Annotated in this window: 112 protein-coding genes (2 of these 112 running past the window's edge); 27 read left to right on the forward strand and 85 right to left on the reverse strand. The window is 35.6% G+C overall.

Annotated features, from left to right (window positions below; genetic code table 11):
- Window positions 1-181, forward strand: partial view of a heme o synthase gene (gene cyoE / locus BK577_RS00560; RefSeq protein WP_078431134.1) — the end only. 731 nt of this gene lie to the left of the window's left edge; 181 of the gene's 912 nt are visible here — the last part of the coding sequence; the start codon falls outside the window, past its left edge; the stop codon is at window positions 179-181.
- A 114-nt stretch (window positions 182-295) separates the two neighbouring features.
- On the opposite strand, the gene BK577_RS00565 is transcribed toward cyoE, so the two are convergent.
- The 5 genes from BK577_RS00565 to BK577_RS00585 form a co-directional block, all read right to left on the reverse strand.
- Entirely contained in the window at window positions 296-862 is a 567-nt protein-coding gene (locus BK577_RS00565; protein ID WP_078431135.1) for a histidine phosphatase family protein, read from the reverse strand.
- A gap of 117 nt (window positions 863-979) precedes the next feature.
- Window positions 980-1,393, reverse strand: coding sequence for a GNAT family N-acetyltransferase (locus tag BK577_RS00570; protein ID WP_078431136.1), 414 nt, complete (start codon window positions 1,391-1,393; stop codon window positions 980-982).
- Window positions 1,394-1,538: 145 nt separating this feature from the next.
- Window positions 1,539-1,736, reverse strand: coding sequence for a hypothetical protein (locus BK577_RS00575; RefSeq protein WP_078431137.1), 198 nt, complete (start codon window positions 1,734-1,736; stop codon window positions 1,539-1,541).
- Window positions 1,737-1,833: 97 nt separating this feature from the next.
- A complete protein-coding gene (locus BK577_RS00580; protein WP_078431138.1) occupies window positions 1,834-2,658 on the reverse strand; it encodes a sugar phosphate isomerase/epimerase family protein in 825 nt (274 codons plus the stop codon).
- A gap of 91 nt (window positions 2,659-2,749) precedes the next feature.
- Window positions 2,750-3,223, reverse strand: coding sequence for a hypothetical protein (locus tag BK577_RS00585; protein ID WP_078431139.1), 474 nt, complete (start codon window positions 3,221-3,223; stop codon window positions 2,750-2,752).
- A 213-nt stretch (window positions 3,224-3,436) separates the two neighbouring features.
- On the opposite strand from BK577_RS00585, the gene BK577_RS00590 reads away from it, so the two are divergent.
- Window positions 3,437-4,276, forward strand: a complete 840-nt coding sequence (locus BK577_RS00590; protein WP_245823402.1) for a DUF2935 domain-containing protein — start codon at window positions 3,437-3,439, stop codon at window positions 4,274-4,276.
- Between the two features lie 67 nt (window positions 4,277-4,343).
- Here the strand turns inward: BK577_RS00590 and gntK are convergent, their stop codons facing one another.
- The 3 genes from gntK to gnd all read right to left on the reverse strand — a co-directional run bounded on the left by gntK (window position 4,344) and on the right by gnd (window position 8,294).
- On the reverse strand, window positions 4,344-5,885 hold the full coding sequence (gene gntK, locus BK577_RS00595; RefSeq protein ID WP_180321209.1) for a gluconokinase: 1,542 nt from the start codon (window positions 5,883-5,885) through the stop codon (window positions 4,344-4,346).
- Between the two features lie 56 nt (window positions 5,886-5,941).
- Window positions 5,942-7,285 carry a GntP family permease gene (locus BK577_RS00600; RefSeq protein WP_078431141.1) on the reverse strand — a complete coding sequence of 448 codons (1,344 nt, stop codon included), beginning with the start codon at window positions 7,283-7,285 and terminating at the stop codon, window positions 5,942-5,944.
- A gap of 112 nt (window positions 7,286-7,397) precedes the next feature.
- Entirely contained in the window at window positions 7,398-8,294 is an 897-nt protein-coding gene (gene gnd / locus BK577_RS00605; protein WP_078431142.1) for a phosphogluconate dehydrogenase (NAD(+)-dependent, decarboxylating), read from the reverse strand.
- 151 nt (window positions 8,295-8,445) lie between these two features.
- Between gnd and BK577_RS00610 the strand changes: the two genes are divergently transcribed.
- Window positions 8,446-9,300 (forward strand): MurR/RpiR family transcriptional regulator, encoded by an 855-nt coding sequence (locus BK577_RS00610; protein ID WP_078431143.1) that lies wholly within the window; start codon window positions 8,446-8,448, stop codon window positions 9,298-9,300.
- Window positions 9,301-9,343: 43 nt separating this feature from the next.
- On the opposite strand, the gene pepF is transcribed toward BK577_RS00610, so the two are convergent.
- Window positions 9,344-11,140 (reverse strand): oligoendopeptidase F, encoded by a 1,797-nt coding sequence (gene pepF / locus BK577_RS00615; protein ID WP_078431144.1) that lies wholly within the window; start codon window positions 11,138-11,140, stop codon window positions 9,344-9,346.
- A gap of 191 nt (window positions 11,141-11,331) precedes the next feature.
- Here pepF and BK577_RS00620 point away from each other — a divergent pair, with 191 nt between their 5' ends.
- Window positions 11,332-12,696, forward strand: coding sequence for an MATE family efflux transporter (locus BK577_RS00620; protein WP_078431145.1), 1,365 nt, complete (start codon window positions 11,332-11,334; stop codon window positions 12,694-12,696).
- A gap of 72 nt (window positions 12,697-12,768) precedes the next feature.
- On the opposite strand, the gene BK577_RS00625 is transcribed toward BK577_RS00620, so the two are convergent.
- The 8 genes from BK577_RS00625 to BK577_RS00660 all read right to left on the reverse strand — a co-directional run bounded on the left by BK577_RS00625 (window position 12,769) and on the right by BK577_RS00660 (window position 20,025).
- Window positions 12,769-12,948, reverse strand: a complete 180-nt coding sequence (locus BK577_RS00625; protein ID WP_034332259.1) for a hypothetical protein — start codon at window positions 12,946-12,948, stop codon at window positions 12,769-12,771.
- Window positions 12,949-13,150: 202 nt separating this feature from the next.
- Window positions 13,151-13,933 carry an enoyl-CoA hydratase gene (locus BK577_RS00630; RefSeq protein WP_078431146.1) on the reverse strand — a complete coding sequence of 261 codons (783 nt, stop codon included), beginning with the start codon at window positions 13,931-13,933 and terminating at the stop codon, window positions 13,151-13,153.
- Window positions 13,934-13,947: 14 nt separating this feature from the next.
- Entirely contained in the window at window positions 13,948-15,288 is a 1,341-nt protein-coding gene (locus BK577_RS00635; protein ID WP_078431147.1) for an acetyl-CoA carboxylase biotin carboxylase subunit, read from the reverse strand.
- A 29-nt stretch (window positions 15,289-15,317) separates the two neighbouring features.
- Window positions 15,318-16,457: an acyl-CoA dehydrogenase gene (locus tag BK577_RS00640; protein ID WP_078431148.1), complete on the reverse strand. Its 1,140-nt coding sequence runs from the start codon at window positions 16,455-16,457 to the stop codon at window positions 15,318-15,320.
- A gap of 29 nt (window positions 16,458-16,486) precedes the next feature.
- Window positions 16,487-18,016 carry an acyl-CoA carboxylase subunit beta gene (locus BK577_RS00645; RefSeq protein ID WP_078431149.1) on the reverse strand — a complete coding sequence of 510 codons (1,530 nt, stop codon included), beginning with the start codon at window positions 18,014-18,016 and terminating at the stop codon, window positions 16,487-16,489.
- A 24-nt stretch (window positions 18,017-18,040) separates the two neighbouring features.
- Window positions 18,041-18,943: a hydroxymethylglutaryl-CoA lyase gene (locus BK577_RS00650; protein WP_078431150.1), complete on the reverse strand. Its 903-nt coding sequence runs from the start codon at window positions 18,941-18,943 to the stop codon at window positions 18,041-18,043.
- Window positions 18,944-18,958: 15 nt separating this feature from the next.
- Window positions 18,959-19,171, reverse strand: coding sequence for an acetyl-CoA carboxylase biotin carboxyl carrier protein subunit (locus BK577_RS00655; protein WP_078431151.1), 213 nt, complete (start codon window positions 19,169-19,171; stop codon window positions 18,959-18,961).
- Between the two features lie 416 nt (window positions 19,172-19,587).
- The gene (locus BK577_RS00660; RefSeq protein WP_078431152.1) at window positions 19,588-20,025 is read right to left on the reverse strand and encodes a YueI family protein; all 438 of its coding nucleotides are present in this window, start codon (window positions 20,023-20,025) and stop codon (window positions 19,588-19,590) included.
- Between the two features lie 196 nt (window positions 20,026-20,221).
- On the opposite strand from BK577_RS00660, the gene BK577_RS00665 reads away from it, so the two are divergent.
- Window positions 20,222-20,926 (forward strand): DUF421 domain-containing protein, encoded by a 705-nt coding sequence (locus BK577_RS00665; protein WP_078431153.1) that lies wholly within the window; start codon window positions 20,222-20,224, stop codon window positions 20,924-20,926.
- Window positions 20,927-20,992: 66 nt separating this feature from the next.
- Here the strand turns inward: BK577_RS00665 and BK577_RS00670 are convergent, their stop codons facing one another.
- From BK577_RS00670 to BK577_RS00725, 12 genes are all read right to left on the reverse strand, one after another.
- Complete coding sequence (locus tag BK577_RS00670; RefSeq protein WP_078431154.1) at window positions 20,993-22,282, reverse strand: multi antimicrobial extrusion protein MatE; 1,290 nt, start codon at window positions 22,280-22,282, stop codon at window positions 20,993-20,995.
- A 251-nt stretch (window positions 22,283-22,533) separates the two neighbouring features.
- Window positions 22,534-23,622 carry a Gfo/Idh/MocA family protein gene (locus BK577_RS00675; RefSeq protein WP_078431155.1) on the reverse strand — a complete coding sequence of 363 codons (1,089 nt, stop codon included), beginning with the start codon at window positions 23,620-23,622 and terminating at the stop codon, window positions 22,534-22,536.
- Entirely contained in the window at window positions 23,552-24,604 is a 1,053-nt protein-coding gene (locus BK577_RS00680) for a Gfo/Idh/MocA family protein (RefSeq protein WP_078431156.1), read from the reverse strand. The genes BK577_RS00675 and BK577_RS00680 overlap by 71 nt, the downstream gene beginning before the upstream one ends.
- A 14-nt stretch (window positions 24,605-24,618) precedes the next feature.
- A complete protein-coding gene (locus BK577_RS00685; protein WP_078431157.1) occupies window positions 24,619-25,728 on the reverse strand; it encodes a Gfo/Idh/MocA family protein in 1,110 nt (369 codons plus the stop codon).
- A gap of 20 nt (window positions 25,729-25,748) precedes the next feature.
- Window positions 25,749-26,627 (reverse strand): sugar phosphate isomerase/epimerase family protein, encoded by an 879-nt coding sequence (locus BK577_RS00690; RefSeq protein ID WP_078431158.1) that lies wholly within the window; start codon window positions 26,625-26,627, stop codon window positions 25,749-25,751.
- A 31-nt stretch (window positions 26,628-26,658) separates the two neighbouring features.
- Complete coding sequence (locus BK577_RS00695) at window positions 26,659-27,492, reverse strand: carbohydrate ABC transporter permease (RefSeq protein ID WP_078431159.1); 834 nt, start codon at window positions 27,490-27,492, stop codon at window positions 26,659-26,661.
- A gap of 11 nt (window positions 27,493-27,503) precedes the next feature.
- Window positions 27,504-28,454, reverse strand: coding sequence for a carbohydrate ABC transporter permease (locus BK577_RS00700; protein ID WP_078431160.1), 951 nt, complete (start codon window positions 28,452-28,454; stop codon window positions 27,504-27,506).
- A 56-nt stretch (window positions 28,455-28,510) separates the two neighbouring features.
- The gene (locus BK577_RS00705) at window positions 28,511-29,812 is read right to left on the reverse strand and encodes an ABC transporter substrate-binding protein (RefSeq protein ID WP_078431161.1); all 1,302 of its coding nucleotides are present in this window, start codon (window positions 29,810-29,812) and stop codon (window positions 28,511-28,513) included.
- A 308-nt stretch (window positions 29,813-30,120) separates the two neighbouring features.
- Window positions 30,121-31,254, reverse strand: a complete 1,134-nt coding sequence (locus tag BK577_RS00710) for a GntR family transcriptional regulator (RefSeq protein WP_078431162.1) — start codon at window positions 31,252-31,254, stop codon at window positions 30,121-30,123.
- Between the two features lie 178 nt (window positions 31,255-31,432).
- Window positions 31,433-32,425, reverse strand: coding sequence for a Gfo/Idh/MocA family protein (locus tag BK577_RS00715; RefSeq protein ID WP_078431163.1), 993 nt, complete (start codon window positions 32,423-32,425; stop codon window positions 31,433-31,435).
- Window positions 32,426-32,635: 210 nt separating this feature from the next.
- A complete protein-coding gene (locus BK577_RS00720) occupies window positions 32,636-33,781 on the reverse strand; it encodes a M20 family metallopeptidase (protein ID WP_078431164.1) in 1,146 nt (381 codons plus the stop codon).
- Window positions 33,782-33,850: 69 nt separating this feature from the next.
- Complete coding sequence (locus BK577_RS00725; protein ID WP_078431165.1) at window positions 33,851-34,765, reverse strand: AEC family transporter; 915 nt, start codon at window positions 34,763-34,765, stop codon at window positions 33,851-33,853.
- Window positions 34,766-34,942: 177 nt separating this feature from the next.
- Between BK577_RS00725 and ppnP the strand changes: the two genes are divergently transcribed.
- The gene (gene ppnP / locus BK577_RS00730; RefSeq protein WP_078431166.1) at window positions 34,943-35,257 is read left to right on the forward strand and encodes a pyrimidine/purine nucleoside phosphorylase; all 315 of its coding nucleotides are present in this window, start codon (window positions 34,943-34,945) and stop codon (window positions 35,255-35,257) included.
- Window positions 35,258-35,330: 73 nt separating this feature from the next.
- Here the strand turns inward: ppnP and BK577_RS00735 are convergent, their stop codons facing one another.
- The 4 genes from BK577_RS00735 to BK577_RS00750 all read right to left on the reverse strand — a co-directional run bounded on the left by BK577_RS00735 (window position 35,331) and on the right by BK577_RS00750 (window position 38,398).
- Window positions 35,331-35,918 carry a hypothetical protein gene (locus tag BK577_RS00735; RefSeq protein ID WP_078431167.1) on the reverse strand — a complete coding sequence of 196 codons (588 nt, stop codon included), beginning with the start codon at window positions 35,916-35,918 and terminating at the stop codon, window positions 35,331-35,333.
- 60 nt (window positions 35,919-35,978) lie between these two features.
- Window positions 35,979-36,734, reverse strand: coding sequence for an exodeoxyribonuclease III (locus BK577_RS00740; protein ID WP_026560102.1), 756 nt, complete (start codon window positions 36,732-36,734; stop codon window positions 35,979-35,981).
- 105 nt (window positions 36,735-36,839) lie between these two features.
- Window positions 36,840-37,403 carry a cysteine dioxygenase gene (locus tag BK577_RS00745; protein ID WP_026560103.1) on the reverse strand — a complete coding sequence of 188 codons (564 nt, stop codon included), beginning with the start codon at window positions 37,401-37,403 and terminating at the stop codon, window positions 36,840-36,842.
- Window positions 37,404-37,471: 68 nt separating this feature from the next.
- Complete coding sequence (locus tag BK577_RS00750; RefSeq protein WP_078431168.1) at window positions 37,472-38,398, reverse strand: DMT family transporter; 927 nt, start codon at window positions 38,396-38,398, stop codon at window positions 37,472-37,474.
- Window positions 38,399-38,539: 141 nt separating this feature from the next.
- Here BK577_RS00750 and BK577_RS00755 point away from each other — a divergent pair, with 141 nt between their 5' ends.
- Window positions 38,540-39,436 carry an MBL fold metallo-hydrolase gene (locus BK577_RS00755; RefSeq protein ID WP_078431169.1) on the forward strand — a complete coding sequence of 299 codons (897 nt, stop codon included), beginning with the start codon at window positions 38,540-38,542 and terminating at the stop codon, window positions 39,434-39,436.
- Between the two features lie 37 nt (window positions 39,437-39,473).
- Here BK577_RS00755 and BK577_RS00760 read toward each other — a convergent pair whose 3' ends face one another.
- On the reverse strand, window positions 39,474-39,743 hold the full coding sequence (locus BK577_RS00760; RefSeq protein ID WP_026560105.1) for a DUF1292 domain-containing protein: 270 nt from the start codon (window positions 39,741-39,743) through the stop codon (window positions 39,474-39,476).
- A 144-nt stretch (window positions 39,744-39,887) separates the two neighbouring features.
- On the opposite strand from BK577_RS00760, the gene BK577_RS00765 reads away from it, so the two are divergent.
- A complete protein-coding gene (locus tag BK577_RS00765; RefSeq protein ID WP_078431170.1) occupies window positions 39,888-40,574 on the forward strand; it encodes an SIMPL domain-containing protein in 687 nt (228 codons plus the stop codon).
- Between the two features lie 34 nt (window positions 40,575-40,608).
- Here the strand turns inward: BK577_RS00765 and BK577_RS00770 are convergent, their stop codons facing one another.
- Window positions 40,609-41,706 carry a PRK06851 family protein gene (locus tag BK577_RS00770; protein WP_078431171.1) on the reverse strand — a complete coding sequence of 366 codons (1,098 nt, stop codon included), beginning with the start codon at window positions 41,704-41,706 and terminating at the stop codon, window positions 40,609-40,611.
- A 145-nt stretch (window positions 41,707-41,851) separates the two neighbouring features.
- Between BK577_RS00770 and BK577_RS00775 the strand changes: the two genes are divergently transcribed.
- Window positions 41,852-42,157, forward strand: a complete 306-nt coding sequence (locus BK577_RS00775) for a hypothetical protein (protein ID WP_078431172.1) — start codon at window positions 41,852-41,854, stop codon at window positions 42,155-42,157.
- A gap of 48 nt (window positions 42,158-42,205) precedes the next feature.
- Here the strand turns inward: BK577_RS00775 and fabF are convergent, their stop codons facing one another.
- Together fabF and BK577_RS00785 are read right to left on the reverse strand one after the other, a co-directional pair.
- Entirely contained in the window at window positions 42,206-43,444 is a 1,239-nt protein-coding gene (fabF, locus tag BK577_RS00780) for a beta-ketoacyl-ACP synthase II (protein ID WP_078431173.1), read from the reverse strand.
- Between the two features lie 226 nt (window positions 43,445-43,670).
- Window positions 43,671-44,108: a DUF6376 family protein gene (locus BK577_RS00785; RefSeq protein ID WP_078431174.1), complete on the reverse strand. Its 438-nt coding sequence runs from the start codon at window positions 44,106-44,108 to the stop codon at window positions 43,671-43,673.
- A 772-nt stretch (window positions 44,109-44,880) separates the two neighbouring features.
- Here BK577_RS00785 and BK577_RS00790 point away from each other — a divergent pair.
- Window positions 44,881-45,318, forward strand: a complete 438-nt coding sequence (locus BK577_RS00790; protein ID WP_078431175.1) for a MarR family winged helix-turn-helix transcriptional regulator — start codon at window positions 44,881-44,883, stop codon at window positions 45,316-45,318.
- 54 nt (window positions 45,319-45,372) lie between these two features.
- On the opposite strand, the gene BK577_RS00795 is transcribed toward BK577_RS00790, so the two are convergent.
- Together BK577_RS00795 and BK577_RS00800 are read right to left on the reverse strand one after the other, a co-directional pair.
- The gene (locus BK577_RS00795) at window positions 45,373-46,326 is read right to left on the reverse strand and encodes a sensor domain-containing diguanylate cyclase (protein WP_078431176.1); all 954 of its coding nucleotides are present in this window, start codon (window positions 46,324-46,326) and stop codon (window positions 45,373-45,375) included.
- A gap of 153 nt (window positions 46,327-46,479) precedes the next feature.
- Window positions 46,480-48,555, reverse strand: a complete 2,076-nt coding sequence (locus BK577_RS00800) for a glycosyl hydrolase 115 family protein (RefSeq protein ID WP_078431177.1) — start codon at window positions 48,553-48,555, stop codon at window positions 46,480-46,482.
- 367 nt (window positions 48,556-48,922) lie between these two features.
- On the opposite strand from BK577_RS00800, the gene BK577_RS00805 reads away from it, so the two are divergent.
- Window positions 48,923-49,141, forward strand: a complete 219-nt coding sequence (locus BK577_RS00805; protein ID WP_078431178.1) for a hypothetical protein — start codon at window positions 48,923-48,925, stop codon at window positions 49,139-49,141.
- A gap of 37 nt (window positions 49,142-49,178) precedes the next feature.
- On the opposite strand, the gene BK577_RS00810 is transcribed toward BK577_RS00805, so the two are convergent.
- The 3 genes from BK577_RS00810 to BK577_RS00820 form a co-directional block, all read right to left on the reverse strand.
- Window positions 49,179-51,539, reverse strand: coding sequence for an FdhF/YdeP family oxidoreductase (locus BK577_RS00810; RefSeq protein ID WP_078431179.1), 2,361 nt, complete (start codon window positions 51,537-51,539; stop codon window positions 49,179-49,181).
- A gap of 324 nt (window positions 51,540-51,863) precedes the next feature.
- Complete coding sequence (locus BK577_RS00815) at window positions 51,864-52,223, reverse strand: Na-translocating system protein MpsC family protein (RefSeq protein ID WP_026560116.1); 360 nt, start codon at window positions 52,221-52,223, stop codon at window positions 51,864-51,866.
- 72 nt (window positions 52,224-52,295) lie between these two features.
- Window positions 52,296-53,564 carry an L-lactate MFS transporter gene (locus BK577_RS00820; protein ID WP_078431180.1) on the reverse strand — a complete coding sequence of 423 codons (1,269 nt, stop codon included), beginning with the start codon at window positions 53,562-53,564 and terminating at the stop codon, window positions 52,296-52,298.
- Window positions 53,565-54,054: 490 nt separating this feature from the next.
- On the opposite strand from BK577_RS00820, the gene fdhD reads away from it, so the two are divergent.
- From fdhD to BK577_RS00835, 3 genes are read left to right on the forward strand one after another with little or no spacing between them, the layout of a single operon-like run.
- Complete coding sequence (fdhD, locus tag BK577_RS00825) at window positions 54,055-54,846, forward strand: formate dehydrogenase accessory sulfurtransferase FdhD (protein WP_078431181.1); 792 nt, start codon at window positions 54,055-54,057, stop codon at window positions 54,844-54,846.
- On the forward strand, window positions 54,809-55,885 hold the full coding sequence (gene moaA / locus BK577_RS00830) for a GTP 3',8-cyclase MoaA (protein WP_078431182.1): 1,077 nt from the start codon (window positions 54,809-54,811) through the stop codon (window positions 55,883-55,885). Before fdhD ends, moaA begins: the two co-directional genes overlap by 38 nt.
- A 9-nt stretch (window positions 55,886-55,894) precedes the next feature.
- Complete coding sequence (locus BK577_RS00835; protein WP_078431183.1) at window positions 55,895-56,125, forward strand: group-specific protein; 231 nt, start codon at window positions 55,895-55,897, stop codon at window positions 56,123-56,125.
- Window positions 56,126-56,189: 64 nt separating this feature from the next.
- Here the strand turns inward: BK577_RS00835 and BK577_RS00840 are convergent, their stop codons facing one another.
- Window positions 56,190-56,708 (reverse strand): DoxX family protein, encoded by a 519-nt coding sequence (locus tag BK577_RS00840; RefSeq protein ID WP_078431184.1) that lies wholly within the window; start codon window positions 56,706-56,708, stop codon window positions 56,190-56,192.
- A 294-nt stretch (window positions 56,709-57,002) separates the two neighbouring features.
- On the opposite strand from BK577_RS00840, the gene BK577_RS00845 reads away from it, so the two are divergent.
- Window positions 57,003-57,533 (forward strand): YceI family protein, encoded by a 531-nt coding sequence (locus tag BK577_RS00845; protein WP_078431185.1) that lies wholly within the window; start codon window positions 57,003-57,005, stop codon window positions 57,531-57,533.
- A gap of 40 nt (window positions 57,534-57,573) precedes the next feature.
- On the opposite strand, the gene speD is transcribed toward BK577_RS00845, so the two are convergent.
- The 4 genes from speD to BK577_RS00865 form a co-directional block, all read right to left on the reverse strand.
- Window positions 57,574-58,380 carry an adenosylmethionine decarboxylase gene (speD, locus tag BK577_RS00850; protein WP_078431186.1) on the reverse strand — a complete coding sequence of 269 codons (807 nt, stop codon included), beginning with the start codon at window positions 58,378-58,380 and terminating at the stop codon, window positions 57,574-57,576.
- A 130-nt stretch (window positions 58,381-58,510) separates the two neighbouring features.
- Window positions 58,511-59,155 (reverse strand): SDR family oxidoreductase, encoded by a 645-nt coding sequence (locus tag BK577_RS00855; RefSeq protein ID WP_078431187.1) that lies wholly within the window; start codon window positions 59,153-59,155, stop codon window positions 58,511-58,513.
- Window positions 59,156-59,220: 65 nt separating this feature from the next.
- Window positions 59,221-60,699 carry a D-alanyl-D-alanine carboxypeptidase/D-alanyl-D-alanine endopeptidase gene (gene dacB / locus BK577_RS00860; RefSeq protein ID WP_078431188.1) on the reverse strand — a complete coding sequence of 493 codons (1,479 nt, stop codon included), beginning with the start codon at window positions 60,697-60,699 and terminating at the stop codon, window positions 59,221-59,223.
- A gap of 131 nt (window positions 60,700-60,830) precedes the next feature.
- Window positions 60,831-60,932: a YjcZ family sporulation protein gene (locus BK577_RS00865; RefSeq protein ID WP_078431189.1), complete on the reverse strand. Its 102-nt coding sequence runs from the start codon at window positions 60,930-60,932 to the stop codon at window positions 60,831-60,833.
- Between the two features lie 137 nt (window positions 60,933-61,069).
- Here BK577_RS00865 and BK577_RS00870 point away from each other — a divergent pair, with 137 nt between their 5' ends.
- Window positions 61,070-61,738 (forward strand): SOS response-associated peptidase, encoded by a 669-nt coding sequence (locus BK577_RS00870; protein WP_078431190.1) that lies wholly within the window; start codon window positions 61,070-61,072, stop codon window positions 61,736-61,738.
- 65 nt (window positions 61,739-61,803) lie between these two features.
- On the opposite strand, the gene BK577_RS00875 is transcribed toward BK577_RS00870, so the two are convergent.
- The 7 genes from BK577_RS00875 to BK577_RS00905 all read right to left on the reverse strand — a co-directional run bounded on the left by BK577_RS00875 (window position 61,804) and on the right by BK577_RS00905 (window position 66,555).
- Complete coding sequence (locus BK577_RS00875) at window positions 61,804-62,415, reverse strand: alpha/beta hydrolase (protein ID WP_078431191.1); 612 nt, start codon at window positions 62,413-62,415, stop codon at window positions 61,804-61,806.
- Window positions 62,416-62,433: 18 nt separating this feature from the next.
- Complete coding sequence (locus BK577_RS00880; RefSeq protein ID WP_078431192.1) at window positions 62,434-63,414, reverse strand: ring-cleaving dioxygenase; 981 nt, start codon at window positions 63,412-63,414, stop codon at window positions 62,434-62,436.
- A gap of 142 nt (window positions 63,415-63,556) precedes the next feature.
- Window positions 63,557-63,949, reverse strand: a complete 393-nt coding sequence (locus BK577_RS00885) for a hypothetical protein (RefSeq protein ID WP_078431193.1) — start codon at window positions 63,947-63,949, stop codon at window positions 63,557-63,559.
- Window positions 63,950-63,968: 19 nt separating this feature from the next.
- Window positions 63,969-64,559: a spore coat protein gene (locus BK577_RS00890; protein ID WP_218970485.1), complete on the reverse strand. Its 591-nt coding sequence runs from the start codon at window positions 64,557-64,559 to the stop codon at window positions 63,969-63,971.
- Between the two features lie 209 nt (window positions 64,560-64,768).
- A complete protein-coding gene (locus tag BK577_RS00895) occupies window positions 64,769-65,053 on the reverse strand; it encodes a hypothetical protein (RefSeq protein WP_078431194.1) in 285 nt (94 codons plus the stop codon).
- Between the two features lie 73 nt (window positions 65,054-65,126).
- Window positions 65,127-65,738 carry a YitT family protein gene (locus tag BK577_RS00900; RefSeq protein WP_078431195.1) on the reverse strand — a complete coding sequence of 204 codons (612 nt, stop codon included), beginning with the start codon at window positions 65,736-65,738 and terminating at the stop codon, window positions 65,127-65,129.
- A 187-nt stretch (window positions 65,739-65,925) separates the two neighbouring features.
- A complete protein-coding gene (locus BK577_RS00905) occupies window positions 65,926-66,555 on the reverse strand; it encodes a peptidylprolyl isomerase (protein ID WP_078431196.1) in 630 nt (209 codons plus the stop codon).
- A gap of 116 nt (window positions 66,556-66,671) precedes the next feature.
- Here BK577_RS00905 and BK577_RS00910 point away from each other — a divergent pair, with 116 nt between their 5' ends.
- Together BK577_RS00910 and BK577_RS00915 are read left to right on the forward strand one after the other, a co-directional pair.
- Window positions 66,672-68,582: a DUF294 nucleotidyltransferase-like domain-containing protein gene (locus tag BK577_RS00910; RefSeq protein ID WP_245823476.1), complete on the forward strand. Its 1,911-nt coding sequence runs from the start codon at window positions 66,672-66,674 to the stop codon at window positions 68,580-68,582.
- A gap of 5 nt (window positions 68,583-68,587) precedes the next feature.
- Window positions 68,588-69,289, forward strand: a complete 702-nt coding sequence (locus tag BK577_RS00915; protein ID WP_078431198.1) for a 3'-5' exonuclease — start codon at window positions 68,588-68,590, stop codon at window positions 69,287-69,289.
- 34 nt (window positions 69,290-69,323) lie between these two features.
- On the opposite strand, the gene BK577_RS00920 is transcribed toward BK577_RS00915, so the two are convergent.
- Entirely contained in the window at window positions 69,324-69,578 is a 255-nt protein-coding gene (locus BK577_RS00920; protein ID WP_078431199.1) for a hypothetical protein, read from the reverse strand.
- Between the two features lie 402 nt (window positions 69,579-69,980).
- Between BK577_RS00920 and BK577_RS00925 the strand changes: the two genes are divergently transcribed.
- Window positions 69,981-70,814 carry a hypothetical protein gene (locus tag BK577_RS00925; RefSeq protein ID WP_169908052.1) on the forward strand — a complete coding sequence of 278 codons (834 nt, stop codon included), beginning with the start codon at window positions 69,981-69,983 and terminating at the stop codon, window positions 70,812-70,814.
- Between the two features lie 55 nt (window positions 70,815-70,869).
- Here the strand turns inward: BK577_RS00925 and BK577_RS00930 are convergent, their stop codons facing one another.
- The 18 genes from BK577_RS00930 to BK577_RS01015 form a co-directional block, all read right to left on the reverse strand.
- Window positions 70,870-72,930 (reverse strand): heavy metal translocating P-type ATPase, encoded by a 2,061-nt coding sequence (locus BK577_RS00930; protein WP_078431201.1) that lies wholly within the window; start codon window positions 72,928-72,930, stop codon window positions 70,870-70,872.
- A gap of 22 nt (window positions 72,931-72,952) precedes the next feature.
- Window positions 72,953-73,279 carry an ArsR/SmtB family transcription factor gene (locus BK577_RS00935; protein ID WP_078431202.1) on the reverse strand — a complete coding sequence of 109 codons (327 nt, stop codon included), beginning with the start codon at window positions 73,277-73,279 and terminating at the stop codon, window positions 72,953-72,955.
- A 120-nt stretch (window positions 73,280-73,399) separates the two neighbouring features.
- A complete protein-coding gene (locus BK577_RS00940) occupies window positions 73,400-75,643 on the reverse strand; it encodes an AAA domain-containing protein (protein ID WP_078431203.1) in 2,244 nt (747 codons plus the stop codon).
- Window positions 75,644-75,783: 140 nt separating this feature from the next.
- Window positions 75,784-76,152, reverse strand: a complete 369-nt coding sequence (locus BK577_RS00945) for a rhodanese-like domain-containing protein (protein WP_078431204.1) — start codon at window positions 76,150-76,152, stop codon at window positions 75,784-75,786.
- A gap of 138 nt (window positions 76,153-76,290) precedes the next feature.
- Window positions 76,291-77,082 carry an HAD family hydrolase gene (locus BK577_RS00950; RefSeq protein WP_078431205.1) on the reverse strand — a complete coding sequence of 264 codons (792 nt, stop codon included), beginning with the start codon at window positions 77,080-77,082 and terminating at the stop codon, window positions 76,291-76,293.
- A gap of 283 nt (window positions 77,083-77,365) precedes the next feature.
- The gene (gene uraD, locus BK577_RS00955; protein WP_078431206.1) at window positions 77,366-77,890 is read right to left on the reverse strand and encodes a 2-oxo-4-hydroxy-4-carboxy-5-ureidoimidazoline decarboxylase; all 525 of its coding nucleotides are present in this window, start codon (window positions 77,888-77,890) and stop codon (window positions 77,366-77,368) included.
- Between the two features lie 22 nt (window positions 77,891-77,912).
- On the reverse strand, window positions 77,913-78,401 hold the full coding sequence (locus BK577_RS00960; RefSeq protein WP_078433412.1) for a (2Fe-2S)-binding protein: 489 nt from the start codon (window positions 78,399-78,401) through the stop codon (window positions 77,913-77,915).
- A 22-nt stretch (window positions 78,402-78,423) separates the two neighbouring features.
- Entirely contained in the window at window positions 78,424-80,709 is a 2,286-nt protein-coding gene (gene pucD, locus BK577_RS00965; protein ID WP_078431207.1) for a xanthine dehydrogenase subunit D, read from the reverse strand.
- Window positions 80,696-81,583, reverse strand: a complete 888-nt coding sequence (locus BK577_RS00970) for an FAD binding domain-containing protein (RefSeq protein ID WP_078431208.1) — start codon at window positions 81,581-81,583, stop codon at window positions 80,696-80,698. Before BK577_RS00970 ends, pucD begins: the two co-directional genes overlap by 14 nt.
- Complete coding sequence (locus BK577_RS00975; protein ID WP_051475513.1) at window positions 81,580-82,206, reverse strand: nucleotidyltransferase family protein; 627 nt, start codon at window positions 82,204-82,206, stop codon at window positions 81,580-81,582. The genes BK577_RS00970 and BK577_RS00975 overlap by 4 nt, the downstream gene beginning before the upstream one ends.
- The gene (locus tag BK577_RS00980) at window positions 82,193-83,203 is read right to left on the reverse strand and encodes an XdhC family protein (RefSeq protein WP_078431209.1); all 1,011 of its coding nucleotides are present in this window, start codon (window positions 83,201-83,203) and stop codon (window positions 82,193-82,195) included. The genes BK577_RS00975 and BK577_RS00980 overlap by 14 nt, the downstream gene beginning before the upstream one ends.
- 282 nt (window positions 83,204-83,485) lie before the next feature.
- Window positions 83,486-84,310, reverse strand: a complete 825-nt coding sequence (locus tag BK577_RS00985; RefSeq protein ID WP_078431210.1) for a Cof-type HAD-IIB family hydrolase — start codon at window positions 84,308-84,310, stop codon at window positions 83,486-83,488.
- A gap of 149 nt (window positions 84,311-84,459) precedes the next feature.
- A complete protein-coding gene (locus BK577_RS00990) occupies window positions 84,460-85,401 on the reverse strand; it encodes a VanW family protein (RefSeq protein ID WP_139367245.1) in 942 nt (313 codons plus the stop codon).
- A 369-nt stretch (window positions 85,402-85,770) separates the two neighbouring features.
- Entirely contained in the window at window positions 85,771-86,844 is a 1,074-nt protein-coding gene (locus BK577_RS00995) for a branched-chain amino acid aminotransferase (RefSeq protein WP_078433414.1), read from the reverse strand.
- Window positions 86,845-87,150: 306 nt separating this feature from the next.
- Window positions 87,151-89,205 carry a choice-of-anchor I family protein gene (locus BK577_RS01000; RefSeq protein ID WP_078431211.1) on the reverse strand — a complete coding sequence of 685 codons (2,055 nt, stop codon included), beginning with the start codon at window positions 89,203-89,205 and terminating at the stop codon, window positions 87,151-87,153.
- Window positions 89,206-89,800: 595 nt separating this feature from the next.
- Window positions 89,801-90,229, reverse strand: coding sequence for a cell wall hydrolase (locus BK577_RS01005; RefSeq protein WP_078431212.1), 429 nt, complete (start codon window positions 90,227-90,229; stop codon window positions 89,801-89,803).
- Between the two features lie 131 nt (window positions 90,230-90,360).
- Window positions 90,361-90,681, reverse strand: coding sequence for a MerR family transcriptional regulator (locus tag BK577_RS01010; protein ID WP_026560788.1), 321 nt, complete (start codon window positions 90,679-90,681; stop codon window positions 90,361-90,363).
- 503 nt (window positions 90,682-91,184) lie between these two features.
- On the reverse strand, window positions 91,185-92,366 hold the full coding sequence (locus BK577_RS01015; protein WP_078431213.1) for an MFS transporter: 1,182 nt from the start codon (window positions 92,364-92,366) through the stop codon (window positions 91,185-91,187).
- A gap of 174 nt (window positions 92,367-92,540) precedes the next feature.
- Here BK577_RS01015 and BK577_RS01020 point away from each other — a divergent pair, with 174 nt between their 5' ends.
- Window positions 92,541-93,383, forward strand: coding sequence for a deoxyribonuclease IV (locus tag BK577_RS01020; protein WP_078431214.1), 843 nt, complete (start codon window positions 92,541-92,543; stop codon window positions 93,381-93,383).
- Between the two features lie 117 nt (window positions 93,384-93,500).
- Here BK577_RS01020 and BK577_RS01025 read toward each other — a convergent pair whose 3' ends face one another.
- Window positions 93,501-94,220: a metallophosphoesterase family protein gene (locus tag BK577_RS01025; protein WP_078431215.1), complete on the reverse strand. Its 720-nt coding sequence runs from the start codon at window positions 94,218-94,220 to the stop codon at window positions 93,501-93,503.
- A gap of 191 nt (window positions 94,221-94,411) precedes the next feature.
- Here BK577_RS01025 and yyaC point away from each other — a divergent pair, with 191 nt between their 5' ends.
- Window positions 94,412-95,002: a spore protease YyaC gene (gene yyaC / locus BK577_RS01030; protein ID WP_078431216.1), complete on the forward strand. Its 591-nt coding sequence runs from the start codon at window positions 94,412-94,414 to the stop codon at window positions 95,000-95,002.
- A gap of 85 nt (window positions 95,003-95,087) precedes the next feature.
- On the opposite strand, the gene BK577_RS01035 is transcribed toward yyaC, so the two are convergent.
- From BK577_RS01035 to gltB, 7 genes are all read right to left on the reverse strand, one after another.
- On the reverse strand, window positions 95,088-95,543 hold the full coding sequence (locus BK577_RS01035; protein ID WP_078431217.1) for an SRPBCC family protein: 456 nt from the start codon (window positions 95,541-95,543) through the stop codon (window positions 95,088-95,090).
- Window positions 95,544-95,684: 141 nt separating this feature from the next.
- Entirely contained in the window at window positions 95,685-96,821 is a 1,137-nt protein-coding gene (locus BK577_RS01040) for an alcohol dehydrogenase catalytic domain-containing protein (RefSeq protein ID WP_078431218.1), read from the reverse strand.
- Window positions 96,818-98,716 (reverse strand): hypothetical protein, encoded by a 1,899-nt coding sequence (locus tag BK577_RS01045; protein WP_078431219.1) that lies wholly within the window; start codon window positions 98,714-98,716, stop codon window positions 96,818-96,820. The genes BK577_RS01040 and BK577_RS01045 overlap by 4 nt, the downstream gene beginning before the upstream one ends.
- Window positions 98,717-98,806: 90 nt before the next feature.
- Window positions 98,807-99,211, reverse strand: coding sequence for a YuzC family spore coat inner layer protein (locus tag BK577_RS01050; protein ID WP_245823404.1), 405 nt, complete (start codon window positions 99,209-99,211; stop codon window positions 98,807-98,809).
- Window positions 99,212-99,398: 187 nt separating this feature from the next.
- Window positions 99,399-101,042 (reverse strand): PAS domain-containing sensor histidine kinase, encoded by a 1,644-nt coding sequence (locus BK577_RS01055; RefSeq protein ID WP_078431220.1) that lies wholly within the window; start codon window positions 101,040-101,042, stop codon window positions 99,399-99,401.
- 192 nt (window positions 101,043-101,234) lie between these two features.
- Entirely contained in the window at window positions 101,235-102,719 is a 1,485-nt protein-coding gene (gltD, locus tag BK577_RS01060) for a glutamate synthase small subunit (protein ID WP_078431221.1), read from the reverse strand.
- 15 nt (window positions 102,720-102,734) lie between these two features.
- Window positions 102,735-107,303: a glutamate synthase large subunit gene (gene gltB, locus BK577_RS01065; protein WP_078431222.1), complete on the reverse strand. Its 4,569-nt coding sequence runs from the start codon at window positions 107,301-107,303 to the stop codon at window positions 102,735-102,737.
- A 137-nt stretch (window positions 107,304-107,440) separates the two neighbouring features.
- Here gltB and gltC point away from each other — a divergent pair, with 137 nt between their 5' ends.
- Both gltC and BK577_RS01075 read left to right on the forward strand, forming a co-directional pair.
- Window positions 107,441-108,343: a glutamate biosynthesis transcriptional regulator GltC gene (gltC, locus tag BK577_RS01070; protein WP_078431223.1), complete on the forward strand. Its 903-nt coding sequence runs from the start codon at window positions 107,441-107,443 to the stop codon at window positions 108,341-108,343.
- Between the two features lie 243 nt (window positions 108,344-108,586).
- Window positions 108,587-108,772 carry a hypothetical protein gene (locus tag BK577_RS01075; RefSeq protein ID WP_078431224.1) on the forward strand — a complete coding sequence of 62 codons (186 nt, stop codon included), beginning with the start codon at window positions 108,587-108,589 and terminating at the stop codon, window positions 108,770-108,772.
- Window positions 108,773-108,803: 31 nt separating this feature from the next.
- Here the strand turns inward: BK577_RS01075 and BK577_RS01080 are convergent, their stop codons facing one another.
- Window positions 108,804-109,607, reverse strand: coding sequence for a glycerophosphodiester phosphodiesterase (locus tag BK577_RS01080; protein WP_078431225.1), 804 nt, complete (start codon window positions 109,605-109,607; stop codon window positions 108,804-108,806).
- Window positions 109,608-109,716: 109 nt separating this feature from the next.
- Between BK577_RS01080 and BK577_RS01085 the strand changes: the two genes are divergently transcribed.
- Together BK577_RS01085 and BK577_RS26285 are read left to right on the forward strand one after the other, a co-directional pair.
- Window positions 109,717-110,475 (forward strand): NADPH-dependent oxidoreductase, encoded by a 759-nt coding sequence (locus tag BK577_RS01085; RefSeq protein ID WP_078431226.1) that lies wholly within the window; start codon window positions 109,717-109,719, stop codon window positions 110,473-110,475.
- A gap of 144 nt (window positions 110,476-110,619) precedes the next feature.
- Window positions 110,620-110,745, forward strand: coding sequence for an anti-repressor SinI family protein (locus BK577_RS26285; protein WP_218970486.1), 126 nt, complete (start codon window positions 110,620-110,622; stop codon window positions 110,743-110,745).
- A 27-nt stretch (window positions 110,746-110,772) separates the two neighbouring features.
- Here BK577_RS26285 and BK577_RS01090 read toward each other — a convergent pair whose 3' ends face one another.
- The 3 genes from BK577_RS01090 to BK577_RS01100 form a co-directional block, all read right to left on the reverse strand.
- Window positions 110,773-111,096, reverse strand: a complete 324-nt coding sequence (locus BK577_RS01090) for a hypothetical protein (RefSeq protein WP_078431227.1) — start codon at window positions 111,094-111,096, stop codon at window positions 110,773-110,775.
- A gap of 2 nt (window positions 111,097-111,098) precedes the next feature.
- Window positions 111,099-113,444 carry an RNA polymerase recycling motor HelD gene (helD, locus tag BK577_RS01095; protein WP_078431228.1) on the reverse strand — a complete coding sequence of 782 codons (2,346 nt, stop codon included), beginning with the start codon at window positions 113,442-113,444 and terminating at the stop codon, window positions 111,099-111,101.
- A 193-nt stretch (window positions 113,445-113,637) separates the two neighbouring features.
- Window positions 113,638-114,261, reverse strand: a complete 624-nt coding sequence (locus tag BK577_RS01100) for a hypothetical protein (protein WP_078431229.1) — start codon at window positions 114,259-114,261, stop codon at window positions 113,638-113,640.
- Window positions 114,262-114,421: 160 nt separating this feature from the next.
- Here BK577_RS01100 and BK577_RS01105 point away from each other — a divergent pair, with 160 nt between their 5' ends.
- Both BK577_RS01105 and BK577_RS01110 read left to right on the forward strand, forming a co-directional pair.
- Complete coding sequence (locus BK577_RS01105; protein ID WP_078431230.1) at window positions 114,422-115,204, forward strand: hypothetical protein; 783 nt, start codon at window positions 114,422-114,424, stop codon at window positions 115,202-115,204.
- 102 nt (window positions 115,205-115,306) lie between these two features.
- Window positions 115,307-115,343 carry the 5' end (the start) of a hypothetical protein gene (locus BK577_RS01110; protein WP_245823405.1) on the forward strand. Its footprint extends 179 nt past the window's final position, so 37 of the gene's 216 nt are visible here — the first part of the coding sequence; it begins with the start codon at window positions 115,307-115,309; its stop codon lies off the right edge, out of view.

Below are 115,343 nucleotides of genomic sequence, written 5' to 3' on the forward strand. Positions count from 1 at the left end.
ACTTATGTTAGTTGCCCTTCTTTTAAGTGTAATTTGGCTTGGAATAAGTATTTACGGTTATAAAAGAATGGATTCAGAGAAATGGGCAAAATCACTGTTCATTTATTCTCTAATACACATGACCATACTCTTTTCAACCGTTATTATCTATTCTCTTATGGGTATTATCTTTGATCTATAAGAAAATGGGTATACTAAATCTCCATATGAAAACGGGCGGTGCACATGATCAACACCGCTCTTTAAAACAATGTTTGTACTATAAAAAGAAAGTGTTATTGAATACAAGTTTCGTTCATTGTAATGTATAACTAGAAACACTCCAATGCTTCGAGTTTTTTATTTTCTTACCTTCCCACCCTCTTGCAAGAAGCTCTTTTGCAATTAACATATTAAAAAATCCGTGACCAACGACAACAACTGAGTGATATCTTTCTGCATATTCAATAAGTTGATTCGCCGCCCGTTTTGATCTGAGCTTTGCATGCTTATATGATTCACAGTTGCTCGAATAACCACTAAACCACAAACATCTAAATAAGGTAAACCACATCTGCGTGGACACTTTTATATTCAGTAATCTTGTAGAAGGTATTGGCATTTCTACTTCCCGAAATAATGGATCTGTTATCATATATAAATTATTTCGCAGCAATCGAGCTGAGTCTATCGATCTTTTTAAATCACTTGTAATAAAAACTTTAGCATGAGCTACCTTCTGTTGCGTAGTCTGAGGAAAATCGTTTTCCTCAATAACCCCATTTGAATTATAATCATTAACCCATTCCTTAAATTCTTCACAATTTTTCCGTTGGTTGTCATTCAATAATGACCTACCATGTCTAATCAATGATATTTCCATTCTTTTTCTCCCTTATTTACAAAAAACTATTTTCTTTTATTTTATCACTAGTTATTAGTACTTGGTACTAATTCTAATAAAAATAAAAGCTCAGTGTTTTTGTCATCACTGAGCTTGCTATAAAATTAGAGACATTCCCGGTGCATCTTGTTCTCTTTCCTCAAAACCTAATTTTTTATAAAAATGTTGTTTGCCCTTTGCCGAGAAAAGTTGAATCGATTGGATACCTGACTCTTTGCATGTTTTTAGAAGCTGTTCAATAATTTGTTTGCCAAGTCCTTGATTTTGATAGGTTGGATCTACCATTACATCACAGATGAGTGCCTGATACACACCGTCTGAAATCATTCTTCCAAACGCAATTAATTGGTCTTGATCATAAATCGATATATGAAACCAGCTATTCTCTGCAGCTTGGTACAATTGTTCACGTGTATAGGTTCCTTTTTTATTTTTTATTAATCCACTCGCTTCATGTAGCTGAACAAATTGTTCAAAAGAAGGAAGTACATTTGAATACGTATAGTTCATTCTTTTCACCTTCTATATAAATCATGTATTTCTATGTATCTATACATATATTTATACAGTAAGTTGAATAAAAATTCAATTATATTTTTTACATTTTTTAAAATGGAATTAAAAAAAGACGAGTTTCCCCGTCTAATTTTCTCGATTATTTGTCGTCTCTATCGTCTTCACGATCTTCATTTGGTCTTCTTCCCCAAAGCAATCCCCATGGATCTCTTCTTCTTTCATGATGATGATGGTCCTCATCGTGATCATGCTTTTTTTCTGTAATAATATTTACTTCTTTTGCATGAATAACTAAATTGTCTACTTTAATGACTTGTTCTTTTTTAGGCTTTGACAAATCCCTCTCCCCCATTCTCTTTAAATCGTTATATTTTATTCAAATCTGAGAAAAGGGTATAGGCAGTCGCCGCTTTTCTTTGTATTAAACCATTTCTTTATTCACAATAATCTCCAGCAACCTTTTTCACTTGTTGAATACCGTCCCAAAGGCTTCCAGGACCATCATAAACTAATGTAATCGGACCATTATACCCTTGAGCCGCTATAATATCTAACGATTGGCGAAACTCTTCTTCATCAATGATGCCGCTTTCGTCACAATTTGCCTTTGCATGTACCGATTCAGCATATGGCATTAAATGCTTAATGGATTCATATTTAACATCACTGTTAAAATTCCCAAAATCGACTGTGAGTCCTATTTCATTATTCGTTAGTAATTCAATACAGTTTTCCTTTGTTGAAGAAAGCGGTTTAAAATTTTCGGTCACGACACGGACTTGTTTTGGTAGAGCGTATTCGGCCAATTCTTTTAAGCTTTCCTTCGATCGATTTAATGCTTGTATATCTGTAGGAGACGCTTCTCCAGCAACAGCACGAATACTTTTAGCACCAACGATTGAGGCAATATCAATCCACTTTTTTATATATTTGATATCAGCTTTTCGTCTATTATCATCAGGAGAACTAATATCCCCATAATCGACTAGTAAACAATGAAAATTCAACTCTGCTTTTTCAAATGAATGTTTTAGCTGTAACAAATAGTCATTTTCCAAAGTTGGAAAATGAAAATGACATACTTCTAGTGACTTAAATTGTTGATTAGCCAAAATCGAGGGTAATTCAAGTAATGTTGTATTTTCCGGTTGTTGTTCGATTTTCGTTTTATGAGTTCCTTTATTTTCATCCCAAAACGTCCATCTTAACGGTCCCAGTTCGCGATGAAGACTCCAGGTTGTTAGTGACAAATGTGGCATAGTTAAACTCCTCCTAATGGTTTCTCACTTATAAATTCACCGTGAGAGTGCTGTCTTCCTGCTGTTTAAACAATCCATTTAGAGGAGTCTTTCATTCTTTTGTAGGATCTCGATAAATATACTTTTCATATACAACTTGAAAACCGTACAATGCGATTGATTTAACTAAAAATAATAGGGAAAGCTGAAACTTTGTTAATCGAACAAGAGTCACATACCCAATTTTCTTGAACCAATCTATTGTAAAATATGTAAAAAAAGCGTCAACTACAATGTTAATCAACATGTATAGCTTAAACTTTCCAAAGGTATATTTAAGGATCCAAATTGATCCAACGAAAAATGGTCCAAAAATTAATGGAAGCTCACCAATTACGTTCGGTTTTACGGAGAGTGGAAACCACCACCACCTTTTCTTTTCAGCTAAATAGCCTTCTGCCATAACATAAAAACTTATAAAAAGTACAGCAGGAAGAAATCTTTTAAATACTTTTGCAGATAAGAGCGGAACAGATACCCAGGGCAGGATAGTTATTAACATCATAAAGAGTTTTACATTCCTCATTTTTCAAGACATCCTTTTTATTTTTCTCTTACATTTATCTTTCCAATTTTGGATCATATTATGTGGATCTTCAGTATAAATTAACCAATTATATCAAGTATTCATTTCTGTTCCTCATTCATCATAAATATAAAAACAATAACCGCAAACACAATATTTGATTTTTACATGTAACGATTCATAAAAAAGGCTAAATAATAAAGGTGGGGTAAGATGACATCCAATATGATACCCGTTTGGGATGAACATTTATTTTGGTTGGAGGTTTTGCAAGATCATGCTTATTTTGTGAGGGATCATCTTTCTGTAAGTGAGGCTGAATATGTAAATACAGCACAGCAATATATCCATTTATTTGGTGAACTCCTATCCTTGTTACATTCGATTCCAAGAACAGCTCAATATCATGATGAAGCGATGATTCACTTTGCTAAAAAAGCTTGGCCTGTTTCAAAAGGCTATTATGAATTTGAAGGGAACCTGCAATCACTTCGTATTGATAATAAAGTGAATTTAAATCTATCTCCTACATATTTAAATGGTACACTTGGTGAAAATCAGGAGTACCTGCGAATCTTAACGTTTCTAGCACAAGGGAAAAACCCTGTACCTCTCCCCTTAGTAGATTTAATGGACTTATGGCTTGAGGATCAATTAGGACATGTCGTTCTTTTCGAAAACATACTTGATCCAATAGAATTGATGGTAACTAGGCAAGCTGAAGTCTATAAAAGCCTTTATCAGGCATTTATTATTCAAAATCGTCATTTAAAAGGTTATTTAAGATTTAAAAAACCTAATTTTGCGAGACAAAAAGAATTTGCCAATGATGTAGGAAAAACAACAATTGAAATGAGCAAGTTTATTAATAGTATGATAATGAAATATAAAGAAAATACGTTGCTTAATAAATCGACTCTCCGTTTCCTTGAACATCATTTTCCCGAAACATGCTATTTTATTAAAAAGTTAAGCTATTACGCTCCAGGTTTACATGAAGAAGCAAGTAAGTGTTCCCTAAAAAGACCATCATATTCGAACGAATCTTTTTAAAGAGATCACTAAAAAACGTCGAGTAGCCATTGACTCGACGTTTTCATGTTATGGCTCGTTAAGTTAATTAAAGAAATTTCTGCTGAAATGCACTAATCGCATTGTATTCATTTTCTAATAGTCTTGGAAGACGAATAAATATTGGCATTAGCTCTCGATAGGCAGCTGTTGCCTCTTTATTTGGTTGATGAGAATGGATAGAGCCGACCATTTTTTCGACTTCACTTAATGAGTCGATTTCCCCTAAACCGTACATCCCCAGAACAATTGCCCCTAAACATGAACTTTCGAAGCTTTCAGGAATGGTTACTTCTTGATCAAATACATCTGCAAGCATTTGTCTCCAGAGCTCTGATCTTGCAAATCCACCGGTAGCTTGTACACGTGTTGGCATACCAATCAGTTCTTCAAGTGCCAGCAGCACACTATATAAATTCAGCATAACTCCTTCGAGAACTGCACGGATCATATGTTCTTTTTTATGGTGCATTCCTAAGCCGAAGAAGGAGCCTCTTGCATTTGCATTCCATAATGGAGCCCTTTCACCTGCCAAATATGGATGAAATAATAGCCCATTTGATCCTGGTGGAACGGTTGAAGCTATTTTTGTTAACACCTCATATGGATCAATTCCTAAACGTTTGGCCGTTTCCACTTCGGCATTTGCTAATTCATCACGTACCCAGCGGAAAATCATTCCACCATTATTAACAGGTCCACCGATCACCCAATGCTTTTCTGTTAAAGCATAACAAAAAATACGGCCCTTTGGATCTGTCACCGGACGGTCTGTGACAGCCCGAATCGCACCACTTGTCCCTATCGTCACGGCCACAACCCCAGGCTCAATAGCATTCACCCCAAGGTTGGAAAGTACACCATCACTAGCCCCAACGATGAAAGGAATATCTTCAGGGAGCCCGGTTAATTTTGCAAATTCTAATGACATGCCTTTTAGACTCTCAGTTGTGCTAACAGGCTTTGAAAGTTGATCTTTACTCACACCAGCAATCTCAAGTGCCTCTTCATCCCAATCTAAGTTTTCCAAATGGAACATCCCTGTTGCTGAAGCAATTGAATAATCGATCACATATTCACCGAATATACGATAAAAAACATATTCTTTAATAGAAATAAATTTATTCTTAGGCTGAAGTAATTCTGGATGTTCATTTTTCAACCATAATAACTTAACCAATGGAGACATCGGATGAATGGGAGTACCTGTACGTAAATAAATATCATGGCCATTATATTCATTTTTTAATTTTTCCGCATAATCGGCACTTCTGTTATCAGCCCATGTAATAGAAGGAGTTTGCGGCATTCCTTCATCGTCCATGACAATTAAACTGTGCATAGCTGAACTAAAGGATACAAATTGAACATCACGACCAGTAATGTTTGCTTCAAGTAAACTATTCTTCATAACCGATAAAACAGCTTGGAAAATTTCCTCCGGATCCTGTACTGCCGTTACAGGAGTTGGTGTATAAAGTGGGTACTCCACACCATAGCGGCTGATTGCTTTCCCTTCTTTATTAAAAATTACAGCTTTTGTGCTCGTTGTTCCTATGTCTACACCCATCATGTACTTGCTCATCAATATTCCTCCTAAATGTGAGAAAAGGGAAAACCGTCACAGGTTGTCCCCTTCTCAACTAATTATCCAATAAAGGCTCCTAAAATTAATGCCACTGCGACACCTACTAAACCAATGAGTGTCTCCATCACAGTCCAAGATTTTAATGTGTCTTTTACACTTAATCCAAAATAGCGTCCTACTAACCAGAAACCTGAATCGTTTACATGTGATAATACAGTTGCTCCTGAAGCGATTGCAATAACAAGTAAACCTAAAACAGGACCTTCTAGATTTAGCATTTCAATAAGTGGTGCCATTAACCCTGCAGCTGTTACCATAGAAACTGTTGCTGAACCTTGTGCAACACGAACAGCCGCCGCAATTAAAAACGCTAACAAAATTGGTGGTAAAGGAGAACCTGCCATCATTTCACCAAGTACTTCACCAACACCGGAGTCAATTAGGACCTGCTTAAACACACCACCGGCACCAGTAACTAAAATAATAATTCCTGCCGGTTCTAATGCTTTTGTTGCGATATCCTGTACTTCTTGACGAGAATATCCTCTTTTTGTTCCCAAGAAAACAAACGTTAAGATTGTTGCAATTGTTAATGCCACAAATGGGTGACCTAAGAATGTTAAAATTTGACGAATGATATTTCCTTCTTCTAATAATACACCTGAAACCGTGTTCAGTAAAATCAGTACTAAAGGAATCATAATTAATGAAGCAATTAATTTAAAACTTGGTAATTCTTTATCATACTCTATTTCTTCAAGATTCATATAATCCGGAACAACAACATGTAGTTTCTTTGAAATATATTTTGCAAAAAGTGGTCCTGCAATAATCATTGCCGGAATACCTGCGATTGTACCGAATAAAATAACCCAACCAAGATCTGCTCCAATTAAATCAGCTACCGCAATTGGTCCTGGAGTTGGTGGTATAAAACTGTGGGTAACAGCTAAACCAGCAAGCAATGGAATTCCATAATATAAAAGGGATTTTCCTGTTTTCTTTGCTAAACCGTATACAATTGGAACTAAAATAATAAAACCTACGTCAAAGAAAACCGGAATTGCTACTAAAAACCCTGTAATCCCTAATGCCCATTGTGATTTATCTTCACCAAATTTTTTCACAAGTGTTTGAGCTAAACGTTCCGCACCGCCTGACACTTCAAGCATTTGACCAAACATAGCACCTAAACCAACAACGACAGCTACAAATCCAAGCGTTCCACCCATACCGTTTTGCATGGATGTAACAACATCATTTAAAGGCATTCCAGCTAAAATACCTACGATTAAACTGACTAATAATAATGAAACGAATGCATGTAATTTTGTACGAATAACTAAAAATAATAGAAGAAAAATTCCGGCTAATGCCACTAAAATCAACATTTGATCTGACATATTATTTCACTACCTCTCTATGATGTAACAAATCATTTTGGAAATAAGAAGAAAGCAGTCATTTAAAACTCTGTCTTCTTATTTCATAGTCTTTCTTATTTATGGAAAATAATCATTTTTTCTCTACTGCGTGACCGCCAAATTGATTTCGCAAAGCTGCCACCACTTTTCCGGTAAATGTGTCATCCTCAAGAGAACGATAACGCATCATTAACGCAAGAGTTATAACCGGTGCAGCTGTTTGAAGATCCAACGCTGTTTCAACAGTCCATTTCCCCTCACCTGATGAATGCATGATCCCTTTAATGCCTTCAAGCTTTTCATCTTTTGAAAAAGCATTTTCAGTTAATTCCATTAACCAAGATCGAATGACAGACCCGTTGTTCCATACTCTTGCTACCTTTTCATAATCATAGTCAAACGGACTTTTCTCCAGAAGATCAAATCCTTCAGCAATCGCTTGCATCATCCCGTACTCAATACCGTTATGAACCATTTTTAGAAAATGTCCGCTTCCGGCTTTTCCAGAATATAGGTAACCGTTTTCAACTGTGATATCTTTAAATATCGGTTCTATCTCTTTGAAAACCTCTTCATTTCCACCGATCATTGTACAAGCACCATTACGAGCACCGTCTACTCCACCACTTGTACCACAATCAAAGAAATAAATCCCTTTTTCTTCACATTTCTCATTACGTTTAAGTGAATCTTTGTAATGAGCATTTCCACCATCTATAATCCGATCTCCCTCTTCTAAAAATGGAAGCAATTGTTCAAAAACAGATTGAGTTGCATCACCTGCAGGTACCATCATCCAAACTGTCCTTGGCTTTGAAAGGTTGCTAACAAGTTGTTTAATCGTGTCAGCTGTTTGAACTCCTATGGAAGAAATTTTTTTCATAGATTCATGATTTACATCAAAAGCTACAACTTCGTACTCTTTATCTACTAAATTAAGAGATAGCTGATATCCCATCTTTCCTAAGCCTATCATTCCTATTTGCATGTTTAAATCATCCTAACTGTTACGGAATTAATTTTCTTGATATCTTCATTATAAGAAAAAAAATTCTTTTTGCAAGCGTAATCAGAAAAATATTTTTTCTTTTTATGAAATTTAGTATAATAAAAGAAAGCCCTATCAGGAGTGAAACATGATGAAAAAGTCTCAAGAACCATGTCTCGTCACCATTCGAAAGCTTTATCCAAAGTTTAGTGTGACAGAAAGAAAAATTGCCGATTTTATTTTAAAAAATCCCAATAAGATTATACATTCTTCAATTAATCAATTAGCTGAGGACTTAGAGGTAGCTGATTCAACTGTTTTCCGTTTTTGCAAACGAGTAGGTTATAAAGGATATCAAGCGATGAAAATTGCTCTCGCTTCAGAGGTTGTTTCCCCTCTACAAGATATACATGAAAAAGTCACTGAAGGTGATACTGTTGATACCATCGCCACAAAAGTCGTTCGTTCTAATATGAAAACGCTTGAAGATACGCTCTCAATCTTAAATGAAGAACAGATTCAATTGGCTGTGGACAGTATGATCGGAGCAAATACGATTGAATTCTTTGGAAGCGGTGGTTCAAGTATTATTGCACTTGATGCCTATCATAAGTTAGTTCGAACTGGATTAAAAGTACACACTGTTATTGATACACATTTCCAGCTTATGGCAGCATCGCAAATGACAGAAAAAGATTGCGCGGTATTTATCTCCCATTCTGGATCATCTAAAGATATTCTTCATATTTTGAATATCGTCAAATCAACAGGAGCGAAAATGATTGCTATTACAAACTATGCAAAATCACCATTAAGCGCAGCAGTTGATATCCCCCTTTATACCGTGTCAGATGAAACAGAGTATCGTTCTGAGGCATTATCATCACGAATTGCACAGTTAACAATCATTGATGTGTTATATGTAAATATCTTGATGAAGCGCGGCACGGAAGGAAAAGAAGCGTTAAAGAAAATGCGTGAGGCGATTATGGTTAAAAGAATTTAAACAAAAAGCAGAGACGAATCTAAACATCGCCTCTGCTTTTTGTTTAATTTAATAATTGTGAAAGCTCATCCACTAATTCTGTAAACTTTCTAAGTGAATTTTCAATAGGCTCTGATGATCTTAAGTCTACACCCGTTTTCTTTAGTAACTCTAGAGGATAATCAGAACTTCCGCTTTTCAGGAACTCTAAATAGGATGTTAGTGTTTCTTGATCACCTTCAAGTATTTTTGTGGCAATATGAATGGCTGATGCAAAACCTGTTGCATACTTATACACATAAAACGGACGATAAAAATGAGGAATTCTTGACCAGCCGTATTTTACCTCTTTATCAAATACAACTTCATCACCATAATACTCTCTAAACAATGATTCATATGTTTCATTGAAGACATCAACATTTAACGGACGGCCTTGTTCAGCTAATTCATGTGTTTTCATTTCAAACTCTGCAAACATAACTTGTGTAAAAAATGTCCCTTTAAATTGATCAATAAAATGATTGACTAAATGTTTGCGAATTTCTACATCTGTTTCGGTGTTTAATAAGTAATTAATCAGCAATACTTCATTTACTGTTGATGCTACTTCAGCGACAAAAATACTATATCTTGCTGTAATTTGCGGCTGATGCAAAGAGCTTAATTTACTATGTACACCATGTCCGCATTCATGTGCCAATGTAAACAAGCTGTCAAGATCATCCTGATGATTCAAAAGAATGAAAGGATGAACTCCGTAAACACCTAAATTATATGCGCCTGAACGTTTACCAGGTGTTTCTCTTACATCAAGATAACGTAATTGCTTAAATTCCTTTAAGGTGTTGAGATAATCTTCTCCTAGAGGCGATAGTGCCTTACACATGGTCTCATAAGCTTCATCATATGTAATGATTTGCTTAACACCACTTACCAGTGGAACACTCATATCATATTGCCTTAATTCGTCCAGCTTCAATATTTGTTTACGTACTTTTGAATATTGATGCAGGGATGATAGGTTTGCCTTCGTTGACTTTATCAAGTTGACATAGACTTCTTTCGGCACATTATCTCCAAATAGCGCTTTTTCCAACGCCGAAGGATAATGACGCAGCTTTGACATTGTCACATTGTTCTTGATCGCAGCTGAAAGTGTAGAAGCGATAGAGTTTTTCAACTGAACATATGGTTGGTAATATGCTTTATATGCTTCTTTTCGTTTGTTTCGGTCTTCATCTTCAATTAATTTTGCATACATGCCTCTTGTTAGTTCAACTGACTCTCCGTCATCATTTGAAATGTCACCAAACTTAATATCTGCATTATTCAACATACCAAATGTGTTACTTGGAGCAGAAAGTGCCTCCCCCAGTTTAGAGACAATTTCTTCTTGCTCTTTACTTAATACATGTTTTTTATAGCGAAAAGCTTCCCATAAATCTTCTTCAAAGTAATGAAGTTTCTCCTCTGATGTGATGTACTCTTTTAACGTGCCTTCTTTCAAACTTAAAAGAAACGGCATAAAAAACGAGGTAGCAGCCCCAACCTTAACACTTAGTTGTTTTGCTTGATCTAATAATGATTGTGAACTTGTCTGTCTTGTATCTTCATCTACTTTTAACATTGCATAAGCATACAATTTATTAAACGTAAAAGATAATTCTTCCTTTTGTTTTAAAAAGGAATATAAAGAAGCGCCATCATGAATGTTGCCATCGAAGTTTTTTAATTCTTCAGCTTTTATGGCCACTGTTTCTAGATCTCTATCCCAATCTTGTATGTTTGAATAAAGGTCTGACAAATCCCATTTTTCATGATCTGGCACTTCTTTTCTTGATTTATATGTAGTTGTCATGTCACACTCCCCTTTCTTTACGTGTACTCCTATCAATACACTATATTCGATAAAAATTCAATTAAGCCTTCTTATAAATAGACTCGTTTTAAAAAAGAACAATTCTAGAAATCGCTTTCATATATTGATAGACATTCTTCTCTTTCGTCATTAAAATAAAGGAGATACCTTCTGAAAGCAGGGATATGTGTATGATGAAAGATTGGAAAAAGATTTTGCTGTTAGCTATACCTTCGATCGCGTCGTTTGCTTCTATGACGCTGACAGGAACAATCAATCTTATTATGGTTGGGCAATTAGGCGCTCTTGCTATTGCCATTGTCGGGGTTTCCAACATTATTATGTATAATGCTTGGGCGATTTTCTCAGGAATAGGTCACACCGTCAATTATTTGGTTGCACAAAACTATGGTTCCAATCAGATGAAAAAAGGTGTAGAACGAACTTATATTGCATTTTATTTATGTATTATAGCCAGTGTGTTTCTCCTTTTAGTAGGATTTTTGTTTCCAGCTGACATATTTCGGGTGATGGGAAGTTCTGCTGACATGATTACTGAAGGAGAAAACTATTTGCAAATCCGCTTTTTTGCAATGATTTTTTCTGTTTTCGTCTTTGTTTTTCATGGTTTTTTACGTGGAATTGGTGATACGAAAACCCCGATGGTTAGTGCAATTATTGGGAATCTCATAATGATCTTTCTTACATATGGATTAACATATGGCCATCTTGGTATGCCGGATTTAGGGCTGACAGGTGCTGGTATTGCCTTTTTAACCGGGGAAGTAGTGACATTTCTTATTTGTGCGTATTTTTATTTTGTTAAGTTGCATGCAAAATTTGGAACACGGACGATTGTCCCTTTTAACCGTTTGGAGTCTAAATTGATTTTTAAAGAAAGCTCAAAGCTGGGTTTTCAGGAGTTTTCGATGAGTATGGCTATGTTTGTTTTTACAGCATTTGTTACCAGATTAGGAACTCATGCTCTTGCAGCAAATGAAGTAGCTCTTAGTGTCATGAGTCTCGGGTTTATGCCGGCCTTTGCTTTTGGATCTACCGCCACCATTTTAGTCGGTCAAGAAATCGGAAGAGGTGATCCAACGGCCGGTAGAAAAGCAGGTACGAACACCGCTATTTTAGGTTGTATTTTTCTTCTTATACTTGGTGTTGTACAGTTTTTCCTTTCTGAGCCAATCGCAAGAGTTTATTCGGGAGATCCAATGGTGTATGAACTTGCCGGAAAGCTCATTATGATTTCCGCCTTTCTTCAATTGTTCGACGGACTGCTGAACTTCTATGCTGGAGGTTTAAGAGGAATCGGTGATACGTCATTCTTATTAAAAACATCACTTGTGTTAGGGTGGGTATTTTTTATCCCTTTAAGCTATATCCTTACCTTTACCCTTCAATTATCAAGTGTGGGTGCTTGGATATCGTTGTATTCATATTTAGCTTTATTTGGAATTACGGTGATGATCCGTTTTTATCGCACAAACTGGTCAACAATTAAGATAAAAGTTGTTTCAGATGAAGTAAAGCACAGTATTAGCTCATAATAGAAAAAGGTGAATGTGAAATGTAAGTTAAACCATTTCCATTCACCTTATTGTTTATTAACGAGCTACTAGTTAACTAGATTTTAGCCATTTAAAAAAACCAACTTTTCCCTGTCCCTCACAAGTTGCACATGCGATAACCCCTTGACCGTCACATGTAATACACGGTTGGTTACCTACAAGCCTAAACCCCTCTCCGGAACAGTCTTTGCAATTGAAATGTTTACTACCATCACAGCTTTTACACTTCATATGATTGCCCTCCTGTTTCAATATTGGAGCTTGATAAGATATAAATATACAGCTACAGGGATATGCTTCCACTATTACTTTGTAAGATTTGCTCTCAGTTATAATATATTTAAATCATTGAGGTCTTATGATTGTGTAAGAATACAAAAAGATATCCTTTTTATGACACATATTACAGTTTATCTACAAATCCTGTTACGTTTTATTCTCCCTTATAGAAGGGAGTTCTCTTTTCTTTAAAAGCGTTTAATCCCTCCTGCCGATCTTTTGTTGGAATGGTAATTTCATATGCTTTTCGTTCAAGAGCCAGTCCAGTTAATAAATCAAATTCACTACCTTTGTCGATGGCGAATTTTGCTTGTGTTACGGCAATTGGAGCATTTTTTACAATTTTTCCTGCCAAATGAACGGCATCTTTTTCAAGTTCTTCTGCCTTTGAGACATGCTCAACTAAACCAATTTTTAGTGCTTCTTGTGCTGTTACTTTTCTTGCCGTATAAATTAGTTCTTTAGCTCTTCCCTTTCCGACCAACCGTGGTAATCGCTGGGTTCCTCCAGCTCCGGGAATGATTCCAAGAGATGTTTCTGTTAGCCCAAGATATGCGTGTTCTGACACAATTCTTATGTCACAAGCTAAAGCAAGCTCTGTCCCGCCTCCAAGTGCTGCACCATTAATGGCTGCTATAACCGGTTGAGGCAATGACGCAATACGTTCTATCATCTGGCGAATTCCATCCAGTGTTTGCCTCACCTCTTTTTCATTCATTGAGGCTCGCTCCTTCAAATCAGCTCCGGCACAAAATGCTTTTGTCCCTTGTCCAGTTATAATCACACATCGGACAGTTGGGTCGTTCTTTATTTCAGATACTATGTGATCAAGTTCACTTACCATTTGTATAGACAAGGAGTTAGCCGCATTCGGTCGTTTTAGTGTAATTTTGGTGATATATTCTTCAATTTTATCGAATGAAGCAGCATGAACCATTTTATAAAATCCTCCTACTTTTTTATATGTCTATCAATAAAATCTGTCGTTGTCTCACCTTTATGAAAGGCAGTATGTGTTGTTATTTTTCTTAATAACGGGATATTTGTTTTGATTCCTTCTACTATATAGTTGGAAAGGGCAATTTCAAGCTTTGTAATGGCCTCTTCTCTACTCTTTCCCTTAACTATAAGCTTGGCAATCATAGGGTCATAAAATGGTGATACAATTGACTCTTCATGAACCCCAAGCTCATGTCTAACCCCTTCCCCTTCAGGAAGACTAAGCGTTGAAATCTTTCCTGGTGAAGGAAAAAATGTGATTGGATCTTCCGCGTAAATCCTTGTTTCTATGGCATGACCGTTACACTTTATATCACTTTGATCAAATGGTAATGGTTCTCCTGCTGCAATTCTCAGCTGCTGTTCCACTAAATCAATACCTGTAGTCTCCTCTGTCACAGGGTGCTCCACTTGTAATCTTGTGTTCATTTCTAAAAAATAGAATGTTTCGTTTTCATCAACTAAATACTCTATCGTCCCGGCATTTGTATAGCCAATCGCCTTTGCAGCTTGAATGGATGCTTCCCCCATTTTTCTTCGTAGATGATCATCAAGAAATGGTGATGGTGCTTCTTCGACTACTTTTTGATGTCTTCGTTGTACTGAACATTCCCTTTCCCCTAAGTACACTGTATGACCATATGAATCAGCCAAAATCTGAACCTCAATATGCCTTGGCCTTTCAATATATTTTTCAAGATACATCTCTTCATTTCCAAAAAAAGATTTTACCCGCTTTTGATTTCCCTCAAATGCTTTTATCATGTCCTGATCAGTTCTTACAACTTGCATCCCAATTCCCCCACCACCTGCAGATGCTTTTAACATAATTGGATATCCGATTTTATTCGCAGTGGCTACAGCATCATCTGTATTGTTGATAGAAGTTTGGATGCCCGGTACAATCGGAACTCCGGCTCGTTCCATCGTAAGTCGAGCTTCAATTTTACTTCCCATTGAAGAAATGACTTCGGGTGAGGGTCCTATAAACACAAGTCCCTCCTCTTGACACCTTGTTGCAAATTGAGGATTTTCAGATAGGAAGCCATACCCGGGATGGATGGCTTCCACTTTGGAGGATTTTGCAATTTCTATTATTTTATCAATTTTCAAATAACTGTCTGTTACACGGGGACCTCCTACAAGATAGGCTTCATCTGCCAGTTTTACATGTGGTGCAACTTGATCGGCTTCTGAAAAAATCGCAACGGTCTTAATGTCCATCTTTTTACATGTCCTGATGACTCGTACGGCAATTTCCCCTCGGTTGGCTATAAGGATTTTTTTGAACATAACATCAGCTCACTTTCGCTATCACTTTGCTAACAACCTATTTGGCGGGCAATGACCATTCTTTGTACTTCTGAAGTCCCTTCCCCGATTTCTAATAATTTGGCATCTCGGAAAAATCTTTCTACTTGATATTCCTTCATATATCCATATCCGCCATGAATTTGAATGGCCTGGTCACAAACTCTCATACACATTTCAGAAGCAAATAATTTGGCCATGGCAGCTTCCTTTTTAAAGATCTTTCCTTGATCTTTCAACCATGCAGCTTTATATACCATATTTCTTGCAACTTCAATATTCATCGCCATATCGGCAAGCTTAAATTGAATCGCTTGAAATGTTGATAAACTTTTTCCAAACTGTTTCCGCTCTTTCGCATATTGTAGTGACTTATCATAAGCACCTTGCGCAATACCAACGGCCATCGCTGCAATTCCAATTCTTCCGCCATCAAGTGTAGCTAAAAATTGCTTATAGCCCTTTCCTTCCTCACCAAGAAGATTTTCCTTTGGAATCGTCACATCTTCTAAAACAAGTTCCGTTGTATTTGATGCATTCAAGCCCAACTTTTCATAATTTGCATTAATGGTAAATCCAGTTGCATCGGTTGGCACTAAAAAGGCACTTATGCCATTTGTCCCTTTGGATTGTTCTGTCACAGCTGTAACAGCTAAATGTTTAGCGAAGCTTCCATTAGTAATAAAACATTTGGATCCGGTTAACACCCATTGATCTTCTTTTAATATAGCTGTCGTTTGGGTCCCGCCCGCATCAGAACCCGCATTTGGTTCGGTTAATCCAAAAGCCCCTAAATACTCCCCTTTACATAAAGGTGTGAGAAACATTTCTTTTTGCTTTTCCGTCCCAAATAAGTATATTGGTGCTGCTCCTAGCGAAATATGTGCAGAATATGTAATGCCTGTAGAACCACAAACCCTGCTCAATTCTTCAACAACAATCGCAAAACAAGTTGTATCTGCATCAGCTCCTCCGTACTTCTCTGGAAAAGGCAGCCCCAGCATACCAAGTTCAGCTAATTTTGCAAATACATCTGTTGGAAATGTGCCCGTTTTATCTCTTTCATTTGCACCCGGTGCAACTTCAGCATCAGCAAAATCACGTATGACCTTTCGAATCATGTCTTGTTCCTTTGTTAATTGAAAATCCATCCTCTCAAACCCTTTCTTTACAGATGTTTTTATACAGGGTGAACAGGGTGTTTTTTTTCAGAAAAGATTACGTACTTGGACATATACGCTTGGAACCGGACTTCTAATTCATTTCGTAAAGAGTTTGCGGGAATGACCCCATCGATAATCATCTCAGATGCTAGCCGGTATATATCAATATCTTCCCGATATTCTTCACGCATTTGTTGAATAAAACGCGGACGCTCTTCAGGTGGAAGCTCTGCAATTTTATTTGCGTAAACTGCATTCACAGCTGCTTCCGGACCCATTACGGCAATTGATGCACTTGGCAAAGCCAAGCAACAATCCGGCTCAAAAGCTGGACCTGCCATTGCATATAAGCCTGCGCCATACGCCTTTCTGACAATAATCGATATTTTTGGTACAGTCGCTTCTGCCATGCTTGAGATCATCTTAGCTCCATGACGGATAATACCAGCACGTTCGACTTTTGTCCCAATCATAAAGCCCGGAATGTCTGCTAAAAACAGCAACGGAATATGGAATGCATCACATAATGAAATGAATTTCGCTGCTTTATCGGCTGAATCGTGAAAAAGCACTCCACCTTTGACTCGAGGCTGATTGGCGATAATCCCAATCGATTGGCCGTTTATCCGACTAAGTCCGGTAATAAGCTCTTGGGCAAATAATGATTTGATTTCAAAAAAAGAATCTTCATCTACGACTCTCTCAATGAGGTCGTACATATTAAAAGGTGCATTTTGGTTTTTTGGAATGATCTGTTCGATTGATTGATCAACTATTTTAGGAGAAACGGCTTCAATGATTGGTGGTTTATCTAGATAACTTGCAGGAAAATATGAGAGGTATTGTTGCGCCAAAGAGATTGCCTCAGCTTCAGATGTTGCTAAAATATCTCCACATCCTGAGACAGAACAGTGCATTCTTGCGCCTCCCATTTCTTCAAGGGAGACTTTCTCACCAATAACCATTTCAGCCATTCGCGGTGACCCCAAATACATGGAAGAGTTTCCATCAACCATGATTACGATGTCACAAAAAGCAGGAATATAGGCACCGCCAGCTGCAGAAGGACCGAACAACAAACATATTTGAGGTACTTTTCCTGACAGCTTTACTTGATTATAAAAAATTCTCCCTGCTCCGCGACGCCCGGGAAACATTTCAACCTGATCTGTAATTCTTGCGCCTGCGGAATCGACAAGATAAAGCATTGGAACAAGCAGCTTTTCTGCTGTTTCTTGAATTCGTATGATTTTTTCGACTGTTTTAGCTCCCCACGATCCTGCTTTGATTGTAGAATCATTCGCCATGACACAAACGGTTTGCCCGTTGATTTTTCCGATTCCTGTCACAACGCCATCAGCAGGGAGGTTTTCTTGTTGACAGCTGGCCAATAGACCATCTTCCAGCTCCAATCCTTCGTCAAGCAATAATTGAAGTCGTTCCCGCACAAATAGTTTTCCCTTGTCTTTGTTTTTTTCATGATACTTGCTTGGTCCGCCTTTTTTTATTTGGTGAATGCGTTCATGTAATGTATCATCAGTAGACAATGACCATCCCTCCTTTTAATGTCCTCATTTCTTATTTGATTCAACTAGTAAACTATGACTTGATAATGGTCTCCCGATTTTTTCTTGAATAAAAGCTGCAGCTTTGTGGAGTTCTTTTAAGTCAACTCCTGTATGAATATCCATCTTATGGAGCATATATAAAAGGTCGTCTGTTGCGACATTTCCTGATGCACCTGGTGCATACGGGCAGCCGCCAAGTCCGCCTAGAGAACTATCAAAAATAGTAACCCCCGCCTCTAAGGAAGCGATTACATTTGCGAGCGCTGTTCCTCTTGTATTATGAAAATGCATAGCAAATTGCTCTGCAGGAAAACTCTTAAGTAATAGAGTTAATAAATCATCCACCTGTTTTGGTGTTGCTACACCGATCGTATCACCTAATGAAAGTTCATAGACACCCATATCAAATAACTCATCACACAGTTTCAGGACATCCCCATTAGATATATCTCCCTCATATGGACAACCAAATACAGTAGAAAGATACCCACGAACAGATTTTCCTGAACATTTCGCATCATCAATGACAGATTTCAAGATTGGCAGAGTGTCATGAATTGATTTATTGATATTTTTCTTATTATGAGTCTCACTTACAGAAAGAAAAACAGACACTTCATCAATGTTTGATTCTATGACCTTTTCCAGTCCCTTTTGATTTGGTACCAGTGCTGCATATGTGACACCCTTTTCTCGCGATATATTTTTGGCAACCTGTTCTGAATCTGCTAAGGCTGGTATCCACTTCGGATGCACAAAAGAGGTAACTTCAATATAAGATAAACCTGTACGAGACAATTGATCAATCCACTTTACTTTATCTTTTGTGGATATAAATGTTTTTTCATTTTGTAATCCATCACGCGGCCCAACCTCTTTAATTGTCACAGCTTGCGGCCATTTCAAACCTTCTCCTCCCTTCTAGTCAATTTCAATTAATTTGTCTCCTTCATTCACAAAATCTCCTTCATTGAATAGAATCTTTTTGACACAACCTTTTGTATCTGCTGTAATTGGAATCTCCATCTTCATTGATTCCAATATGACAACCTCTTGACCTGCCTCTACTTTTTCATCAATATCCACAAGAATCTTCCATATATTTCCTGCCATATTCGCTTGTATATAACTCATGATTTCCCCCTCACTTTCTTAAAACTAAACATTTATGGCTTATTACTATCTTATTCGGGGAAATGAACGTTATAATCGAAATATAGTATTTTGATTATTTAGATAAATGAAGTTGTAGAAATAATAAAGAAAACTCGCCGAGTGGCGAGTTTTCTTTATTTACTCCTGCAAAATTTACAAACACTTATTAGCTCATTCGTTTCTGTTCGATGCGGATATACGAGCTTAATTCTTGTTTTTCCGCATAAGGGACATGTTCCTCTCCCCTTTGATGGCAATGACTTTAATGTTTTACCTCGATATCTTTTTGCCATTTTCTTTCAGCTCCATCCATAGGTTGTTTCCATATATTACGGATGGATCTGACGAAATGATCTGGGACAAACGTGGTTTTTTGATTCAAATTTATAACTTTCCTAAAATAATTTTTTAAAAAACCGAATAACACTATTTTCGTTGTGCTCTTCTTTTTCTTTTTGTTCTGTTTTCTCCTGTTTTGATATGTATATATCCTCAATGTTTACGGCATGATCATATGCTAATACCAGCCCCAAGTCACTATCATGTTCTTTATTTGTTGAAAGTGAAAATTTATTTCCAACTTTATTGGCTAATTTGATATAGTCGGAAAGATAGGAGTAGTTCATATTTCCATTGAGAAAAAGTGTGGCCTGCTTGTTATTTTGCATTAGGTATTCCACTTCTTTATATGTTCCAGGCTCTCTGACTTGTGATTTCGTAAGAACGACGACAACTCTTTCACGCAACGTCCCTAAAAACTTTTTTCGTTCATCGGGATTTATTTCTCGTGGTCCGTGAATTCCTTGTTGAATATACTCATCTAAACGATCCATATTCTCCCTCCAATTATTTATAGTCTATCCCTATTTAAAATTTTTTTACAGAAATACGCACTTCACTATCCTCGATATTTATCAAAGTTAAGTTATGTTAACTAATTTTTTATCATGAGTTACTCAAATAATGGTTTATTGCTCCATAACGAGGAACAATAAAAGAAAAGTTTCTGTGAATAGGATGTGTAGAAAGTTGGATTTTTTCAGCAGCCAAGAAAGTCTTGCCTGGTTCGAATGGGTTTTACGTGCCGTAATAGGTTTTGTTTTTTTACTAATCGTCGCAAGAGCTTTAGGTCAGCGAACAATATCACAATTAAGAATTCTTGATTTTGTTATCGCTCTTGTTATAGGAAACATCATTGCACATCCCTTATCAGATGAGCATCTTGGGCTGAAGGGATCGATCATCACAACAACTGTCTTAATGGTATTATATATTAGCGGAGTTTTTATGATTTTGAAGTGGCCATGGTTTCGAAAATTAGTGAATAATCCACCTGTTACGATAGTAAAAGACGGTGAAATTCTCTATGAAGGATTAAAAAAGGCAAGAATCTCCCTAGATGTTCTCCTGGAAGAGTTACGGGAAAATCAGATTGATGATATAAAAAAAGTCGTGTTGGCAACATGGGAAGCAGATGGTAAGGTTTCATATTTCCTTGATCCTAAATATCAAAACATAACACCGGAAACCTTAGGAATAAAAACAGATCCCTTTAAACATCCGCGGACAGTCATAAAAGAAGGCACTATTCTGACTAATGAATTAATGGAAGTTCAAAAAGATGAAGAGTGGATTACGTATCAACTAGAGAAACTGTATCAAACAAATGTAAAGGAAGTCCTTTTGGCAACCCTAGATAATAAAGATCAATTAAATGTATTTTTGTATAGATAATAAAAATACGCCACACCCCCTTTTTCACAAAGGTATTGTGGCGTATTATGTCGATTTCATAGGTGATCATCCATTCACAAAATTCTTTTCCGTGTGACGAAGCTGATTTTTCTTTCCTCTGCTGAACAAAATAAAGGCTAATATACCAAGTTCAGAAAGCATTCCGACAGATTGAGCTATAGCACCGATTCTTCCATTCCATTGCGGAAAAACGCTTGAGATAATAAGTAGGACGAGGAATGTAAAAATAAGATTTGTAGATTGTGAGTAAACCATTATTTTAGTCTGTTTTTTTACCATTAGTAAACCATTACAGTAATCAATAAACGGAAAAGCCAGTGTCATCAGCATAAAGACATAAAGACAGTCAAGACTTGATGTAACAAGACGATCATTTGCTCCTAAAACATGTTCAATAAAAAATGGCCCGATTGGTGACATACAAAAGACAGCTAATATTAATGTCGGAATAAATCCAATCATAAACGTAAATTGCTGCACCTTTTGAGGATGGTCTTTGTGAAAAGTCAAAACGATTTGATGTGTATATGTAAAAAAGCTTAAAAATAATTGCGTAATGCTTAGGGCAATCGCATAAGACGCAATGGCTAATTCAATTTCATTCGTTTTCCCTAAAAAGGAATTGATCACCGGTCCAACCATGACGATAATTAACGAAGAAAGAATAAGAGGTTGATAAAATTGAAATATCTGTTTCTTTGTTCGGATCGAATGTGTTGGGTCTTTATCGACCATTTTTTTCACAAGTACTCTGCCTTCCAGAAAACTAATTAAACTCTCAACCATCATTCCTGATAAGAAGATAATCGCCCCTGTTCGGGCATTGATATTCCCGGTTTTTATAAAATATAAAGACAAAAGATACATAACAATCAAACGGATGATCATCCCAATCGTTAACCATTTTGTTTGTCTATTCAAAATAATAACACCTTGAAATAAGCACCTTATTGCAGAAAAAAACGTGACAAAGATGAGAACTTGGTACACACTAATTATTTCCGATATCATGCTTTGATCTGCTCCAAAAAATGTTGAGAATATCCACTTTCCTATAGGAGTAAAAGCAATTGAAGCAGCAGCCAGCATTAATCCTACTACAACATAAGCGCTTACAGTCGACATAGCATGAAACGAAACTTTGTCGCGCACTAAGGCAGAGCAGGCATTTCGCAGCAATACTCCCAAGCGTTCTGTAATGCCAAACAAGCTCATCGCTACGACATAACTTGCAATAATAATTTCTGCGTTATTCCCTCTCGTTAATGTTCCGTTAATAATCATATGGGAAAACGTAACTAAGCTCGCTGACAATCCTAAAGGTACAAAGAACATGAGAATCTTCTTGGTCGATAACGTGTCATCTTGAGAATTAATAATGGTTCATCTCCCTTTTTAATGGTTCGATCATTTTATCTTCGATTTTTTAGATTTATCTTCGATTTTACCATTATATCAACGATTATAAAGATTTATTTTCGATTTCCGAAATATATTTTCGATTAGACATTTTTCGACATAAAGACTCCGACCAACGTACTGCAATAGCAAAGAGAGAAAGATCTCTCTTTCTCTCTTTGCTCCATCTAATTGAAATTTGGAATTTCGATTGAAACCTCTCTACCTTCATCTGAAGATCGTAGAATTCCATCAATAATTGCCTGATTAATGACAATCTGTTCACCAGGTATTGGAGCAGACCTGCTTTCTTTTATGCTCACAACAAAATCCCGGACTTTTTCATAAAAAATGTCAAGCTGATGTTGTTTAACTGGAATCTCTGTTTCAACGTGGTGGCCTTTTATATCATGAAACATGCTAATTTCACCAATACCACCGTCCCAAACCCCGCTCCATGGTCCACTTCCGGCTGGTGTTAATTTTAACCCGGCATCTGTTCCTAAAAATAGTGTTGGTCCAAGAGAATCCATATGCATGGCCCAGGAAATTTTAAAATTCAGAACAATCCCACCTTCTAATCGAATAAAGGCGGTACCAAAATCTTCTACATCGAACCGATCAGCCTCTTGATGATAAAGAGGATTTGTTCCAAAATGATTTGACGTGTAAGCAGAAACGGTAAGCGGCTTTGGATAATCAAGTGTATTTAATGCTAAATCCAACGAATAGCATCCTATGTCTGCCATTGCCCCTGCGCCTGCAAGCTTTTTATTAATAAACGTTCCACCAGGCATACCGCGGCGGCGCCCTCCACCAGCTTGAACATAATAAACATTTCCTAGTTCTCCTGATTGAACAAGCTCTTTTACCGCCTGCATATTAGGGTCATATCTTGGTTGAAATCCAACCGATAACATACGATCAGCTTTTTTAGATGCTTCGACCATTTCGATTGCCTGTTGTAATGTAACAGCCATCGGTTTTTCTACTAAGACATGTTTTCCAGCTGATAAAGAATCAACTGTTGTTAGATGATGGGCAACATTTGGAGTACAAATGCTGACTCCATCGAGATCTAAATGTAAAAGTTCCTGATGATCATCAAATGGTATTGCATCTTTAAGCTCGAGATTTTGAATAAATTCCTTTGCTTTACCTGGAATCACATCGGCAACAGCAACGATCTTCACATCCGGCATTTTCTTATAGGCTCGTGCATGTGCTGCAGCGATTCCTCCGCTTCCAATGATACCAATTTCGATTACTTGTGTCATAAAGATCCCTCTTTCTGAGCTGAATGAGGTTGAAGCCAGAAGATTGATAGATTTTTTCTGTCAATCTTACAACTTCTTTTGCGAAATCCCCAGGTACCATTACCTCATGTTCTCCTATTATTGAACGAATAAAGCTTTGATCGGAATTTGTTGTTTTTTCCGGAAGTACAGGTAGAATCGGCTCTTCTCCTAGTTTTCGAATCATTAATTTCCCATTATCATAAAAGATCGCTCCCTGCTCTCCGCAAAAAACATAGGTTTCATGCCAACAAGGAGCATTTCCAATAATGGTGAGCCCTGCAATAACATTATTTTCAAATCTTATTGTTGAAACCGAATCCAATTCAACCGGACTTCCATGTGTTTCTAAAGTTGACTTTATCTCCAGCGGTTTTAACCCAGTTGTCCATAAAAGTACATCTATAATATGACTACCAGAATCCATCAGCATCCCTCCACCGGATAGATCAGGATTCTGTCTCCACGTATTTTTTGAAAGTTGCCCCCACTCTTGGTAAAGGTTGGCAGAAACTGAGGTAAGCTTCCCGATGACACCTTCTGAGATAGCATTTCGTATATACAAGAATGAAGGTTCAAAATGCCTTTGATAGGATACTTGCAGTATTCTCCCTTTCACTTTTGCCAATTCAATCAAATGAGTTGACTCTTCAACAGAACATGCCATTGGTTTTTCTACTAACACATGACATTGATGTTCTAATGAATCAACAACATGCTGCCTATGAAGAGTGTGTGGAGAGCAAATGATTACAGCATCCAATGCAATGTTCTCTAACATTTCTTGATGATTAGCAAACTGTTCCACCTCTGATAGATTGAATGTTGTGAGAAAGTGTTTTCTATTATGTGCACTTGGATCAGCTATTGCTTCAATTTTCACATTTTTTTCAGCGAGCATTTGCTTTGCATGCAAATGTGCGATGCCACCTGTACCGATAAAACCGAGTTTGATTCGTTTCATAAGATTTCCCCTTCTTATGAGTTTGACAAAAGAGCTGCTTTTTCATCAAAATATACCGCTTTACCCGTTTTAGCAGATTCATAGATTGCTTCTAAAATTTGTGTGACAACATATGCCTCTTCCGGCTTTACAACCGGTTCTGTATCATGAAGGATATTATCAATCCACATCCGTGCTTCTAAATCTGCATCAGATTCCACGCTGCCATCGTAAAATGCTACTCCACCAGGTCCCAGATCGACATTTGTCGTATATAGCTTCCCGAAGTTTTCTCCATTAATCCTTAACCCATCCTTCATATCTGCTCCACCTTCTGTTCCACTTAGTGAACATTTGGCTTCATCCACATCTAAGGAATTTAGTGCCCAGCTAGCCTCTAATACGATCGTAGCCCCATTTTCCATTGTGATAAAACCAAAAGCAGAATCTTCAACTGTGAATTTCTCAGGATCCCAAGGTCCCCAAGCATTAGCTGCATTTCTTTTTTGGCTTAGCTTATGGAATGATGAGCCCATAACAGATTTTGGCTTGTAGTTATTCATCATCCATAATGTTAAATCAAGCGCATGTGTACCAATGTCAATTAAAGGACCTCCACCTTGCTTCTCTTCATCGAGGAATACCCCCCATGTAGGAACAGCGCGACGGCGAATGGCATGTGCCTTAGCATAATAAACTTCTCCAAGATCTCCACGTTCACATAGTCTATGTAAGTGCTGGCTATCAGGACGGAATCGGTTATTATACCCGATTGTAAGCTTCTTACCTGAACGCTTTGCCGCTTCCAGCATCGCATGTGCCTCTTGGGACGTTTTTGCCATTGGCTTTTCACACATTACATGCTTTCCAGCATCTAAAGCAGCGATCGAAATTTCTGCATGTGAATCATTAGGTGTTAACACGTGAACGACTTCAATCGTTCCATCTTCAAGCAAGTCTTGATAATTTTCATACACTTTTGCATCCTTTATTCCATATTCTTGTGCTGCTTTTTCAGCTCGTTCAACAATCACATCACAAAATGCAACAAGCTCAACTGCATCTACTTTTTTCAAACTTGGCATATGCTTTCCATTTGCAATTCCACCACAACCAATAATCGCTACTTTAACTGTTTTTGACATATTAAAATCCTCCTCAAATTTTATTTAAAATAGATAGATAGATGTTCTTTTGCTTTTATAATTCCTTGACGTTCTGCTTCAAGCGATCCCCAATATCGATGGTCTTCCAACTCAATACTTACTGGACCTTGGTAACCAATTTTATCCAAACGAACAGCAACCTTCCCCCAATCAACTTCTCCTTGGCCCGGTATTGTGTAACGCCATGATCCTTCAGAGAAATCATACTTTGCCCCAAATGTTGCAGCTAAAATGCCATGTTCGTAAAGATCATCATGAAGGATTTCTGTGTCTTTTCCATGACAATAATTCACTCGATCTCCAAACTCGGTTAATACTCTCAAGTGATCAATCCCAAGTCTTACCAGGTGTGAAGGATCATAGTTTAGCCCGAAATGCTTGGACGGAATTTCATTAAACATTGCTCTTAACATTTCTGGTGTTGTGCCTAATGTTGGATAATACGGTGCAGGTCCAGGCCATCCTTCAAGGGCAATATAGAGATTTTCTTTTTCAGCTTTTTTAACAATGGCTGGAAATGTTTCTTTCCAAATTGAGAACGCTTCCCTTCGATCCGTCATGACATCTTCAGGAACCAAACACATAAAGATAACACGGCCACCTAAGCTTGCAATCTCGCTAAATTGTGCATTTATTGACTCAACTGCTTGCAAGCGCACCTTTTCATCTGTGCTTAATATTTTTGTTTGCCCTACCGCTCCAAGACCATCAATTGAACCTACTTCTAATCCGTTTGTTTCTAGTGCTGTTTTAACCTCTTCATTGAAATATGGCACATCAATCACATCGATCCCTACGCTTGATGCCCATTTTGCTAATGATTCAATACCTTCTGCTCCAAGTTTTGGTGGGATCCTCATTCCGATTTGTCTGTTCATTTACATCGCCTCCAACTGAGTCTCTATTATTTTATTTAATACCACTGAATGTAATGCCTTTAATAAATGTCTTCTGTAAAAAGAAGAATAATATAATGACAGGAACGGTCATCATCGTTGAAACTGCCATCATTAATCCCCACTCAGAACCTTTTTGACTTTGGAATTGTTGAAGTCCGAGTGATAACGTGTATTGAATCGAATCAGTTAAATAGAGTAATGGACCGATAAAATCTGTCCAACTGGCCATAAACTGGAATAAGCCGACTGCCAAGACAGCAGGTTTTGCAAGCGGCAGCATAATTTGCCAATAGATTCTAAATTCACCCGCTCCATCAATTTTCGCCGCTTCTCTTAAACTATCAGGCAAGCCCATAAAGAATTGTCTTAATAGAAAGATATAAAACGGAATGCCAAAAAATGCTGGTATGATTAAAGGGTAAGGTGTTCCAACTAAACCCAACTTCTCAAATAATAGGAAAAGTGGAATCATTGTGACCTGCCCTGGTATCATCATGACACCTATAGTGATAATAAAAAGTATATTTCTGCCCGGCCACTTTAGTTTTGCGAAGCTATAGGCTACAAGCGGACAAGATAATACAGCACCAATTGTACTAAATAACGTGATGATGATCGTGTTTTTCAAATAAGTGAAGAAAGGAATATAGTTCATTGCATCAATATAATTACTCCATTGAAAAGGCTTTGGAATCCACTCAGGCGGAAACGTAAACACTTGGTCCAGCGGCTTCAATGAGGTTGATACCATCCAAATAAACGGAATTAAAAAAAAGAAAGATGCGACAATTAAGATTATATGTGCCAGACTTTTGGAAACAGTTTTTTTCGTTGTTCCATCCATATTCTTCCCCCCTATTTTCCTTGATAATGAACCCAGCGCTTAGATGTAATAAATACAACCGCTGTTAAAGCCATGATAATGATAAACAAAATCCAAGCCATGGCTGATGCGTAGCCCATCTTAAAGAATTTAAATCCATTGTCATATAAATACATAACATAGAAAGTTAATGAATTCGCTGGTGTCCCTTGACCTTGAGTTAATGTGTAAGGTAAGGTAAATTGCTGGAACGCCCCAATAATTCCCATAACCAAGTTAAAAAAGATTACAGGTGTTAATAGAGGCAGGGTAATATGAAAGGTTTTCTGAAACCAATTTGCCCCATCTACATCTGCCGCATCATAGTAATCATCAGGTATATCACCTAACCCGGCAAGATAAATTACCACCGCCTGCCCAATTCCCCATAAAGACATGAGTATGAGGGAAGGTTTTGACCATGTTTCACTCCCAAGCCATGCCGGCCCTTCAATTCCAATCGTATTTAATAATCCATTTACAAGTCCGAATCCAGGATTTAGGAGCCACATCCATAACACAGCAAGTGCTACGTGCGGAACAAGTGTTGGTAAGAAAAAGATTGTTCTGTAAACAGCCATACCCTTTACTTTCATATTCAACATCATCGCCAATGCAACACCAAAGATAATACTTAATGGGACAAAAAAGACGGTAAAGTAGATTGTATTGTATACTGATTTCCAGAACAAAGGATCATGAAATAAATCTTTATAATTTTGAAGTCCTATAAACTCACCGGGTTGAAGAATACTGTATGTTGTAAAACTAAAGTAGATTGATGAAAATAACGGAATTGCGTAAAAGATAATAAGTCCTATAATCCATGGCAAAGCAAATAAAATTCCATATTTATATTCTGAAAAATTAGTTAATAAGTTTTTGCGCTTTGGACGAATTTGAACATGTTGTGATGTAGTTTCATTAATCGGATTGCTTTTCATCTTCAATTACCTCCTGTTAGTTTAAAGGCAAGGGAGAAAAACATCTCCCCCGCTTCTTATTTATTGAGCTCTTTGTTAACCTTGTCAGTGACTTTTGTTAACAGCTCTTCAGGAGTGCCATTTCCTCTTGTTGCGTTTTCCACTGCACTTGCTAATTCATTCCAATATAATGATCCTTGTGTCATAACAGGTCGATGATGTGAAACAGGTAATATGTCAACAAATTCCTTTAGGATAGGGTCTTCTTTATATCCAAGCTCTTCATTAACTGAATCAATAACAGAAAAGTCTCTTGAAATGCCGCTGAATATTTTTTGACCTTCTTCACCACTAAAGAACTTGAGAAATTCCCAGGCTGCGTCTTTATTTTTCGCTCCTTTTGGAATGACTACCGACCAGCCGCCTGACCATGTTGTATGATTTTCACCAGTTGGCGTTGGCATTGGAAATACACCATAGTTCAAGTCCGGCTTAAACTTTTTGATCGCGGAAACTTCCCATGGGCCACTAACTTTCATACTAAGTTGCCCTGTCAGGAATGGATCCATTGCACCTGTACCCTGTGAATCCGTAAAGCCGGCAATATCTTCTACATCATATTTCTGAGCGTAATCTGTCATCCATTGTAATGCTTCCACTACTTTTGAATCGTTTGCAGTTGCTGTATTTGTTTCAGGATTGAAAAACTCTCCACCAAATGCCCAGCCCCATCCATATAACCAGCCTTGGCCAAACCAAGGGATAAATCCGATTCGTTGGAATCTACTGCCCTCTTTAATGGTTAACTTTTCAGCTGCCGCTTCTAGTTCAGCAATCGTTTTAGGCGGGTTATTTGGATCTAAGCCCACTTCTTCAAAATGATCAACGTTAAAATAGACTAAACGAGAGTCGGTTGAAGTAGGTAAGCCATATAGCTTTCCTTCATAGCTTGCTTCTTCCCATGCAAATGGATAATACATATCCTTGGTTACTCCGCTTCCTTCAGCAAGTTCAGTCAAGTCCTCTAATGATCCTTGAGCAGCCCAAGATCCAATTTCAAATCTATCAAAATAAGCAACATCTGGCGGATTTCCTCCAGACACAGCTGTTAATAATTTTTCGTTCTGTCCTTCCCCTTGATTCGCAGTATAAACTGCATTAATTTTTATATCCGGATGCTTTTCTTCAAAAGCTTTTATAACTTCGTCAACAGCCTCACCTGTAACATCTGTCATGGAGTGCCAGAACGTAACCGTCGTTTTCCCATCTTTTTCTTTACCATCAGATGAACTAGAGTTTGATGAGCAGCCTGAGATAATAAGTGAAAAAGTCATCAATAAGATCAATGTTAAAAATCCAACTTTTCTTTTCTTTTTCATTCCAATCCCCCTCAAAATTGTGATGAAAATGCTAAATCATTAGAAAAACATCGGTCCTCCCTTCCCCTTCACATTTCTGTGCTGCAGAACAAGGCTGTATGTACCACCAATAAATAATAGCGCTTACATTATCACTTAAAAAAATATCTCAAAATGTTATAACAACTAAAGCAACATATCATTAATGGTATGTTGTTAGATTATCAAGTTAATATTAATATGTCAATATGATTTTAAAAGATTTTAAAATTAAAATAAGGAGCTGTCCCAGGTTCAGGCAGCTCCTTATTTCTATCTATCGTATGTGTTTACTGGGGTTTAGTTGAATTCCCTTCTAGGAATGTGAAATCAATAACAGTATGTTGAGGTTCTTTTTCTCCCTTTAAGATATGTTCAGATAATATATCAACTGCTTTATTTGCTATATCTATTTCATTCTGTTTGATATGAGTGTAATCCGGGCGTTTATACGGATGTGTTGGTGAATCAAAACATACAATTGAATAATCTTCAGGTATTTTATGACCTAAGTCCTGTAATACTTTTGATATCAATAAAGCCCAGTCATACTCACATGCTACAAATGCTGAGATTGTTGGGTTAGATTGAACAAACTTTTTTATGATTTCATAGTTTGTTTCGAATAGACTTTGTTCTACTTGTGTTTGTTCAAGGCTATTCAGTAAGGTTAACAACATAAATTCTTGTTTTAATTGAATCCCCTGTTTTGAATAAGCCAGTTGAAATCCTTGCACTCTTTCTTCAATCGCAGAAGTCCCAACTGGTGAAGATGAAATAAAGCCTATGTTTTGGTGACCTAATGTAAATAAATAATTTGTAAGCTGTTCACCGGCTAGTCGATTATCTGTACAAACCGAGCTTGCAGGAATTCCTCTTAGATAGCGGTCTACCAAGACAAGTGGAAAGTTTTTTAGACTTAATTTAAGCAGTTCAACATTGTAATTTTCACCATGGACAGGAAAAATAATGAGACCGTCAACTGAGTCATTTACTAATTGTTTAATTGCTTTTTCTTCCTCTTCTATTTTTCCATGTGTTTGTCTAATAATTAGATTTGTATTCTTTTGTGCACATGCCTTTTCAATCGCTTTTACTAAAATTGTCCCAAAGTTGTCAGAAAAGCCAGGTATAATGAGAGCAAATGTATACCTTTTTTCACTTCCATTTGTCACGGTTGTGTTTTTGGATTCATGATCTTTCTCGTTATATAGCTTAGAAACAAATGAACCTTTTCCTCTTATTCTTTCAATAATCAGATTTTGTGCCAGTAAATCCAACGCTTTTTTAGAGGTAATTCGACTAACGTTAAATTTATCTGAAAGTTCTTTTTCTGAAGGAACTCGATCACCATGGTTTAATAAACCCTTATTTACTTGATCAATTATATAATCATAAATTTGCTCATAAAGTGGAGTCTTCATATGTTAGTCACCTTTTAGTATAGTTGTTATGTCTAATATATCATCCTATGAATGATAAAACAATAAATAAGTCCTATGTATTTTTCAGGAGACTTGGTTGGGTATAGTTCTTGAAACACTTTTATTACAAAAATAAAAAAGCCTAATCATCCCAAAAAGATGTTTAGGCTACAGTCAACTATTCTACTTCCATCTTAGCGTTATTATGATTTGATATTGTTGAGAGCTGGTTTATTAACGTTAAGCTTTCCATATCCTCTAAAGTAATGGAAGGTGATTTGTCAAAAAGAATATATTCCACCCATTGTTCTAACGGCATTGGCAATGATGTGGGCATATCTTTTACACTGATTTGTCTTTCACCTAGCTTCTTACAATTAATATATGCTTTTGATTCTTCAAGCAATAAGCACCCTTCCGTCCCATACAATTCAAGTTTGAATGGTGAACCATATGAAACGAAACTCGTTTCAATTATCCCTAAGGCACCTGATACATATTCAACTAGAACAACTGCATTGTCATCAACCTCATGTCCTAATGTCTTTTGCAATCTTGCTGTCACTGCTTTTGCTTCCCCCGCTAATCTGTTTGTTAAGTAAATAGGGTGTGCTCCCAAATCGATCAATGTTCCTCCTCCACATTGTTCTTTATTAAAGAAATGTTCTGGCAACCAGCCATGAGGATGTTCATCAGATGGAACAGCCCCATTATGTGCACATCGACATCTGATAGAAGTTAATTGACCTAATAACCCCTGGTCTATTACCTGTTGTGCATATAAATAATAATTTGTTGTAAGTCTAGGCAGTGATAGCATCAACTTAACTTTATGTTCCTTTACTGCCGCAAAAATATCACGGCAATCATCTACACTAAGAGCTAATACTTTTTCAGAAAAAATATGTTTTTTATGTTGAGCTGCAAGGACTATCACTTCTTTATGTAAGTTTGTCGGTGTATCAACAATAACTGCGTCTATAGTCTCATCCTTTAGAACTCTACTTAAATCAGGTTCAAAAGCAACTCCTAATTCAATTGCCCATTTTTCACCTCGTTCAGGCTTTTCATCCCAAACTACTTTTAAATTTATATGTTTATTTTCTCTTGCTTCTCTTGCATAATCTACCGCATGAACATGCCATTTACTTAACATTGCTACATTTATCATAACTAACTCCTCCATATGCTTTATTTGATAACGCATACATTATAAACGTGTATTATTCTATCAATCAATTATATTTTCTATCTTTTTGCATTATTCTTTTTAATCAAGTAAACATAGCTTTTCTTTAAGTTCTTATTAACACCTTTTAATATCTTACACTATTTTCTGGTGTATAAAGTAAAAAGACAAACCCTCGATAGTTTGTCTCTTCTACATATTTTGTTTTTCAACCAATCGTTTTATGATTGTTGCCAGTAAATAGGTTCTTTCCACAAGACTAGGAATTTCCAAATATTCTTTGTCACTATGTGCGTTTCCACCTATCGGACCCAAACCATCAATTGTGGCAATTCCCAGGGAAGATGTAAAGGAGGCATCAGAGCCGCCGCCTGTTGCTGTATCTTCTATTTCGATACCAATTTCGTCTCCAACAGCTTGTATTATTCTTAGCAATGCACGTGTTTTTTTATTTTTCTCCATTGGGGGACGATTCATTTCCCCTTCAAGAACGATTTTTGTACCTGCTACTTCTGTAGTCGAACAAATTTCCTCAAGCTTTTCTTCAATTAATTCAACTTGGTCGATTCCCTTCATTCTTACATCGATCTGTGCTTCTGCATGGTCTGAAACTGTATTGGCACTTGAACCACCCTCAATTAGACCGACATTAACACTAATTCCATTTTCATGGTCAGAAAGCTCATGCAATTGAATAATTTTATGAGCTAATTCTTCAATTGCACTTCTACCCTTCTCAGGTTCAATACCAGAATGTGCTGCTTTGCCCTCTACAATAAGCGTGTAGTTCCCTTTTCCTCTTCGTGCCGAGACTAAAGAACCATCCTTGCGGGCCGGTTCCATGACAAGGGCATATTTTGTGTTTTTTGCTTCTTTTTCAATAAGAGATTTTGAGGTAGGTGACCCAATTTCTTCTTCACTGTTAAGGATAATTTTTATGTGCTTGTACGCTTCATCTCTCTCATTGATTAAAGCTTTTATCGCAAATAAAACCGCAGCATGGCTTGATTTCATATCTATAACACCTGGTCCATATGCACGCTGCCCCTCAATCCTGAACGCTCTTTCCAGTACTGTTCCTTTTGGAAAGACGGTATCCATATGGGCAAGAATAACGATACTTGGATTTATCGACTCTTTATGTTCAATTACTAAATGATTTCCATACTCTTTTTGAGGAATAACCTTGACATGAAACCCCAAATTTTCATAGCAATTTCTTAAAATCTCCCCTATTTGATCTACACCTTTTTTATTGTATGATCCACTATCAATATTGACTAATTTTTCTATAAAGTTTAGCATTTTCTCACTATGCTGTTGTAAAAATGTTTCCATGGAGCCTTTCCTTCTTTCTCTCTTACAGTTCCTAAAAAGATTTTACCAGAATAAAGTCCTAAAGGTAAGTCATCCTATAAAAAGATTCGCTAATACCCAAAGCAAAATAAAGCTAATAATTATCGTTAAATTTGACAAAGTTCCAACAAATTTTTGATTATACTCAAATTCTACTGAATATGGTAATACAGACATAGAGGTTGGCAATAAAAAGCCTAGCAATACTGTATATTTAAACATTTCATCAAAAGGGAAAACAAAGAAACATAGAACACCTAATAGCAAACCAACACCATATCTCAGTCCAAGATATTGCAGCATCAGTTTTACATAACTTTTTTCAAAAGAAAAATTCAAATAGATTCCTAAAAGCAATAATGATAACGGCATATTAGCACCAGAAATTATATCTGCAACATCCACAATGACAGATGGTAAAGTTAAGCCTATTAAATTGATAATAACCACTATAATATAGGTCATAAGAGGGATCGACTTTGACATCTTTGTTACAACTGTCTTAAAGTCTAATTTCACATCTTCTTTTGAGTAAAAACTGCCAATTAAATAACTTAGACCAAAAACAATAAAGGCATTGCCTACATCAAGCATACCAAAATAGGTGATCCCCTCTTTTCCAAAAATAGCTTCAACGAGCGGATACGCAAAAAGTCCGATATTCAAGCCCGGTACCATCATACCGAGCATTCCCTTTATATTTCTTTGCTTTTTCCGAAAGACAAAAAGACCGAAAAATCCGATTAGGACACCATAAAGAAAACCTATAAATATGAGTAAAAATAGTGATGATTCTAATGTTATATCAGAAAAAGTAACAATGATAATTGAAGGTAATGTGAGATTGAATATAATTCTTGATAAGCCTTCCCCATCTTTCTCCTTAATAATATTACCTCTTTTTAGGATATAACCTAGTGAAATAATTAAAATACAATACAAAAATTGCATATTGAAACTATCCAACTTTACCTTCTCCTAACCGCTCAATTCTTCACCTAATTAACAATACTGTTCATTTTACCTAATATCTATCTCTTAAGCAAACTGGTACATTACTATTCTCCATAAATACAAATCTCTATTCCACTATTCTAAATTTTGTGATAAATTAGACTAAATGATCTTGAGAGGATGTCGTTTATGTCAAAATTTGAAAATATTACGATTGAAAAGAAAGCAAATCTTTATTTTGAGGGGAAAGTTTCTAGTCGAACAATTTTATTTAGTAATGGTACGAAGAAAACACTAGGGGTCATGCAGCCTGGTGAATATGAATTTTCAACAAGTGTAATAGAAGAAATGGATATTGTATCTGGACAGTTAGAATATAAATTAGCTGGAGAAGATTGGAAATCAATTGATGGACAAGGTGTTTTTTATGTGCCGGCAAACGAAACGTTCCAAGTAAAAGCACAAACAGTTGTTGATTATTGTTGTTCATATTTAAATGAATAAATAACAAACAAGGCTTTATTAACAAAAGAATGAAAAGGAAATGCTCAGATACAAGAACATTTCCTTTTAACATCTACTTTTTTTCTGTTTTTTCAACCAATTGAAATAGATACTTATATAAATATCGAAGTACTTCTCCAATTGACATGTTTTCATCAAAACCTTTAATATCATTTAGGGTAAGATTCATATCCCATAACCCATCTTGCTGATTAAACATGAGGTTATATTTCGGTGTTTCCCCTATTCCCTTTTCTTTCACATATTCTCTAATCTTTGTTTCTACATTTTTCTTAAGTTTAAGACCAAACATTGCTTCATAAGTGCCAAATACATCATCTACTTCCAAAGAAATAGCATCTATTCCGATCACGTCAAACCACTTTGATTCTATATATAGAAATTCAGCCATGTTTTCTTTAAGAATGTTTACTGACTTGTCCAAAAAGCTCTCTGCCTCAGTGCTGATCAGTTCATCGGTTTCCTTCAGACTTCTCTCAATATACACATCCGAAAATCTAGCCGACGGCTCATTTACCTTTAAATCCGAAATCTGTTTATTGTTAGGAAGTAATCCGTTTTTTTCGATATATTCTTTTTCTTCCTCAAATATTTCGCCATCTATTTGTTCTAGTAATTTCTGTATCCGTTCCTTTAACAATGCTCTTCCTCCATTTACTTCATTCTCTATGACAATAGTATATCCAAATTACATCGGTTTCTACAGATTTATCTCTATAAAAACAGGACAGTGATCACTTCCCAGTATGTCACAATGAACTTGTGAATCGATCAATCGATCCTTCAGCATATCAGATATGATAAAATAGTCAATTCTCCAGCCAATATTTCTTTCCCTAACCTTACTCATGTATGACCACCATGAATAGACATCGATTTTATCCGGATACAAATGTCTAAAACTATCAACGAAGCCATCCTTTAATAGAAGGGACATTTTTTCTCTTTCTTCATCTGTAAATCCTGAATTTCCTTTATTTGATTTCGGGTTTTTTAAGTCAATTTCTTGATGTGCAACATTTAAATCGCCACATAAGATAACAGGTTTTACTCGATCTAGCTTGGTTATATATGCTCGAACATCATCTTCCCAAACCAGTCTTTCCCCAAGTCTTGAAAGATCCCGTTTAGAATTTGGAGTATACATAGTGATTAGATAAAACTCTTCAAACTCTAACGTAATGATTCTTCCTTCAGCTTCTTCTACGTTTTCTCCGACACCATAAGAAACGCTCAAAGGTTTTTTCTTTGTAAAAACAGCTGTGCCGGAATATCCTTTACGGATGGCATAATTCCAATATTGATCATATCCCTCAAGTTCTAAAGCTAATTGCCCTTCTTGCATTTTTGTTTCTTGGATACAAAATATATCTGCATCAACTTCTTGAAAATAATCTAAAAACCCTTTTTTTACACAAGCTCTAATTCCATTTACATTCCATGATACAATTTTCATAGGAAATAAAATCTCCTTATTTCAGTTTATCTTATAAATATTTATCATATATTATTTCTCTGAAATAATCTAAGGTTTTGCGTAAAGAAAAAACTGCAGAACGTTTCATTCTGCAGCTTTTGCCAGTTTAATCTCTCTCACCTTCTGTCTTGTTTCCTCTGGCCACCACGCCCCACAGTCGTCAGACACAATACAGGCGGCACATTTTTTCAAATCATAGACCTTCATCCCGGTAATTGGCGGAGAATAAAGATGTAGTGTCACTAATTTGAGTTCATCTGCAACAGACATTTTATGAACACCATTTTTAGGTGCAAAAAAAACATTTCCCTGTTCTTGAAATTCAGTAAAAAGTTCGTTAGGGAGTGTATCACCTTTTACTTCATACACAGTGTTTTGGGCTGTTCCATCAATAACTTGAATCCATCCAAAAGAGTGTCCATGATCATGTGGAGCACATTCCAATTCAGACCAATTCATTACAAGTAGTTCTACATGTTTATTTTGATAAATTAATTTCCGGAAATATGGTTTCCCCTTTGAAGTTTTCAGTTCAGGTAGTAATTCTTTAAGCTGTACATTAGCCTCCAGCAATGCTTCTTTTAACTGTTCACTTGAAGGATTTTGCAACTCACCTAATATTCCTTCAAGTCGTTTTTGATAATGCATCACGCTAACCTCCTTATACTGAAACGTCCAATTCTGTCTGATCATTACTAAGGAGTATGGATGATTAATTAATGTTTATTTCTTCCATAGAACCAATTCAAGACATGGTGCAGCTGACCATTTACAAATATAACTCCAATAATAATTATGATGCCTCCTATTACACTTATGAGAATAATTTTTTCATGAAGTAAAACCACTGCAGCAATCAATGTTGCTAATGGCTCTAAATAGAGAAATACAGACACTTGTGTAGCCTCTAACACGTGAAGTGCTTTTGCCCAATACCAATAAGCTACTCCCGAGACAAAGATGCCTAAAAAAAATAAATGAGCCCACTCTCCTGTTTGTAAATGTGAAAGTGATTCCCACCCTTTGTTTCTTATTAAAAATGGAAAAGTTAGTATAAACCCGATGGTACTCATATAAAACGTAATCACAAGAGGAGATAATGGTATACTTAATTTCTTTAGGAGAACCGAATAGATCGCCCAATTTAATGTGCTTAATAACATGAGTAAATAACCTATATTTAAAACAGGTTCAAATGTTTGTTCACTTCCAGCAGTTGTCACCAAAAATACACCGAATAAGGCCAGTATCATCCCGATAGCTTTGAACAGTGTCATTTTTTCATGAAGAAAAATCATTGACAAAATGACGGTGAAAATGGGTGACAATGAAATCATCCACCCTGCAGAGGAAGCATCTATTGTAAGAAGTGCACTAGCTTGTATAACTTGATGAATAAAAACTCCTAATATACCTAAAACAATTAAATGAGGAATATATGTTATATTGATGGTCAATTTTTCGTTTAAAATCAACAAAAGAATGCAAAGAAATACAGCACCAATCCCAAATCTAATTACTAATAATGTAAAAGGATCCAGTTTATCTAACACAGCTTTTGTTGAAACAAATGATACACCCCAAAACGTTATTGACATGGTTGCATATAATGAAGCTGCATACTTATTCCCACTAGTTATCATATAAATTAACTCACATCCTTTTGTCCTCTTCTTATCATATGCTTGTCCTTTTTAGTGAATGTATAAAAGTTCATTCTCATTTCCTTTTAGATGTGGTAAAATGAATGAGTATTCATTCATAACTTATCAGAGGTGATGTAAGTGCAACAAATCGGTCCTGTAAAAATAATTGAAGGCCCTAACAAAAGTAAGGTTCCTTATTCAAGAAGCTTGTACATTGATGGCTCAAGTGAAAAGGTATTAATTGATACTGGTGCGGATCCATCTCTTTTAAAGCAGCTTCAACTTGATTCGGGTATTGATTTGATCATCAATACACACTATCATCCTGATCATACTTGTCATAATACACTTTTTTCTGATACTGAAAAATGGATAAATCGAATTGAATATCATATGCCCTTAACTATTGAAGGAATTTCAAAAGCTAATGGAATTTTTCAAGAATGGGGGCATGAAGGTGTTAAGAAATGGGGACAAGAAATACCTGAAGAGTGGATAAAAAGCTTAACTGAGATTAATGGATATTATGAATATGAAAAACAATATTCACTCGGAAATGTTCATGTTCATTTCTTACATACCCCTGGTCACACAAAAGGGCTTAGCTGTCCTTATTTCCCTGATTTAGGAATTGTGTTTACCAGTGATTATGATATGACCTCTTTTGGTCCTTGGTATAATGGTACTGATGGATGTATCGAAGAATTTATTTGCTCTGCTAAGCGACTTCTCTCACTAGATGCAAAATACTATATAACAGGACATCAAAAAGGAATATTTAATAAAAAGCAATTTCATGCGGCTATGATTAATTATCTTGATATAATTGATCAACGTGATGAAATGATTGAAAATTATGTCCAAAAAGGATATTCATTTGACGAGTTAACAACAATTGGGATTTTTTATCCGAAACACTCATTAAAGCATTCACTTTTTCTAACATGGGAACGCAGTGGTATTCGAAAACATCTTCATCGACTTGGCTATACGGTTGTCAATTCTGATATGTCACGAATAATGGTGAAAAAATAACTGGAATAGAGAGATCCCTCCTCCCTATTCCAAGTCATTACTCCTCTTCGTTCAGAATATCATCGAAAACAGACGAGATCTTCTCAAACTCTTCATCACTTTCAATTGGAGCTAAATCTCCCTCTTGATCCAATTTCATAAAAAACACATCAATATCTTCATCCGTTTCATCACGGATATCATCGACAAACCCTACGGCAACATAGTCAGTGCCCTCTATTGTAATGGCAGCAAGCACCTCAACCTCATTTTCTTCATTGTTTTCATCTGTAATAGAAAATATTTCTCCAACTTCAATCTTGTCCATGAATAAATGCCCCTTTCACGCGTACATATATTACGATTACTTCTTTATCTTACCAATAATAGGTAACTTCATACAAATTTTAAATGAAAATTTATCGATTTAGTTATCTCTAATTAGTACCTTTTAAATGAAAGGGTGATATACATGTCCTATTATACACCTCATTACTTTCAATCCCCTGTTTCAATGACTAGAATGACATCAACAGAGCGTGGAAGGTTGACTGTTGAAGGCAATGGAAAAATAACTGCTTCACCCGACCAGGCGATTATTCAAATTGGAATTGTAACCGAATCAAAAGATGCAGAGTCTGCTCAATCGCAAAACGCCCTTATTTCAAACAATGTCATTTCAAGCTTAAAAAAAATAAGTATTTCTAGTGATGATATCAACACCATTTCTTATACAATCCAGCCAGTCTATGAATTTACTGAAGGAGCTTCAATCCTGACTGGATATAGAGTTCAACATTTTCTGGAAATAACAGTAAACGATTTAAAAAAACTTGGATCTGTCTTTGAAGCTGCTGTTACAGCAGGAGCAAATATTGCGGAAAACATTCGCTTTGATGTTTCAACTCGTGAAATTCTATATCAGCAAGCTTTACAACAAGCGATGAAAAACGCAACAGAAAAAGCTATAAAGCTGGGAGAACAAATTGGTGTACTAATAAATAACATTCCCGTAAAAGTAACTGAAATATCAGGTACACTCTCACCTCGGCCACTTTCAATGGCATTTTCAACAGAATCAATATCACAAGGAGCTCCACCCATCCAAAGCAACAAAATTGAAATCGAAGCAAAAGTATTGGCAGTGTTTCAATACTAAAGAGGACAGTCTCAAAGAGGCTGTCCCTATCAGATTATTTATCTGAAATAAATAACTCTATTTTATTCATAATTTCCCTTGTGATTTGGATAACTTTATTAAAATCCATTGCCTCAATATAGTAGGCTTCCAATTGATCGCGTAATTGTTTGGCTTCAGCTAAATATGAAATCGCTTCTTTCATTTTATCTTTATATGCTTTCGTTGTTCTTTCAATATCAGAGGCATATTTTTCATCCGTCCCTGGTGTTATACATGTTTCATACATATCAATGACTTCATCTGTTTCGCGATCAGGAAAATATTCATGAGGAGCGGTGCTATCAAAAATTGCTATACCTAATTCACGAAGTATGACCATATCAAGGCTATTAGGATCAAATCCGCAATGGTAGACTTCGACATCAAATCCACGCTCTTCACCTGCAGCGACAATTTTTTTCAACATGGTTGATTTTCCAGATCCTGCTCTCCCTTTAATAAAATACCGTTTTTCAATATCAGCAGTTAAATTTTGAATAAAATCAACAGCCCCATCCGGCGTTGCTGCTCCTAAAAAACGATGCTGTATGTTTGGTTCCTTTTCAAGTGATTGCTCTTCATAAAAATTTGAAATAATATCTTCTGTTAATTGATTTGCTTTTGAAAAGTCCATATTGGATATATAAATCTCTTCTATATCATCATGTGCACGTAATGAAGCAGCAAATGTATCATATGCTTTATTAAATTTTTCAGAGATTTTTTGGTTAAGAGCTAAAATTTCATCCTTATGTTCGACTAGTTTGCTCGAGTCCCACGCAACACCCAGGTTCACGTATTCCTCAATCACACCTGGTGCTTTTGGCTCTATGACGTGTGGTGCAGTTCCATCAACGATTCCAATCTTCCATTCTGGTAAAATAACTCCATCAATTGAGTTGTTATCTGAAGCACAATGCAAATATTCTACATCAAGCTTTTTTCCTTCCATAAGACGACCTATCTTCTTCATTAAAGAAGATTTACCTGTTCCCGGACCACCTTTTAAGATATATATCCGCTCTAATCTTTCTAAAACAGAATCATATAAACTATAGAAGCCTTTTGCAGTATTTCCGCCTGCATAATAATGACGAACTGTACTTGTCATCTAACCACCCTTTCACACACCTTTACCCTTACTTTATGTAGATAATCTCACAGGGGTGAATGCCTATTTTAAAAAGGATCGAAAGTAGGAATTCAACCGTCAATTCGTTATAATGTTTGTATATCTGACAAAGGAGTTTTATAAAGTGAATTCTAAAGAAATAGAACAGAAAATTATTGAAAACTATCAAAAAGATGAACAAATGATGATTCTCATCTTTGCTCAATGGTGTGTGAACCATGACCTTGATCCAACAGAAGTCTATTTCAGAGCATATCCTCATCAAAGTGCTAATTATGCATTAAAGCAAACGATTGATTTAACGGTACCTAAAGACGAATCTGAACATATTCCAGACCAAACTCTTCTTAATGTATTATCTTTATACGACAATGAGGAACTTGCTTTTGTAGTTACAGAAGAAATAAAGAAAAGGAAAAAGGATCGATAGAATTAAAAACGAGCACGCCATTTTTATGGCGTACTCTAATATAGGTATTTATTCATATTTCCTAAATAATAATGTTGCATTATGTCCGCCGAATCCAAGTGAGTTTGATAAAACAACTTCAACATTAGCTTTTTTAGCATGATTAGGCACATAATCTAAGTCTAATTCAGGGTCAGGTGTTGTATAGTTAATTGTTGGCGGGATAATTCCATCTCTCATAGATAATAAAGAAAAAATGGCTTCTACAGCCCCCGCTGCACCTAGTAGATGTCCTGTCATAGATTTGGTGGAACTCACCGAAAGACGATATGCATGATCTCCAAAAACAGTCTTTATCGCTTTTGTTTCATACAAATCATTATAATACGTGCTCGTACCATGCGCATTGATATAATCCACTTGATCTGGTGAAAGATTCGCATCTTCTAATGCCAGGTTCATCGCTCGTTGCCCGCCTTCTCCTCCCGGCGCTGGAGTAGTGATATGATATGCATCACCTGTTGCACCATATCCTATTATTTCACCATAAATGTTGGCTCCACGTGCTAATGCATGTCCCAGCTCTTCTAAAATAAGGATTCCCGATCCTTCTCCGATAACAAAACCATCACGGTTTTGATCAAATGGACGGCTTGCACTAGCTGGATCATGATTTGTGGATAATGCAGTCATATTTGAAAATCCTGCAATCGTCATCTCTGTAATTGATGCTTCAGAACCTCCTGTCACCATCATATCTGCTCCACCATTTTGTATGACCCTGAAGGCATCCCCAATAGAGTTTGCACCTGAAGCACATGCGGTAACTGAACAGTTATTAATTCCTTTTGCACCTAACTCAATTGACACTCGGCCTGAAGCCATATCAGGTATAAACATAGGAATAATAAACGGGCTAACCCGTTTGGGTCCTTTACTCAAATAACGCTTATGCTGTTCCTCAAATTCATCAAGTCCCCCAATACCTGAACCGATCCATACTCCTACTCTTTCTGCTGATACATCCTTCCCAATATCTACCCCAGCATCTTTAATAGCCATTTTACTGGCTGCAATAGCAAGATGAGTAAATCTGGCCATTCTGCGAACCTCTTTATGATCAATAAAGTCCTGTGGTGAAAAATCCTTTACTTCAGCAGCTACTTTTACATTAAAAGATTCCGAATTAACTCTTGTCAATTCTGCAATTCCCGAAACTCCTTTTTTGGCATTGTCCCAGGTTGTTTGAACATCATTTCCTAATGGAGTAACAGCCCCAATTCCTGTTATAACTACTCTTTTTCTCATGATAAGTCTCCCCTTGTGAAAAATAGTTCTCTGTATATAAAAATGCTTTGATTTAATGATGAGAATTCATATAAATTATGACTTGGTCATAGTATCACATGAATATATCTTATACTAAAAATAAAAAAAAGAAAAGTTAAGCAACCTCTTAACAAAAAGTTAGAGCTAGGCCTCCTGCTCATATACAATGTGCAGCATAAGACCCAGCCCCGGAATATCATTTTATTTATATTTCTAAGCTTTGTACGGTATTCATAAGAGAACTTATGTCTTCTAGGGTTTGAACAATTTCAGAGTTTTGCAGCTCTTCCACCACGAGCTCTCCATCCTTGTAAAGTTGATCAATCTTCTCTAAAGCTGCTTCATTTTGAGTCACAATATCCTGATGGACATCCTCAGCAATCGTTGGAGCTTCAAGGTTATTAAATTCTTCCATTTGTTGACGTAACGACTGTAGTTGGTTTTCAAGTTCGTCTCTTGAAGTTTCATCTGTCACCGCAGTCTGTATTAAATCTGGTGCTTGTTCAGCAAAATCACTTACTGATGTTAAATAACTAGTGGACTCATCAACATAATTCACCGATTTATTTATCTCATCTACTACAGAACAAGCTGAACTGATCATTAATGTAAAAATGGCAAACATCATAAAAAATCTTTTCAAAAATCTCCCTCCAAATATACCAGTGTATATAATCTTATACGGATGAAGTGTAAAAAAGGTTTCATTTTACGTTTAATAGTCCATAGTAAAAAGGCTAACACCTTGTATTGTTAACCCTCTCATTTTAGAGCTTATTCATTTGATACAAGCCATTTTAAAAATTCCTGTTCAGGCTCAGTTAGAAACCTGCCTAAGTCTTCAGAAAAATAAAGATATAATTCTATGTATCTTTTGGCTAGAGCGTCCATTCTCTTCCTCCTGTTATGTATAAGAACTTCTTTATTTTATCATGATAGTCGATAAATGCATATGAAAATATGTAAGCATTCACAACATGTAAACTAAAAAAAATACATAAACAAAACCACTCAAGGAAAAAATAATTGTTGATTATTAAGTCATTGTGAAATGAGGTGAACCACAAAATGAAAAAACTTTTTGCAATTTTACTTGCAGCTCTTCTTGCTACATCTGTTGTTGCATGTGACGATGCACCTGGGGAAGATGAGATTGGTGATGGTGAAATTAATGATGAAGAATAAAAATATGTAGTAATATGCCGTTCAGCACGGTTTTATGATCCTAATTGGATGTAAGACGATCTGAACGGTCTTTATTCTTGACCCCTTTGTCTCACACTTTCCAAACTACTGAATGTCAAATCCCTTGAGATTCCACACAACTCCTCAATTAAATTGCCCACAATTATTTTTGAAAACATTCATATTGTGTACTATAATACTTGTATAAACTTTGAAAGGAACCATTGCAAATGAGTGAAATGTTAAAATTAGAAAATCAAATTTGTTTTAAAATATATACAGCTGAAAGAGAAATCACCAGACTTTACCGTGATTTACTTGGAGACTTAGACATTACTTATCCTCAATATCTTGTTTTATTGGTTTTATGGGAAGCTGATTCCATAACCGTTAAGGAGCTCGGCAAGAAATTATTCTTAGATTCAGGTACTTTAACCCCGATGCTAAAAAGGATGGAAGCAAATTATATTATTAGACGCCAGAGGTCTCTAGAAGATGAAAGAAGTGTTATTATCTCTCTTACAGATAAAGGGAAAGAAATGAAAGAAAAAGCAACATGCATTCCATCAAAGTTACTTGATAATTTATCTATGAATACGGATGAGTTAATAAGTTTTGACAAAGCTCTGCAGACTATATTAATTCGTCTTAGAAACGAAAATAGCTAAAAAAGACTCCTTTAAAAAAGAGTCTTTTTTGTTATGTTATTTTTAATTGCCATCTTAACTGAAAAATTGATATCTGTTCTTTCCTTTTGATTTTGCAAGGTATAAGGCTTGATCCGCATTTTTCAAAAGGGAATTTACATCGACCTTCTCTTTTGAAGTGTAGGTATCAATTCCAATACTAACGGATAATTGAGACTTATGCATATTTTGATCCCATGTAGATAAAAGTGTGAGTATGCTTTTTGAAACTTCTGTTAAAATCTCTTTTGAAGTCACATCTTCTATCACAACGATGAATTCGTCACCACCTAATCTTACCGCATAACCTGTTTGTTGTTGCTTTAGGAATAATTCAAGCCTTGAAGCAGTTTCTTTTAATATAAGGTCACCTTTTTCATGCCCATATTTATCGTTAATCGTTTTAAATCCATCTAAGTCCAAAAAGAAAATAGCTCCATCCTTGACTGAATAATGATCAAAATATTTATACAAAAAATATCGATTATAAAGCCCTGTTAAAAAATCCCGAAATGCGAGACGCTCTAATTCTAAATAGTATGAGAACATTCGGGCGATTCTTTGTAACATTCTAACACTTTTATTTGAAAACTCACTTTCCTGATGATGAACAGCACATAATGTCCCAAACGCTTCACCAGTTCCTACAGTAATAGGGACTCCAACATATGAATGAATGTTTGCTTCCTCAAGCATATCTCTTAAATCAACAAGGACTGGTTCATTCTTTACATCCTCAATCATTAGTGGTTTGTTTTGTTTAAAATCAATTCTTTTACAGACAGTTTGATTAAGTTCGATAGACATCCCTTCACTTAGAGAGATATCTGTATCTTTATCAGATAGCTTAAGGATAATTTGTTTGTTATTAGAAAAATTCGAGAGAAAGAGCAACTTCCCAGGGAAAAACTCTTGGGCCATCTCTAAGATATCCTGTGCTAACTCATCAAAATTTTTATACATATTTATTTCATTCAAACTTATCCCCATAAAAAACACTCCATTTTAATAAAAGAATCCTCTCCAACCTTTTTCTTATAAGATACATCTTATATTTATCTTTCATTATATCTTATCCCGAAAAAAATAAAAGAAGCCCTTTTCATTCAAAAAGAAAAGAGGCTTACAGCCATAATATACTTATTAAAATCCCATTATATCCTGAAACTTTTCAGATAATTTTCTTGCTAGTTCATCATCAGATAAAGGCTTGCGATGTGTATTTTCTAAATAAATGTATTTTTCAGTTTCAGGCATCACATATTCTTTATACCATAAGAAGAAGTCAGGGCTATCTCCTTGCATTCTAATATATTTTCGCAATGCTTCAAGTGAATATAGTGTACTTTTTACATTTGTCAGCCAATCAGCACGATAAAAATGGTTCCACTTTCCATGTTCTGACTTTTTAAATGCCTGCAAACTTTCTTGATAAGCCCAAATGGATTCCGACACCTGGACAAATGCAAGTGGATAATGCTGAATAGTGAAACTTTTGTATCCCTTACACAACGAAATAAAACCTTTGCAGCCACTTACATGCAATTCTACTTGAGAAACAAAAAGATCATAAAACCTTTGCTTTTCAGAGGTTGAAAGTTTTAATGAAAGTTTATGACATTTATTTAATAGATTTTCCCAGCCTATTAATCCATCTTGACATTTTTCATAAAACCAATTTACTTGATCAATAAATGGAATTTCACCCGTTGCCCAAAATAACTTTTCATTAACAGAGTTCTCTCTATTTTGCAGCCAATGACTAATGATTTTTCTTGCATTGTGATGATAAAATCCCTCACCTGCTCGGTCATCCTCATTTTGACCATACTTAATTGTTTTTTCAAAGTAGCTTTTGTAGAGCTTGGTCATTTGATCATGATAGCTTAAATAAAATCGCTTTATAAACTGTTGAAGATGTACTTCAACATCAACAGTACCATATCTCCATAATTGACTGACTAGATCTAAAGGATAAAGATGCTGACGGATATTACCACTGTTTAATAAAAGATAAGATGTAGCTCCTGAAGCAAATGATTTTTCAATTTCCTCTTTTATTAATTGAGGTGGAGATGGAAACATGGTTAAATGATTTGATGCCTGAAGATCATGAAATGTAACATGATAATAAATTCCATGCTCTCCTGAATCATTTTCGGTTGGCAAAGAAGGAATTCGATAATTTTCGTTTCCCTGTCTCCTTGAAACCATCTTTCCATATCCATTATCTGCCCATATTTTCATTATTTGATCAGGCACATGAATATGTCCTTGTTTATATAACTCCGCGATCTCACCATAAAGAGCCATACTGCAAACCGGCTGTTCGATTGCATCACATAACATTTCATATTGCCTGTGAACGACTTTAGAAATCATCGCTCCTCTTTTTTCCGGTGTATCGAATTCCGGGTCATACTGCCAAAAAGGTGCATCTCCTTGCCCCCGAAAGGAAAGTACCCAAACAATGTTTTGGTCCTTTTGTTTTTGAATGGCTTCAGTCCATAATGCTTCAAACAAATCAGGATGTTCTTTATAGCTTGGTTTTTTACCGGTATATGCACGCAAAAACATTTCTGCGCCTAGTGGCTCAGCATGATGATGTGTGACCCATAAACCCATCTCTGCAGCTAACTCTGCATGAATTCCTGCTTTAGGAAGATCAGTTCCGGGTATCACCATATTCCCTCCACATCGTAATAAGGCTTCAAATACGGGATACCAAACCTCTTTAGAAGGTGGGTATTCTTCTTTCCATCCAATTAAACAGACCTCATCATTTACAAACCAGCCTCTATATTTTACTAGATGTTCCTTAGATACATAATCTATGGTAGGAATAAGGACTTCCGATTTTTGCTCAACATCCAAATCTCCCCAAAACCAAAAAGGATCTATATTTAAATATTGTTGGCTATAATGTAGTAAGCCATAAACTAGTCCAAGATCGTCATACCCGATTATGTTTAGTATCCATTTTTCATTAATTTGTTGGAAGCGAAAACAAAATGCTTCAGGTCTTGTAGGACACTCTTTTCCACCTTTTGCATAGTTAATAATAATTGTTGCCTCTTGTTCTGCTGCTGTTTTTAGTATTGGCTGACAGCCAAATATCTTTTTGTGATCTCTTTTGATCATATCAAGGGCATGTTGGACAGGAGTTGATATTTTCTGAGGAACAGAAATAATACAATTTGCTTTCACGACTACATGCATAAATTCACCTTCTCCTTTCCTCTGTTAGGAACTTTAAACTATACTCAACCTTGCTTTTCATTTCTTTCCTATTTTAATAGAAATTTTGCAGATTCCATATTTAATAAACAGTGTCTTTGTGTTAGAAAACAGATGTAAAGTTAAATAACTGTTTAATATAGGTATTTAAGAGTATTCGAATAATATGAAAAGGAGTTAAAGGATATTTTATCCAAATGTAGAATGATAGGGATAGAGGATAATTGACAAAAAATGTCTCATATTGTGTTAAAGACATTGTCTCTTTGAATGGTTGGTATAGGATTTATATCATTTTGTGTTACAAAGTAATGTCATACTTTAAACTTTTACATTTAAAGGAGAACAAATGAATAGCCAACAAAAGTTCGATAAAATTAATCTAATTCTAAAACATAATGAAGTGACACAATTATTTATTTCTGTTCTTCAAGAACTGGATAAGTTAAAAACAACTGATGTTGAAGATCAACTTCTTAAAGTTAAAATGAGACAAAACTTGCTTATTATCCAAGAAAAGTTAATCTCACTTCAACTATCGATTCTTGGTGATGAGCATGAATCATGAAAACAGGCAGAACAAGATCGTTCTGCCTGTATGTTCCTTATAATGGTGCATTTACTTCTAAATCATCTATTTGTTTTTCTACATATTGAACATCTTTACGTGCATTATATCGATCCGCTTTTTCAACTGTTACAGTAATATTATAATCCGGTATGCCGGCATATTTTTCATATCTGCCTCTTGGGAGTAAAAAGTTCCCTTCAGGAAAGTGTACTTCAAGGTTTCCGCTAGCAATGTCAACAAATTTCGCTCTACCTTGAAAAACACCAAATCCATTGTAGACAACAATGCCTTCTCCTTCTGCAATACTTATTTGTTTTGCATCTTCAGCATTCATTAAGACATCATAACGATCAGCTCCGTTGAATGGATCTGTTTCTTTATAAACCATTGAGTTAAATTGTTTACCACGTCGTGAAGTAACAACAAATTGTCCTTCTTTCTTTCCTAATTCAGGGATCTCCACAGAAATCAAGTTCCCTTTTCCATCAGACGTTGGGCACACTCCGCCTTCACAAAGCCAGGCTCCACCCCATTGAAATACATCACCTTGTTTTTTTAAGTGTTGAATTCCATTATAGTCACGATTTGCGATTGCAATTTCATCCCTAATTTCCTGTCCTGATGTAAATTCTACAAGATGAGCTGTTTCAGGCTTAACCCGCTTCGCTAAATCAATATAAATCTTCCATTCTGCACGCGCTTCTTCAATTTCATTTTTGTTTCCTTCAATTTGTGGTGAAAAATACACCATACGTTCTGTCGAGGTTGATGTTCCCCCTCCTTCTTGCTCATACCTCGTTTTTGCAGGGAGAACAATAACAGCTTCTTTCGCATCAACAAGTGTAGATGTATTCAAAATAATATCCTGGTGCACACGTATATCCAGTTCAGATAAAGCTTTTTCTACAAAATCCGGATCAGGCATTGTTTCCAAGAAATTACCGCCTGATAAATAATAGAGCTTAATTTTTCGTTCGTGATCATCGGGCAGTACGATGTTTTCTAAGGTAACTCCTACAATATCTCCCTGCCATTTTGGTAATTCAAAACCCCAAATTTGTTCCATTCGTTTCGCATTCTCTTCGTCAAACCCGCTTCCTGGCAGAACAAATGGGTCTGCCCCCATCTCTCCTGATCCTTGTACAGAAGAATGACCTCGGAATGGCATTAAACCACTGTTCTTACGTCCAAGATATCCGCGTAAAAGGGCGAGATTTGCCACTTGTGAAATATTATCTGTTGCAAACGAATGCATGGTTAGTCCTAAAGCCCAAGCAAAGACTGCATTTTTACTTCTTGCTAATAACTCTGCCAGCTCTATGATTCTCTCTTTTGAAATACCGGAAGACTTGATGATATCATCCCATGATTGTTGTTTCACATGGTTTACTAAATCTTCATATCCATTTACATGTTGTTGCACAAACTCATGGTTAATTGCTGATCCATAATGTCTATCTTCCATCTCAAACCAATGTTTCATAATACCATGCATAAAGGCAATGTCCCCGCCAATATTGACTTGATAGAAATCATCAGCTAATTTGGTACCAAAAAGGGCTGATTCCATATTTGATGGGATCCAATACTTATCCATTGCCGGTTCGCTATATGGGTTAACCACGATAATTTTCGTTCCTCTTTTTTTGGCTTCCAGCATATATTTTGTTGATACTGGTGAAGCATTTGAGGCTACACTTCCCCAAAACAGTAATACATCAGTGCCAAACCAATCTTGATAATTTGCTGTTGAAGCTCCTACACCAATTGAACGCTTTAACGCTGTTTTACTTGGTGAGTGGCAAATGCGTGAAGCATTGTCAATATTATTTGTCCCAAGGAATCTAGCTACTTTCCCAGCAACATAATATGATTCATTCGTAATTCCTCTTGAGGTTAAATAAAATGCATATTGCTTTGGATCCAATTGCTTCATTTTATTTGCAATGATCTCCATCGCTTCGTCCCATGTTAGCCGAGAGAACTTTCTCTCACCTTTACGACGAATAAGCGGGTATGGAATACGTCCCAATTTTCTTAAGTCTGTGCTACTATATTTTCGTAGTTCATCGATGTCAGCATGAACAACTTCTTCTTTTAAAGCTGGCATTGTGTTGAGTCTTAATACATTCATTCTCGTTGTACACATATGCGGACCTTTTAACGTCTGATCTTGTAGCCCTGAAACGCCTAAAGCACAGCCATCACAAACACCCTGTGTTAGAATACGTGTTGCATATCCAATATTGTCTTTGTTATCCCAAGCAACTTTCATTGTATCTCTAAAATGATGAGGCTTCACCTTGCCTAGTCCAAATGGAATTGGACTAACCCAGTGCTTTGGCTGAGGTGTTTTTGTCGCTTTTATTGGTCCTTGATGTTTTGTCTCTCCCATTTGAAATCACTCCTCGTTATAAAATTTATTTAATAAGTTACATTGTAATAAAGTTTCGGAAAGGTCCTCTATGCAAAGTTTATTAATTGATTTTAGTTTGTATAAAGAAAAAACCACCGTAGACTCTTATCTTAAAAGGTGCAGAGTATCACGGTGGTTAGTCTTTTGCAGGATCGCTACCAAGTGCCATACCAGTTATTTTATTTTAATACATACTTAAGGTTTGGTCATATTATTCAGCTCTTAAACTATTTGTTATATAGTTAGATGAGCTTACGGCGATTATTTTAGAAAACTGTTATTCTATAGCATTCCTCATGACCCTTATTTAATAAACTTTTGCTGCAGGTCTTCATCAAAAACAAAGATGGACATCCCAAAGTCTCTGTCAATATCGATATCTACAAATAAGTCAACGAATTTACAACCTAAAAACTCTTCCATCTCTAGAGGAGGGTTCTTTCTGTAAATTTGTTTTACCATTTCAGTTCTTGCAGATCGTAACGCCTGTTTCCCTTCATCTGCACTAGCAATAAATCTTTCGACTGGTGATAGATTGCCTTCCATTTCACAGATTGCCCAGTTTTTACAAAACGTTGTTGTAATTTTACTAGGACCTTTACCCATGTGCTTTTTTCGGAAAGAGCGAACGATATTACTAAATTCTGCTTCGTACTTGTTCATAATATCCTCCTACCCACTAGAGGTTTTAGCATGAGGTATTTTACCATACCTTATGCATTTGTGGAAGTATTATTATCCTGCTATGGAGTTTTTGGCGTTAGTGTTTTGTTGCTGACGAAGCCGGTTTATATCTTTACGAATCACAATAGATACAAGGAAGGCAATGACAAATAATCCTGAGAAAAATGTTAAACTTGTTCCGTAGCTTCCCGTTGTATCCTTCATCCATGCTGCGAACATTGGACCAGCTAAACCTGCTGCAGCCCATGCAGTAAGGATATAACCATGTATGGCTCCTAATTGCTTAGTTCCAAATATATCTCCGATAAAAGCAGGAATTGCAGAGAATCCTCCACCATAACAAGTATAAACAACCGCTAACATAACCTGGAATAAAAATGCTTCTGTTGTATGAGGTAACAGAGCGAATAACACAATTTGCAAGACGAAGAATGTAGTATACGTATTTGGTCGGCCAATATAATCTGAAATAGAAGCCCAACCTAAACGACCTAAACCATTAAAAATCCCTAAAATACCAACAAGTGTTGCTGCTTCTGCTGTAGTAAGTCCAATACTTTCTTCCGCTAACGGCTTTGCAGCAGATAAGATGGCTATTCCACACGTTACATTGATGAATAACATTACCCATAAATAATAGAATCGAGATGTTTTAATCGCTTCATTTGCGGTTAATTGTGCTAAATCTTCTTTAATTCGAGAATTTCCCGATTTCAACTTTGCTTCAAATCCCTTAGGAGCCCAATCAGCAGCAGGCTTTTCTAAATAAAGGGAAGACAAGGTCATAATAATTAAGTAAGATATCCCGAGAATATAAAATGTGTTTGCTGTTCCTACAGAATTAATTAACCATTCCATCACAGGACTGGCGATTGCAGCAGCAAATCCAAATCCCATTATCGCAAGACCTGTAGCAAGTCCCCTCCTATCCGGAAACCACTTAACTAAGGTTGATACAGGTGCAATATATCCTACACCAAGCCCAATACCTCCAAGTACTCCATATGAAACATAAAGAAAAGGAAGCGATCCTAAATTAATAGCTAATCCAGATCCAATGACCCCTGCTCCAAAGAATCCTGCTGCCAGTAAACCAGCTGCTCTTGGACCGTACTTTTCAACAAAATGTCCTAAAAATGCTGCAGATAACCCTAGAAATAATATTGCAATACTAAATGTTAATTGTACTTGAGAAGCACTCCATCCAAACTCCTCCATTAATGGATTTGTAAAATTACTCCATGCATAAACAGATCCTATGGAAATGTGGATCCCAACTGCCGAAGCGGCAATTAACCAGCGATTTTTTGTTTTTTTCATGTAGTCATCCCCTCATTATATAAAGCCTTATCTATAAATTATTGTAAAGCTTGTGTTTCTACTATTTAAAGATTATTTCAATAATTAAAATGTAGTTTTTAACATGGATTAAGCCATCTGAAAACATAAAGTACATCATTAAAACAAAGAAAACCGTCAATCCCCTAAATAGATAGAAAACAAGGTAACTTCCCTATCTAAATGGTGATTGACGGTTAGTTTCAAGCAGGATTCGCTACTATTGGACCAACAGTTAATCGCTTTCAATTTTGGAACAATTTGAATCGACGACAGGGTCGCTATCTCGAATTCAAAATGTTACAATATCATGAACTTTGTATCGAAATAGTAACATGTATTCTATTATTCTGCAACAATATTTTTCGATTTTCAAAGCTTATGCTGTCACAATTGACAAACTTTCATACTTGTTAATGACATAATAATATGATTATATGTAATGTATCTTATAATATAGGTGAGATGGTAAATGGACATGAAAATGAGCATCAATCAAAAAATTCGTAAATACTCAAATGGAAATTTAATTGATACGACCGACAACATTGTAACCGAATTTCCAATAACAATATTCGTCAACAATGTGGAATTTGCAACAATGGTTTGCACCCCTACCCACTTTAAAGAAATGGTCGTTGGCTTTTTAGCATCTGAGGGTGTTATTCGCTTTTATCGTGAAGTTGAATCTATATCCATAGATGATGCTGCCGGCTATGCCTATGTAAAACTTTATGCTGAAGTAACAACAAACCAACAATATTACTCTAAAAGATTTATCGGATCATGCTGTGGTAAAAGCAGACAGTTTTATTTTCAAAATGATGTTAAAACATCAAAAACCTCTATGAGCAAACAAACTCTTACACCTTCACAATGCATCTCTCTAATGAAAGAAATGCAGGAAAGCAGCATAGTTTTTCAGGAAACAGGTGGAGTTCATAATGCAGCTTTATGTACACCTGAAAAAATGATTATTTGCAGGTCTGACATAGGTAGACATAACGCATTAGATAAATTATACGGATATAGTATTTTGAACGACATCCCTGTACGTGATAAAATTATTGTATTCAGTGGTAGAATTTCTTCTGAAGTCCTAGTAAAAGCGTCAAAAATTGGTGTTGGTATTGTCTTATCAAAATCTGCTCCAACTGACCTTGCCATCAAACTTGCAGATGATTTAAACATCACAGCAGTTGGCTTTATTAGAGGAACTTCATTTAATGTCTATTCCCATCCAGAACGGATTATTGAAAGATAAATGTAAGGGAGGAATCGTATTGAGCAATAGTCATACTACTTATGATTACTTTGATCGCCCCCTGCGCGACTTGCGTATTTCTGTTACAGATAAATGTAATTTCCGCTGTACTTATTGCATGCCGGCAGAAATATTCGGACCGGACTATCCTTTTTTAAAGAGAAATGAATTGCTTTCTTATGAAGAAATAGAACGTGTAACGTCTATTTTTGTTCAATCTCTAGGTGTTAAAAAGATTCGGATTACTGGTGGAGAACCGCTAATGCGGAAGGATTTGTCTACTCTTATTGATCAGATAAGCCAAATAAACGGTGTTGAAGATATCGCTATGACAACAAATGGTTATTTTTTACCTAAATATGCAAAGGAATTAAAAGCTGCGGGGTTAAAACGTGTATCAATCAGCCTTGATTCCCTTAATGATGAAGTTTTTGGAAAAATTAACGGACGTGGTGTCTCAGTTCAATCTGTGATCGACGGTATCGACGCCGCAGCAGAGGCTGGAATAAAGGTAAAAATTAATATGGTTGTTAAACGTGGGATGAACGACCAGGAAATTATCCCTATGGCCAAGTTTTTCAGAGAAAAAGGCCATATTTTAAGATTTATTGAATTTATGGATGTTGGAAATACGAATCAATGGAATTTGAAGGATGTTTATTCTAAAAAACAAATCATTGAAGATATTCATGAGGTTATGCCACTTGAGTCTATTGATCCAAATTATACTGGTGAGGTAGCAAGTCGTTACCGCTATATTGGTTCTGACGTAGAAATTGGTGTAATTTCATCTGTTTCAGATGCGTTTTGTTCAACATGTAATCGAGCTCGGTTATCAGCCAGCGGTTCTTTATATACCTGTCTGTTTGCATCTATTGGTCATGATTTGCGTGAACAGATACGTTCAGAAAAAACAGATGAAGAGCTTGCAGCGCATATTCAGGCAATCTGGCGTGGACGAAAAGACCAATATTCAGTTGAACGAGGAAAAGCAACAACAACGAGGAAAAAAATTGAGATGTCACATATTGGAGGTTAACGAACAATCATGAGTAATTGTAAAATCGATCACTCTTCTGAAGATGTGAAGAAAAAATTACAAGAACAATCACCCTTTCTTAATACTAAATTAGTAGAAAAATGCTTACTATTTTTATCTACAGATACTAGTCAAACTGAACTAAATGAACTATTCCATCTACTAAAGAAGTATGATTTATCAACTGATGAAGAGAAAAATGTTCGCAACCGAAAAATCGAAGCATTGATCTCAAATTAAAATAAACAGGATAGCCTGAGCTATCCTGTTTATTTGTTGCTGTCAATATTTTTTTACATTAATTTTAATGAACCGGAAGGTGTTCATGATGATGTTTTTCTATTTTATTGTGTTTTTTTCGATTAATAGCTTGTTTCAATGCTGGTAGGATCCATCTGTCAGCTCCGTAATAGTAACCAGCTGTACCTGCTATTATTAATAAGAATGCAGCAGTATAGAGAATTGGATTTGTGCTAATTGTTCCTGCCATCATAAAATTGAAGTTCATGAAAGCACCTGCTATTAGTGCTGGGATCGTTGCAGCTCCAATTATTAACCCGATACCGACTAAAACTTCCCCCCAAGGTATTAACACATTAAATATTGGTATATTCGGAAGGGCAAATTCTTCAAGAAATGCAGCATACCACCCTTGTACTGCAGGATTTTCTCCACCCGCTTTAACTATGGCCCCTTGTATAAATCCTGTTGCATCAAAACCATCTGCTACTTTATGAATCCCCGCTTCCAGCCACTGTACTCCTAACCAAACTCTTAAAACTGTCCAAATGATCGCCATTTTCGGTCCCTTTAACCAATTCATGGTCAACAGCTCCTCTTTGTGAAGTATTTCACATAAACATTTAAATTTTTTTAAGCTAGCTAGCTTTGCTTGCGAAAGTTTGTGAAGTTTTTCACTAACTTTCTACACTTTTATAATACTCCTTTTTTCTTCAAGTGACAATAGACTTCACATTTTGTTCAATAAAGAAATTCAGGTGTAACCTAAATTTTTTTACGTTGACTTTCGTTTTAATCCATTATATAATTTATCTCGAAGTTATAAATCTTTAAATTGAGATATTTTAAATTAAGTTATTTTATTGGAGGAGAAAAAATGACAAAATTGAAATGGAATCTTGACCCAACACACAGTGGTGTAGATTTTTCAGTTAAACACATGATGTTCGCGACAGTTAAAGGCGGCTTTACAAGCTTTAATGCTGAAATCGATGCTGATCCAACAGATTTAACAACAGCTGATATTAAATTTACGGTTGATTTAGCAAGTGTTGATACACGTAACGAAGATCGTGATAATCACTTACGCTCTGCTGACTTTTTCGATGTTGAAAATCATCCTGCAATGACATTTACATCAACATCTATCGAAAAAACAGATGAAGATGAATATAACGTTACTGGGGACTTAACATTACACGGAGTAACAAAATCAGAAACATTTGTTGTTACTTTTGAAGGAACTGGTATTGACCCATGGGGAAATGAAAAAGCAGGCTTCGGTGTTGAAGGAAAGCTAAAACGAAGCGATTATGGCTTAACTTGGAATGCAACATTAGAAGCAGGCGGAGTTCTTGTTGGCGATCAAATCAAAGTTTCTTTACAACTTCAAGCTGCTAAAGCATAATAGCACGATAAAAGGGATTGAAGGTAAAAACTTCAATCCCTTATTTCATGTTCTTACCATAAAAGATTTCGTCCATTTCTTTTGTCAGACTTGCCGTAATTTGCTCTTGCTCTTCTTTGCTAAGCTTATCTTTCGTATAACCAAACAAATAATTATTTAAGTCAAATTGTTTAAGCTTACATTTTGTATGGAAGATATTTTCTTGATATATGTTCACATCAATCATATCAAATTCTTCCTTCACTTCATCAGGTATATAATTTTGAATAGAACTTATATCATGATCGATAAATAGTTTATTTCCACTAATATCTCTAGTAAACCCCCGGACTTTGTAGTCCATGGTGAGGATGTCCGTATCAAAAGAATGAATCAAATAATTTAATGCCTTTAGTGGCGATATTTCACCACATGTTGAAACATCAATATCAGCACGAAATGTGCTAATCCCTTCATTTGGATGGTATTCGGGATATGTATGAACGGTAATGTGACTTTTATCCAATCCCATCACAACTGCTTCTGGTAATGGACCTGGTGATTCATCATAAGACTCTGTTGGTACTTCTACAACAGGACCTTCTGAAACTAAAATGGTCACGCTGGCCCCTTGTGGAACATAATCTTGTTTTGCAATATTCAACACATGTGCTCCAATGATTTCAGTCACATTTTTTAAAATATTTGTTAACCGTTCCGCATTATATTGCTCATCTATATATTCAATATATGCCTCTCTTTCTTCCCTTGTTTTTGTGTAGCATACATCATACATATTAAAACTTAACGACTTTGTTAAATTATTAAAACCATGCAGCTGTATTCGTTGTTCTGGAGTCAGTTTCATCCTTCTTCCCCCTTAATTTTCAATTATCCGAGACACCATTACACTTTTATATTACCCATTTTTCACAAACACAATCATTAGACCGAAATTGCCCAATGAATATAAACAAAAAGCACCTCAAACGAGATGCTTAAAGTTTGTTTAATGCAACTGAAATCTGATCATCTCCTGCAATTAAATCAAAAGAACGTTTTTTTGTATGTTCATTCGATAAGGCCTCTACAATCGTTTGTGCTACATCCTCACGTGGTATATAGCCTCTTTCCAGTTGATTACCTACAGAAATTTTTCCTGTTCCTTTTTCATTTAATAGCCCTCCTGGACGAATAATGGTATATGTTAGATTTGACTGCATTAGTACTCGATCCGCATAGTGCTTTGCAACATAATAAGGCTTTATTGCTTCATTCCAATTTTCACGATTATTAGCCTGAAGGGCACTTACCATAATAAATCGATCAACACCAGCTGCTTCTGCCGCTTCCATCGTTTTTACAGCTCCATCAAGATCAATTAATAATGTTTTATCCGCACCTGTCCTGCCTCCTGATCCAGCTGTAAAAACAATAGCGTCACATCCCTTCATCGCCTGTTTTAAATGAGCAACACTTCCTTCTAAATCGGCAATAACTGTTTCAATTCCCCTCTTAGAAAATGCTTCTATTTGCTCCTGATTTCTAACCATTGCTAATACAGAGTGTTCATCATGCCTATGTAGCATTTCCGTCAGCTTTTGTCCAATTTGTCCATTAGCTCCTACAACTAATACTTTCATAATATTTCTCCTCCTTCTTTTATACAATTATTTCAAAGAATCAAGGTAAGTTCAAAAATTTTGTTTTATTCAAGCCAATTTTGCAGGATAGAAAGGATTTTTTCTTCTATTATTTTACCTTTTTCTTCATCAGCCATATGATTTAATATGATTGAAAAGATTACTACTTCTCCATTCTTCGTTTCCAAAAACCCTGATAAAGAACTTACATTCGTCAATGTACCAGTTTTTGCTACTACCTTTTGTTTGAGGGGGGAGTTTATCATTCTTTTACGCAGTGTTCCACCTGTTAATTTATCCTCATCACCTGAAACAGGCAAAGCGTTGTATAATTGTGATAACCATTCTTTGGATTGGGCTTTATATAATAACTGTGTAATGGTATTTACCTGTGTCGTATTTATATGTGATAATCCTGAACCATCTCTAAGGACTGTGTTGTTCACATCAATTCCTAATTGATCCAATGTACTTATTTCGGTTTCTAACCCTTTTTCCCATGTACCTTGATTATGGGTGACCTTCCCCATCTCCTTTACAAGCATTTCTGCTATCGTATTATTACTTAATTTTAAAAATGGAATAAGAATCTCAAACAATGGCTCTGATTCATGTAAAACGAGCTTTTGAGTAGTAATCGGTGTTATATCAGAATAATAATTCCCTGTGACATGTATCCCCTGTTGAGCAAATTCTTTCTTAAAGAGCGCAAGTGTATATTTTGTAGGATTCCAAATTGAAATCCATTCTTTCATTATTTTTTTATCTTCAGGGATTGTTCCTTCTATCATCACTTCGTTTTTACCATGAACTCGTGTAATTTTTAAAGATTCTTCATTTTCTGCCTCTGTTGTGCTGGCTTTATTATGAATGATCACATAATCGGTAGAAGGAATTAGTTTAATTTTAGGTGCCCTGCCTTTTTGGCTCGGTGTAATTTGAATCTGTATTGTTCCTGCATCAAAATCTTCGTCAGGTGATGCTGTTAAGGCTGAAATTTGTGCTCCATAATATGTTGTTTCATCTGTCCAGGGTAAATCAACAGAATAACGAACCTTATCGTATCTGCTATCATCCCCTATTACATCTCCATCAATTGTATTGATTCCTTCTTGTCTTAATTGTTTTGCCATCATCTTGATGTCTTTTATTGTAAGTGTAGGGTCTCCCCCGCCTTTTATGTATAGATTTCCTTTTAATACACCTTTATTCTTCTTTTTTCCATCTGTTTTTATTTCAGTTTTAAAGGTATAGTCTGAACCAAGTATCGTTAATGCTGCTATGGCTGTGAATAGTTTTAAACTGGACGCTGGAGTTAAGCTTGTTTCTCCATTAAAAGAATACAAAATTTCACCTGTAGAAGCTGACCGTACACTTAAACCTGAAATAGCTCCTCTCATCATTGGATCATTCATTAAAATAGATTCAAGCTTGGTTATTCCTTCTGCTTTCAGCTCCAGTGAATATGTTGTGCTGCTTGTTAGGATTGATGCTATTAGTGTTGTTATCACTAATAGCAAAAGATAAAAAGTTTTCTTCATCATTGTTTGACCAAACTCCCTTTTATAGATCTAAACTTTAATTTCTTCAACCTAATGGTTTTTATCCAATGCAGCTGTAAAAAAAGAAAACCCGAGAACATGATCCATGTTCTCGGGTTGCCCTCTTCTACATTTTAATAACCCATATAAGAAGCTCCAATGATGATTAAAAGAATAAACAATACAACGATTAGAGCAAATCCTGCTCCATAACCATATCCGCCTGCGCCGCCCATACTATCACCTCCAGAACCGTTTATATACTATATGTAAAAATCCCCTTCCAGGTTATAGGCAAAATGATTAAGATCTTTGTTATTTCCTTTTTCATCAGATACACTGTATGTATCAATTTTTTATGGAGGCTATGACCATGTGTGGACGATTCTCGTTAGCAACAGAGCAATCAATTATTGAGGAACAGTTTGATGTATTGGTTCAAGAAGAACTTTCATATCGTTATAATATTGCTCCTTCACAAGATGTTTTTGTGATCGGTTCCAACGGACAGGATCGAATTGGGAGATTTATGCGTTGGGGACTTGTACCTCCTTGGTCAAAGGATTTAAAAATAGGCTATAAAATGATTAATGCCCGTTCTGAAACCATTGATGATAAAGTAAGTTTTAAAACTCCCTTTTTAAAAAAGAGATGCTTGATTATTAGCGATGGGTTTTATGAATGGAAAAGGAATGGAAAAGAAAAACATCCGTATAGATTTGTCATGAAAGACCGGCAACCTTTTGCACTTGCAGGTCTTTGGGAATGTTGGAATAAAGGGGACCAACACTTGTTCACATGTACGATTCTGACAACAGAAGCTAATAAAGTTACGGAAGAGATTCATAATAGAATGCCTGTTATTCTTCGTAAAGATGATTTTCATATGTGGCTGGATCCTAATTACCATAAAGTAAGAGAACTAAAATCATTACTTGTACCTTTTGACGAAAGATTAATGGAAGCTTATGAAGTTTCAAATCTTGTGAATTCCCCTTCCAATGATGTAAAAGAATGCTTGGAACCTATTAATAGTAAATAAAAAGGAGCTGTCTCTACACTTCTCTCTAAAAGTTGAAGTGAAACGAGATAACTCCTTTTAATTGTTTACGATTTAAAATTCTTTTCGTACCAAGTTTTTGCCTGCTCAATTTCTTCTCTTGTTAATTGGTGACCTGCCTGCCCCCAATGTTCAGTAATATTCGCATGTGCATTTCGTAAAGCTTCTGCTAATTCCTTCGTTTCTTCAATAGGAATAATAGGGTCATTTACACCAGCACCAATAAAGATCGGTATTCCATCTAAATTAGGAATTTCAACCTTTCTTCTAGGTACCATTGCATGAAGTAATATGGCACCTTGTAAAGCATTTTTATAATGATACATAAGACTTGCTGCAATATTTGCGCCATTTGAATAACCAATTGCTAAGATTCGATCACGATCAAATTGATACTTTTTAGCACTATCCTCTAAAAACTCGTTTAATTCGTTTGTTCGAAAAATAAGATCCTCTTCATCAAATACGCCTTCTGATATACGACGGAAAAATCGGGGCATTCCGTTTTCAGAGACATTTCCCTTCACTCCAAGAACTGAAGCATCCGGAGCAATCATTTCAGCAATTGGTAATAAATCTTTTTCATTTCCACCTGTACCATGTAATAAAAGCAATGTAGGAGCATGCTTGTCTTTTCCTTCAATAAAAATATGTTTCATTCCTTTTACCTCCAATTTTTAAAATTCTTTTGTATCTAACGGCTTTAACTTCGCTTCAATTTCTTCTCGTTGATGTTCAAAATAAGGAGGCAAAGCTAAATTTTCGCCTAGATGCTCGAAGTCTTCATCACCTTCAAATCCCGGACCATCTGTAGCCAGCTCAAAAAGAATGCCATTAGGTTCTCTAAAGTATAACGAGCGGAAATAATAACGTTCTACAAATCCTGAGTTAGGTAAGTGATTATTTTTTAAGAGTTCAACCCATTTTTTTAACTCTTCTTCATCTTCAACCCGAAATGCAACATGATGCACACTCCCTCTTCCAGGTCGCTCGCGGTTATTTTCAGCATCTTCGATAATATGAACCTCGGCACCTGATCCACCCTCACCTGTTTCAAAGACCCGAACTTCTTTTTGATCATTATTTCTAGTATATCCCTGCTTTTCTCTAAAGCCCATTAAATTTGTTAATACATTTATTGTTCGTTCGGGACGTGATACTGTTAACACCACAGGTCCTAGCCCTACAATTCCATTTTCTGAAGACACAGTACTTTTATCCCAAGGTTTTCCACCTTCAACACCGATATTTGTTTCATCAGAAACAAGAATCAATCGTTGACCCTCGTGATCTCGAAATGAAAGAGTAGCTCGTCCCATTTTTTCTTGTATTTCATCATGATCTACTTCCAGCTTCTCAAAACGATTTTTCCAATAGTGTAGTGCTACATCATTTTTCACACGAAGAGATGTTGCTGAAATACTATTTGTTCCCGGGTATGTTCGTCCTGCGCGGGGAATTTCAAAAAAGGTTAAATCTGTTCCAGGATTTCCTCTCTCATCTGCGTAAAATAAATGGTAAACAGATGTATCATCTTGATTCACTGTTTTCTTTACTAATCTAAGGCCCAACACCTTTGTATAAAATTGATAATTTTCTTTGGCATTTGCAGTAAGGGCAGAGACATGATGTATTCCTTTTAAAGGTTTAATAGTCATATAAATCGTCCTCTCCAACTGTTCAGAATCTTCTTATATCAAATATCTTGAATTCAAGATAATTATATATGAACTTTGTTCATCCGTCAAGACATGAACCTTATGTAAAAGGGGTTAACGAAATGTTCGCTAACCCCAAGTTTTACTGTTGAATAAATTGTCTTTGCTGTTGGAAATGACGGTAGCTTGGAATTTGTTGATGTACATGGCTTTGCGTGTGTAATGGTTCATTTTGTATGAATGCTTGAGAAGAGTTGTATGCTGTACCGGAAATTTCCTGTTGCATTTGATTGCAAATATTTAGGATTTGTTGACATTGTTGTAATGCTTGATTATGTCCTTGCAAGCTCTGTTGTATCACTTGTGTGGCTTGTTGTTCTTTTTGCATGAGTTGTTGTAGCACTTGTGCATTTTGTTGTTCTTGTTGCAACATTTGTTTGTATAATTGTGTACCTTGCTGTGTTTGCTGAATTAACTGTTGAACAATTTGTCGACATTCATTAATTTGTTGCATCGCATGTTGTGGTGTATGCATGTTAAATCCCTCCAAAGTATTAGAATGTTTGTTGTTGGTTGCTATAGAGTGCGTTTGGTTGGTAGCTCTTAATCATAGCGTTAGTTGTTGCCTGATCAAATGTTGGCACTTGATAATATCCTTTTTGATTCATATACATCCATGTTTCATATGCTTGATCCGCACAGTTTTTTGCACTTTGAGTCATCATTTCTCTCATTTGAGAATCTGTTAATTCCAGAGCAGCATGCATTTTCATAACCGCACCTGATTTGTGTGTGCCCAGCATTAATGATGCTACATCACGGTCATTCAACTGGTTAAGTGATGCATTAGGAGCTTCAGGTACTCCATTCATTTTTATTCCATATGTTGGTGTTGTTTTCATCGATGTTTGTAAAGATTGAAGCTGACCTTGGTTTCCTTTTTGCTGTAATGTGTTAACAAAAGCTGTATACTCGTTCGTCATAAATGAAAGCTGGTTTTGAAGAATATTTTGCAAGTTTTGGTCTTGACAATGTTGTTGTAAAAGCTGGAATTGATTTATCCCATTTATCATACAACTTAACACTTCATGACACTCCATAATTTCATGAGCACCTATGTTTACTTGATTCATTTGGCTTTGCAAGGAAATACCCCCTTAAGTCATTTTTTAAAGCCAAATTTAAAATCCCACTAACAAATATGAATTATTCATTTGTTCCTTATTCATGAAAAATTAGAAAAACACGACTTACCGCCCAACAATGGCGGAAGTCGGTGTTTCTTATACTTTAATCCTTTAATATAAGTAAATTTTCTTAAAGTACAAAAAAACCTAGAATAAATACTAGGTTTTTAAGAAAAATAAGATTGTATCGAACCGTTTGGTTTTAATGTCATGGTTATTCTTGCATGATGTTTAATATCTTTTGTTAATGTGAAGTAGATACCATTCCATCCAAGCTGCCAATCTTTTGGTGCGCAAGCTTGCAAGTGTAACAATTGATATTTATACATTTTATAACGAAGAGACATGGCGAAGTGTCCTTCAACAATTGCATACCATAATTCTTTTAAATAAGCTTTAGCCTCTTTAAAAGCTTCAGATTGTGAAATTTGATTTACCGTAAGATAATTCATCTGTCTCCCTCACCCTCTTTTTACTAGATTAGTTGAGTTCGACCAATATTACTAGTTTTAAATGTTTCCAATCTTAAGCATGGCTGTTAATTGTATTTTCTTGATCCATTTCTTTTATTGGAGATTTCTTATATCTTCCAATAATATTACTTGCAATAAAGATACATAAAATTGAGAATAGAGCACTGAGCCAGCCTACTAATGCCAGAGCCAATAAAATAATCATAGAGTCACATACGAACAATACTATCCCTCGATTGATCCTATATTTCATGTCTATATATAATCCTAAAATATGAATCCCGCCTAATGAAGAACCGTTATTTAATACAAACGTTACACCAATACCAATGAGTAAACCAGAAAGGATAGAAGCAAAAAACATGTTCAATTCCAAAGCCGGAATGATTTGGTCAAACCATTCACGAAGTAAGGAGATACCTGTTATTGATAATAAGCTAGAGATCGTAAACCATTTCCCAAGCTCACGAATAGATATAAGAAAAAAAGGAAGATTCACGATAAAAAAGAGTGTACCCCAGGATAGAGGAGATAGAAATGAGAAGATGGTTGAAATACCTGCTGTCCCACCAAATGTTAGGTGATGATCTGATAATATTTTTATACCTAATGAAGTTAAAATAAGTCCCATTAAGACAAAAGAGAGTTTTTTTATTAAATCCATATAAAGCCCCCGATCATTGTTATCCTATTATAACTTATCTCATAGAGTAACCTTGGTCAATATAATGGAAATTATTCGGAATTTTTTATTTATTACGAACAAAAAGACTTTATCACGAAAACTCTATAAAGCTGAGTTTCATGTGATAAAGTCTTATTACTTAATGTAAAAAAATTTATTTAGAATCTCATTTAACCTTTTCTGGTTCAGCATATTCAATGCCAAATGTTTCAACTGTTATGCCTTTTATTTTTTGTTCTTCTAACGGCTTGTCCTGTTCACCCGTTTCTACTTTTACGATTTTATCTACAGCTTCCATTCCTTCAGATACTTTTCCGAAAGCTGCATAATCTCCGTCAAGATTAGAGGAATCAGCAACCATAATAAAAAACTGTGAACCGGCTGAATTAGGGTCCTGTGCTCGTGCCATCGAAATGACACCTCTTTCGTGCTTCACCTCATTTTCAAAGCCGTTTGAAGAGAATTCACCTTCTATACTATAGTCAGGTCCACCCATTCCTGTACCCTCAGGATCTCCACCTTGTATCATAAAGCCGGGAATCACACGATGAAAAATAAGTCCATCATAAAACCCAGAATTGGCTAACGTAATAAAGTTATTAACCGTATTGGGAGCTACATTAGGATATAGCTCAACTTTTATGACATCACCATTTTCCATTGTCATTGTGGCAATTGGATTTTCCTCAATGTTTTGAAGTGGCTTTTTACTTGTTCCTTCCTCCTCATTTGCTCCACAACCCGCTAACAAGATAAGGAACAAGGAAAAGATTAATAGATTAAACCTTTTTTTCATATATTACTCCTTTCTGAACTGGAATGTACGAATACTTCTCATTGCCTTCATAAATGCTGTTATGTATGTTACCGTTAAAGTATACAAGATTTATATAGGTGGTGTCTAACTTGTCAATGTCTGAACTTAAACATCTTTTGAAGGATTACTACCCTTTTTCACTGTTAACTGAATTTCAACTTCAAGAATTAGCTGATAAGGCCTCACATAAGCAATTTTCGAAGAACGAATTTATATTTCATGAAGATGAGGCTGTTGATGATATTGATCTCTACTTTCTTGTTTCCGGTTTAGCTAAAAATATACTACACCAATCAAATGGAAAACAATTATCTTTAAGATATTATTATCCGGGGGACATTATCGGGTTAATGGTAATGTTTACGAGCGGTGAATTAAATTTTTCTGTTCAAGCTTTGGAAAATTGCACGGTTTTCAAATTAAATAAACGACATTTCTTTGAAATTATGACAAGGAATAATGATTTTTCAAAGGTTATTTGGGGAAGTATTGGTGAGCGAACAAAGGCCTTATATGATGAAATGAAAAATAAAGCATCTCATGATGATGATGAAGAAAATGTACATCTCTTAAAGACACGAGTAAAACTCCTCATGGATCCGCCAATCTTTGTTCCTCCACATTATACGATGAGTGATGCTGCAAAAATTCTAAAAGATCAAAATGCATCAGGATTAATTGTAAGCAGAGATTCTTCAAAGATGCTCGGCATGATTACTTATGATGAGATATTAACATTTGCATCAACATCTCCGGCAACTAATTTAGTTAGCGATTGGATGAATCCAATTCCAGCATATGTTGATGCAGATGCTTTTGCGTTCGAGGCTTTATCATTTATAAAAAATAAGTTGAGTAAATGTATTCCTGTATTGAATAACCAAAAAGTGATCGGTATGTTAACTTCCCGTTCATTTTTAAATCTTGAAAATTCCAGCTATTTAGATCTAACCTATAATGTAAAAAAATCAACATCACTTGAAGACTTAGTTATACATGGACCTCTAGTGAACAAAACGTTACATGCTTTTGTCCAAGAGCTTGTTGAAAAAGAAAGCTATGCATATGAAGTATCGGAAATGATCACAAACCATAATGACAATCTCCACAGACACATGATTAAGCTAACTGAAAATGAAATGAAACAACAAGGATATGGTACACCTCCTATTAATTTCTGTTTTATTATAATGGGAAGTCAAGCTAGAAATGAACAAGGCTTTCGTACTGACCAAGATAACGGTATGATTCTAGCTGATTATGAGCATTTATCAAATCGGGAAGAAATTGAAAAGTATTTTAACACTTTTACTCAAAAGTTGAATACATCCCTCCGTCAACTAGGGTTTCCGGAATGTACGGGTGGAATTATGGCAAAAGAAGATAAATGGAGAAGGTCAGTATCACAATGGAAAAAAGATATTCAGACCTGGAAAGATGAACTTGACGCTCAAGAAATCCAAAATTTTACGATGTTTTACGATTTCAGACCTATTTATGGAGATTTTTCGTTAGCAGGTGAAGTAAGAACATTTTTAAATGAAAAAGCACAGCATTCTAAAACGTTACAGCAATTATTAATGAAGGACGCTTTGCGTTTTAAAATTTCAGCTCATCCTTTTGGATTAATAAATATAAAGCAAAAAAACAAAAAAATTAATGTCAAAAAAACAGGTCTAACACAGATTATTTATTCGACAAGAATTAACGCAATAAAATATGGAGTTAATGAAGTAAGTACAATAAAAAGGCTTAATGCTTTAAAAAACATACAAGCAATGCACCCTCGAGATGTTGAAAATGCTAAAACAGCCCTTCATTATTTACATTATTTTAGACTTAGACAAAATCTGAAAGAATTAGAAAACAATGATCATGTTTCTAACGAAATCCCGATTCATGACCTAACTAAAGAAGACCGAATGAAGCTCAAAGAAGCATTACAGGTTGCTCATCGTATGCAACAAGTAACAAAAATCAGCTTTAACAGAAACCGGGTGGTGTAGCCAGTTTGCCAGATGATATTAAGATTATAAAGTATTTTCTTTGGGATCATTACTTTCTAAAATACCATATAAAAAAAATGACGCAATTACCTTCCTTTTCAACAGCTAGACATTCAATCGAGGAATTCCTATCTAGTCAGCAAGGATTGATGAAACAATCGCTGTCATCTTGCACATTTACGATTTTTGATTTAGAAACTACGGGATTTTTCCCCACTATGGGTGATGAAATCATTTCAATAGGTGCCATAAAAGTAAAAGATCTCCAAATACAATATAATGAAGCATTTTATACAATCGTCAAACCTATTGGAAGAATACCAAAAGGAATCCAAGAACTTACAGGTTTGCCAGAAGAGATCCTTAGCAAGGCAGAACCTTTTCCAGTTGGTTTGTCCAAGTTTCTGGACTTTAGTAAAGGAAGTATATTAGTTGCACATCCTGCTACCTTCGATATTGAATTTTTAAAATCTACAATCAAACTATGGAGCCTTCCTCATTTTTCTGTTGAATATTTAGATTCACATCTACTTGCAAATGAAAAGTTCCAAGGAATGCGCAATTACTTAGATGAACTAGTTGAACGTTTAGGCATACCTGAAAGAGAAAGGCATCATGCATTAAATGACGCAATTATGACTGCAGAAGTTTTTATAAAGCTAATTGAAAAGTTTGATCCATCCAAAATAATTTCAGAATTACAGTAAAAAGGAGTGACTTTAGTAAGTCACTCCTCAATTTTTATACTTTTTTAAAGACTGCAGCCTGTATGGCCATTTCTCCTTGGTTATGATTTGTAATATGTGAGAAAGTGTAAATACATCCACATCCATCTATATCAAATAATGTCATTTCCATAAAATCCTGTGGTAACTCGTGCAAATGCTTTAAAATAATTTCATTTTCAGATGTGTAATAAAGATCTCCTTTCTGTAAATAGTGAACGAAAGGATTTGTTTCTAGTAGATTTTCTGACGGAATGTTGAAATAATTCATTTAAAGCACCTCACCTTTTTCTTTTAATTCAGTATTTTCTGATTATTTATATAATACACGAATCTTTGTACTTTGAAAACTATTTTTTAAAAATTTTTTCAAGATTAATCTTCTGCCTTTTTCTACAAAAAATTCTTTTTTTCTCACAACTGTTTCTCCTACATTTCTCTTTATTGACAAGCAAATGATACCAATTACCTAATCTACTTTTCATGATAAAATAAGCTGAAGGATGTGATAAAAACGATTCGTTTTAACCAAATTTTCATTATATTACTATTATCATTCCCTTTTTTAGTCAGCTTTGAAACCACTAATATAGATGATAAGACATTTGCATCTTTTCAATCACCTGAAGGAATAAATTTTACGAGTTATACGTCTTCTTGGGATGAAGAAAAATTGAAAGATTTATATAAAGAATTGTTACTAAATAAACATGGGCAAGAGATATCGGAATTAAATGAAGTTAGAATTTTAGGGGGAACACATTCTAGCACAAACACGAAAGGAAGTTATCATTCTCTTACGAAAACAATTGTCTTATACCAAGGCAATCAATATGAAACGCCTGTTGATTACCGTGAAACACTTTCACATGAATATGGGCATCATTTTGCCTATCATTATTTTCCATCACATCACCTTCCATTCTCAGAGTGGCAAAGAATACGTGGAATTGATGTTGCTGACATGAGGTGGGACGCTTTTTGGAATTACGATGAACGTTATCACGCATTCTACCCACAAGAAATTTTAGCGGATGATTATGTTCTTTTATATGGTGCCACGAGTGAAGTAGAACCTGAAGATGTAATGTCAAATGAGATCTTCTATCTGCGTACACAGCATGAAAATCAAGAAATTCCAAATGTGCTGGAAAACAAGAAGTTACACTCTTTTTTGGAAGAAAAAACAGGACTATCTATTGATTCGTCACGGATCATTGAATCACCAAGTTTAATCGAGTGGAATGATCAAACCATTCGTTTCTCAGTTTCATCAAGAGATCATATTGCATACCGCCTAAACCTTGAGCTAATTAATCAAAATGAAAAGCAATTAGTTGAATTGTATGAAGTTACCTCACATGATACGAATACATTGACTTTTAATTTACATGATCAGGAAATAATTAATTTGGCCGACTATGAATATGCCTTCATTTCGATTGATATTGTTGACTTAACGACGTCAATTGGATTTGAAACGGACGAAACACGCGTTTCACTTTAGTATTTTTTTAAAAAAGGATTGAATAACCTAAACAGGTTACTCAATCCTTTTTATGTTACTTTTTCTCATATAAAACTGTTAAGCTAATTAATGTGACGAGAATGGTAGCACCCATATCTGAAAGAATCGCAATCCAAAGGGTTAATAGTCCCGGAATTGTAAGGAGCAGTGCAATTAGTTTTAAACCTAATGCTAATGTAATGTTTAATTTAATAATGGAATTTACCTTCTTTGCTGATTTAATTGCATTAGGTAATTTCCCGAGATGATTTTGCATTAACACGATATCAGCTGTTTCAATGGCACTATCTGTTCCTTTTCCCATCGCAATTCCTAAATCAGCTGTTGCAAGTGCAGGCGCATCGTTTATTCCATCACCAACCATCGCCACTTTTTCACGATTTGATAGCTCTTTTATTTTGGCCACTTTTTGATCCGGAAGCAAACTAGCAAAATAAGATTTTACCCCTACCTTACCTGCTACCTTTTCGGCCGTTTTTTCATGATCACCTGTTAGCATGACCGTATGTTGAATTCCTGCTGCATGAAGATTTTTTATCACATTAATACTTTCTTCTCTTATTTCATCAGATATTCCCATAATTCCAAGAATATCCTCGTCTGTTGCTAAAATGACAATTGTCATTCCTCTTTCTTTGTATTGCTTAATTTGTTCCATCACATTTTGTTGAAAAGTGAAAGCTTTCATATGTGATTCATTTCCAAGAAAATACGTTACTCCTTCAATTTGGGCCACCAATCCGCTACCTGTCACTGTTTTTAACTCTTCTACAGGTAGATATGATAGTCCTTCTGCTTTTTTTATGATCGCTTTCGCAATTGGATGTGTAGAGTTTTTCTCAATAGAAGCTGCTATTTGCAGAAAGCCGGGATGATATTCAATATAATCTTCTACATAAGGCTCACCTTTTGTTAATGTCCCGGTTTTATCAAAAGCAATTGTTGTAACCTTTCCTAATTGTTCAAGGAAGACTCCACCTTTTATGAGAATTCCGTTTCGGGCATTTTTCGTTATGCCAGACACGATCGCAATTGGTGAAGAAAGGACTAATGCACATGGACAACCAACAATTAAAACAGCTAACCCCTGATAAAACCAATCGCCCCACCTGCCATCCAACAGTAGTGGAGGGATCAGCATAACAAATGCTGCAATAATCATAATGAGAGGGGTATAATATTTTGCAAATTTATTAATAAATAATTCCGTTGGTGTCTTTGTTTCCTGTGCCTCTTCTACAAGATGAAGGATCTTGGCCAGTGATGAATCTTCATATGCTTTTGTTATTTTAATTTTTAAGATTCCTTCATTATTTATACTTCCTCCAAAAACGGGTTCGTTTATTGCTTTTTCAACAGGCATTGCTTCTCCAGTAATGGCAGCTTCGTTAACAGAACTTTTCCCTTCAATCACGATTCCATCAGAAGGAATTTTTTCTCCTGCTCGAACGAGTACAATGTGATCTACACCCAATGAGGAAATACTGACTATCCTTTCTTCATTGTTTTCTATTACAGTCGCTTCTTTTGGTGCAATTTCTAGAAGCTTTTCCATGGATTTTCTCGCCTTTTGCATGCCTAGGCCCTCTAAGTACTCGTTCAGCCCAAACAGTATAGCGACTAATGCACCTTCTTTCCATTCACCAATACCTAATGCACCAATCAAGGCAATTGTCATTAATGTTTCGATATTGAATTTAAATTTGCTTAAATTTTTTAACCCCTTTAGAAAGGTTTGATAACCACTTAATACCGTTGCCGCAAGGAACATACCGATTGCGATATATTCATTTAAGAAATTCTCTGTGATAAACCCTGCGACATAGAACAAAGCGGATATAGACAGAAGAGCAATCCAATTGATACCTGATTGATGTTGATGATCATGGTGGCTATCATTTCCATCTTCTATAAAAGCTCCGTCAGAAGATAAGATCTTTTTGACCTTGTTTAAATCTACAGAATGATCTACCTTCAGCTTTCCTGTATTATAACTTAAAGAGGCTGATTCACCCGATGGCAATTTGTTAATTTCATCCTGTAGCTCTCTTGTACAATTGGCACAAGTTAATCCTTTTACTTTATATTCATTCATTTCTCTCAACTCCAATGAGTGCTTAATGATGTTGCGCATGGTGAATGGTTTGCTGCAGGACATTCATGACATGATTATCATCAGGAGAATAAAATAGTGTTGTCCCTTCTCGTCTATATTTAACCAATCTCAGGTTTTTCAAAAACCTTAATTGATGAGAAACTGTTGATTGAAGAAGAGAAAGCTTCTCAGCAATATCATTTACTGAATGCTCGTTTTGAGACAATAAGTGAAGAATTCTAATTCTCGTTGGATCTCCTAAAGCTTTAAACGTTTGTGAAACAATAAATAGTGTTTCCTCATCAAGTTGATCTTGATCCTTTTGTTCATGATTTACTGATTCATCCATTACATTCACCTCTTGCTTTTATTATATATTCAAATATGTGTATATGTTCATATTATATAACTAAATGATAAAAAAAGAATTGGCTGCTGTCAAGCACACCAATTCTTTTTAAGAGAATGATTATTCAATTAATTGTTCATGAACGTATTTTGCCAGCTTTATAGAGGAAACACGAACAGCTACATAGGGAGGTTTGCTATTTTCTGATAGTTCATATGGCATTCCCAGCCACAGATATTTCTGATCAATGATGATAAATGGAAATGGTACGTTTCTTTTGATCAATCTGTCATATTTAACTCCTGATACAGAATGACTTGCAACTATAGAGAATGTGACAGTTGACTTTCTTTCGTCACACATTGTCCTCCATTCCACAGGCAGAACTTTCTCCATTGGAATTCCAATCATAATTGAACTTTTTGCTTGTTGTATATCTTTCTTAAAGGGTTCTAATTTCTTTGCATGTAACCATGTTACCCGTGAATGTTGATTTTTAATCCAAGTGCCAATCTGATGTGGAGAAACCTCTTGTTTCCTTGCTATTTGATGGTCTACAAGCTTGCGAATAATTTTGCCGCTATAGACCTTTGATTGAACAAAATGCTTATCTGCAAGATGAATAAACTTACCTCTTGTTCGTGTCATGGCTACATTAACTAACCTTTCACTATTCTTTCCAATTAATAGCATACCCGGACGTTCTTGCGGAAAGCTATCCACGGTATCAAACACCATAACGTCACGTTCACTTCCTTGAAATTTATGAACGGTCGCCGATATAATATCTGCTTCAATCAATTCTTCGGAATATATTTCGTTTAACAATTCCTCCATCAATACTGCTTGAGCTCGATAAGGGGTAACAAAACCAATTGACCTTGACCCTGAAATATATGCTTCATGAATGACTTGGAAGGATAATAATAAATGCCATAAATTATATCTGGAATTAGAAGTTTTTTCGCTTAAACAGTGCATTCCAGTATAACTACTATCTAATAAAACAGATGCAGAATTAGCAAATGGTTTACGCTCAACAATCTCATGTCTTGCTGTTCTCACACTTTCATGGTCACCTACAAGAGAATTGTACACGTATTTATTTGTAAACGAAGAGATATCAGGATGCATTCTTCTCTGCTCTTTTAAAAGAAACAGATGAGGGTGCAGAGGTTGGCTATAATTTCTGTCTAACCATTCAACTACACCAGCTTTATGAAAGATATCCTCTCTTAACCATTCATCAACAAGTGGATGTTTGGCTGATGCAATCGGTGGTAATTGTTTAAAGTCTCCACAAATAATGATTCGTTTCCCTAACGAAGCGGCAAATGCAATTTGTGGAACATAAGCCATACTAGCTTCATCGACCATAACCACATCAAAGTTTTTTTCATATATAGTAGGATCGGTGGCTGCTTTAGCCAATGTTGTTCCTACAATATCAGCATCATGAACAAGTTCTATTTCCTTATGGCGGATTTTTTCTGAAACATTTGATAATTTACGTTCAATTTCCAGAAGTTGCTCTGAGTCTCTTCGACTGTAAGATTCCGCTAAGGATACTTTCATTAACCTTCTATCTTCATATAGTTCTGCTCTTTCGTTTGCTAAATCGGGGTGTCTTTTTTGGATTAGTTCATTTGTTGTTAAGTTGGTATCTGTATGTATCATCGATTGTGATCCATAGCGTACAAGATCACCTTCTCTGTATAAACCTTTATTATGGATAAAGCGTGTTATCTCCATCATAAGAACATCAACAGCTTGATTACTTTGCGATAAAACTAATACCGAATCTTTTTTGTTGTATTTATTTGCAGCAACCCGGCTTAGTGTATATGTTTTTCCTGTACCTGGTGGACCCCAAACAAAAGTTACTGGGTTATATTTACTCCTTAACACAAGTTCGTGAACAGGTGATTTAATTTTAGCAATCGGATGCTTTGCTTCATTAGAAGGATTCATTAACCTTTTTACTCTTGCACGTTTCCTCTTACTTTCCTTTATCTCATCAAGCCGATCATGAAGCTGATCTAATAACTCCCAAGGATCATGAAGCAAGTATAAATCAAAAAGTTGATGACCTAATGATTGTTCCAAAGAAAGAATAACACTTTTGCCTTCTGATGATAAAATCCTGCCATTTACAATCAACTTACCAGACTCTACCTTTATCGAGGAGCCAACTGGTACCTTTAGAGGCATAAGTGATTCAAAATAATACGTAAAGCCATCCTTATATGACATTAGTTGCCCATTTTTTAGGGCGAATTTTGTACTTCCATACTTTTTGAGGTGCATAATTTCTGCTCGCAATGCTTTTTGCCATAACTTTATGTAAAGATTTGTAGATTTCATACGTTTATTTCCTCACAAGATTTAGCTTATCTCTAACTCGTTTGTTTATATCGAACCATACTATAACATGTTACATATTAAAAAGCCATGTAAACGAAAAAAAGTGGAAACTTAATAGCTCCCACTCACTTAAAACTTTTTTATAAAACCATATTTTTTGAATGACTTGAACATGTGCATTCTGCTAGACTGTATCCTGTCACATCGAAGCCGTTTTTTCGTAAAAAACGAACACCTATATTTTTTTCAAGTTGGCTTCCTGCTATTACATGGACCTTTTTTGACGGAATTTCATGATAATATCGCTTTAAATAAGGTATTGGTATCACAATAGCACCTGATATAGTCATTGTTGATAAATTATTATAATCGCGCACATCAACAATTTGACTTGCTTGATCATGGTGCTTGACGTCAACACATGGAACATTTTTGATCCATCTGCTCCTCTGTACGATAAAGTAACAAATGATTAAAAAAAGTGCTAATCCCCCAATTAATAATAACAATTACTTTCCCCCTTTTTGCCGGCCATGTTGGATCACAATCTTACTATAAATGGATTAGTTTGTATAAATCAAGAAATTAGATTTAATGGGAACTTCATTCATTAGAAGCAAAAAAATCTCATATCATCTCAAAGTAATTTATTTTTTATTTAATTCATTTAGAATCGGGTAAAGTTCTTCCAGATGACTGATTTCATAGTCAGGTTTTACTTCATTTCTTTCTTTATCATGACGATTTATCCAAACTGATTTCATCCCTATTCTTGATGCTCCGAGGATATCAGTCATTAGATTATCTCCTACCATTAAGGCTTCATCTTTGGAAAGATTCATTTTTTCTAATGCGTGCTCAAAAATAGTCGGATCTGGTTTCCCTCTCCCAAATGCTCCGGAAATAATAATTTGTTCAAAGTAGGGTACAAGTTCCGGAGTAATCTCTAATTTTGTATTTTGCAAATCCGGTGATCCATTTGTTAATAATAACAAACGGTAATTTTCTTTTAGTTTATCTAATACTGAGAACGATTCCTCATACACAAATGGGCTTTTTCGTCTTTGAGCCGGAAATTCCTCAGCTAACTTTTGCCCAAATTCAGGATCATTAATTCCACATGCTTTTAACCCTCTAGTCCAAGCGTCTTTTCGATATGTTGGAACGATTTCACTCATTTTTTTAAAATTTTCTTCATCGTCAAGGAAATTTCCCCAAAGACCTTCAAATGGGTTAATTCCAATCATTTGGGTAAATGAATAGGTTTCATATGAGGAATATAGCTCGCGGGCTTCTTTTCTAACAGCTTCCTCTAGTTCGACTGGATCAATTCCGTATTGTTGCTTTGCTACTTCACATGTTGCAACAAATGCTTCTTTTACGCTTTTTTGATCCCAAAGTAGCGTATCATCTAAATCAAAGAAAATGGCTTTAATCAATTTTATTCCCCCAATAATATCTTTACCTTATTTAAAAACTCTTACTATTCAAACAATAGCTTACATAGATTTAAACAAGTTGTAAATAGATTAAAGAAAATCCATGTTAAAAAATACAGTGTCTTTACTATATATCTATTAGGAAAAAACGACTTACTGCCGATATGGCGGTAGTCGATGGCTTTTCTTATACTTTAATCCTTTAGTATAGTTAAACTTCTTAAAGTAAGTAAAAAAACCGTTCAGAAGCTGAACGGTCAAATTTTTCTTATTCATTTACTTTTTACATTGACTGTCGATCCAAATGGTAATTTTCTTCATTTTGGATTGTTTCTCTTAATCGATAAAAATAAATCCGTAAAAGCTCGTCAAGAGAGTTTAGTATTTCCTCAGTTTCTGATTGTTTTACTCTTTTTTTTAAGGCATCATAAATGGATTGTTTATTGTGCCCTCGAACTGAAATGACAAAAGGAAATCCAAATTTCTTTTCATATTTATTATTTAACAAAACAAACTTTTTGTATTCGCGTGAAGAGAGCGATTGAAGCCCTGCTAACTTTCTATCAGCCTTTTGTGAACTTCCATGTGTTATCATGTCAACAAAACCTGGAAAAGCTTGCAACAACAAAAGTTTATGTTCAATTGGAGATTTTTTCACCAGCTTTTTTACAGCGAGATGAAGAAATTGATAGCTTGGAAATGGACGTAGTTCTGCTACTTGTTCAACAATCTTTTCATCAAAAATCCAGCAAAACATTAAAACGAAATCCTTTTTTGAAAGTTCATTTACTATTTGTATTGTTATCACAAGTCCCCACTCTCCCCTTCTATTATATTGTGTTCTTTTTTACCATCTTCACTTTATAATTTTTAATAGCGCGAAGAATGCCTGTGTATCCCGTGCATCTGCACAAATTTCCTGATAAATGCTCCAATACCTCTTCATCAGTTGGATCAGGGTTATTTTCCAGCAAATCGGAGAGTGCTACAATCATTCCGGGAGTACAATATCCGCATTGTAGACCTCCTTCTTCAAGGAATGCCTGCTGAATGGGGTGTAAACTGTTTTTGGAAATAGATTCAATTGTCTCCACTTTGGCATTTTGAAGCTGATAAGCCATCACTAAGCAAGAGTTTACAACCTGACCATTGATCAATACAGAACAAGCACCACATCGACCTATCTCACATGACATTTTAGTGCCGGTTAAATTCAGATCTTTCCTTAGGATATCAACTAATCGATAAGTAGGAGGTACGAGTAAATCCACTTTTTCACCATTTAATTCGAAGGTTACTTCTCTTTTAGTTTCATCCATTCTATTTCTTAATTCAACATTCTCAGCCACTTAAAGCACCTCCTGCTTTGCAGGGTAATAATTCCTCCAAAGCATTCAATATTTCTTCGGAAGAAACTGGAAGTTTTTTCACCCTTATCCCACAAGCTTGATGAATCGCTGCTGTTATAGCAGGTGCAATTGCGACCGTTCCAATTTCACCGACACCTCTAGGACCAAACACATCTCCTTCCATTAAAGATTCATCAACCATTACGGTCGTTTCGTTTGGAATGTCCTTAATCGTTGGTATTAAATAAGAATCGAAGTTTTCTGTATGATAGCGTCCATTTTCCATAACTGAGTCTTCAAATAAAGTAAACCCTAAACCCATGACAGCTCCACCTTCAATTTGTCCCAAATAACCAAGAGGATTGACTACAGGTCCGGCTGCAACGGCATGATCCATTTTTATCACTTTTACTTGTCCTGTTAACAAATCAACTTCAACCGCAGCTGCTACTGCGGCAAAGCTATATAAATAATGTCCTCCAATTACAGGATCTGGTGTTGTCGGAAAATGAAAATGTGTTTGAAACGTAATAAGGGATGGGTCTGTAAAGTTTGCAAGCTCGCGATAACTTAACACAAAATGATTTCGTTTTCCCTTTCTCCATACTCCATTCTCACCTAAATAGAGAAGTTTCCTTGTAGTATTCGTATAGTCGGCAACCAGGTCTAATACTTTATCTATAAATGGTTTCTTTAATTTCTGAATTCCGTTCCATATCATATTAGTTGATCGAGAAGCTGTGGATGAGCCTGACGAAGGAACAAGATCAGTATCTCCAATCACAATTTTTATATCTTCTTTACTACAATTCAGTGCTTCCATTAACATGATCTCTATCGAAGCGATTAAGCCTTGACCAAACTCTTCAAATCCAAATGCAATTTCGATTTGTCCATCCTTTGTTAATGAAAGCCTTGCGCCTGAAGGATCAGGTCTTCCGTATCCAAGGCCCCCTCCGTGCATCGTGATAGCTACTCCTTTTCCTGTTAGTTTATTAGGCTGTTGCTTCGGCTGATCCATCAATACAGATGATGTCTTTATCATCGTAAGCACTGATTTTGCTCCATCATTTTTAACAATTCGTTGACCTAATGGACCGGGTTCATCTGCTTTGCGGAGGTTCTTCTCACGGAATTGTATCGAATCAATTTTCAGTAACTCTGCTAACCTTTCAATCTGTGTCTCTAAAGCGAAGGTCACTTGATTTCCTCCAAATCCACGATACTCACCCGCAACTCCATTATTTGTAAAAACAGATACACCTTCAACATCAATATATGGAATCATATATGGACCTGCAGCATGCTCAACCGCAAAGTCTAAAACCGCTGGTCCAAGGGTAGCATAGGCTCCAGTATCCGCTGTAATCCTGACATAATGACCAACAAGCTTACCATCCTTATTTGCACCAGTAATCATCTTAATTTTCATTGGATGACGTTTAATACCTGCTCTAACCGATTCACTTCGTTTATTATGCAGTTTGACAGGCTGCTTTGTTTTTAAAGCAAGTAAAGCTGCATATGGTTGAATATTCAGTTCATCTTTACCTCCAAACGAGCCACCAATCGGACTTGAAACGACACGTATTTTACATTCTGGTATGGATAAAATTCTCGCTAACTGCATTCGATCTTTGAACCCATGTTGGGTTGCTGCATAAACCGTCACTTTCCCATCTTCTTCAGGGACGACTACTCCTCCCTCTGTTTCCATATAGGCGTGCATTTGCCTAGGGGTTTCATAGGTGTCTTCTACAACATACGGACAATTCTTTAGCTCTATTAAAACTTGTTCACTATTTTTATAGCTTGCCCGATGAAGAATGTTTCCTGACGGATGTAACGATATACAGGAACTACTTAGTGATTTTTCAGGACTATCCATTACTTCAAGCGGTTCATATTCTACATGGATTAGAGAGATAGCTTGTTCTGCGATCTCTTCACTTATTGCCGCAACTGCTGCAACTGCATCACCAACATAACGGACTACATCCTCACAAAGCACAGGCTGATCCGGAAAAATTAGACCAAATCGATTCATACCCGGAACATCTTTATACGTTATTACTGCTTTTACACCCTCTAATTTCTCTGCTTCTTCCGTAACAATAGATTTTATTTTCGCGTGTGGATAAGTGCTTCTAAGGACCTTACCATATAACATGTTCGGGAAGGTATAGTCAGTTAAATATTTTAAGGAACCAGTTACCTTGTCATATCCATCTGGTCTAACTCTCCATTTTTCCCGATAATTATCTCTATTTAGCTCCATCTTTTCCCTCCTCATCTAAGATGTTGGCTAATTCTGTCATAAGGATGTTTGCTGCAACTTTTTTTCGGTACGCTTCAGACACAAACGGATCTGAATATGATTGGAATTCATGCAATATCGTTTTATAGAAAATCTCTTTATTCGTTATTCCCTCTTGTAGAAGCAGCTCTACGTTTTTAAGCCTGATAGGTCGATGATTTCCTCCACCAACTGCAATTCGGACAAATTGAAGCTTACCATCGTTGTTTTGTTGCCATTGACCACTTATTGTAAGGATAGAAGGGATAAATGCCTCTCTTCTACCAACCTTTCGATAAAAATGCTTTGTATCTTTAGGAGAAATAGGAATCATAATCTCTAGCAAAATAAATGGTGATTGTTTTTCATTAGCTAACCATTCCCATAGAGTCATAACATGAATTTCGTCTTTTACTGCCAGTTTTACCTCTGTGTTTAAAGCTAAAAGTGCCGGTATCGTATCACCTACAAAGCTTGCAATATTTCCTCCTACCGTCGCTCTGTTGCGAACGGCAGGGGCAGCAATGTTTCGGCAAGCCATTACGAGTAATGGTACATGTTCGACCAATACTGGATGTGTTATGCACTCTGCAATAGTTGTCAAAGCTCCTATTATTATTTTTGTAGACTCACCCAAGTCTTGGTAAGAAATCCCCTTTAGATCTTGAAGTAACGAAAGATTTATTAACGTTTTTGGAATAGGGCTCCCAGACTCCCAATGCACTTGAAGTAATGTTCCCCCTGCAACAAATACATCTAAGGGCTCTTTCTTTTGAGTAAATGCTTCTTCGAGAAATAATGGATGCTTCACAATCATGTCGGATTTTAATGTCGCAGCTTCTTGTTCATGACTCAAATGATCACCCCGTTAAAAAGACTTTTGGAATATTCATACTGTTCTTTTGTATCAATATCTATTAATTTTGAAGGATCTACATGTATTTTTACTCCCTTTAATATTCCTCTTTTTAATAGACTTCTTGCCCCTTGATCACCAGTAGTTGACAAAAGAAATGGAAATGCTTTTTTTTGAAATAATATAGGAGGTTTCGTATGTTCACCATCAAACGCTGCCACAAAATCCTTCTCCTTGTTTGATTGATGGATGAGGTGGTTAATCATATGTGAGGTAATAAAGGGTTGATCAGCTAAAAAAATGACAACAGAATCTGCTCCAATTTGTATAGCTCTTTGAATACCAGCTTGAAGAGAATAGGATTGACCTAAGTGTGCCTGTAAACTTATGATATTTTCCCAATGTACAGTGTTTGTTAGTAACATTTCGACTGACCTTAACCATGATGTTTGAAGATCTTTTGTAACAATTAGTAAAGAATTGATTTTTGATTGAGCGATTTCTTTTAATGCCATTGCTCCAAGTGGGACACCGGCAAATGGCAATGATAATTTACAGGTCCCCATTCTTGAGCTATGACCAGCTGCTAAATAGATACCGACTATATGTTCATACGAGGACACTGGCATCCCTCCTCTTTTTAGTCAGTTGAATTAGTTCTGCCATTATACTGATGGCAATTTCATGAGGTCCTTCGGCACCAATATCTAATCCAACAGGAAAGTGAACCCAACCGGGAGGATTTACCCCATTAAATAATCTGCGTGCCCGATCTTTTGATCCTAATATTCCCAAATAACGAATTCGTGTTTTAATTAATAACCTAATTAACTCAACATCTTTTTGAAAATGATGGGTCATTACCACAATCGAATCAACGTCTGAAAAAGTAAATGTACTCACAAATTCACCTGGGGTAACGACAGAAGTTTTTGAAAAGGGAAAATTGTCTTTATGACAAAGTCCTGCTCTCCAATCTGCAACAATTACTTGATAGCCTGATAAAGAGGCAAGGTTAGCAAGTGGTCTAGCATCTGTTCCAGCACCATAAATAAAGAGCCTCGGCCTTGCAGGTATTGTCTGTTTAAAGAAAATGCCTCTTTCTGAAAACGATAGTTTATTTAATGTTAAATCATTTATATTTGGAATATCTCCATTCCATTGGCCAAAATACTCTGAGGCTGCTGTAAAAAAGAGATAGCCTGTTACAAAACCTTCCGGCGTCATCCTCTTTACGCATGTGACAGTTTGACCATTATCAATATAGTCTTTTACCTTTTTCAAGTGGGTAGATAATTGAGATGATATTGTCTCAATTAATACGGTGATTTTACCGTTACATCCAATCCCCTGGCCCCATGAAAGGTCATCTTCCGCCGATAAATCATACGTCACAATAGTTGAAGCTTGTGCTTCAATTAAATCTTTAGATCTTGCATGAAGGTCTTCTTCCAGACAACCACCACTTAATAAGCCAGTTTGTTCTCCATTTTCATCTATTAGCATCATGGAGCCACCTTTTTTATATGCAGAACCTTCAACATTTACAATTGTGGCAAGCACCTTCTTGACTTTTGTTTGTGAGATCGTCTCAAGTATTTCATAAACATCTGAACGCATCCTTTCCCACCTTTTCACATATCGGCAATTCTGTTATTGACCGATACGTTTTAATTCCATAGAAATGTCACAGACTGAGTATTTAGCATTTCTATTGGCGAAATGTTACAAAATATAACAACCTTACACTTTTCTTGTAAATTATTCCTACAATATATTAAATAAGATTATACACTTGAAGAGCATTGAACGTTATAAATGTGTTAGTTTTTCTAACATAGTTTTATCAAACAAAGAAAAAAGACCAACAGATTGACTGTTAGTCTTTGATATTCCAGTAATTTATGCTTCTATATGATATGATACTAAAATAAATTCTTCCACTACTTTTGCAACACCATCATTCATGTTCGATTCTGTTACAAAATTAGCTATTTCTTTGATGTCATCAGGAGCATTCCCCATTGCTACTCCTAGACCCGCAAACTCAATCATTGATAAGTCATTGTAACTATCGCCAATGGCAATTATTTCCTCACGCTTGATTCCACAAGCCTGTATTAATTGATCTAAGCTTGTCCCTTTTGTAACACCTTTTTCCGTAAACTCTAAAAAATAAGGCTTGGACCGCATGATACTAAATTCATCTGCAAGTTCTGTTTGTAACTTTCTTTCAACTTCCTTTAATTGTTCAGGGGGTCCAACCATTAAGCTTTTTACCACAGGTTCATTCACAGCATTCACAAAATTAGGAACAATCTTTATTGGTAAGCCTGTTAAATTTGCTTCTATGTCAGTGTAAGGATTTTCATCTTGGGTAATAATTTCGTCCCCCAAATACGTGTGAATAAAAACACCCTCTCTGACACTTACTTCATATAACTTATGGATAGCTTCAGGACTTAGAGTACTGCTAAACATTTCTTCCTCGGTTGAGCAGTTTATTATTTTCCCACCATTAAATGAAAGAATGAAGCTTCCATAATGATCCAAATTTAATTCTTGAGCAATATGTCTCATCCCAAATGTAGGACGTCCTGAAGCCAGGACAACTTTCACTCCAAGCTCTTGCGCTTTCATCAACGCATCTTTTGTTCGAACGGAAATGGAATGATCATCACGAAGTAAGGTATCATCTAAATCTAATACAATCATTTTATATGACATTTTATTCGTTCCTTTCTATCAAGCAATCTTCTACTATCATACTATAAAAAGTCCTTTAATAGGAGTGTGATGAAAAGGAGGATTATCTATATTTACAAAAAATAAAAAAACTGGCGGCACCAGTTTTTTTATTCAACAACATTTTTTCCTTATACCTTTGCAGCATTTTGTTTTGATGCTAAAATTTGAACCTCAATTGAACCGGATTGTTTATCTACGATTGTTTTGATCATCACAGGGTAATCTTTGTTATTCATAAATTTAAAGTCCGGACCTCCCCAGGATACAGTTGCATCTTTACCAGCCGGAACATATCCTACAGATCTTGAATGAGAGTGAAGTTCAATAATTTCCAATCCTGCCTCTGCGACAGCATTATATAAGGTAGAAGAAGTTTGGCATATTCCTCCACCAATTCCTTCAACAAATTCTTTATTGACTATTTCCTTTGCTTTTTGATAACCTCTCGCAGTTGTTCGTTCACCAACAACCAAATTAAAATAAAAGCGATCCCCAGGTCCAAGTACAATTTGGTTAATTTCATTTGCCGACAAGAAAATATTTTGAGATCGTCCGGTCACACTAGAATCAAACGAAGTTTTATAGCTTCCGATGACTACTTCATTTACCCCTTTAACAGTTTCCGCTGTTACATTAGGTTCCGCGACTTCTAATGGCAGATCTAACGTTTTATCCAACGGCCTGACATTCAGAAGCATACCAACTAATTTACTTTCATCCAAAATCACACGGCTCTTGCCTTCTGTTAATTGACCATTGCCGGTGTATTTTGCAGGGACCATCGCCTGATCCAGGCTGTTTGCTAATTCATCTGCAATTTGGGCAATTTCTTTTTTATACTCATCTTGATTCTCATGAACAGTTGGAATAAAGGAATATAGGATATCTTTTGTCTTAGGATGTAATAAATTTACTGCATACTCTGCTTTTTTTTCAGATAATTGTGACAGATGTGTGGTCATTTGACTGACTGGTAATGGCCCTTCTTCTTGACTACCGTTTGCCACATTCGAACTACAGCCTGCCATCATCAATAAGAGAATCATTGTCGATACACACTTTTTTCTCATAGTACTCCCACATTTCCCTATAAATTTTCTAAAACTATAACAATATTATAAAAACATAATATTTTTTACAATCATTACAATTATATTTCATATTTTATCAAAATATCCTTCTTTATTGTTAAAAATTCCCTTGAAGAGTGAAATTTTTTTCTTTATAAGGCTCAATATTAAATATATATGTAAGACGAGTAAACGAATCAAAATGTTTCAAATTTATTACAATTTTTCTAAAAGATTTATATGTTTTTTGAATTAGAGAATTTATGTATCACAGGATATGATTTGGGTGAAGGAGTATGATTGAGAAATGAACTTACAGAGATAAAGAGGCAGTAAAAAGACCGCCTTAAATGTGCGGTCTTTTCAAAATCAGTTTACGTCTACTACCCAATTAAATGGATCCTGCATTGTTCCTCTTTGAATACCTGATAAAGTATCATATAGTTTTTTAGATAGTTCGCCGGTTAAACCATCGTTAATCACCATTTTTTGTTCATTATATAGGAACTCACCAACTGGAGAGATAACTGCTGCTGTTCCAGTACCGAACACTTCCTCAAGTTCACCTTTTTTATAGGTTTCATAAACTTCTTCCATAGATATTTTTCGTTCTGACACTGGAATATCCCAAGATTTTAATAACTCAATGATTGAATTTCTTGTTACACCTTCTAAAATACTACCATTTAACTCAGGTGTAACAACCTCACCATTAATTTTGAAGAAAATATTCATACTTCCTACTTCTTCGATATATTTCTTCTCCACCCCATCCAACCATAATACCTGTGAGTAACCTTTTTTCGCTGCTTCTTCCTGAGCTTTTAAACTCGAAGCGTAGTTTGCGCCGGTTTTCGCCTTACCTGTACCGCCATCAACTGCACGCACATAATGATTTTCAACAAAGATTTTTACTGGATGGATTCCTTCCTTATAATATGAACCTACTGGAGAAAGAATGATCATAAAACGATAAAAATTAGATGGTGCGACACCTAAAAAATATTCTGTCGGAATAATAAATGGGCGAATATATAATGAAGTTCCTTCCGCTGTAGGGATCCATTCTTTTTCAATCGAAACTAATTGTTTTAAAGCTTCAATGACAAATTCACCATCAATTTGTGGAATACACAGGCGTTCGTTCGATAAATTCAATCTGTGCATATTTTTTTCCGGTCTAAATAGCAATACTTTATCATCTTGTGTACGATAAGCCTTTAATCCTTCAAAAACAGTTTGCCCATAATGAAAAACCATTGATGCAGGACTTAACGAAATAGGTTCATATGGAACGATTCTCGCATCATGCCATCCTTTAGTTGGGCTATAATCCATTACAAACATATGATCTGTAAATACACGTCCAAATTCTAATTGATCTGATTGTGGTTTTTCCTTCTTTGTTTCGCTTAATGTTACATCGATCTTAGTTTTCGTCATCATGTCTTAACTCTCCCACTCAAATAATTTATCTTCATCAACACTTCTGAGCATATTAAGTTATGTTCATTCAAGTTTCTATATTTCTCTATTTTATATCTTTCGTAAGGTAATTAACAACTCTTTTTCGACAAAAGATTCAAAATAATCAATAAAAATATTATATTAGACCAATTTTAACGTTATTTTTGAATATCAAAATACTAAATATACGAATATTTCCATTTAAAATCTAACTTAGACCAAATATTCTCCATCGTATATAAAATAGAGCAGGAGTTTACCCCGCTCTCACATTATATCTTTCTATTCTTTTACCATAAATCTTTTCTTTACTACCAGCCCTATACCAACAATTACACTTACGATTCCCAGTAAAAGAATAGTAAAGTTATTCGTAGCTGTATTTGGTAAGAAATAACCGTTTTCACTTTCTGATTTTTCTGTTTCATCTAATGCTTTTGTGACTTTTTGTTGTTCTGAAAATACCTGATCATTTTGTCTAACTTCTTCTTTATCTTCTGTTGCTCCTTGCTCCTGATGATCATTGTTGTCAATCTTTTCACCATCACTATGCTCTAATGGGTCCTCATCAGTTGTTGGTTGTTGGTTTTCATCGGGAACTTCGGTTTCAGGTTGCTCTTCATCAACCGGTTCATTCGGATTCTCACTTTCCTCTTCTTTAACTTCAATCCCAATTTGATAAGCAGCAATTGTTCCGGAAACTTCATGTGCTGCTAAAAGAATATTTTGACCAGTAGGACTTTCATCTGCCGGAATAAAAGTTAAACCTTCCGGTGCTGTATCGCCATTAGCAACAGTTACCTTTTCCTCGCCATTAAAGATCCGTGAGGAGAAGTATCTATTAAATTCCGGTTTTTCAGGGTTGTCTATATCGTAAACCATGATTCCACCAACACGCTCTAAGCCAATGAAAGCGTAATTCTTACCTTGAACATGGCCAATTGTTACTGTCTCCGGCTCCGGCCCTTTATCATCACTGCGGGAGTCAAAATTATTTTCATCATTATTAGAATTAAAGTTATCTTCACCATATACTTGCTTTGTGATTTCCTCAAAATCAGAACCACTATCATATGTTAAATCTAATGAATTAGCATTCCATATGGAAAATGACCTGGCTCCATACCCATAAATCGCTTCATATTTGCCATTATCATTCTTTGGTGCTGATATTGTTGTATTCAGTCTTCCTACTTGTTCTTCAGTAAACAGTCCATTTTCTATAAGCTGATTCAATTGTTCTTGATTATATCCCTCATATAAATCAGCATTTAATTCATAGGATTCTTTCAGATCCGCTACTCTTTCTTCCTCTGAAAAGCCATCATAATCCTGTGCATCACCTTCATTAGCAGATAATATGTATGTTTGCCCATTCACTTTGTATGATGCCATTCCATCAGGTTGGTACATTGATAAAACAGGCCAGTTAGTGATGTTAATCTCATTGTCCTCGTTTGAAGCATCTAACTTATTTTTCCCTATAGAAAAATCCTTATATCCAAGGCTTTTTACTCGGACAAATCTTTTTGCTTGAAGATCCAGTTTCGCCATCGCATTATTTTCTTGCAGTGCAACAAAAGCATATTTGCTTTCTTCATCTACAACAATGTATTCAGGTTCAAGATCTTGAGCATATGTAGAGGTTTCTGAAACCTTCCTAACTCCTTGTTCTATTACATTCTCTTCAAATTGAATAGTTGTGACAACATCATTTGTTATTCCTTCTACACCATTTGAAACATCAATCATACTAACTGAGCCCTCTGGATTGATTTGATAATCATTACTCGGCTCTCCTTCATTGGCAACAAGCACAAAGGAACCATCCGGTGTAAATGTCAGCATATCAGGTAATGCTCCAACTGTTACATGTGATAGATAGTCACCTTCTGTTGACAAAAATACGACAAACCCGGGATCAGCTTTATTTGCAGCAGGTGCCGAAACAGCAATATACTTACCTTTCGGATGAATTGCTACACTTGTTACATCAGAAGCAGCTACACCTAAATCTTTTAAATTGATCTGTTTTAGACGAGGGATTTCTTGAGAGTCTTTAAGAACATTTAAATCAATAATATCTACTGCCTTTGCTGAACCATTTACTGAAAAAGCATGTTTGGAAATTGAATCATACGCAACAATCTCTGTTCCTCCCTCACTAATTCCCGCTTCACTGAAGTATCTCCCAAGCAATTGAACATGGACACCTTGTCCATTTTCTCCATCAAATTTCACTACATGGTTAGCAGCCGATGTTTGAACAGGAGAAAGAAGCAGTACACATGAAGCAGCAGCAAAAATGATTTTGCTCATAAAATGCTGAAAATTCAACCTAGCAACCTCCCAAATTTTATTTTAATATGAAAATCTTACTAGGTTATGGTAAAGATTGATTAAGAGTTTTGTAATATTTTTGTTAATTTTATATAAATTTGTCGTTAAATGTTAAATACGAATGCAAATTATGTTGATCTGCCTTTATGTTTATCATAACTGAATATTATACGGAAATAACTAGGGTTACTTTATATTATCTTTAAGTATTTTAAGTTGTCTTCCTGTAATGGACACTCGATGAACAAATGTAAAACCGTTAATATCCGTTTCGGAAATTAACGTGAATTTTTTGTCTCTTTTTGTTTTGAATTCAGTTAGACTATACAAAAATTTACAATTTTCTACCTTTTTCGTACACTGATAAGGAATTATCTAAACTCATTTTATCATTTCATTCAGATACATCTAGTTTTGTCGAAATAAAGCTCGTCAATCTTGAAATAATGAAAAATCAGGCGAGAACATATGTTAAGGGACATGTGATAATGGGGCAAGCAGTCAGGGGTGCATTATAGAATAGATGAATGAACACACAAAAGAAGGAAAACGATCAGTAGGATTAGGAATGTCGTTTTCCTTTTTAACACCATCAAAATGTATTATAAATATTTTCACATTCTTCTGCAGTAGGTTCATAAAAACAATGAAGTTTGAATCTCCCCACCAGGGGCTGATTGTACCATTGTGGAGGGCAATCACCCTGAGGACGAAAATACCATAGGCTAAATTTTGCCGGCCAAAACCTTTCTCCGTTTACGACTCTTCGAGCAAGTCTTTTTTCACTCTCTCTTGCCCTCTGAAAAAAATAACCTTTGGTTGTGGCTTCAAAAGCATGTGGTTGAAAAATCATATTCCGAATTGTACGTAATCCCTTAAAATCCGAACAGTTGGAACGAATCCGATTTATTCCTACATTTCCAACTAAAAGCATACCTTGAATTCCTTCTCCTTCAGCTTCCGCACGAAGCAACCTAGCTAATAAGGCAATATCTGCTTCGTTCGTTTTTACAACGGCCATGCATTCACCTCATTTCAATCCTCTTTTTATCATATTTTATAGAAAGCTAGGCACATGACTATTTATATACATATCTCCATATAAAAAAAATGCGATGTTTTCGCATTCTTTTCTTCTATATTTTTTATCATTTACTTAAACCCGCTTCTCTGGAAGTGAGAGTTTAATTGTCCTCTAATCATTTTTTTCTTTAATTCAGCATCTGTTTCCTTTTTTCTATAATCTCTCCGTATTTCATCTGTTTGAACACCCTCTTCAACCTTTTCTGCAATGTCCATTAGTTTTTCAATATCTGAAAAAGAATATTTACGGAAACCAGTTGAAGTACGCTCAGGAAAAATTAGTTTTCTTTCTTCATAGTAGCGGATTCTTCTCTCAGATAATCCTGTCATTTCACATACTGTTCCCATTGACATTACTTTTTTATCACGGTAAGACATACTTTTCTCCATATGAATCCCCTCTTATGAATGATAAATTTTCGTTCAGTTAATCTCTTTTTTACTTTAGCAACAGTAACCGTTTTCTAACAAGAATTATTTATGTAATTTTTGGTTTATTTATAATATTCCGTCTCTTTTGTTCTGAGAAATACTTTACTTCTTAATTTTTACGTAAGAATAGTTAACACGCAAAAATGTCCATAATAATGAAGAGACATCCTTTTTAGATGCCTCTTTTTCTTATTTATCATAAGGCCACCAGAAAACTTACTACTCACTCTGGTTCCCCTATCTCGAAACTGCTATTAATAAGTTCTATTGCTTGTTCAGGAGTAATCTTAAACTCATCCGCTACTTTTTTAATCATATTTTCTCTTATCTCCCTAATTGTCATTCAGAACACAACCCTTTCTCTTTGATCTGTTACTATCATATTATCAGAAAATTCATATACCAAAAGTTATTTGTAAGATTATCTGACATTGTTTTTTCGAGTAGTATGACAGAATATCTTACAACTCTTTTCTATCATTGTTGATAAGAACTATATATAATATGATTGACACGAAAACAGAAAAAGCTGAAACCAAATAAATCGTATGATATCCGAATAAATGACCTATCTGTCCAAATAATAAAGCACCCATTCCAACACCTAGATCAAAGGAAGAGAAGAAGGTTGCATTTGCCATACCTCTTCTATGTTTCGGTGCATTCTCAATTGACCATGCCTGTAGAGCTGGCTGTACAGATCCAAAGCCTATTCCATATAAAACAGCAGCAATTAACAGAACGGTTGTATTTAATAACCATGCCAATAAAATCATAGCAGCAACAATGAGAATAGTTCCAGGTATAAAAATTGCACGATGTCCTTTTACATCATATATTTTTCCCGCAAACGTTCTGGATGCCATCAAAGCCAAGGCAAAAACAAGGAAATACCATTGTATACCTGAGATTCCTTTTTGAGCTGTATATAACGGTAAGAATGAAGCAATGCCCCCAAAGGTTACTGTAATGAAAAAAAGCAACAGGGACGGTTTGAGTGCAGTTTTTTCATAAATATCCCATTTTTCTTTTTTACCTACTTGTTGGGTTTTCTCTATTGTTTTATAGCGTATTCTTGATGAAAGGAGAAACGCTATTAACCCTAGGATTGCACAAATCATAAATAATTGTGTATAAGATAAAACCCCAGCTAAGGAAAGTCCCAATGATGGTCCAAAGGCTAGTGCGATGTTTCCTGATAAGCCATAGTATCCCATTCCTTCTCCACGTCTCTTTGAAGGGATTATATCACTCGCAATTGTTCCAGATGCCGTTGTAGAAAAACCCCAACCAATACCTTGAATAAATCTCATAAAAAATAAAAATCCTATCGCCGGCAGAAAGCCAAAGGACCCAACGGATACAACAAAAATTAGAATACCAGTTAAATACACAATTTTTCTGCCTCTTGTTTCAAGTGCATGCCCTGCATAGGATCTTACTAATAAGGCTGAAAAAGTGAAAATACTAACAACAATCCCAATTAGTTGGTCATTTCCCCCTAACTCTTCTACATAAAGCGGAATCGTTGGCAAGGTCATTTGAAAACCAAGGAAAATAAAAAAGTTTGATATACAAATTAATATAAAGTCACGTGTCCAAATCTTTTCTTTATGTAATGCATTTGATTGCTGAGAATCCAAAAAAGCCCTCCTCTTCCAATGTAATAAGCTATTATTTAATAAGGTTAATATTTATAAGACTAAATAACAAATGATATGTTTTACAATATATACTCAACTGCAAGAATAAAGTGTTTTATTTTATAAATAATAAAAAGATGACAAGCAACTAAAGTGACGGTTAGGGTGAGATAAATGAAATTTGGTTGTCATGTGAGTATTAAAAATGGATATTTTGCCGCTGCTAAGCATGCATATACCATAGGTGCTAAAGCATTTCAGTACTTTCCAAAAAATCCAAGGAGCTTGTCAGTGAAAGTGTTTAATTTAGAAGATGCAAATCAATGCTCCGGATTTTGTAATGAACATGATCTTGTATCCATAGCACATACACCTTACCCAACTTCTCTTACTCCATCATTAGAGAAAAAGGAACTAACGATTGCATCATTGTTAAATGATTTAGAGATTGCTGAAAGTTGCGGATCTATCGGAGTAGTTGTCCATTTCGGGCACCTTCTCGATGCAGATCATCCACTGACAAGCTATCAGTTAATGATTGAGATGTTAAATCTTGTTTTATCGCAATGGAATGGAAAATGCAAGTTATTAATTGAAAATAATGCCGGAACATCAGGAGCACTGGGGACAACATTGGAAGAGCTTGTTCAAATTAGGAGCCTAATAGATAATCCCGAAAAAGTCGGATTTTGTCTCGATACTTGTCATGCTTTTGCAAGTGGTCTATGGAGCGGGCAACAAAATGAGGAATTTTGGCAAAAAGCAATTGAACTAGGTTACCTTGAATATCTGGAAGCTATACATTTAAATAATTCCAAATACCCGCTTGGATCTCGTAAAGATAGACATGCGAATATTTTTGGTAATGGATTCATAGAGAGTGATGAATTTATTAAATTGTTTCAGTTAGATCTATTATCAGAAATTCCTTTTGTTCTTGAAACACCATCAAATGAAGGTGTAACACACATGGAAGAAATAAACCAGCTCTACCAATTTGTTAAGAACTACCGGTAGAGCCTCATCCTTATCTAATCAACAAAAAATCCATCCGAGAAACCTCTACATTTCATAAACCAGCATGTTACGACAAAGAACTACCTTTTTGTCAAGTTTTGCGCTTTCCCGAGAAATTTATATCCTACCGTTTTTAAGGACCTGTATCATCATATCAGCATTTGGATAACCGGCTTCTCTATACTGTTTCATAACCTTTTCAATATCATAGCCAACTCTTTCAATAGATGTACTAAATCCACTCTCATCTATTGTGATAATACCGTAAGATGCTTTTGTTACACCATCAAAGGGCAGGCCTACACTCCCAATATTCATTATCACTTTACCATTAATGTACCGAATATAAGGCTTATGAATATGAGCATAAAGATAAATAGTTGCATCCTTTTTCGAAAACACCTTTTCATGTAACAGGCAATCTTCTGCATTTTGGGGTATCACTTCAAATAAACTGGTAGGTGTTGCATGAAAAGCAAAGATTTCAATACCATGTTCATTTAAGTGTAATTCTGTAGGTAGCTGAGATAAATAGCAAATATCTGTTGATTCAAGGTTAGAAAATATCCATTCACGTTCCTTGTTCATCATTTCAAGAGCTCCATCAGGTACTTCTCCTTGCCGAACCCCTCTCACAACCCATTCATCAGCATTTCCTTTTATCACCTCAGCTTGTAAGGATTGAATAAGTTCTAACGATTTTTTTGGTTCAGGTCCTCTATAGCATATGTCACCAAGAACACAAATTTTTTCAATATTTTTCTTTTTAAGATCTTCTAAGACTGCTTCAAGTGCAACAGCATTACCGTGTATATCTGAGATAAATGCAATTTTCACGATCAAATCCCTCCAAATTAAACGAATCTTTCTCTAGTATACCAATCCAATGGTTTGGTAGCCATTTGTAAAAAATTGTTAGTTTAATTATTAAATTTTCTTCTTTTCTTGGAAGGAGAGTTAAACAAAGAAAAAGAATAATTAAATAATAAACATTATAGAGAAGATGTGTTTTTATTGGAGGGGAATCCATGTTAGCTCAAAAACATATAAACAGCAATGTCATACCTCAAAGTATTATTCCATATGATCACACAATTGCTCCATATTTGATTCGAAATGTTTTATTTCAACATATACCGAAAGCAACAAAACATATTTATGTTGTGGGAATAGGGTCGAATCAAATAAACGGTGACAGTCTCGGTCCTTTTGTTGGTACACTCCTGCAACATAAATTCCCAAGACATTTAACTGTGTTAGGGAATCTTCAGTCCCCACTAGATTCATCAAACTTAGTGAGTGAATTTACCAAGATCTGCTTACCACAAAATAGTTTTGTCATAGCTATTGATAGTGTTTTAGGATCTAAAAACATAGTTCAGTCAATTGTCATTAAAGATGGACCTATTCTGCCTGGTGAGGGTTTAGGAAAACAGCTTCCTGCAATTGGTGATTGTAGTATTATGGGAGTTGTCCTTGAGAAGGATTTTCAGGATCAGTCTACACTATTTCATACAAATTTACATCTTATCTACACAATGACAACAAATATTGCCAAAGGAATTTCTCTTGCAGTTCGGCAATTTTTCCAATACCCTCCTAATTATCCGATATTTTGAAGCAGCAGTAGCCGAATGCAGAATCTAATTACGAAATTCTCCATTCGGCACTAGTTCTTATCAATAATTTTTGCTTTAGATTATTTTATCGAAGGACATTCTCTCTTTCATCAATTTTAGATACGATTGCTTCCGTTAGCTCTTCTGTTATTTCCACTAAATTTTTTTCTAACTTGGCGCTTACCATTTTTGCTAAGGCACCTTCAGGAGTAATGTCAAGAAAACCTGACATTAACGTTTTATTTGATTCCAGAGGCTTTGCTTCAAAATATCCCTTTCCACTAATCTTCTCATTGATTCCGGTTAGATTAAACTCCACTTTTGATGGTTCTAACCATGTCAAAATATCTACTTTTAGATGGATTTTTCGTTTTATAACACCTAAGTCTGTTTTAAATTTCCATGTTGATTCTTTTTCACTAATTATTTCATGATCAATATAGCCAGGTACAAGTGGTGCCCAATGATCCATTACACTTACAAAACTCCATATAGAATGGATAGGATGATCAACTTCTACTTTGTATAAATGATTGGCCATTTATCAAACCTACCTTCACGTTCAATTAATGATTCATAGATGAAAAACCATTTATACAGTACTTATTCTTTTTCATTGTCCAATATGTGTTGAAAATGTATTATTCATAAAACATTAACTTCCGTTACGAATGTCCTTTTCTCAGGGTTTTAAAATAATCTTCAAACAATTTTCCTTATGTGAATTAAAAATCTTATAGGCATGCTCTGCTTCTTCTAAAGAAAGATGGTGGGTGATCACATCCAACAAATTTACTTGTTTCGTTTTGAGAAGATCGTATAAAAAAGGAATTAGATGGATAACAGAAGCAAGTCCCATTTTTAATGTAATGTTTCTCGCAAATAAATCACCCAATGGAAACTGATTATATCTTGTACCATATATTCCCACCAATTGAATAATTCCACCCGAGCGAACTACCTGGCTTGCAAATTCGATGGCACCTAAAGCCCCGCCTTGTAGCCTAAGAGCTGTTTCCATTATTTCTGTCGGTCTCATTTTCCCGCTCATTCCGACACAGTCAATTACTACATCAGAACCACCTTTTGTTATTTCTTTAAGATGTTGCTTAAGTTCTTTAACTTCTTGGAAATTAAAAGCTTCTACACGATTCCATTTTTCTGCATGTTCAAGTCGATAAGGTACATGATCAACTGCTATCACTCTTTTTGCGCCTTTTAACCACGCAAGTTTCTGTGTGATCAATCCGATAGGACCACAACCCAAAACAATCACAGTGTCACCACTCTTTACCTCAGCTTGCTGTATTCCCCAATATGCTGTTGAATAGGCATCAGTTAATAGTAATAATTCTTCATCTGCCACTTCATTATATTCCGGAACTTTAAAGGTCCCAAAATTTGCATATGGTACACGAACATATTCTGCTTGAGTACCACTATAATCTCCAAACAATCTGGAACAGCCATAACAACCACCAATCTCACCATCGAGATTTGATCGTAAACATTGACTCTCAAGTTTTCTTTTGCAGTTTACACATTCACCGCAAGCGATATTATATGGTAATACAACTTTGTCTCCCTTTTTAATACGATGTACATCCGAGCCGATTTCATAAACGATCCCTATTGCTTCATGTCCGATAATATAATCCTTTTTCATACTTGGTATCATACCATGATAAAAATGTCGGTCTGAACCACAAATTGATGTATGAGTTACTTTTACGATCATATCATCCTTATTTTTAATTTGTGGATCAGGCATATCTTTTACCTTTACATCCATAAACCCCTGATATGTGACCGCCCTCATTTACTCTTACTCCCATCATTTTGATCAGTTACTGTTAATAAATACATAATGAGTGCCTGCTGCTCTTCTTCTGTAAAACCAGTAGTATGATCCACCCAAAATTCATGACCTTCTCCACTTACATGTGCTGTTTTTAATTTTTGGTTTTTCACGTTTTCTTTTACTACTTTCTGTCTCAATTCGGAATCAATTAGTGCTAATAGACTGTTTATCGGATCTGCTTTCTTTCCTTTATATAAAGTTTCATTTACTCCTATTTCTTCATTCAGATTTTGACCAACTGCAACTCCCCCGTCATGCAAATATGGTGCACTCCAGAATAGTCCAACAAGACTTGGAACTTTGTATGCTCCATCTGAACCATTATGTCCCCAGCTTCTTTTTAATTGTTTTTCTTGTTCAGCTGTTAAAGTTAGTTCTCTGATAATCGGTTTTTCCGGTAGAGGAACAGGTGTTTCAGGGTCATATAGGCCACCTGGGCTAGAGAAAAATTTTTCAGTGTTGTTAAGTGCTCTAGCTCTAGAACTTTCTGTACCAATCTCTTTTGGAGACATTAATTGATTATTTGTTAAATACTGACCTGCATGACACTTGATGCAACCAGCACGATTAAAAACTGATTTCCCGTCAAGTAGTATTTTATCATCATTATTTATTGCTGTTTTTGGCGGTTTTAAAGAATTCATAAAGGCAGACATCGAATTTAATTGCTCCCATGCCCGATATCCATCAGAACTTGCAAATAAACCTACACTTGATAAAAATGATACTTTAGGATATGAGGGAGACTCAATTAACTCTAATACTCCATCTGCATTCGGAGTTGGATCTATTTTTGCTAAAAAATCCGTCGGACTTTCTCCGCTCTCAGGATCATATTTATACCTTTTATCTGCAGCATTTTGAAGTAATATTGCCACATATAATTCTTTATCAATACCTAATATTTCTTTACTAATCGTCATTTGGGAAACAGCGTCCATATTTTGAGCATGTGCATTATTAATAATGGCACTTAGTCCCTTAAAAGGTCCTAATTGTCCTTGTCCACTCCATCCATACGGATGGTCACCTAATGTAAAGACGTCAGGTGTTTGTACCGGATTATTTATAAGATCAATTGTTGTGTCATTTCCACCTCGTGGCCATTTCATTACTTCTTGATCAACATATTTCTCAAGTCGTTGAATGTCAGGTAAAGCGAGTTCCTCCCCTTCTGTACTTTTAACAGTACGATCTGTAGAGGTAATGAAGTCTTGTATATTTTTCATTTCAGTATGTGTAAAATAGGAAGCAGAATTTGTAGCTAATGCCACAAGTAATCCAATATTTAAATCTGCATTCGGTATTCCGTGAACTACCTCTTTCTGATCATCTAATGAGGAGTGACAAACCGCACAACTAATTCCAGCTCTTACCTTTCCCTCCTCATACCTAACCTTCACTCCAAGAGGGATTAATGCACCCTTGGGTACATCAAGACCTGTGTCAATTAAGTCACCTTTATTTACTTTTATATCACCGATGATTACCGATTTAGCTGCTTGTACTTGAAGATTATCTGTACCTTGTCCGTTTAATTTAATGATTGCCGACGCTACATTAGGAAGTGTCAACGCACCGTCAAACATTCCCATAACATCTGTAAAAAAAACTTCATTTCCGAATGTTTCTTCATAAAAAAGCTTTCTGCCTGTTTGAATGAATTCATGATCAGGTTCTTCCTGTACATCACTTGTCATCTGGCGAATTCCTTTAAAAGAATTGCTTTCTTTAGTATCTACATTTGAGTCTGGAGGTACATATGCATATTCAATTCCTACCACTGTAAAATAAGCAACTGGCACAATCAAGCATATAAAAAGAATGGATAGTATGATGGATCGTTTTCTCAATTTTATTTCTCCTTTAGACTTGATGATAGTTATTATTTAACCATCCATTCACGTTATGCTTATTTTGTTTATTTTTTCACCCAAATACCTCTACAGCCACCGCAAAGAGACCGTCAATTGACAGCATTCTGCTCCTCCAATTGAAGATGAAAGATTCAAATGTATTCCATCTGGATTAAAGGAGGTTTTTACTTTCGATTTAATTCCAGTTGATTTTATTAGTTTATTAACTTCGTTCATATTTGACTGTTGTGCGGCATACATCACCTTAGAAGCAAAATCTTTGGATTGAGCAAGTTTGTTTAACACTAAACTTGCCTCTTTCATTAAAACTTGCATAGATTTAGCTGATTGTTCAAAAAGTGTCGGGTCTATTTCAGGGAATTGTCTGTTAGGAGAGAATGACATGCAATAGTCTTGTACTGTATCGACTATTCTTAAACCATTATAATGAGGTATAGGAAAACATATTGGACAATAGTATATTGGCAGCATAGTAACAGCTCCTTTTCAGGTTCTTCTTCCAATATACGGGAATTAGGAAAAGATGTGATGACATATCTAAACTACGTAGTGAATAATAAACAATTAACTAAATGGCAGTAAAAAGAAATGGAGCAAGAAAAGTAACAACACGTTTTTAAAATACCTTTTTTCTGAATAAAAACCCTAAGAAGAAGTCTTAGGGCATTGTACTTTTATAAATAGGTAAAAGAAGTTCAACTTCAGTTCCTTTATTTTTAGAACTAATAAAAGATATTTTTCCTTTATGGAATTCAACAATACGATAACTTACAGTTAAACCAAGTCCTGTTCCTTTTTCCTTCATTGAATAAAATGGCTCACCTAAATGTTTTAGACGGTCCTCATCAATTCCACATCCGTCATCTTTAAACGTAACCTTTACAGTTTTTACATCCATCATTTCAAGTGAAACATATACATTTTTTGATGAAGCTTCAATAGAGTTTTTCATAATGTTAATAAAAAGTTGTTTTAATTGATTTGGTTCACAATCAATTATAGGAAGATTTTTATTTATTTGAATATGCAATGTCACTCCATATAAATTTGCTTCTGATTCAAGTAAGGACTTTACATCCCTTAACAGATTATTAATGTCCTTTTTTTGAAATTGAATTTTTTGAGGTTTTGCAAGTACTAATAATTCACTTGAGATAATATTCATTCTTTCAAGTTCATCAAGCATGATACGGTAGTAAAATTCATTCTCTTTATTACTCCTTTGAAGCATCTGTACAAAACCTTTTAATGATGTTAACGGATTTCGAATTTCGTGAGCAACGCTAGCTGCAAGCTCACCTACAACGGATAATTTCTCTGTTTTTCGAAGAAGCCTTTCTGTTTCTTTTTCTTTTGAAATGTCTACTGCATATCCAATGATCCCGACTGTTTTTTCGTTAATAATCATTGGCACTGATGTGCATCTTAATATTTTTGTTGTATGATCTTTCATTACAATTTCAATCTCTTCATTTGTAAACGATAGATTATGGTGGATAATTTGTTTGTACGACTTGTAAATCTTCCAACGGTCTCTTTTCGATATTATCGGTAAGACCGTCTTATTCACAATTTCTTCTTTTGTAAACCCTGTAAAGCGGTAAAAATGTTCATTAACCTCTGTGAGCCTTCCTTCTAAGTCAATCATATACACTAACTCAGGGTTAAAATCAAAAAGAGATTTATACCTTTGTTCACTTGCTGCTAATTTTTTCTCAGCTAGGACTTTTTCAGTTACATCTCTTCCCATCACAACTAATTCCTTACGTGATCCATCTTCATGAAACAGCGGAATTTTAATCGTATCAAATGTTTTTACACTACCATCTGGCATAGGTATTTCTTCAATACATCTGCTTTTTGTTCCAATTAACCATGCCTGCTCATCAGATGTTTCACAATATCTTAATGCTTCAGCATAAAACTCAGTATTTTCAGCAAGTTCTGAGTCTTTTTTTCCAACATAATCCACATCTTCTAATTGAAATAATTCAAGTGCAAAATCATTCGCTTTTGTCCAACGCCCTTCTCCATCTTTAAAATTAACAAAATCAACCATTGAGTTAATTAAAATACTTAGTTTGTCTTTTTCTCGCTTCTCATTTTTATATGCTTCTCTTTTTAAGACTAAATAAAAAATAAAGATGCTGGTTAAAAGGACAAACAAGAAACCTTTTATATTATGAAATAATAGTAAGGTCCCTTTGGGGATATTTAATAGAACCAGAAGATTGTCTGTAGCAAGAATCCATACCGAACTGAAAATCACATAATATACTAGAATTTTATATTTATTTACCATTAATTTCTCCTTAGTGATTGGTTAAACCTAAGTCACCTGCACTATTATTTCATCTATTATTTTATTCCAAAAGTTAATTCTACTAAAAATGTACTATATCGTCCATTAGGAATTATTGCTAAGACTTAGACGTTTTTTGAAACAAAAGAAAAAGGATCAAAGCAACTAAATGCCTTGATCCTTGGAAGAATATTAAGCTAAAACAGTGCTTCCCATTAAATAAAGATCTACTTCACGCGCAGCTTCTCTACCTTCATTGATTGCCCATACAATCAAACTTTGACCACGACGAGCATCGCCTGCTGCGAAAACACCATCAATGTTTGTACGGAAGTCTCCATATTTAGCAGCAACAACATTGCGTGCAGTTTGGTCAACATTAAACTGCTTTAATACTGGTTGTTCTGAACCTTCAAATCCAATTGCTATAAAGACTAGTTGAGCAGGCCATACTTTTTCAGAACCCGGGACTTCTTTGAAGTAATATAAGCCTTGTTCATCTTTTAGTTTTTCCATTTGAATTGTGTGAAGTTCTTTAAGGTTTCCTTTTTCATCCGAAATGAGCTTTGTTGTTTGGATACAGTATTGACGCGGATCCTCACCGAACTTAGCTTCTGCTTCCTCATACGCGTATTCCATCGTAAACACATGTGGAGCCTCTGGCCACATATTTTCAACTGTACGAGACATTGGCAATTTAGGGTGTTTACCAAATTGAACCACACTATTACAATTTTGGCGGAGTGCGGTTGCTACACAGTCAGCACCTGTATCTCCACCACCGATTACAATTACATCTTTGCCTTCAGCATTGATAAATTGATTATCTTCAAAATTTGTATTTAAATAGCTTTTTGTTACATCTGTTAGATAATCCATTGCAAAGTGAACTCCGTTTGCTTCTCGTCCTTCTATACGTAAATCACGTTGCTTCTGAGCACCGACACATAGGATCACAGCATCGTGTTGAGCACGCAGTTCATCTGCTGTAATGTCTTTTCCGACCTCAGTATTCGTAATAAACGTAATACCTTCTTGAGTCAACAGGTTTACTCGACGTTCCACAATACCTTTATCAAGCTTCATATTAGGAATACCATATGTTAACAATCCGCCTGCACGGTCTGCACGTTCATAAACAGTCACTGTATGACCTGCTTGGTTAAGTTGATCTGCTGCAGCTAAACCAGCAGGACCTGAGCCAACAATTGCTACCTTTTTACCCGTACGTTTCTCGGGAATGCGCGGTGTAATCCAACCATTTTCAAAGCCTTTGTCAATAATAGCTTTTTCAATGTTTTTAATTGTAACAGCCGGGTCAGAAATGGCTACATTACAAGAACCCTCGCACGGTGCCGGGCAAACCCTTCCAGTGAATTCCGGAAAGTTATTTGTTTTTAGTAAGCGTTCAAGTGCTTCCTTCCATCTACCACGATAGACTAAGTCATTCCACTCAGGAATCAAGTTATGAATTGGACATCCTGACGTGAAACCATTAATCTCAGTTCCAATATGACAGAAAGGAGTGGCGCAATCCATGCAGCGCGCTCCTTGTCTGCTTAACTTTTCCTCAGAGAAAGGAGCTGAATACTCTTTCCAGTCATCTAAACGCTTGAGAGGATCACGTTCTGCTGCCTCTTCACGTTTAAACTCCAAAAATCCTGTTGCTTTCCCCATCTTCCTCTCCCCTTTCTACTGTACTACTGCTTTGGAACGTGACGGCTTTGTCACTGAACCTTTTTTTTCAGATTTTGCATTTGCTTCAAATGCACTCATGATCGCTTCTTCATTAGTTAAACCAGCTTCCATTTGCTCAGCAATACGATTCATCATACGCTTGTAGTCTTTTGGAATTACTTTAACAAACTTCGGAAGTATTTCGTTCCAGTTGTCTAATACAAATCGAGCTTTTGGACTGTTTGTATAATGTAAATGATTTTGAACCATTTCGTTTAGGAATTCAATTTCCTTTTCATCTACTAAACTTTCAAACTCAATCATTTCATCATTACTAATTGCTTTAAATTCTTCTTTATTATCAGCAAGTACGTAAGCAATACCGCCTGACATACCTGCACCAAAGTTTTTGCCGACTTCACCAAGGATAACTACACGGCCACCTGTCATGTACTCACAACCGTGGTCTCCCACACCTTCAACGACTACATTAACACCACTGTTACGAACACCGAAACGTTCCCCCGCACGACCATTGATATATGCTTCACCACTTGTCGCACCATAGAATGGAACATTTCCGATAATTACATTGTCAGCAGCTACAATACTCGAATCAACTGAAGGTTTAACGATAATTTTACCGCCTGAAAGTCCTTTACCGATATAGTCATTCGCATCACCCGTTAAGTGCATAGTTACACCTTTTGGAACGAATGCTCCGAAACTTTGACCTGCCGATCCTGTAAAGCGAAGTGTGATTGTATCTTCCGGTAATCCTTCTTCACCGTATCGTTTAGAAATCTCACTTCCAACAATTGTTCCAGCCACACGGTTGATGTTCTTAATGTTAAATGAAACATCAATAGGTGTACCTGCTTCAATTGCTTTTTCAACTTTTGGTAAGATTTCAACCATATCTAAAGATTGATCAATTTTATGGTTTTGTTTAATTCTTGCCGTACGTGCACCTTCCGGCTGGTATAGAAGTGTAGATAAATCCAAATCTTTAGCTTTCCAGTGAGCTTTTGCACGTTCGCTAACTTCAAGTACATCCGTGCTGCCAACCATTTCTTCCATAGTTCTGAAGCCAAGTTCTGCCATGATTTCGCGGACCTCTTGAGCAACAAAACGCATGTAGTTAACAATGTGATCCGGATCTCCAGTAAATTTATCACGAAGCTCTGGATTTTGTGTAGCTACTCCAACAGGACATGTATCCAGATGACATACACGCATCATAATACAACCCATTACAACTAGCGGAGCTGTTGCAAAGCCATATTCCTCAGCACCAAGGATAGCAGCTAATGCTACATCACGACCTGTCATTAATTTACCGTCGGTTTCTAATACAACACGATCACGAAGACCGTTTAGCATCAAGGTTTGGTGTGCTTCGGCCAAGCCAAGCTCCCAAGGTAACCCTGTGTGCTTAATACTCGTTTTCGGAGAAGCACCTGTACCGCCATCATAACCACTAATAACAATTACATCCGCTGCCCCTTTTGCAACACCTGCAGCAATTGTCCCAACTCCAGCTTTGGCAACTAACTTAACACTAATACGCGCATCACGGTTAGAGTTTTTCAAATCGTGGATAAGTTGTGCTAAATCCTCAATAGAATAAATATCATGATGAGGAGGAGGTGAAATTAATCCTACACCAGGTGTTGAACCACGAACATCCGCAACCCATGGATAGACTTTATTTCCAGGTAACTGACCACCTTCACCAGGCTTAGCACCTTGAGCCATTTTTATTTGAAGCTCATCCGCATTTACTAGATAGTGACTTTTTACACCGAAACGACCAGATGCGATTTGTTTTACTGCACTGCGACGTAAATCGCCATTTTCATCAGCAATGAATCTGTTTGAATCTTCTCCACCTTCACCACTGTTGCTTTTACCGCCAAGACGATTCATCGCAATTGCTAATGTTTCATGTGCTTCCTTACTTAATGAACCAAATGACATTGCACCAGTTTTAAAACGTTTTACGATTGAATCAACTGATTCAACTTCATCAATTGAAATTGATGATCTTTTACCATTGAATGAGAATAGATTACGTAAGAATCCAATTCTTTCTTCATTCGCAGCATCTGAATATTTTTTAAATAGACTATAATCATTTTTTCGACAAGCCCATTGTAATGTGTGAATTGTTGAAGGATTGAATGCATGGTGCTCTCCATTTTTTCTCCATTGGAAGTCACTTCCTGAATCCAGAACCTTGTCAACTTTCTCAGAATACGCTTCTTGATGACGTAATACTGCTTCTTTTGCAATTGTTTCAAGATTAATACCGCCAAGTTGTGATGCTGTTCCAGTAAAGAAACGGTCAATCACATCTTGACTAATACCGACAGCCTCAAAAATTTGTGCTCCACGATAACTTTGAACAGTTGAGATCCCCATCTTAGACATTACTTTAACGACACCTTCAGTAACACCTTTGATATATTTCGCAACAACCTCTTCATAGCTATAAGATAAGCTGCCATCTAAAACTGCCTCTTTGTAAGTTGCAAATGCAAGATAAGGGTTAATTGCATCGACACCATATCCAATTAAAGCTGCAAAGTGATGTACTTCTCTTACTTCACCGGATTCAATAACAAGGCTTGCTTTTGAGCGAGTACCTTGACGAATTAAGTGTTGATGAAGTGCACCAACAGCTAATAATGCAGGAATTGCAATGTTTTCAGAATTCATTCCTCGATCAGAAACGATGAGAATATTAACACCATTTCCGATTGCTTCATCTGCTTCAGTACATAATTTCTCGATTGCTTCGTCTAAATTTCCAGTAAAAATCGCTTGAATTGTTTTGCTCTTAAATCCAGAGTTTAGATTTAAACGTAATTGGGCTAATTGGATATTAGAAAGTACAGGCGAATCCAACTGGATTCTACGTGCATTTTCTTTTGTAGGGTGAAGGATATTACCTTCAGTACCAAGCAAAGTCATGGTAGATGTTACAATTTGCTCGCGAATTGCATCAATTGGCGGGTTTGTAACTTGTGCAAATAATTGCTTAAAATAATTAAATAATGATTGAGGTCGATCTGATAATACTGCAAGTGGTGTATCATTTCCCATTGATCCTAATGGATCTTTTCCTTCCGTAATAATAGGAAGTAAATATTTTTGAATATCTTCATACGTATATCCAAAAGCACGATGACGTACTGCAATATCAGTCACAACTTCTTCTTCTAAAACATCAGATTGGTCATCAAGCTTAATTAGTTGCTCGTTTAACCATTCTTGATATGGCTCTTCTTTTGCCATTTCTTCTTTAATTTCTTCATCAGAAATAATGCGTCCTTCTTCTAAATCGATTAGAAGCATTTTACCTGGGCTTAAGCGATCTTTGTATAATACATCTTTTTCATCTACTTCTATAACGCCGACTTCAGAAGAGAAAATGATGTAATCGTCTTTTGTTACATAATAGCGCGCCGGGCGAAGTCCGTTACGATCAAGAATAGCACCAATTTGCTTTCCGTTCGTAAATGAAATAGCGGTTGGTCCATCCCATGGCTCCATTAAGCAGCTATGATATTCATAGAAAGCTCTCTTTTCCTGACTCATATGAGGATTCTCAGTCCAAGGCTCTGGAATCATCATCATAGCGGCATGTGCCGGCTTCCGACCTGCCAAGACGAAAAACTCAAACGCGTTATCTAAAATAGATGAATCACTACCATCTGCATCTAGAATTGGTAGTACCTTTTCAAGATCCTCACCGAATGCTTCTGATACAAACTGTTGCTCTCTTGCTTTCATCCAATTCATATTTCCACGAAGTGTGTTTATTTCACCGTTATGAATTAAATAGCGGTTTGGATGTGCTCTTTCCCAGCTTGGGAATGTATTTGTACTAAAACGTGAATGTACAAGTGAAAATGCAGAAACAAAATCTTCATCCTGTAAATCCAAGTAGAAAGCATCAACTTGTTCAGGTGTTAAAAGTCCTTTATACACAATTGTGCTACTTGAAAGACTAGTAAAGTAGAAACGCAATTCACGCTCTCTAGCCCAATTTTCTGCTTGTTTACGAATCACATACAATTTACGTTCAAACGTAATATTGTCTTGGATTGATTCATTTGCTCCAATAAATACTTGGCGAACAACCGGACAGCTCATTTTTGCAACTGGTCCAATTCCCTCTGCATTAACTGGTACATCTCTCCAACCTAAAAGTGTCTGACCTTCAGCTTCAATAAAGTTGTTAAGTTGCTCTTCAATTTGCTGCCGTTCAGAATCGTCATTTGAGAAAAACATCATTCCTACACCATAGCGGCCTTTTTCAGGAAGAGTCATTTCCTTGCAAGCCTTTTTGAAGAATGCATCAGGAATTTGCACCATTAAACCAGCGCCATCTCCTGTTAATGGGTCACTGCCTTGTCCACCCCTGTGATCTAGTTGGCAAAGCATATTTAGTCCTTTTTTTACAATATCATGTGTAGCATGGCCTTTAATATGAGCGTATAAACCGATACCGCATGCATCATGTTCAAATTCAGGACGGTAGAGACCTTGTGCTTTAGGTATTTGATTGTAAGTCATGTATATCTCCCCCCGTTAGATAATCTTACACCCGATAATTTTCAGATAATTACATTATATCTTCCATAATTGATGTTAACAATATATAATTTAGATAGAATCAATCTAATATTGATATATATGATCGGAGGCCTATGATGGAATTACGACAATTACGATATTTTATGGAAGTAGCAGAGCGTGAGCATGTGTCAGAAGCTGCACAATATTTACATGTTGCTCAGTCTGCAATAAGCAGACAAATCGCTAACCTTGAAGCAGAATTAGGTGTTACTTTGTTTGAAAGAGAAGGGCGAAACGTTAAGCTTACACCAATTGGAAAGGTATTTCTTACACATACCAAAACAGCCATGAAGGCAATTGATTATGCAAAAAAACAAATCGATGAGTATTTAGATCCTGAAAGAGGAACAATCAAAATCGGGTTTCCTACAAGTCTTGCAAGTCACTTATTGCCAACCGTGATATCAGCATTTAAGGAAAAACACCCGAATGTTGCCTTCCATTTGCGACAGGGTTCATATAATTTCTTAATTGATTCTGTAATAAACCGTGAAATAGATTTAGCATTTTTAGGGCCTGTACCACAGAACATCCCAGATATAGAAGGATCTATTTTATTTACGGAAAGTATTTTGGCCTTATTGCCGTCATCTCACCCTCTCGCATCTAAAAGAAGCATTCTTTTGAATGAACTGAGAAACGATTCATTCGTTTTATTTCCAAAAGGTTATATTCTCCAACATATTGTTGTTGATGCATGCAAGCAAGCTGGTTTTGTACCGAATATTTCCTCAGTTGGTGAAGATTTAGATGCAATAAAAGGGTTAGTATCTGCAGGAATGGGTGTCACACTTTTACCAGAAAGTACTTTTCACGAATCCATCCCTCGGTTTACGGTAAAAGTACCGATAGAACTTCCATTAGTTAGAAGATCTGTTGGAATCATTGTTTCGAAAAAAAGAGATCTTGCACCTTCAGAGAAGGTATTCTATAAATTTGTAAAAGAATTTTTCTCAATGCTTGAACAATATAAATAAAAAAACAAAAGACTGACAAAGTTATTTTTCATTTGTCAGTCCTCTTGTATTATATCATTTATTAATCTTCTGTTATTTTGTAAATTATGGAGATGAAACCTTTTTAGACGAGTTTCTACCATTATATAAGATTTTATAGCGCTTCCATTCCAACCTCTTTATTGTATGAGAAATCATTTTTTGGAAAAGGATATGTATGATAAGAAAAACTTAATCTGTGTCATATAAGAAGGAGGATTGTTTATGGAAAACAAAGAAAAGTACTTAACGAACGCTCCAAAAGATGAAAACATTACAATTCAAACAGACAGCACATTTCCAAATCTAAAAAATAGTAATGGCGATTCAGTAAACAAACATAAACAGCAAGAAGTAGCAAATTCGATCATTGCAGAGAAGGAAATTGGCCAACAACAAGAAAATCTTTGACATTCAGGGATTCCCTGAATGCCACCTTCATCTAAGTAAAATAATCCGGGAAATCAGTAATAATTCCATCCACATTTGCATCTATTAGGTTTTTAATTGACTTTTTATCTCTCACTGTATACGGCATAACTTTCATATCGTATGAATGAATTCGTTTAACCAAATTCTTTGTAATTAATGCTTTATTTGGATTAATGTATTGTACCAAAGAAGACCAATCTCTTAATTGAACCTTTGATATTCCATGAACTCTATATTTCACTAATAGTCCAAGTGGTATATTCGGCAAGGATTTATGAAATGTCTCCAGCCATTCAAAGTCAAATGACTGTATGATAATTTCATTATTTATAGGACGGTTTACATTACATTTTTTCATTACTTCTTCCAACTTTAAGATTAAGTTCGGATACATGACCGGATTCTTAATTTCCACCAGTAAACCCATTTTATTTTTGTATGTTTCTATTACTTCCTCCAGGGTTGGAATGTATTGACCGGTAAATCTTTTATGAAACCAGCCCCCTGCATCTAAGTTACGTAGCTCTTCATATGTATATTGATGTACCTCACCTGTTCCATTCGTTGTTCGATCTACAGTTGGATCATGAATAACAACCAATTTTTCATCTTTGGTCATTTGTATATCTATTTCGAGATAATCGGATTTCATTTGTAATGCTTTTTCAAAAGCAGCCATCGTGTTCTCTGGAGCATAGCCTGAAGCCCCTCGATGGGCTACAACTAGCTTGTTTCCACTCTCCTTCTTTTCGCCGCCTATTGGAAGAGTTTTTATTTTACTGAAATGATTTAGAATAAAGAATTTTTTACTCATACTTTTCACACCTTTAAAGGATTGTAATTATTATTAACTTAAATCTTTGAAACTCACTTATATTTCAAGTAAAGTTAATAGTAAGATCATTCTCTAGGAGGTATCTTTAGTGAACGAAGTACTAAATACTTTAACAAGTCATCGATCTTTTCGTCAATACAAGGATAAACCTGTTGAAGAAGAACATTTAGAAGACATTCTCCAAGCGGCACAGGCTGCTCCTACTTGGATACATGGACAGCAAGTATCTGTTATTGTGATCAAAAATCAGGATAAAAAAAAACAATTAGCTTCTTATTGTGGAAATCAGGAGCATATTAGGCAGGCACCTGTTTTTTTAGTATTTTGTGCTGACTTTTATCGTGCAAAACTGGCAAGTGAGCTGGAAGGTATGTCATTTGAAGTAGTAAACGATACTGATGCATTACTTGTTGGGGCAACTGATGTTGGGATATCCATGAGCAACGCTATAGTTGCTGCAGAATCAATTGGGCTGGGTACAGTTCCAATTGGTGGCATACGAAGAAATCCATTAGGTGTCATTGAGCTGTTGGAAATCCCCAAATATGTTATTCCAATTGCAGGTTTATGTGTTGGTTATCCGTCAGAAGACCCTGGACTAAACCCACGACTTCCAAAAGAAGCATTTCGACATGACGAAAATTACAATTCTAATCAGACTCAATATATTAAATCATATAATGAGATATTCAAACAACATCAACTAAAAAGGACAAATGGAAAACACGAAAATAATTGGTCATATAGAATATCTAAATTTTATCAAGAAAAGCATTATAACAATCAATATCCAGACGTTCCCAAAATGCTGCATCAACAAGGTTTTGTTTGTAAGGATTTGAAATAAGTAATAGACTGCCGGAAAGCTGGCAGTTTTCATTTTGTAAACGCCTTGATAGTAACTTAAAAAAATATAAATTTCTGTTTCACCTTTTATACTTGTGGGTAAAGTATTAAGATTCTTTACATATTATTATGGGGGTGGGATCACTTGACTGATCAGAAAAAAATGAATATCGATAATAAAATAATTCTCCTTATTAACGAAGCGATGAAATCCGGTGTTAGTAAAGAAGAATTCTCACTTTTTATTAAGAGAAAAGCCTTGAAAAAATGAACAAGTAAAAATATAAACGGGACAATTTCATAAAGAATTTGTCCCGTTTTTTTTCCATTCCTTTACTTCTTTAAATTTTTTCATAAAAATTTGTGGATTTATTCTTACAGTATAGGAATACATACCCTTTGTTGTATGAAGATATAAAAGACCAAGTTCCTGTGAAAAATCACGGAAAGAAATATCTAATACTTCTGCAAGGGAAAAAGTATCACATGTGGTTTCAATTTCATTTGTTGTTAACGTGATAACATGTTCCTCTTCCTTATGATTTTGAACGTTGTCTTCAATAACCCTAGTTACCTTCACATATCGGATATTTGCAATAATTTCCATATTCTCTTCATTCAATACTACGACTCCTTTGTGTACAGATGATTTGGTACATTTTCCACTAATGAAGAAATGTTGCCCCTTGAGAATATAACCAGTTCGTGCATAGCTCTTGTACAAGCAGTATAAAAAAGGTTTTTTACTTGTTCACTCCCGTAAACCTCATCTGAACCATCATAAATAATGACCACATCAAACTCAATACCTTTTGCCAAGTAAGCAGGAATGATTACATTACCTTCATTATATTCATTACTACGTTTATCTACTAATTGGACCTCTAACTGTGATTGTAATTTCTTATGAACAACCTCTGCTTCCTGAGCGGATTGGCATATGATCGCAACCGTCTTGTATTGTTGAAAATATTTCACTTTTTCAATGATTCCTCTAAGTAAATCTTCCTGATTATCTTTTTCGATCACTATCGGCTTTTTTCCATCGCGGTTAAAGGGAATGATGGATTTTGCATTTTCTAAAAGCTCACGAGTAAATTCAATAATTGGTTTTGTTGAGCGATAGCTTTTCGTTAGGATAATGGTTTCAGCCCGTACATCTGGAAAAAGTTCTTTTAATGCATCTATACCGGACTGAGAGTTATGAGCATAAATTGCCTGATTCATATCCCCTAAAATTGTTAGTCGTGCGTTTGGGAATAAGTGATTAATAAAAGCATATTGAAAGGCTGAATAGTCCTGTGCCTCGTCAATAAACACATATTTAACACTCGTATTCACTTGAAATCCAATAATCTTCTCTTTTAAATATAAAAAAGGTGTTGCATCTTCATAAAGCAGTCTATCACGTTTTAACACTTTTAAAGTAAATGAACTAACTCCCTCCCATATATCCATTGAAAGATTTAATGTTTCTCCTCCAAGAAAAGTCTTCGGGTCAAGTTCGAAAATTTGCTCATACATTTTTTTCATATTTAGAAACGCTTGAGACTTGATTAGTTTTCTTACTGGACTTAAATGACGTTTGACAACATATTTTCGAAGCATTTCTTGTTCCCTTTCATAATCATCAAAGGTGTCTTGTGTAAAACGCTTTTGTTTACTTAACTTTTCATAGTAAAATTGATATTCTTCTTTACTTAAATACTGTATTTCTTCGTCTACCCAAGCCTTCTTCCGTTCTCTTTTTTCAATCTTCTTTATTTCACCTAGAAGCCAATCCGTCACAAGCTTTATGCGATTTGGTGTAGAAATTGTCTTACTTATTGAATAAAAATGTGATTTAATTTGCTCTGAGGATATTAACAGTTCTTCTCTAAAAATAATGTCATGAAAAACTAGCCCCTCTTCACTTAAATGCTCAAGGTAATGATTAATTAATGTCATATATTGAAAGGATGATTTAAACTTTGCTGAATACCGTCTTATATCATAGTTATCATCACTAGTAGCTGTAAGCATGTATTCCATTTGTGTAAACGGATCTTCTACCTCAAAGTCCTTTGCCAAAAAATGCTCAAGATATTGTTGAAATGTTGTTTGTTGCATATTTTCTTCACCAAGTTCAGGTAACACATTTCGAATATAACTATTAAACATAAGGTTTGGAGAAAATAAAAGGATTTCTTCCGCCTCTAGGGTTTCACGATATTTATACAATAAATACGCTACTCGTTGCAGAGCTGCAGATGTTTTTCCGCTCCCCGCAGCACCTTGAACAATAAGTAACTTACCCTTTTCATTACGAATCACTTGATTTTGCTCCTGTTGAATTGTTGCTACAATACTTTTCATTTGTGTATTTGATTGATTCCCTAATACCTCCTGCAGCAACTCATCCCCTATCGTAATACCTGTATCAAACATCCCTTTAATAACAGCGTTTTTTATGATAAATTGTCTTTTCAAAGTAAGTTCACCTTTAACAGTGCCACCTGGTGCTTTAAACTCTGCTTGACCAAGAGAATAGTCATAATAAAGGCTGGAAATCGGAGCTCGCCAATCATAGATAAGGAATTCATCGGTTTTTCGATCTATATAAGAGGCAATTCCAAGATAAATGCTTTCAATCACTTGCTCACCTTTTTCAAGAAAATCAATTCTTGCAAAATAAGGGGTGTCCATTAATCTCTGCAGGTTATTTAGATCTCGGTGAAGATGTTTATGACGGTGTTCCTGTTCAGATAAAAATTCCGCTTGCTGTTTGATGCTTGCTGCTGTTTCGCTTGCTTCAACTGCATCATCAAGATTTACCGTAACATCTTCCCAAAAGTTTTTGCGCATTGACACTATATCTGTTTTAACAGTTGACGTTTTTTCTGTTAAAGCGATTAAATCAGCTTTTATTTTATGTAATATAAAATCAATTCTTTCTTGTTCCATTTTTTTAGCTTCTTCAAAAGAATCCATATAACCCCGCCCTTCATAACATACCTATTATTAGTTCGATATGTCCTTTAAAAACTCCTACATTCTCTTATGTTTCTATTAACATTATCTTTTTGAAGCCCAAAAACTTCCACTAAAGGACCAGATAAAAAGAAAAAAGATGCTAAAAATGAATACATTCATTTAAAACATCTTATATTGTTCAGCATATTCATTACAGCTCAAATTCAGACAAAGAATCCATATGACTAGCAATCATTGCAATAATTGTGCTTGCCTCTTCTTTACTGAAAATAAAATTTGTTTCATCTTTGATAAGATCATCATCTTCTGTTTTAATGCGGTTTACGCGTCGCAGCACCCCATCACCTGTTTCTTGAACAATGCCAAACTGATAAGTGACCTCTACCTCATCTTCATAAATAAATGCTGTTACTTCAGGAGTTTCCCACTCCACATCAATTTCTTCAAAAATATCTGTTTCTTCCTCATCTAACCCATCATCATCAATTTCATCTTCTACCTCATCATTTATGTACACATGAAAGCTTTCATGGACTGCTTCAATAATTTCTTCAATATCGGCTAAAATTGTCCTTGTGGTTTGCTCATACTCAAAATCAAATGTTTCAAAATAGAATTCCTCATTATAAGGGTCGAAGAACAGAGTGCAAAAATATTCTCGATCATCATCATCTGTTTCAATAAAAAATTCAATCCGTGGGTGCTTTGCACCACGATCGATTGACATATTTCCTTCTTGATCGTACTTTTCACATATCGATTCTAAATGATCTTGAAGTTCACTACTAACACGATCAAACCACTCCATGCTCATTCTCCATACCACCTTCTACTTATTTTCATTTGTAGTATGTCCTTCTTTCTGCTTCTCTTTACATTTTTTTGTTCGTTCAAAAAAAAACTTATCAAACAGCCCTGCTCACACATATGATATTAACATCATTTTTAAAAAAAAGTGAAAGGAGTGAGTTTCATTGGTCTATATAAAAAATCAACAAAATCCACTTCTATACAAACAACCAACGAAGGTAGAAGCAACATCCAATCAACCGACATTTAGGAAGAATTATTTACAAGAGTTTATTAAAAATCAACAAACAATGAACGGAGAACTTAAAAATGCTTCTAATTCATTAAATTCTTTACTTCATAAAACAAAACATGAACAACAAAAGCATTTTCACCAATTAACAAAACAACTCGTTGATCAGGAAAATCGAACAATTCCATTGCTCGAAAACATTAATAAGCAAGAGGAAGCTAACGAATTGTTCTTCCAAAAATTTACGGCGATCGACTCATTTAACAAGGATATATTAAAAAAATATGAAGAGGAAGGATTAATAAATCAAGCAATAATTGATCAACTTACGCTTCAGGATACTGCTATGAATCAGCTTGTAAACAAAATTGATCAATTCAAAGAACAACATTCTAATGTAAATAAACAATTAGTAAGTCAAAAAGAAATTAATGACCAAATTTTAAAAACAATTGAAATTCAAGAAACATTTCATAAAACAATATTAGATCGCATTGATCAGCAGGAGGCCATCAATTTAAAAACATCTCGTGAACTGGATAGCTTAAGATCTACAATTTTTGAAAGGATTAGTTTTGTTGTAGAAAAAATAGAAGAAAACTACCGGCAAATTACAGGTTATTTTGCCCATTTCTTTAATAGATCTGCTTCAACAAGAAATAATGACAACCAATCATCTGATAAAAAGGAAAAAGAAACAACAATTAGCAGGTAAATAACCTTTTTTGAAATACTGGTTAGGAATTTATCGCCCTTTTAAAATTTTACAGTTTGAAAATTTGAGTTTATCCCTTCAATTCGGTAAAAGCTAAACATAATGAAGATAAATGGAGGGATTCTCATAACTATAAAAA

Source organism: Metabacillus halosaccharovorans (assembly GCF_002019635.1).
In the GTDB taxonomy this organism is placed as follows: Bacteria; Bacillota; Bacilli; order Bacillales; family Bacillaceae; genus Metabacillus; species Metabacillus halosaccharovorans.

Coding starts and splice junctions, on each gene's coding strand:
- BK577_RS00565 (WP_078431135.1), bottom strand. CDS start 862: ATGGAAATATCATTGATTAGACATGGTAGGTCATTATTGAATGACAAC.
- BK577_RS00570 (WP_078431136.1), bottom strand. CDS start 1,393: ATGAACTATACGTATTCAAATGTACTTCCTTCTTTTGAACAATTTGTT.
- BK577_RS00580 (WP_078431138.1), bottom strand. CDS start 2,658: ATGCCACATTTGTCACTAACAACCTGGAGTCTTCATCGCGAACTGGGA.
- BK577_RS00585 (WP_078431139.1), bottom strand. CDS start 3,223: ATGAGGAATGTAAAACTCTTTATGATGTTAATAACTATCCTGCCCTGG.
- BK577_RS00590 (WP_245823402.1), top strand. CDS start 3,437: ATGACATCCAATATGATACCCGTTTGGGATGAACATTTATTTTGGTTG.
- BK577_RS00600 (WP_078431141.1), bottom strand. CDS start 7,285: ATGTCAGATCAAATGTTGATTTTAGTGGCATTAGCCGGAATTTTTCTT.
- gnd (WP_078431142.1), bottom strand. CDS start 8,294: ATGCAAATAGGAATGATAGGCTTAGGAAAGATGGGATATCAGCTATCT.
- BK577_RS00610 (WP_078431143.1), top strand. CDS start 8,446: ATGAAAAAGTCTCAAGAACCATGTCTCGTCACCATTCGAAAGCTTTAT.
- pepF (WP_078431144.1), bottom strand. CDS start 11,140: ATGACAACTACATATAAATCAAGAAAAGAAGTGCCAGATCATGAAAAA.
- BK577_RS00620 (WP_078431145.1), top strand. CDS start 11,332: ATGATGAAAGATTGGAAAAAGATTTTGCTGTTAGCTATACCTTCGATC.
- BK577_RS00625 (WP_034332259.1), bottom strand. CDS start 12,948: ATGAAGTGTAAAAGCTGTGATGGTAGTAAACATTTCAATTGCAAAGAC.
- BK577_RS00630 (WP_078431146.1), bottom strand. CDS start 13,933: ATGGTTCATGCTGCTTCATTCGATAAAATTGAAGAATATATCACCAAA.
- BK577_RS00635 (WP_078431147.1), bottom strand. CDS start 15,288: ATGTTCAAAAAAATCCTTATAGCCAACCGAGGGGAAATTGCCGTACGA.
- BK577_RS00640 (WP_078431148.1), bottom strand. CDS start 16,457: ATGGATTTTCAATTAACAAAGGAACAAGACATGATTCGAAAGGTCATA.
- BK577_RS00655 (WP_078431151.1), bottom strand. CDS start 19,171: ATGAGTTATATACAAGCGAATATGGCAGGAAATATATGGAAGATTCTT.
- BK577_RS00660 (WP_078431152.1), bottom strand. CDS start 20,025: ATGGATCGTTTAGATGAGTATATTCAACAAGGAATTCACGGACCACGA.
- BK577_RS00670 (WP_078431154.1), bottom strand. CDS start 22,282: ATGTTCTTTGTACCTTTAGGATTGTCAGCGAGCTTAGTTACGTTTTCC.
- BK577_RS00675 (WP_078431155.1), bottom strand. CDS start 23,622: ATGACACAAGTAATCGAAATTGGTATCATTGGAAGCGGAGGAATCGCT.
- BK577_RS00680 (WP_078431156.1), bottom strand. CDS start 24,604: ATGAAACGAATCAAACTCGGTTTTATCGGTACAGGTGGCATCGCACAT.
- BK577_RS00685 (WP_078431157.1), bottom strand. CDS start 25,728: ATGTCAAAAACAGTTAAAGTAGCGATTATTGGTTGTGGTGGAATTGCA.
- BK577_RS00690 (WP_078431158.1), bottom strand. CDS start 26,627: ATGAACAGACAAATCGGAATGAGGATCCCACCAAAACTTGGAGCAGAA.
- BK577_RS00695 (WP_078431159.1), bottom strand. CDS start 27,492: ATGGATGGAACAACGAAAAAAACTGTTTCCAAAAGTCTGGCACATATA.
- BK577_RS00700 (WP_078431160.1), bottom strand. CDS start 28,454: ATGAAAAGCAATCCGATTAATGAAACTACATCACAACATGTTCAAATT.
- BK577_RS00705 (WP_078431161.1), bottom strand. CDS start 29,812: ATGAAAAAGAAAAGAAAAGTTGGATTTTTAACATTGATCTTATTGATG.
- BK577_RS00710 (WP_078431162.1), bottom strand. CDS start 31,254: ATGAAGACTCCACTTTATGAGCAAATTTATGATTATATAATTGATCAA.
- BK577_RS00715 (WP_078431163.1), bottom strand. CDS start 32,425: ATGATAAATGTAGCAATGTTAAGTAAATGGCATGTTCATGCGGTAGAT.
- BK577_RS00720 (WP_078431164.1), bottom strand. CDS start 33,781: ATGGAAACATTTTTACAACAGCATAGTGAGAAAATGCTAAACTTTATA.
- ppnP (WP_078431166.1), top strand. CDS start 34,943: ATGTCAAAATTTGAAAATATTACGATTGAAAAGAAAGCAAATCTTTAT.
- BK577_RS00740 (WP_026560102.1), bottom strand. CDS start 36,734: ATGAAAATTGTATCATGGAATGTAAATGGAATTAGAGCTTGTGTAAAA.
- BK577_RS00745 (WP_026560103.1), bottom strand. CDS start 37,403: ATGCATTATCAAAAACGACTTGAAGGAATATTAGGTGAGTTGCAAAAT.
- BK577_RS00750 (WP_078431168.1), bottom strand. CDS start 38,398: ATGATAACTAGTGGGAATAAGTATGCAGCTTCATTATATGCAACCATG.
- BK577_RS00760 (WP_026560105.1), bottom strand. CDS start 39,743: ATGGACAAGATTGAAGTTGGAGAAATATTTTCTATTACAGATGAAAAC.
- BK577_RS00765 (WP_078431170.1), top strand. CDS start 39,888: ATGTCCTATTATACACCTCATTACTTTCAATCCCCTGTTTCAATGACT.
- BK577_RS00770 (WP_078431171.1), bottom strand. CDS start 41,706: ATGACAAGTACAGTTCGTCATTATTATGCAGGCGGAAATACTGCAAAA.
- fabF (WP_078431173.1), bottom strand. CDS start 43,444: ATGAGAAAAAGAGTAGTTATAACAGGAATTGGGGCTGTTACTCCATTA.
- BK577_RS00790 (WP_078431175.1), top strand. CDS start 44,881: ATGAGTGAAATGTTAAAATTAGAAAATCAAATTTGTTTTAAAATATAT.
- BK577_RS00795 (WP_078431176.1), bottom strand. CDS start 46,326: ATGGGGATAAGTTTGAATGAAATAAATATGTATAAAAATTTTGATGAG.
- BK577_RS00800 (WP_078431177.1), bottom strand. CDS start 48,555: ATGCATGTAGTCGTGAAAGCAAATTGTATTATTTCTGTTCCTCAGAAA.
- BK577_RS00805 (WP_078431178.1), top strand. CDS start 48,923: ATGAATAGCCAACAAAAGTTCGATAAAATTAATCTAATTCTAAAACAT.
- BK577_RS00810 (WP_078431179.1), bottom strand. CDS start 51,539: ATGGGAGAGACAAAACATCAAGGACCAATAAAAGCGACAAAAACACCT.
- BK577_RS00815 (WP_026560116.1), bottom strand. CDS start 52,223: ATGAACAAGTACGAAGCAGAATTTAGTAATATCGTTCGCTCTTTCCGA.
- BK577_RS00820 (WP_078431180.1), bottom strand. CDS start 53,564: ATGAAAAAAACAAAAAATCGCTGGTTAATTGCCGCTTCGGCAGTTGGG.
- fdhD (WP_078431181.1), top strand. CDS start 54,055: ATGGACATGAAAATGAGCATCAATCAAAAAATTCGTAAATACTCAAAT.
- moaA (WP_078431182.1), top strand. CDS start 54,809: ATGTCTATTCCCATCCAGAACGGATTATTGAAAGATAAATGTAAGGGA.
- BK577_RS00835 (WP_078431183.1), top strand. CDS start 55,895: ATGAGTAATTGTAAAATCGATCACTCTTCTGAAGATGTGAAGAAAAAA.
- BK577_RS00840 (WP_078431184.1), bottom strand. CDS start 56,708: ATGAATTGGTTAAAGGGACCGAAAATGGCGATCATTTGGACAGTTTTA.
- BK577_RS00845 (WP_078431185.1), top strand. CDS start 57,003: ATGACAAAATTGAAATGGAATCTTGACCCAACACACAGTGGTGTAGAT.
- speD (WP_078431186.1), bottom strand. CDS start 58,380: ATGAAACTGACTCCAGAACAACGAATACAGCTGCATGGTTTTAATAAT.
- BK577_RS00855 (WP_078431187.1), bottom strand. CDS start 59,155: ATGAAAGTATTAGTTGTAGGAGCTAATGGACAAATTGGACAAAAGCTG.
- dacB (WP_078431188.1), bottom strand. CDS start 60,699: ATGATGAAGAAAACTTTTTATCTTTTGCTATTAGTGATAACAACACTA.
- BK577_RS00865 (WP_078431189.1), bottom strand. CDS start 60,932: ATGGGCGGCGCAGGCGGATATGGTTATGGAGCAGGATTTGCTCTAATC.
- BK577_RS00870 (WP_078431190.1), top strand. CDS start 61,070: ATGTGTGGACGATTCTCGTTAGCAACAGAGCAATCAATTATTGAGGAA.
- BK577_RS00875 (WP_078431191.1), bottom strand. CDS start 62,415: ATGAAACATATTTTTATTGAAGGAAAAGACAAGCATGCTCCTACATTG.
- BK577_RS00880 (WP_078431192.1), bottom strand. CDS start 63,414: ATGACTATTAAACCTTTAAAAGGAATACATCATGTCTCTGCCCTTACT.
- BK577_RS00885 (WP_078431193.1), bottom strand. CDS start 63,949: ATGCATACACCACAACATGCGATGCAACAAATTAATGAATGTCGACAA.
- BK577_RS00895 (WP_078431194.1), bottom strand. CDS start 65,053: ATGAATTATCTTACGGTAAATCAAATTTCACAATCTGAAGCTTTTAAA.
- BK577_RS00900 (WP_078431195.1), bottom strand. CDS start 65,738: ATGGATTTAATAAAAAAACTCTCTTTTGTCTTAATGGGACTTATTTTA.
- BK577_RS00905 (WP_078431196.1), bottom strand. CDS start 66,555: ATGAAAAAAAGGTTTAATCTATTAATCTTTTCCTTGTTCCTTATCTTG.
- BK577_RS00910 (WP_245823476.1), top strand. CDS start 66,672: ATGTCTGAACTTAAACATCTTTTGAAGGATTACTACCCTTTTTCACTG.
- BK577_RS00920 (WP_078431199.1), bottom strand. CDS start 69,578: ATGAATTATTTCAACATTCCGTCAGAAAATCTACTAGAAACAAATCCT.
- BK577_RS00930 (WP_078431201.1), bottom strand. CDS start 72,930: ATGAATGAATATAAAGTAAAAGGATTAACTTGTGCCAATTGTACAAGA.
- BK577_RS00935 (WP_078431202.1), bottom strand. CDS start 73,279: ATGGATGAATCAGTAAATCATGAACAAAAGGATCAAGATCAACTTGAT.
- BK577_RS00940 (WP_078431203.1), bottom strand. CDS start 75,643: ATGAAATCTACAAATCTTTACATAAAGTTATGGCAAAAAGCATTGCGA.
- BK577_RS00960 (WP_078433412.1), bottom strand. CDS start 78,401: ATGGATGAAACTAAAAGAGAAGTAACCTTCGAATTAAATGGTGAAAAA.
- pucD (WP_078431207.1), bottom strand. CDS start 80,709: ATGGAGCTAAATAGAGATAATTATCGGGAAAAATGGAGAGTTAGACCA.
- BK577_RS00980 (WP_078431209.1), bottom strand. CDS start 83,203: ATGCGTTCAGATGTTTATGAAATACTTGAGACGATCTCACAAACAAAA.
- BK577_RS00985 (WP_078431210.1), bottom strand. CDS start 84,310: ATGTCATATAAAATGATTGTATTAGATTTAGATGATACCTTACTTCGT.
- BK577_RS00990 (WP_139367245.1), bottom strand. CDS start 85,401: ATGAGAAAAAAGTGTGTATCGACAATGATTCTCTTATTGATGATGGCA.
- BK577_RS00995 (WP_078433414.1), bottom strand. CDS start 86,844: ATGACGAAAACTAAGATCGATGTAACATTAAGCGAAACAAAGAAGGAA.
- BK577_RS01005 (WP_078431212.1), bottom strand. CDS start 90,229: ATGGCCGTTGTAAAAACGAACGAAGCAGATATTGCCTTATTAGCTAGG.
- BK577_RS01010 (WP_026560788.1), bottom strand. CDS start 90,681: ATGGAGAAAAGTATGTCTTACCGTGATAAAAAAGTAATGTCAATGGGA.
- BK577_RS01020 (WP_078431214.1), top strand. CDS start 92,541: ATGAAATTTGGTTGTCATGTGAGTATTAAAAATGGATATTTTGCCGCT.
- yyaC (WP_078431216.1), top strand. CDS start 94,412: ATGTTAGCTCAAAAACATATAAACAGCAATGTCATACCTCAAAGTATT.
- BK577_RS01035 (WP_078431217.1), bottom strand. CDS start 95,543: ATGGCCAATCATTTATACAAAGTAGAAGTTGATCATCCTATCCATTCT.
- BK577_RS01040 (WP_078431218.1), bottom strand. CDS start 96,821: ATGAGGGCGGTCACATATCAGGGGTTTATGGATGTAAAGGTAAAAGAT.
- BK577_RS01050 (WP_245823404.1), bottom strand. CDS start 99,211: ATGCTGCCAATATACTATTGTCCAATATGTTTTCCTATACCTCATTAT.
- BK577_RS01055 (WP_078431220.1), bottom strand. CDS start 101,042: ATGGTAAATAAATATAAAATTCTAGTATATTATGTGATTTTCAGTTCG.
- gltD (WP_078431221.1), bottom strand. CDS start 102,719: ATGGGGAAAGCAACAGGATTTTTGGAGTTTAAACGTGAAGAGGCAGCA.
- gltB (WP_078431222.1), bottom strand. CDS start 107,303: ATGACTTACAATCAAATACCTAAAGCACAAGGTCTCTACCGTCCTGAA.
- gltC (WP_078431223.1), top strand. CDS start 107,441: ATGGAATTACGACAATTACGATATTTTATGGAAGTAGCAGAGCGTGAG.
- BK577_RS01075 (WP_078431224.1), top strand. CDS start 108,587: ATGGAAAACAAAGAAAAGTACTTAACGAACGCTCCAAAAGATGAAAAC.
- BK577_RS01080 (WP_078431225.1), bottom strand. CDS start 109,607: ATGAGTAAAAAATTCTTTATTCTAAATCATTTCAGTAAAATAAAAACT.
- helD (WP_078431228.1), bottom strand. CDS start 113,444: ATGGATTCTTTTGAAGAAGCTAAAAAAATGGAACAAGAAAGAATTGAT.
- BK577_RS01100 (WP_078431229.1), bottom strand. CDS start 114,261: ATGAGCATGGAGTGGTTTGATCGTGTTAGTAGTGAACTTCAAGATCAT.